This window comes from Neisseria yangbaofengii (genome assembly GCF_014898075.1).
GTDB classification, from domain to species: domain Bacteria; phylum Pseudomonadota; class Gammaproteobacteria; order Burkholderiales; family Neisseriaceae; genus Neisseria; species Neisseria yangbaofengii.
Genome location: NZ_CP062976.1, coordinates 1493948 through 1607303 on the forward strand (window position 1 = coordinate 1493948; position 113356 = coordinate 1607303).

A 113356-nucleotide genomic window follows, 5' to 3' on the forward strand; every position below is an offset into this window, starting at 1 on the left:
AAGCACCCTAACATTGATTTGCTGTTTGAAGTGAAAGCCGGAAACTTGGTTTATCAATTGAAACCGTTACAAGCTTAATTGAAGATAAAAATGCCGCCTGAAATTGATTTCAGACGGCATTTTGCTACCCCATAACAAAATCGTTTACATTATTTTAAATATGTTATACCATAACTCATCAATTTTAATTGACCCACCTACTTTTAGAAAACAGCCATCATGAAAAAATCTATTTTACTGATTACTTCCGCATTGTTTCTGTCTACCGCCGCACACGCCCACCGTGTATGGGTTGAGACCGCACACACCCACGGCGGCGAATACCTGACTGCCGAATTGGGCTACGGCGAATTTCCAGAATTAGAGCCAATTGCCAAAGACCGGCTTAACATTTTCAAACCATTGCAACTGGTTACCGAAAAAGGCAAAGAAAATCTGATTCAAAAAGGCCAATTCAACTACCAATACCGCAGCAACCGCCCGGTTAAAGACGGCAGCTATTTGGTGATTGCCGAATACCAGCCGACTTTCTGGTCGAAAAACGCCGCCGGTTGGAAGCGCACCAACAAAACCGAAATGACTGATGCCACCTATTGCGAAGAAAGCCGCATGTACGGCAAAAACATCGTCAACGTTGGCCATGAAAGCGCAGACACCGCCGTCATCACCAAACAAGTCGGCCAAAACTTAGAAATCGTACCGCTCGACAACCCGGCCAACATTCACGTTGGCGAGCGCTTCAAAGTGCGCGTGTTATACCGTGGCGAGCCATTGGCCAACCATCCGGTAACCGCAACCTTCGACGGCTTTGACAACAGCGACCGCAGCAAAACCCACAAAGTAGAAGCGCAAGCATTTTATGACGTGACCAACGACAAAGGCGAAGTGGACATTATCCCGTTGCGCCAAGGTTTCTGGAAAGTTAATGTTGAGCACAAAACCGACTTCCGCGACCAAAAAGTTTGCGAAAAAGAGTCCAACTACACCACGCTTACTTTCCAAATCGGTCATACGCACCACTGATTTATATAGTGGATTCACTTTTAAAACAGGACAAGGCGGTGAGCCGAAGACAGTATAGATAATACGGCTAGGCGAACCAACGCCCTACTATTTTAAAGTGGATTCACTATACATCTATAAATTGCTGAAACAAACGACAATACATTGCAAACGTCAAAGGCCGTCTGAACATTCAGACGGCCTTTTATCATAAGCACTCAAGGCTGATGCGGCGCAAACCGCCATTCTCCTAAGGCCAAATCCAGTTCAAAAATGTTCAAGTGCCCAATAGCCACCCGCACCAAACGCAAACAAGGATAACCAAGCTTCGCCGTCATCCGCCGTACTTGGCGGTTCTTACCTTCGGCAATTTTAATTTCCAGCCAAAAATCCGGCACCGTTTTACGCATCCGAACCGGTGGTTGACGCAGCCACAGTTTATCCGCCTCTTCCCCTGCCAACACGCGCACCTTAGCCGGACGCGTCACAAAATCACCCAAATCCACACCACGATGCAACAAATCCAGTTTCGCCTCATCGGGCACACCCTCCACCTGCACCCAATAGGTTTTTTCCTGCTTAAACTTCGGATCTGCAATCCGTGCCTGCAAACGCCCGTTATTCGTCAGCAACAACAAACCTTCACTATCCGTATCCAAACGCCCTGCCGGATAAAAGCCCGGTTGCTCGACATAATCTTTCAAGCATTGGTGCTTTTCATGCGGCGAAAACTGGCAAATCACGCCATAAGGTTTGTTTAAAACAATCAAATCATTCATTCAGACGGCCTCAGTCTTGATATGGGTATTCGAGTCGCAGCTGCAAGCAAATCCAACATGTTTACGCCAATCATCATATCAAATAACACGACAAATCTGCAAATATAGTCAATCCCCCAAATATAAATTACAATCTCCCCCATGACCTATTCAACAGACTTTCGCCAACTCGCCTTAGCCAAACTCGCCCAAGGCCTCTCCATCCGTCAAGTAGCCAAAGAGCTCGGCATCGGCAGCGATACCGTGTTCAAATGGAAAAAGAATCCCATTCCCAAAGGCTATCCCAAAGACAGAAAACCCCTCAAAATTACCAAAGAAGCACTGCTTAGAGACGTCGAACAATACCCCGATGCCTATTGCTACGAACGGGCACAACGGCTCAACTGCTCGACCAACGGCATTCACCAGGCATTGAAAAGATACGGAATCAGCCGAAAAAAAGACCAATAAACACCCCAAAGCAGATGTTCGGCTCAGAAAACGCTTTATCAGACTCAGACACCGTTTCCAACTGAAAGAACGTCCGATTGTTTGGTTGGACGAAAGCGGATTCAGAGCTTCCGTCCACCGTCCTTACGGTTATGCCCCAAAAGGCAGACGGTGTATTGATACCCATGACTGGCAGGGACGTAATCAGACTAATGCCATCGGTGCGCTGTATGATAATCAACTGTTTGCGGTCGGTTTGTTTGACTGTTCCATCAACAGCAGGATATTCGACACTTGGATCGAACAGTTACTGATCCCGCAACTGCCGCCCGAGAGTGTGGTGGTGATGGACAATGCGGCGTTTCATAAGGGTAAGGCAGAAGCCTTGCTGAAGGAAAAGGGGCATAGCGTCCTATGGATGCCGCCTTACAGCCCCGGCCTGAATCCCATCGAAAAGAAATGGGCTTGGTTAAAGGCGAGACGGAGAAAACTTGGGGGGGTGTCTGTGGATGAGTTGTTTAGGAGTGTTATTTAAATTCATGAGATTGACTATAACAAAACAAAACCCGCTGATAAATCAGTGGGTTTTGTTTATTCTTGGCAGAGTAAGAGCCGCCATTAATTAATCCAAACATCACTTAATTGATGATAGAATAAATTAAATAATATCCAATATGATAATGAAGTATTAATTCAATCCTCTCTAAAACAAATCTTTCAATTCACGGCATACCAAATGGCATACCGATTAGGAAGTATACTATGGCAATCATCGCGGATTTATCAGTATTGCCGAAACAGATACCCTGACAGGATAGCCACGGCACACGGTTTTTATTCCGGCCTTCCGAGATTGGTGTAGTGAACACGGTTATGCACGAGATTTGGCTGAACGTGCTTTGGCTCATGCTGTTGCTAATCAAGTTGAAGCAGCCTACCATCGCACGGATTTGCCGGAACAACGCAAACCGATGATGCAAGCATGGGCTGATTTTGTTATGGGTGAAACACAGCAGCCTGAAACAACATAATGCATAAAACAAAAGCTACCGCATAAGGCCGGTAGCTTTTGTTTATCTGTGTTTACATATCATTTACTTCAATTTCATCAAAGCGAATAACTTACCTGAATCCCCGTTGCCCATTTCTTCGTTTGAAAATAGTCAGGTTTTTTCACCGCACGACTGGCGGATAAATCGTAAGACAACTGTCCGCCTGCTTTCACTTGTCTCCGTACACCAAGCGCAGCACCTGCCAAAGTTTGTCCCAATAAGTACTGGACAGAAGGGCCTGAAACGTGCCCGACATCGGCTCCGAGATACAGTTGTTGTCCTTGTCTGAAATTCCAACTCAAATCGTTACGCCAATACCAGCCGCGTTCCGCCGACAGGCTCAGTTCCCCGTCAAAACCGCGTACGGTATAGCGCCCGCCGATGGCTAATTTGTCTTGGGAAGTTAAAGGCGTTTTGTTCCATTGTGTGTGGAGATTGGTATCGTAGGCAAAGTTTTGTCTGCCGATATGGAACGGTACGTTTAAATCGGCACCGGCAGTCCAAATCTTCATGCGGGAAGTACCTTCGCCAAAGGCTTCTTCGGGCACCGGAAGTGAATCTCTCATACCGGTACCCCGTTTGTAGGCGATTTTAAAATTGGCGGTGCTGTTGCCAAGGTATTCTTTATGCGACAACTCGGCTGCCCAACCTGCATTCTTACGGTGTTGTACGGTGATTTCGGCATCATCGATATAGCTTTGTGTTTCCCGTGTCCACAATTTGGCGCCGAAATAGGTTTTACGGTGGGCGTCACGATGCAGCAGACGGTTAAAACCAAAATCGGCGTTGCTGCTTTTACCGTTATAATCATAGGCTTCGCTTAACCCGGCCACTGCCTGATAGTAACGGTAGCCGCTGTGGTTGAATGCCCATGTCCATTTGCCGAAGGGAACGGAATAGTGACGGCATAATTATAAGTCCCTCCCTTTTTCAGACGGCCTGTAGTGTCGGCTTTATCGGAAACATTGCCGATGGAACGGCCGTAGTTGGCATAAAACAAATCGCTTAAGCCAAAGGGATTGTCTGCAGAAAAGGTTACATTGCCTTAATATTTGCCTGTCTCTTTGCTGCCTGAATTATCTATTCCGACATTCAAACGATAAGGCAGCAGTTTTTGCCGCCATTTAACCGATACGGCGCTTTGATTCGGTACACCTGCAACAGGGACGATTTGAATATCGGCTTCGGCGGTGGGAATGCGTTTTAAATTCTCCAAACCCTGCTCTAAATCACGTAGGTTTAAAATACCGTCCGAACGCATGGGAAACTCGTTCTGAAATGCGGCAATCCGCTCTGCATGAGTATGCCCGCTGTCGGATAAATCGATTTCAATGTTTTTCAGGTAGCCGGGAAAAACAGTCAGTGTCAGCTTACCGCTGTTTAAATCTTGCGGTGCCGCCAAAATGCGGGTGGTAGTATAGCCCCGTCCAATCATCACATTTTGAGCAGCAGTCATGATTTGATTGATGTCTCCGGCATTTAAACACTTGCCCGCCTGAAAATGGGTTTGAGCCAGTGCCCGTTTTAAGGCAGATTGAAATAAACGGTGATGCTCGCCGGTTAAAACCACATCTTGAATGGTGAAACAGTTCAGGCTGCCGCCTGACGTATCGGCTGTACTGCTGGTGTTGATACCTTCCTGCAGCAAAGCGGATTCATCAGTACCCGAACCGTTATATAAGCGCACATCGCTTTTCGGTTGCAGTTGTTCCCGTTGCTGTTCTTGTCGTTGACGTTGCAGTATATCTTGCTGCCGATAAAAGCCCTCCTGGTCGGGGGTAGCAGACAATGTGGCAGGAGCAACCATCCCTGCCGATAACAGCAGCAAAGGCAAGCATCGGATTTTGGCGTTGTATGGCTGATGAGATTTCATGAATCGTCTCGGAAATAAATAACATAATCAACGGGTTTTGAATATCGGTAAAACACTATCAAGTTTTAAATGTCAAAATCCGCAATCCCTTATCCGCCCCTTTGTGATATAAGGAGCGTAATATCGTATCGGGAAATAACCGGCGTACGGCAGAACGCATTTGATGACTGTGCCCCAAAGGTGCGAACCATTGGATGATCCAAATATTATCTCCGCAGTTCCAATCACTGTTATCACGTAAATAACGGTCGGATTGTAAATAGTGCGCTTCCGCCACTTTATCCAAATATGCCCAAGAGATGTAGCCAATTGGCTGCGCACCCTTGCAAAACAAAGCAAATTGCCCATTTTTAAGCACTGGCAGCACATACGCCATCATCTCGGCAATATCGACCTGACGATGAACAGGTGATTGATACCACAGCCATGTGATGGCTCCCAATACTTCACTTTCGTTCCATACTTTATCAGGGAAAAGTTTGGGGGAGATGATGTTTAAAGTGGGTGTTGGATTGGGCATTTTGGTTACAGTTAAAGGTGTAATGAGTCGGGCTTGTGTCTGTCTGATTACCGCCCCGATTAGGTGGACAATGAGTTGCCCACCCTACGCTTGCTGATGGCACACACGCTACACCCTGAATAGAATATTGATACAGGCTACGGCTTGCTGTTTTTTAATCGAACCCGCTCTTCCCATATTTCTTTGGGTACATGATAAATATTCTCGGCTTCATCAGCAGTTAAGTCACTAATTCCTTTCATAAATAAATTTGGCCAACTATCACTTTCAGAAATATACGCAAATTTTATATTAAATTTTCCAGAATCTAGTAAAGATACATGACAATGTGTCCATTGCTCTTTTCCCTTAAATGGAGGGATGGCTCTAACAGCTTCCAACAAAGCCAATATATCGGCAGCCACCTCTGGAGTTTCTCCAAAGCCAAACCATTTAGTTTTGCCATCAATAATAAAATCAATTGTATATCCTGAGCTTTCATTAAATAATTGTGCATAATAATTTATACAAGAAGCTTCTTTTGGAAAAAACTTCCATATTATCCTTGCAATTTTTGCATAAATTTCTTCAATATTTTTATCCATTTTCATTTTCCTGTTGGTGTATTTTTTAGAACCCTATTAATTTCTCTGCCACCATTTTCTGAAAAATTAATTACAAAACTATCGGGTCTCTTGCTATTACCTGAGTAAATAGGTTTAATATTGACCTGCACCCTTCCTCCAGCCTCCAACGTTTTCTTCCATTGTTGCTCCAGTTTATACCAATCACCACTAGCACCATTCAATTTCGCATCCATCGGCACCAAATTGATGCCTTCGCCTGGGCCGCCGAACATCGACTATCAGATGGCCGCCGCAATCACTATCTTTACGGCATGAACCGCCCGAAGTGCGTCGCTGGTAGGTATTCCTGTCCCAAGGGTCTATTTTCAAATCGGCAGTTACTTCTTTTACCCGCTTCTGTGCATCAGTGGCATATTGGAAACCGTTATCAAAGCGGTAAACGCTATTTGCATTGAGCTTGTTGGCCAATTGGTTCCATTGTTTTATCCGGCCACGCTGAAGCTCTACAACTGCCTGTTCGGCTTTTTTACCTGCCAAAGTAAGTTTGTTCGACTTATATAAGCTTGCTGCTTCCTCAAACAGTCTTTTTGCCAGGCCATAACCTTTGGCTGTAGCCCGTTCGACAGGTATTATAGATGCAATTGCTAAAGCTTTTCCGCTTAAATCGGTAGCTTCGTAGTAATCCGAACCGGCACCGTAAGGGGTAATTAAGAGCTTGGCGGCTTCGTTTAAAATAGCCAACTGTTGCCGTTCAGCTTCTCTTAAAGCTTTATCCCACTCGGGATCCCGATTGCGCAATTCGGCTTCCCTTATGGCTTCAATACGCAGCTCTTCAACCGTATTGTTTTCCACCGCCGTCTGCGCAGCCTGTCCGCCGGCTACCCAGTCCGATTCCGAACCGCCTGCAACCGCACCGACAGTCACTCCGCCCAGGCTCAGAATGCCCGACACGGTTTTTTTCTGCTCCGCCGTCAGTTTGCTGCCGTCTTTTTCTCCGTAGAGATAGTTGCCGATTAACGGTGCGGCCGCTTCGGCACTGCCGGCACTGATGGTTCCGGCCAGGGCGTTGTTGCCTCCCGCCGCAGCAGTCGCCGCGCCCAATACCGTATGGGCGAGGATGTGGGCGGTTTCCTGTTTAGCGGTAAGTTTGCCGTCTGAATTCTGTTTCGCCAGTTCTTTGAAGTGTTGTCCGATTTGATAGGATACGGCCGGGCTTGCCGCTGCGGCGGCAATGCCTGCTGTGCTTTGGGTGGGCGCACTTAAGCCTGCGGCGATGCTGTTGAGCAGCACTTTGCCTTTCTGCCAGTTACCTGCTTTTTGCCGGTACTCGGTTTCGCTGATAAGGCCTTTTTCTTTCTGCTCTTTCAGCGTATCCAGTTTTTGGTTGATTTCGCCGGTGGCCGACTGCACATTTTTGCTGAATTCCTGACTGACCTTCCGCTGCAAATCAATCTCGCTCTGCACTCGCTCTTTGTCAAACGCATTGTTCAGACGGCCTGAGTTTTGTTCGGCGGTTTCGGTGCGGGTGGCGGTGTAAACGGCTTCGGCCGCTTCGCCCGTCGGGTCGTTGCCGATGACGATGTTGCGGGTGCCGATGCCGCTGCGGGTTATGCTGCTTTGATGGTTGCTGTCGCTGCCGTAGCCTATTGACGAACCGGCTCCGTTTTTATCGGCTACGGTTGTTAAGCGGCTTTCTTGGGGATGGTTTTGTGCGCCTTGTCCTAATGTGTCTCCGCCTACGGTGACACTGGCGCCTATGCCGAAACTTCCGCCTTCGTAACGGCTGCGGTTTTCAATGTCGCCGTGGCTGATTGAGGCCGTCTGAAAGCGGTTTTTGCCTTCGCTTTCGGCTTTTTCGGTGGCGGTAATTAGGCCGCCTTTTAAGTCGGTATGGTTTTTGACGTTGACTTAGAAGCCGTCGTCACCGGCAAAGATGCCGCTTTGTTCGCTGATACTGCGGTGGTCGGCGTTGGTTTTGCTTCGGCTGTAGTCGCCACCAGTAGAAGTAGCTTAATAGTTTTATATATTTAATACAAATATTTAAATTTTAAGTTTTCTGATACAATATAATCATGATCACCTTGATCTATATAACCAGTGACTTCTTTTATTTCTATAGTATCCACATTGCCGTGCATTACAGGCAAAGACCCATAGATAATAAATTTATTTTCCAATGTTTTTTTATGGATCAATATATCATCTTCCATAAGTAATTCGGCGTAATTTTTCATTTCTGTTTGAAATCTAAATAATATTTTTCCTTCATAAATCTTGGCGTACATAGGGGCATTTATGCTCAAGCTTTTGTAAAAATAAACAATAGAAATACATTGTTCATTTATGCAATAATGGGCTATTTTTTGTTGGTCAATATATCGACAATATATGTAATACATACTGAAAAACATTAATATCAGTAACACAAAAATCATTTTGAGAATATATGTTTTTTGATAATGTATAGCATGATATATACCGTATGTCACAAGAAATATAGGAAGAAGTGTCAGTAACAATAATGCAAAAATTGTCCAATTATCAACGAATACCATTAAATATATCTCCGATACTTGGTATATTATTAGGAATGATATTGTTCATATTATTCTTTATCCACAGCCTGTGTAGTCCTAAATTGTAACCATATTTGCTTTTATGGTATTGATACGACAATTCACCATACATAGGCGGAGGCCCGTAAGTCTTACCAGTTACTCTATTATTTATTACTGCGGATATTCCACCTTTCTGCAATGCTCCACTGGCTTTTTGAAAGTCATCAAAAGATTTTCCATTAACGGCAGCATTCATGCCTGCCAAGATATTACCAGCGTCTCTTAATGTAATGTATTTACCTTGAAATAAAAATCCATGGTATGAACCAGCACCAGGATAATTATTTTTTATATCGTATTCCCCACCTGAACGACTTTTCCAACCAACAGTAATATCCGGTTGCCCCCATGCTTTATCATTAAGACGATAAATATATGGTTCTATATTTTCTCCCAAATGGATAATGCCGAAAGATTTTCCCGATTCAGGACTGGTAAATGAATCCTGCCACATTATCTGACCAACAACGTTTTTAGGTGAATTAAGTAATTTATTAAAATCTGTCAAATTAGGACAATTATCTCCTGCAATGGGAGAACAACCATAATTATATTGATATATAGTTAATTAAAATAAAAACTACTCATTAATGCGGCCATAAAATTGCCTATTTCAGGCAGCACTTTTCGTAGATGCTTTTTAATGTTCGCCCATGCTTTTTCAATCGGATTAAGCTCTGGCGAATAAGGTGCAAGAGCTAAGATTTTATGCCCCTCTTTTTCTGAAATCTCTGCTAAAACAGACATCCGATGAAAGCGAGCATTATCCATCACAATAACAGATTGTTCAGTTAATTCAGGCAGCAATACGCCTTCAAACCATGCTTCAAATAAACGACTATCCATCGTGCCTGAATAAATCATGGGTGCAATTAGATTACTTTGGTCTTTGATTTGAGCTGCAACCAGTGATGTGCGCTGGTATCGTTTACCACTGATTTGCGCTTTAACTGGAAGCCCTTTTGGTGAATAGGCATAAGGACGGTAGTAAAAAGTATCAAATCCTGTTTCATCAAGGAAAACAAATTGATAATCAGCATATTGATTTAATGCTTGTTGATAAGTGGCTACCTGTTCTGGTTTTTGTTCTTTGTAGCTCGTGGTCTTTTTTTACGCGTAATACCCAATACTTTGAACAAATAACAAATATTAGCCGGCGTACACCCAAAATGAGCTGCAATTTCATGCTGGTATGCATCAGGGTGTTCTTTAACATATTCTATGAGCAGTTTTTTATTGACTTTGGTTGCATTGCCACCTTTGACTTGATGTTCAAATGAACCAGTTTGCTCATAGCGTTTTCTCCAACTTCGAAATGTTTTTGGGTCAATTTGGTATGCTTTGCAAACTTCGCTGGCATTTTTGCATGCCTGATAGTATTGGTATGCTTTTTCTCGTAGTTCTATTGAGTATGACATTTTGGACTCTAAATATTCAGTGTTGATTTGGGAATTCTTATTTTAATATACTATAATCAACTGATATATTGTTTTTAATATATAGCAAATAAACCTATTCTTCGATACAATTCCACCATGGCCTATTCAGAAGACTTCAAACAACTCGTACTCAAAAAACTCCGTCAAGGATGGACGATTCGCAGAGCCGCAAAAGAATTCGGCATTGCCATCTCCACCATCACGCTTTGGAAACGCCCTCCGGCTCCTCAAACCCCTCCGAAGCAACGGAAAACCCGCAAAATCAGCGCCCAAGCACTGCTCGAAGATGTTGAGCGTTATCCCGATGCCTATTGCTATGAAAGAGCGCAACGCTTTGGCTGTTCCCATACTGCCATACACAAAGCATTAAAGCGATACAACATCAGCTACAAAAAAAGACCAACCGCCACCCGAAAGCCAACAGAGGGCTCAGAAAAAACTTCCTGAAGTTACTGCACCGCTACATCCGCCGTAACCGTCCGGTTGTTTATTTAGACGAGAGCGGATTCAGAACATCCTGTTACCGGCCTTACGCTTATGCGCCAAAAAGCCGGCGCTGTTATGCGCTCCATGATTGGCAGGGACATCATCAGACCAATGCTATTGGGGCGTTATTTCACGGCAAACTGTTTGCCGTCGGGTTGTTTGATTGCAGTATTGACCGCCGAATATTTGACGCTTGGGTGGAGCGGATTTTGATTCCGGAGCTACCGCAAAACAGTGTGGTGGTGATGGATAATGCGACGTTTCATAAGGGGAGTGCTTTAACACTTCTGAAGGAGAAAGGCCATACTGTGTTATGGCTTCCGCCCTATAGCCCTGATCTGAATCAGATAGAGAAAAAGTGGGCTTGGATTAGAGGTGTTAGGAATCGGCTGCGAATTACGGATGTGGATTGGCTGTTTCAGGTGTGCATCGGTAAATAAGTTTATTTGCTATAGATTAAAAGGCCGTCTGAAATTTTCAGACGGCCTTATTTATTATTTCAAAGCTTCAAGCAGTTTATCGTGAATCCCTCCAAAGCCGCCATTGCTCATCACCAAAATCTGATCGCCGCCTTGTGCCTCTTTTACAATCTCAGCAACAAAAGCATCAAAGTCTTGACCGACGTGCAGTTTGTCGCCCAATGGTGCCAATGCTTCTGCAACATCCCAATCCACGCCGCCGGCATAGCAGAAGACTCGGTCGGCTTCACGCAGGCTTTCGGGCAGCGCGGCTTTCATGGTGCCGAGCTTCATGGTGTTGGAGCGTGGCTCGAGCACGGCCAAGATACGGGCTTTGCCGACTTTTTGGCGCAACCCGGACACCGTGGTGGCCATCGCGGTCGGATGGTGGGCGAAATCGTCGTAAACGGTTACGCCGTTGACCGTGCCTTTGATTTCCATGCGGCGCTTCACGTTTTGGAATTGGCCTAAGGCTTCGCAGGCTGTCTGAACATCCACGCCGGCATGGCGTGCCGCAGCAATAACCGCCAATGCGTTCATGCGGTTATGCTCGCCCAATAATGCCCATGCGACATGGCCGGCTTTTTCGCCTTTAAAGAATACGTCAAAACCGCCCTGCCCGTCTGCTTCGCCGATTTGCCAACCTGCTTGGTTGCCAAAGAGTTCAACCGGTGTCCAGCAGCCTTTATCTAAGGTTTCATGAATGCTTTCTTCGCGGCCGTTGGCAATAATCAGGCCGTCTGAAGGCACGGTTCGCACCAAGTGGTGAAACTGGGTTTGAATCGCGCCTAAATCGGCAAAAATATCGGCGTGGTCAAATTCGAGATTGTTCAAAATTGCCGTGCGCGGGCGGTAATGCACGAATTTGCTGCGTTTATCGAAAAATGCGGTGTCGTATTCATCGGCTTCAATCACGAAAAACGGTGATTTACTGTTTGGGTTTTGGCGCGTGGCTTGCGGCAAACGCGCCGATACGCTGAAATTCAGGGGCACGCCGCCAATCAAGAAGCCCGGTGCCAAACCCGCATATTCCAATACCCAAGCCAGCATGGATGCAGTGGTGGTTTTGCCATGCGTACCGGCCACGCCCAATACCCAATGATGGAACAATACGTTTTCCGCCAGCCATTGCGGACCGGAAATATACGGCAAACCACGGTTTAACACGGCTTCCACCACGTCCGTGCCGCGCTTGGCGACATTGCCAATCACATACACATCGGCTTGAAACTCATCCAATTGCGCGGCATCGAAACCTTCGTGCACGGCAATGCCCAAGGCTTCAAGCTGGGTGCTCATCGGGGGGTACATTTTGGCATCGCAGCCGCTGACTTTAAAACCCGCTTCTTTGGCAATGGCTGCCACGCCGCCCATAAAAGTGCCGCCGATTCCGATAATGTGAATGTGTTTCATGATGCAAGTATCTTGTTCAAAAACGCATATTATAGCCGAAATCGTATTAAAAGGCCGTCTGAAAATATGAGAAGCGTTTATATGGGTTATTTTATATGGGTTATAATGTCGGGCATAACCACAACAGAGAGAGCCAACCATGGAATTTATCAAAACCCGCGCCGCCGTTGCCTGGGCGCCCAATGAACCCTTAAAAATCGAAGAATTGGATTTAATGCCCCCGCAAAAAGGCGAAGTGTTGGTGCGCATTGTCGCCACCGGCGTCTGCCACACTGACGCTTACACTTTGAGCGGACAAGATTCGGAAGGTGTGTTCCCTTGCGTGTTGGGGCATGAGGGTGCCGGCATTGTCGAAGCAGTCGGCGAAGGCGTAACCGATTTTGCCGTCGGCGACCATGTTATTCCGCTTTACACTGCCGAATGCGGCAAATGCAAATTCTGTACTTCAGGCAAAACCAACCTGTGTTCGTCCGTACGTGCGACACAGGGCAAGGGCTTGATGCCCGATGGCACGGTGCGTTTTTTCAAAAACGGCCAGCCGATCTATCACTACATGGGTACATCAACTTTCTCGGAGTACACCGTTGTTGCCGAAGTTTCTTTGGCTAAAATCCAGCCTGAAGCAGATTTAAAAGAAGTGTGCCTGCTCGGTTGCGGCGTCACCACCGGCATGGGCGCGGTGATGAACACGGCCAAAGTAAAACGCGGTGACACCGTGGCGATTTTCGGCTTGGGCGGCATCGGTTTGGCTGCCATTATCGGCGCGCGTATGAATGGTGCAGGCCGCATTATCGGTATCGACACCAATCCGTCTAAATTTGCTTTGGCAGAGAAACTCGGCGCTACTGATTTTGTCAATCCGAAAGATTTCGATAAACCGATTCAAGAGGTGATTATCGAAATGACAGATGGCGGCGTGGATTATTCGTTTGAGTGTATCGGCAATGTAGAAGTTATGCGCGCGGCTTTGGAATGCTGCCACAAAGGCTGGGGCGAGAGCATTATCATCGGCGTGGCTCCGGCCGGTGCGGAAATTTCAACCCGCCCGTTCCAATTGGTTACCGGCCGCGTATGGCGCGGTTCGGCATTTGGCGGCGTAAAAGGCCGCAGCGAATTGCCGGGCATCATCGACCAATACATGCGCGGCGAATTTGCCTTGAGTGATTTCATCACCCATACCATGCCTTTGGAAGACATCAACACCGCATTTGATTTAATGCACGAAGGTAAATCGATTCGTAGCGTGATTCATTATTAATCAATCGTGTAATGTAAAGAAAAAAACAGGCCGTCTGAACGCAAATCGTTGCTTTCGGACGGCCTTTGCTATGATTGGTTTCAGCATTCACGGCCACAGCCAAGCCCACACGTTGCGGCCTTCGCCTTGCAATAACACCAGCGTGCGGCAGGCCGAAGCAGTATTCATGCACTCTAACCCTACGCCGCGTGATGCAGCTTCTGCGATAATTTTCGGATGGATAAATTCTTGCTTTGCCCCTGTGCCGATAATAATCACTTCTGGCAAGGCTTCGTCTGAGGCCGTCTGAAAAAAATCGCTAATACGTAATTCATAAGGCATTTTGTCTGCCATTAAAGTAATGGCATCTGATTTTAAAACAATCGGTTGGGCCCATATCTCTCCGCCTGCCTCAATCGCGCCGCGGCGGTATGCGGTGACGGCAGCGGCAGCTTTTACAGTATTTTCTTCAATCAACATAATGTTGTTATCCTTATATTTTTAGCCGTTTTTGTTAAACTTTTTGCCGTTATTCCATACAAATGTTTTAAGCCGGCGTTCAGACGGCATGATTTCGCTCTTCAAAATCAGCCGTGACATCATTTTATTCTGTACCGGAGCTTCTTTAAAAAAGGTGCAAAAACAGGCAATTTCGGGTAGGATTAGCAAATTTGACGTCCGCACCGCGCCTGCTTTCATTCAAGGCTGCATTCTGTGTGCGACAGTTTACGCTATTGGAAATTTCGGCTCAACAAGGAGACACAATGAAGCCAGTGAATATCGGTCTGTTAGGCTTAGGTACGGTAGGCGGCGGCACCGCAACCGTTTTGCAGGAAAACGCCGCGGAAATCAGCCGCCGTTTGGGTCGTGACGTGAATATTTCAGCCGTATGCGACAGAAGCGCCGAAAAAGCAGCCGAAATTGCGCCGAATGCGGCTTTTGTGCAAGATCCTTTTGAATTGGTACAACGCGCCGACGTGGATGTGGTCGTCGAATTGTTCGGCGGCACCGGTATTGCCAAAGATGCCGTGTTGAAAGCACTTGAAAACGGCAAACACGTTGTGACCGCCAATAAAAAACTGCTGGCCGAATACGGCAACGAAATTTTCCCGTTGGCCGAGTCAAAAAACGTGATGGTGCAATTTGAAGCGGCAGTAGCCGGCGGCATCCCGATTATTAAAACCTTACGCGAAGGCTTGGCCGCCAACAACATCAAATCCATTGCAGGCATCATCAACGGCACCAGCAACTTTATTTTGAGCGAAATGCGCGAAAAAGGCAGCGCGTTTGCCGACGTATTGAAAGAAGCGCAAGCCTTAGGCTATGCCGAAGCCGACCCGACTTTCGACATCGAAGGCCACGATGCCGGCCACAAAATCACCATTATGAGCGCATTGGCGTTCGGCACTCCGGTTGATTTCAGCGGCTGCTATTTGGAAGGAATCAGCAAACTCGACAGCCGCGACATCAAATATGCGGAAGAATTGGGCTACCGCATCAAATTATTGGGCATCACCCGTAAAACCGACAAAGGCATCGAATTGCGCGTTCACCCTACCCTGATTCCGGAAAGCCGCCTGTTGGCCAACGTTAATGGGGTAATGAATGCCGTGCGCGTAAATGCCGATATGGTGGGTGAAACCCTATACTACGGGGCAGGCGCAGGTGCATTGCCGACTGCCAGCGCAGTGGTTGCCGACATCGTCGATATCTGCCGTATGATTGGTGCCGATGCCGCCAACCGCGTACCGCATTTGGCCTTCCAACCTGAAGGCGTGAAAGCGCAAAACATTCTGCCGATGGACGAAATCACCAGCAGCTACTACCTGCGCGTGCAAGCCAAAGACGAGCCGGGCACATTAGGTAAAATCGCCAACCTACTGGCCGGGCAAGGCGTATCCATCGAAGCCTTGATTCAAAAAGGCGTGTTCAACAAAACCACCGCTGAAATTGTGATTCTCACCCACAGCACGGTTGAAAAAAACATCAAATCGGCCATCGCCGCCATAGAGCAATTGGATTGCGTGGAAACGCCGATTACCATGATTCGCATGGAAAGTCTGCATGGTTGAGCAATCGTTAACCCCCGAAGAACAAGCGGCGAAAACCAAAAAAGCCAAAGCTAAAATCCTCACCATCCGCATTTGGGCATGGATTATCATGGCATTGCTGGTGAGCTTTTTCTTTTTGTCGCAATGCGCCTTGTCGAAGCCTAAAGCCAAACAAGCCATTATCGAATCGTGTGTAAAAAACATTCCGTTTGCCGACAAATGGCAGGCTGATTTGAAAGCACGCGGCTTGGAAGGCAAAAGCGAGCAAGTCATCGGCGATTACTGCGTTTGCATGTGGGGCGAACCTTTAGAAAAGCTGAGTGAAAAGCAAATCCAATCGTTCAGCAAAATCAGCGCACAAGAACAGCTTGAGCTGCTCGGTGGCGCCGCTGCTTTTGAAGCCCGCGACCAGCAATGTATTGCCGGTTTGAAAGCCGAATAAAAAGGCAAATATAAACAAAGGCCGTCTGAATATTATCTTTCAGGCGGCCTTTATTGTATGGTTTTAAACCGATTTATTCATAAAATCATCGCGCTTAACCAACATATAAGCCAGCACCGCCGCCAGCAATGCCGTGCCAGCACCGACAAAACCAATGCCGCCCAAGCCCAATCCAACGGTAACATAATGCCCCGACAGCGCACCGCCACCGATGCCCACGTTATACAGACCCGAATAAATCGAGGTGGCAACATCGGTGGCATCGGAAGCAAAATTCAACACTTTCGCAATCATCGACAGGCTGACTACGCTGATGGCAATGCCCCACACAAAACACAGCGCATAAACCGCCCATGCCGAGCCGGACAACGGCCACAGCAACGCCGTCATCAACACTACCAAGGCTGCTGCGCCGATAAAGAATTGGCGCGGGAACGTGGCAAACCATTTGCCGAATACAAACGAAGCCACAAAACCGGCCGAACCATACAAGCCAAGCACAATCGTCACTTGTTCCGGTTTGAAGCCGCCGATTTGCAGCACAAACGGCTCGATGTAGCTATACGCGGTAAAATGTGCAGTGATGATCAGAATGGTAAAGCCGTAGAGCAGCATCAGGTTTTTGCGTTTCACCAGCAACGGCAGGCTGCCCAATGAACCGGAATTCACGCTCGGCAGCAACGGCAGGTTTTTCGCCAACACCACCATCACCGCCGCCGCGCAAATACCAATCAGCAAGAAACTGGTTTGCCATGAATAAAACTGTCCAATCACGCGCCCCAACGGAATGCCCATTACCATCGCCATCACCGTACCTGTGCTCAGCAAACCCAGCGCCTGCGTGCTTTTGCCTTGCGGCGCAACCCGCACCGCCAAAGACGCCGTAATCGACCAAAACACCGCATGCGTCAAGGCAATACAGATCCGGCTGACCAACAACACGCCGAAATTCCAAGCAAAAAACGACAATACATGTCCGGTTACAAATACGGCGAACAAAATCAGCAAGAGCTTGCGGCGTTCAAAATTTTTCGTGGCCAGCATGAGCGGCAGCGACAGCAACGCCACAATCCACGCATACACCGTCAACATAATGCCGACTTCGGTCGAAGCCATGCCGAAGGTTTGGCCGATATCGCTCAACAGCGCAATCGGAATAAATTCGGTGGTGTTGAAAATAAACGCCCCCACCGCCAAGGCCAACACACTCAGCCATTGTTTTTTCTCTTTTGCCGCCGGCATAATCTTACTCTTCCTTATCAAAATCAGGTGCGTATTCTACTCCGCCCAAGCCATAATTAAAACGATAACAATCGACTACATTTCATTTGATTTCAAATGTTTCAGACGGCCTCTAAGAATAAACAGGCCGTCTGAAAAAATACTTGACCCTTACCCTGTGTCAAGGTTTATATTAAGAACATCCGACGAGTAAACGAAAGGAAGAAATCGTGGAAAGCATCACCTTAAACGTAGAAGGCATGACCTGCGGCGGTTGCGTGAAAAGCGTCACCCGCATTTTGGAAAACACCGACGGCGTTGCCAAGGCAGAAGTAAGTTTGGAAAACAAAAGTGCCGTGATTGAATTCGATGCCGCCAAAACCAATGTCGATGCCTTAATCGAAGCGATTGGAGACGGCGGCTTTGATGCTTCACGTTGATCACACGCCCGAGGCCGTCTGAAAGCAGGATTTTCAGACGGCCTTTACCTTTGAGAATGCTTGACTTTACCCCGTTATCAAGGTTTAAGCTTTCTTTACCTCTTCATTGACCGGGCAACGAAAATGAAACAAAAAGTCCGTTTCCAAATTAAAGGCATGACCTGCCAAGCTTGCGCCTCACGCATTGAAAAAGTGTTGAACAAAAAAGACTTTATCGAAAGCGCAGGCGTAAATTTTGCCAGCGAAGAAGCGCAAGTCGTGTTTGACGACAGCCGCAGCTCAATAGCCGGCATCATCCGAATCATTGAAAAAACCGGTTTCGATGCAAAAGAAAAAACCGATGCGCTGACCAAAGCCGGCAGCGATGAACCGGTGCATATCGGTTGGCGTTTATGGCTGCTGCTGGCGATTAATGTACCGTTTCTCATCGGCATGGCAGGCATGATGATTGGCCACCATGATTGGATGCTGCCTGTGATGTGGCAATTTGCCTTAGCCGGCATTGTGCAACTTTGGCTGGCGATTCCGTTTTACAAAAGCGCATGGGCTTCAATTAAAGGCGGTTTGGCCAATATGGACGTGCTGGTCACTATCGGCACGGTGTCGATTTATCTCTATTCGGTGTATATGATGTTCCACCACCGCGATATGGGACACGACGGCATGGCACATGTGTATTTTGAAGCAAGCGTGATGGTGATCGGCTTTGTGTCGTTGGGTAAATTCTTGGAACACCGCACCAAAAAATCCAGCCTCAACAGCTTATCGCTGATGCTCAAACTCACGCCGAGCAAAGTGAATGTGCAACGCGGCGGTAAATGGCAATCGCTGCCTTTAGATCAAGTGCAAACCGGCGATATGCTGCGTGCCAATCACGGCGAGCGCATTGCCGCTGACGGTGTGGTCGAAAGCGGCAATGGTTGGACAGACGAAAGCCACTTGACCGGCGAATCCAATCCCGAAATGAAACAACAAGGCAGCAAGGTTTTGGCCGGTGCGCTGGTAACCGACGGCAGCTTGATTTACCGTGCCACGCAATTGGGCAGCCATACTTTACTGGGAGACATGATGAACGCGCTTTCCGAAGCGCAAGGCAGTAAAGCGCCGATTTCGCGCATGGCGGATAAAGCGGCGGCGGTATTTGTGCCGGTAGTGACCGGCATTTCCCTACTCACGTTCGTGCTCACTTGGGGCATAAAAGGCGATTGGCAGGCAGGCTTGATGCATGCGGTGGCAGTGTTGGTAATTGCCTGCCCATGTGCGTTGGGTCTGGCCACACCGGCAGCGATTATGGCCGGCATGGGCAAAGCGGTGAAACACGGTATTTGGTTTAAAGACGCGGCTTCGATGGAAGAATCGGCGCATGTCAACGCCGTGGTGCTCGACAAAACCGGCACGCTCACCAAAGGCCGTCCTCAAGTGGAGGCGGTTTACCTGGTGCCGGATAGTGGTTTTAGCGAAGACGGTTTGTTCCGCATCGCCGCTGCCGTCGAGCAAAACGCCACCCACCCGCTGGCCAACGCGATTGTGTCGGCCGCTTTGGCGCGCAATCTGGATCTACCGCCAACCAGTCAAGCACAAACGGCAGTCGGTGCCGGCATATCTGCGGAAATCAGCGGTTTGGGTTTGGTAAAAGTCGGCAAAACCGATTACGCCAATTTAACCTCCTTGCCGGCCGATTTAGACGGTGTATGGCCAATCGCCAGCTTGGTGGCCGTATCGGTTAACGGCCGCCCCATCGGTGCATTCGCTTTGGCCGATGCCCTCAAAAACGACACCGCCGAAGCGATACGCCGTCTGAAAGCGCATGATATCGATGTGTATGTGATGAGTGGCGACAATCAAAATACCGTCGAATATATCGCCACACAACTGGGCATTGAACACGCGTTCGGCAACATGAGCCCGCGCGATAAAGCAGCCGCGGTGCAAAAACTCAAAAACGAAGGCAAAGTTGTCGCCATGGTCGGCGACGGCATCAACGATGCCCCTGCTTTGGCAGCGGCTAATGTCAGCTTTGCCATGAAAGGCGGCGCCGATGTGGCAGAACACACCGCCTCGGCCACGCTGATGCAGCATTCGGTCAACCAATTGGTCGATGCCCTGCTTGTTTCCCGCGCCACTTTGAAAAACATCAAGCAAAACCTGTTCTTCGCCTTTTTCTACAATATCCTCGGCATCCCGCTGGCTGCTTTGGGCTTTCTCAGCCCGGTGATTGCCGGTGCGGCGATGGCGATGAGCTCGGTATCGGTATTAACCAATGCTTTACGTTTGAAACGCGTAAAAATTGAATGATGCCGTTAGCTAAAAGCCGTGTAAAAGCTATCTGCTTTCACGCGGTTTTTTTCGTTTATAATCGCCTTTATTTTTTGACGGAAGCCCAACCATGGAAATGATGGCAGCGATGAATATCTTTTTGATTGCATTGTTGATTTTTACCGTATTATTGGTATGGTCGCGCAATTGGAAACGCAAACAGGCTTATCTGGAACACATCAAAAGCAAACCGGATACATTTGAATGGATCAGCCAAAACCTAAGCGGTGTAGAAATCAAAGATTTGAAAGCTGTGGCCGACCGCTTCGGCCTACCTATGTTGCAAGCCAGACAATTGATTGATTTTTATCGTCAAAACCATCAGGCCAAATAATCTTTACAGAACCCGGCCTGATGATTTGACCCATATTAAGGCCGTCTAAAATAATGAATATTATAATATTCATTATTTCAGACGGCCTTAACAGCAGGGGGAAACATGACGGTTTATCTTATTGGCGACTCAATCCGACTGGGCTATCAAGCTGCGGTGCAAGCTGCCCTGCCTGATACGGCTATTCTCTCGCCGGTCGACAACTGCCGTTCATCACATGATGTATTGCAACATATCGAACAATGGACGCAAGGAGCACAGGCCGGAGATATTATCCATCTCAACTGCGGTTTGCACGACATCCGCTACAATGCGGGCAGCACCAAACCCTTATCCGATATCCAAACCTATCAAACCAATCTTCGAAAAATTTTCAGCCGCTTGCAGCAAACCGGCGCGCAAATTATTTGGGCAAGCAGCACGCCTTTTCTGCAAAGCGTACACAATGTCACCAAATCATCGCGCCGCTATCTGAAAGACATTCAAGCCTATAATCAGGCCGCTCAAAACTTAGCGCATGAATTTGTTTTTCCCATCAATGATTTATATGCTTTGATGTTTGTACAGGACTTAACCGCACTGACCATCTGCGACGGGCTGCATTTCAATGAATCCGGCAATGAAATGTTAGGCAATACAGTGGCTGAATTGATTCGGAAAATTAGTTCATAAATTAATTCATCAAAACAATGCCGTCTGAAACCTAATGTTTCAGACGGCACTTTCTGCCCTATTCAATTTCAGACGGCCTAGCCGCGCATAACCGCTTCAATATCTGCCACGCTTTTCGGTGCCAAAGCAGTGTAATTTTCACAACCGTTTTCGGTCACTAATACATTGTCTTCAATGCGGATACCGATGTTATGGAAGGCTTCCGGAATGTCATCGGCTGCGGCAATATATAAGCCCGGTTCGATGGTGCTGCACATGCCCGGCTGCAGCAATAAAGGTTTACCGCCGTGCCAGCGTTTGCCGACATCGTGCACATCCAAGCCGACCCAGTGGCCTAAGCCGTGCATATAGAAACGTTGATAAGCTTGGGATTCAATGTTGCCGTCAACTGTACCTTGCAGTAATTTTTGATCAATCAAGCCTTGCACCAAAATTTTCAGCACCGTCAGATGAATCTCGCCCCAATCGGCATTCGGTTTTACGGCGGCGATGGCGGCTTCATTGGCGGCCAATACGATTTCGTAAATGTCTTTTTGCGCCGCCGTAAATTTGCCGTTTACCGGAAAAGTGCGCGTGATGTCGCCCGCATAAAAGGCGTATTCCGCACCTGCGTCAATCAGCAGCAAATCGCCGTCTTGCAACGTATCTTTGTTGTCGACATAGTGCAGGCAACACGCGTTTTTACCGCCCGCCACAATGCTGTTGTAAGACGGAAAGCGCGCACCGTGGTACATGAATTCGTGCAGAATTTCTGCTTCGATTTGCAGCTCATTCATTCCCGGACGCGTTTTCTGCATGGCACGGATGTGCGCCAATGCGCTGATTTCACCCGCTTTCTTCAACAGCGCGGTTTCATATCCGTCTTTAATCAGACGCATACCGTCCAACACTGCCGCTAAATCGGCCAAATTTTCCGGCGCATAAGTATTGGTCTGAATGCGGCGGCCGGCACTTTGCTGCACGTTATGCCATTTGGCCATCACTTCTTTATCGTGTTTGGGATACAAGCCCCACAAGGCATACAGGCTTTTTTTATTCAGCAGCACTTGCGTTAATTTCGCCGGCCATTCGCTGTCGGCATAGGCCTCATCAAAACCGAACACTTCTAAAGCTGCTTCAGGCCCGTAGCGGAAACCGTTCCAAATTTCGCTTAAAGCATCTTTTTCGCGGCAGAACAAAATGCTTTTTTGCATAGAGCCATCCAGTAGCAACACCGATTGCGGCTCGTCAAAACCGGTCAGGTAATGAAAATAGCTGTCTTGACGGAACGGGAATTCGGTATCGTTGCTGCGGCGCTGTTCCGGCGCGGCAAACAGAACCGCCACGCCTTCGCTGCCGATTTGTTGCAGCACGCGTTGGCGGCGTCGGATAAACGGGGTATTGTTCATCATGTTTCCTTAAGGCCGTCTGAAACTTGTCAAAGCCATTCAGACGGCCTCACTATTATTGATACTGTTTACAAGCAAAGATTAATCAGGCGATTTCAAACTTTTGGCTTGCTCGATTTTTCGGGCAAACCATAAAGCTGACGCCGCTCCGCATACATCGGCCACCGCATCCCAAAATGAACCTTCGCGCGTTTGCGTGAACATCGCTTGCGCACACTCGCTGGCAATCGCAAACACCAAGGCAGCAATCATCATGCCGCAATACGGAGTCAGGCGTTTATCGGTCATATATGCTTTGGCGAGCAACCAAAATTGTGCAAAAAACAAAGCGAAATGCGCCGCTTTATCGAAATTTGGAAACGGCGGCATGCCGCCTGTTGACTCACGCAACAGCAGTGAATAAATAGCTGCCGCAAACCACAGCGCAGCCAATGCGGTAAACTTATTGCGCGGTAAGGTCATTTTCACCCTCTTCGTCCAGCCATGTTTGGCAGATTTTGGCCAAGCGCACGAATTTACCGCCACGCCCGTTTAACACATCACGCCATTGCGCCACTTCTTTACGGCTCGGGGACTCATCCAAGCTGCATTCGTATAACAAAAAATCAAGGGTCTCTTCGGCTGTGCCGACGCTTTCGGTTTCAATCAAATCAATCAATTCGCTCATGGTTTGGGCCGTCTGAAAATATAGGGTTACCGACTGTGTAAAAAACGCTGTGCTTCTTCAAACTCACCCGCATTCAGCAGCGGTATGCCTTTGATGGATTTATTAACCGAATCTTCAATCAACCGACGATGTTCCGCGCTTGGTTTGTTCAAAACATAAGCCGACACCAATGCCTTATCACCCGGATGACCGATGCCCAGACGCAGGCGGTAGAAATTCGGCGTGCCTAAGCGGGCCTGAATGTCTTTCAAGCCGTTGTGGCCGCCATTTCCGCCGCCAAGCTTGAATTTAATGCGGCCGCATTCAATGTCGAGCTCATCGTGTACTACCAGAATTTCTTCGGGCCTAATCTTGTAAAACTGCGCCAATGCCGCCACCGCCAGACCGGAACGGTTCATAAACGTTATCGGCTTAATCAGCCAAACATCGCCTTCGGGGCGGCTGACACGTGCCACTTCTCCGAAGAATTTTTTCTCATCTTTAAACGTCGCTTTCCATTGCCACGCCAATTCATCGAGCAGCCAAAAGCCGACATTGTGGCGGGTTGCTTCATATTCTTTGCCCGGATTACCCAGACCGACAATCATTTTAATGAAGTTAGACATGATTTTCTCGTTGGTGTGCGGTTCTTACGAAGGCCGTCTGAAATTGAATGGTTCAGACGGCCTCAAACTTCAATCCTCCTGATTTTGCACGCGCCGTCTCCGTGCCTCTTTCGGGTCGATCAGCAAAGGGCGATACACTTCGATGCGGTCTTTATCGCGTAATACGGTATCGTCTTTGGCGATTTTACCGAAAATGCCGAGCTTGGCCGAATGCAAATCCAAATCAGGAAACTCTTTTTCCAAACTGCTTTGCAATGCAGCCTGGCGGATGGTTGTACCTTCTGCTACTTGCATGGTTTTCAGCAATTGCTTATCCGGCAAGCCGTACACGATTTCGATGTTAAGCATAACGGCGGTCAGCCTCTTTGACAAATGCGTCCACCAAGGTGCCGGACAAATGATTGAACACCGGCGAAATCATCGCCGATAAAATCGTGCTGCTGAATTCGTATTCCAACTTAAATTCAATTTGGCACATATCATCACCCAAATCAACAAACCGCCAGGTGCCGCACAAGGTTTTAAACGGCCCTTCCAGTAAATCCATTTTGATTTCTTTACCGGAGATATTGTGGTTATACGTGGCAAACGACTGGCGCACGCCCATGTAATCCATAAACAGGCGCGCTTTCAATTCGGTATCGGCGCGCTCGATGATTTCGGTTTTGCTGTACCACGGCAGGAATTTCGGATAATCCTCCACACGGTCAACCAACTCAAACATCTGCTTGGCGCTGTGTAACACCAACACGCTTTTTTCTACTGTTTTCATGGCGGAATCAAACTTAAGCAAAAGCGTTATTATAAACGAATTTGCCGGGCTTTTCAGACGGCCTGAAGGAATAATCTTCGGTATTTGCGTGCCTTTGAATTCATTTCCATTTTTGTATACATAAAAAACGACAGCGTTAACGCTGCCGTTTCATATGCTGATTATGGCTTGTTCACGCCCGAATCATTATCGGAAGAATATTCGGGTTTCACATTCTGCACTTCGGTTTGCAGACCTTCAGGTGTAATCACCATTACTTGCTCCGGCTCGCCTTTTTCTTCTTCAGACTCGTCTTTACGCAGATTATGACTGTAATCTTTCGGCGGGCTAGGCTGCTTGCCCGCCATGATTTCCAAGACCTGATCGCGATCGATGGTTTCCCAATCCATTAGTGCTTTACACATGGTTTCCATTTTATCTCGGTTTTCATCCAAGATTTTGTAGGCCACGGCATATTGTTCATCCAAGATGCGGCGGATTTCGGCATCTACGTCTTGCTGGGTTTTCTCGGAAATGTTTTGCGAACGTGTCACGCTGCGACCCAAGAACACTTCACCTTCATTTTCCGCGTAAACCATTACGCCCATTTTGTCGCTCATGCCGTAACGGGTAACCATTTCGCGGGCAATCTGCGTAGCACGTTCAAAGTCGTTGGAAGCGCCGGTAGAAATACGGCCGACAAAAATATCTTCGGCAATGCGTCCGCCAAACAAAATCGCGATTTGACTCAACATTTGGTCTTTATACATGCTGATGCGGTCGCGTTCCGGCAGCTGCCAAGTCAAGCCCAAAGCTCGGCCGCGCGGCATAATGGTTACCTTATGCACCGGATCAGTAAAGTCCAAGCTCTCGGCCACAATCGCATGGCCCGATTCATGATAAGCAGTCGCACGTTTTTCATCTTCGTGCATCACCATCGAGCGGCGCTCAGGACCCATGTAGATTTTGTCTTTGGCATCTTCAAAATCGCTTTGATCGACTTTGATTTTATTGCGGCGGCCGGCAAACAAAGCAGCTTCGTTTACCAAGTTGGCCAAATCGGCACCGGAGAAACCCGGAGTACCACGCGCCAATGAAGTCAAATCAACCGACTCATCCAAAGGCACTTTTTTGGCGTGCACTTTCAAAATCTGCTCGCGGCCACGGATATCCGGCAACGGCACCACCACTTGACGGTCGAAACGCCCCGGGCGCTGCAAGGCAGGATCCAATACGTCCGGACGGTTGGTCGCGGCAATCACAATCACGGTTTGATTGCTTTCAAAACCATCCATCTCAACCAGCAATTGGTTCAAAGTTTGTTCGCGTTCATCATTACCGCCGCCCAAACCGGCACCGCGTTGGCGGCCTACGGCATCAATCTCGTCGATAAAAATGATACAAGGCGAATTTTTCTTGGCCTGCTCAAACATATCGCGGACACGGCTGGCACCGACGCCGACGAACATTTCCACAAAATCGGAACCCGAAATACTGAAAAACGGTACGCCCGCCTCACCGGCAATCGCTTTGGCCAGCAAGGTTTTGCCCGTGCCCGGACTACCGGCCAGCAAAATCCCGCGCGGCACGCGTCCGCCCAAGCTTTGATAACGGGTCGGCGCTTTCAGGTAATCAACGATTTCTTGGACTTCTTCTTTGGCTTCATCGCAGCCGGCCACATCAGCAAAGGTCACTTTGTTGGCATCTTTATCCAACAATTTAGCACGGCTCTTACCGAATGAAAATGCGCCGCCTTTACCGCCGCCGCCACTTTGCATGCGCATGAAGTAGAACCATGCACCAATCAACAGCAATACCGGCAACAGGCTGAAGAACAAGCTGCCGAGCATGCTCGGTTTTTCTTCAGGCGTCACTTTTACGCGGACATCTTTATCCAATAAAGTCTGAATCAGCTTATCGTCAAGTGGTGCATTGGTGAAAAATGAAGTTTTGTCGGCGCGTTCGCCTTTAATCAGATAACCGCTCACTACCGAGCCTTCGATATTCACGCTGGTTATTTCATCATTGTTTACCTGTTGGATAAACTGCGAATATTCGATTTGTTGTTTATTTTCCTGCTTGTCATTAATGGCATTGAACGCCGCCATCAAGCAGACACCCAACACCAACCAGACCAATACATGTTTAATGGTATTCCCCACTGAATCAGGCTCCATATATAAAGGTAAACGAAAGAAACGATTTTAATGCACGCTGCCCATAATTGTCAGCGTTTATTTCTGCCCAATAAATAAATCTCACTGGAACGATTGCGGGAAGCCTCGGGCTTGCGTGTTTGCACCACGCCGAAAATTTCCCGCATGGCCGCCAAATACTCCTGACAGCCTGCGCCCTGAAATACTTTAACCAAAAAATTACCGCCTGTTTTCAAATGGTTGGCAGCAAAATCCAAAGCCAGCTCACATAAATAAAAGCTCTTGGCTTGATCGGTCACGGCATTACCGGACATATTGGGTGCCATATCGCAAATTACAAGGTCTAACGGGCGATTATCCAACAGCGACTCAAATTGTACTAATACATCGTCTTCACGAAAGTCACCCTGAATGAATGAGACGCCATCGATTTCATCCATCGGCAAAATATCCAAAGCGAATACTTGGCCGTTTTTTCCGACCAATTTGGCTGCTACCTGAGACCAACTGCCCGGCGCACTGCCTAAGTCGGCCAAAATCGTACCTGGCTTAATGAGCTTGTCTTTTTCATTGATTTCCAAAAGCTTATAAGCTGCGCGCGCACGATAACCGTCTTTTTGCGCCATGTGGACATAATGGTCGTTCACATGCTCGTTGAGCCACGCTTTGGAAGATTTGGAACGTACTGCCATAGTGTATGAATGTGAAAATTGAATGACGCTATCTATTGTACGTTATTTTCTCGCAGGCCGCCGTTAAATCGCGTACAATACCGGATTATTATTTTTATTTAAGCAATACAAACATGACGGACGATAAATTAAGCACCAAAGAAATTTTGGAACTCAAAGCCCGCGCACACCACCTGAATCCGGTGGTGATGATCGGCCAACACGGTTTGACGGAATCGGTTATCAAAGAAACTGATGCCGCACTCACCGCCCACGAATTGATTAAAGTGCGCGTATTGGGCGACGACCGCCAAGAGCGCGTAGAAATCTGCAATGCATTGTGTGAAGCCGTGGATGCACAATTGGTGCAACATATTGGCAAATTATTGGTTTTATGGCGTAAAAACTTGGAAATGTAAACCAATATAAGTAATTGCATCAAAAGGCCGTCTGAAAAATATTTTTCAGACGGCCTTTTGATTATATATGAGTTTTATTTCCATTCCAGAGCAGAAATCTGCCACACCAACAGCAGGGCTAAAATTGCGCAAATCATGTAAATCGAGCTGGAAATGCCGTGCCATATGCCGAATGAACCGCCGGTCAGGTTCAGCAGCCAATTGGTGGTTTGGGCTTTATGTGCTTCGATCACCGGCGTCACCAAAAATTGATTGGCAGCCAAAGCGAGCCACAATACCGCAATCAATTTACCGTTTATCGATTGCACATTGCGCACCGCTGCCGCACGTTTACCTACAAAATACACCAGCAGCCAAATCACCAAACCAGTGTAAGACACCACGTCAAACAAGTCGCCCGCAATCGCACCGGCCTGCAATTTAGGCAGGCTTTTAAACAACACCGGCGCGGCGACATAGCCCGCCATCACTTGCATGCCCAGCCATATACCGGCTAAAGCGACAGCCAATTTATTCATGATGTAATCGGATGGGTTAAATATATTGTACCGAAATAATATCGTATTCGCGTACACCGCCCGGTGCCTGCACTTCCGCCACATCACCTTCTTCTTTGCCGATTAAGGCACGGGCAATCGGCGAACCGACGTAAATTTTGCGCTCTTTAATATCGGCTTCGTCTTCACCGACGATTTGGTAGGTGACTTGCTCTTCGGTTTCCAAGTCTTCCAAAGTCACAGTACTGCCGAACACGATTTTGCCTTCGGCATGGATTTCTGCCGGGTTGATAATGTGCGCCAAAGACAGTTTGTTTTCCAATTCGGAAATACGGCCTTCGATGAAACCTTGACGCTCTTTGGCGGCTTCGTATTCAGCGTTTTCCGACAAATCGCCGTGCGAACGCGCTTCGGCAATCGCTTCAATCACTTCCGGGCGGGCAACGCTTTTCAAGTGTTGCAATTCTTGTTTCAACAATTCTGCGCCGCGCACGGTCAATGGAATTTTTTGCATGGTATGTTCTCCGCAAAGCGTTTATACGCTTCTTCACTGATGGTGTAGTGCCCACGGGTCGGATAGACCGCGGGCACAAAATAAAAATACAAGCCGCCTGTGTTCGGCGGCTTGTTCGTAAGAAATTCAATTACGTTATTGTACCACCAAACCTGAAAACCGCAATCCTAAAAACGGATTTCATGGTTATTCGCGGCTTATCGGTCACACAAGCAACAGGCCGTCTGAAACACAATTGGATCAATATTTTTCAGACGGCCTGTTTATGTTTAATCATTAGAATGGAATATCGTCATCAATATCGTCAACCGGGGCAGCCGGAGCGGTTGGTACGCGGCGAACAGGTGCGGCCGGCGGCGCGTTTGGTGCTTCTTGCTGATGAGCCGGAGCAGATTGGTAAGGTTGCTGCGGTGCCGATTGTTGGTAGCCGCCTTGCGAACCTTGATAACCACTTTGGTCATAGCCGCCGTCATCATAAGGTGTGCCGCCTGAATTATCGTTGCGGCCGCCGAGCATTTTCATTTCGCTGGCGATGATGTCGTAAGCAGTGCGCTCGATGCCGTCTTTACCCTGGTATTTACGGCTTTGAATACGGCCTTCCAAATACACTTGGCCGCCTTTGCGCAGATATTGGCCGGCGATTTCGGCCAAACGGCGGTACATGGTGATGTTGTGCCACTCGGTACGCTCTTGGCGTTGGCCGTTGCGGTCGTTCCATGTTTCGCTGGTAGCCACGCTGAAGTTACACACCGCTTCGCCGTTGGGCATGTAACGGACTTCCGGATCTCGACCCAAGCGGCCGATAAGGATGACTTTATTCAATGACATATTAATCTCCTGAAATGATTTTTTCCGCCGCCGACGGGTCGAAACCTTTTTGCAACGCTTTAATATAAACGGTTTGTTTATCCTGACTGAACGTCACCGCTTCCACGCCGGATAATCCGGTCAGCACGCGGTAAAGCGCGTCGGTCCGCCCCTGCCATTGCGGTTGAACCGTATAAGCAATATTTTTCACCGGTTTAGGCGCCGGCGAAGTCCAAGCAATCAGCAGCCACACCAACATCAACGCGCTGCAGAAGGCAAACACACCGTTGAAACCGTAATACTGGAATAACACCCCACCAATCGTACCGCCGGCAAACAGGCCGATGGATTGCATGGTATTGTACACACCCATTGCCGTACCTTTCAAATCCGACGGTGCGATTTTCGACACCATCGACGGCAGGCTGGCTTCCAACACATTGAAACCGATAAAATAAATAGTCATAAACGCCGTGATGAGCCAAATCGAATTCAGACCGAACATCAAAGCAATTTGAGCCGAAGCAATGCACGCGATGCCGAAAATAAATACTTGTTTCAGCTTATTGCGCGTCTCACCGACAATAATCAGCGGCACCATCAATACCAAGCCGATGACGGTCGCCGGCAGATACACTTTCCAATGCTGTGTTTTCAGCAAGCCCAATGTTTCCATGGCAAACGGCAAGGTGGTAAACAGCGCCATTTGCGCCGCATGCAGCGCGAAAATGCCGAAATCCAAGCTTAATAATTGGCGGTTTTTCAATACTTCCGCCATCTGGCCCGGCCGGGCTTGCGCGTCATCGTGCACGCGCGATTGCTCGGGATTCGGTGTCATCCATGCCACTACACTGATGCTGATCACTGTCAACACACCGGTCAGGGCAAACAAGCCCTGCACACCAATCCACGCCGCCATCATCGGCGCCAGCACCAAGCTCACGGAAAAGGTCAGGCCAATGCTCAAGCCTATCATCGCCATGGCACGGGTACGCACTTCATCGCGCGTCAAATCCGCCAATAAAGCCGTCACCGCCGCGCTCACTGCACCCGCACCCTGTAAAGCGCGCGCCACCACCAGCATGGTTAAAGAATCGGCCACTGCAGCCATAAAGCTACCGGCAGCAAAGATAGTCAGGCCGATGTAAATCACTTTTTTGCGGCCAAACTTATCCGAAGCCATACCCATCGGCAATTGCAGCAATGCCTGAGTCAAGCCGTAGATACCCATTGCCAAACCGATTAAGGTTTTGTTGTTTTCCGGGCCGGGCAAGGTTGCCGCATATAAAGCCAACACCGGCAACACCAAAAACATACCCATCATGCGCAGCGCATAGACACCCGAAAGCGTCATGCTGGCACGCCATTCGCACGGAAACATTTGTATGCGGTTATCTCTAGCCATCATTATTTTTCAGACGGCCTGATGAAGCATCAGGCCGTCTGAAACCTAAAAAGTCGTTAACGGAAAGATTATACAGGATTCAAATTTCTTTGCATTTGCTTTATCGCAGCCGCCTGATTTCATATGCAAAATCCATCAACCATACCATTGCCAACGGTTGCGCCATGCACCCAAAACGGTATTGGGGTATTTATCGCTGCCCAAGCTGCCGTTAAACCGCGCCAAGGCGCGCGCCAAATTGCCTTTTTCCACATTATTGTAGTGGCGCAAAATGGTGCAGCCGTAGCGCAGATTGGTGCGGATGTCGAAGAGATTGTGCGAAGGTTTGCCGATGTAGTTTTTCCAAAACGGCATCACTTGCATCAAACCGCGTGCCCCCACGCCGCTGATGGCATATTGGCGAAACGCGCTTTCCACTTCAATCAAGCCCAATACCACCTGCGGATCCAATCCGGCGCGGCTGGCTTCATAGTGAATATTGATGAGCAGACGGCGGCGTTCTGCGGCATCCGGGACAAATCCGGCCAAACGCGACGACATGGTTTGCAGCCAACGCTCGCCTTCCGCAGCACTGGCAAACACCAAACGCGCCGGATTAACATTATTAATCGAGCCGCGCATTACCGAAGCCACATCATCCGACAAAGTTTCTTCGCGTTGCGCACCGGCAACGGCCAAAGCGGGGCTAAAAAGCAACGTGCCGCCCGCAATCAGCAAGCGGCGGCGTAATAAAGAGGGGGCAACAGTCAGATGAGCAGTTTTTTCCATAAGCTGAAAGCTAACGTATTGTGTTTACAGATATTATTAATATAGGGTTTATGCCTTTTAACAGGCCGTCCGAACACCGGGTTTATTTTTCAGACGGCCTGTTATTATATGAGTATCTTTGCACTGAATCAAAGGATATCTACATTAGGAGATGACAGCATTTTTTGCACCATGTAACATAACGCCTTCATTCCACACCCACCTATTCACTCCTATGACAGCCCCCAGCTCAAATCTTCTTGCTTCTGTGGACTTAGGCTCCAACAGCTTCCGCCTGCAAATCTGCGAAAACAACAACGGCCAACTCAAAGTGATTGATTCTTTCAAACAGATGGTGCGCTTTGCCGCCGGTTTGGACGAACAAAAAATACTAAGCGAAGAATCACAAGAGCGTGCCTTGGAATGCCTGGCCAAATTCGGCGAGCGTCTGCAAGGTTTTCCACCGGAACAAGTGCGCGTAGTGGCCACCAACACCTTCCGTGTGGCCAAAAACATCGCCCAATTCATCCCGAAAGCCGAAGCCGCTTTGGGCTTTCCGATTGAAGTGATTGCCGGTCGCGAAGAAGCGCGTTTGATTTACACCGGCGTAGTGCACACTCTGCCACCCAACGGCGACCGTATGTTGGTGATCGACATCGGCGGCGGCTCGACTGAATTCGTCATCGGTTCGGACTTAAAACCGACCAATACCGAAAGCCTGGCTCTAGGCTGCGTGACTTACAGCATGCGCTTTTTCCAAAATAAAATCACTGCCAAAGACTTCCAAGCCGCCATTTCCGCCGCGCGCAACGAAATCCAACGCATCAGCAAAATCATGAAGCGCACCGGCTGGGATTTTGCTGTCGGCACTTCAGGCTCGGCCAAATCCATCCGTGACGTGTTGGCTGCCGAATATCCGCAAGAATCCGACATCACTTACGAAGGTATGAAGAAGCTGGCCGGCCGCATCATCGATGCCGGTTCGGTAAAAAAAGCCAAATTCAACGATTTGAAACCTGAGCGCATCGAAGTATTCGCCGGCGGTTTGGCCGTGATGATGGCTGCCTTTGAAGAGCTGGAAATCAAAAAAATGATGGTCACCGAAGCAGCCTTGCGCGACGGTGTGTTCTATGATTTCATCGGCCGTAAATTAAACGCCGATATGCGCGACCAAACTACAGCCGAATTCCAAAAACGCTACCATGTCAGCCCAAACCAAGCCAAGCGCGTATCGGAAACGGCGCAAGCCTTCATGGGAAATATGTGTTTGGCGCTGAATGTACCGGTGCAGGATTTGGCCAATTGGAAGCAATTCCTGAGCTGGGCGGGTTTGCTGCATGAAATCGGCTTGGACATCGCCCACACCGGCTACCACAAACATTCGGCGTATATTTTGGAATACGCCGATATGCCCGGCTTTTCGCGCAAAGAACAAATCATCTTGTCGCAATTGGTGCTCGGCCATCGCGGCGATTTGAAAAAAATGGTCGATATTGTCGGTGACGATCAAATGCTGTGGTACGCCATTTTGTCACTGCGCTTGGCCGCACTCTTCTGCCGCGCACGCTTGCCGTTGGAATTGCCGGATCAACTGCAATTCCGCACCGGCGAAGACAAGCAAAGCGTCTTGCTGCGCATCAGCGAAGCTTGGCTCGACAAGCATCCTTTGGTTGCTTCGGCATTGGAATACGAAAGCCAGCAATGGAACAAAATCAATCAGCCTTTTGATGTGCAAACCTTGTAAATCAAATAAACAGGCCAAGACCTTTGTAAAATCCGGCTTAAAGCAAAATGCCATACGCGTCATTCCCTCGTAGGCGGGAAGCAAAGGCGTTGGATTTTTGTAGTCTCTGTATGCTTCTGAAACCGATAAATCCCAATCCCCGCCTAAGCGGGAATGACGGATTTTAGGTTTCTGCAAATTTTCAAGTTTTGAAAGAACGAAGGCCGTCTGAAACTCGGGCGGCCTCTTTCGCATTTCCAATCAAGAATGGCTTTTCTGCCATTTATTAAACGATTCCAATGCACGTTCGAGCAAGTTTTGCAATTGTGCCCATTCTTTATCGGATAAATCGGCAAACATGTCTTTTTCCAAATTGCGACCGATGGTTTCCGCCACCAACCAAGCTTCTCGACCGCGTTGACTCAAATGCAGGCATTGGCGGCGGTTGTCGCTTTCATCTGCCGTTCGGGTAATCAAACCACGCTGTTCCAACGCGGCCAGATTTTTCGACAACAGCGTTTTATCCAGCTCCAAATTTTCCAACAGCTCCGTCGGCGTGCTGCCGGGCATGTCGTGCAACAGACGCAATACGCGGAGCTCACGAATTTTCAAACCGACGGCATCGTGGTAATAAACATCAGCCGCTTTAATTGCCGCCGAACTGATCTGCACCAAACGGTAAGTCAGGTATGCCATGATTTCTCCCTTTATGATGATTGTATTTATTTTCAGACGGCCTGCCATTTCATTTGGAACTCAGCCGCAAGCTGTATCAGGTAATATTAATGTAATCAAGGCCGTCTGAAAACCTGATTTGTTTTCAGACGGCCTTGTGATACCACTTAATGATTAAGGGCATGATTAAGGGCAAGGATTGCTGATTTCGGCATGTACGCCGTTAATCGCGTTCAATACGTCTTCACTCAACACCACGTCAGCCGTAGCGATATTTTCGCGCAATTGTTCTATCGTGGTCGCACCGATGATGTTACTGCCGACAAATGCTTGCTGCGTCACAAACGCCAAAGACAATTGCGTCAGCGTCAAACCCGCTTCTTCAGCGATTTTGGCGTAACGCTCCACCGCTTCTTCCGCTTTCGGCTTGGTATAGCGTTGAAAACGTTCAAACAAAGCCAAGCGGCTGCCTTCCGGTTTTGCGCCGTGACGGTATTTGCCGGTCAACACGCCAAACGCCAGCGGTGAGTAAGCCAACAGCGGAATGTCTTCGCGCAAAGAAATTTCGCTCAAGCCCACTTCGTAGCTGCGGTTGAGCAGGTTATACGGATTTTGCACCGAAGCCACACGCGGCAAACCGGCGTTTTGCTCGTGTCGGTTGAGATAGCGCATCGTGCCCCACGGCGTTTCGTTCGACAAGCCGAAGGCGCGGATTTTGCCCTGTTTCACCAATTCGCCCAAAGCATCGGTGATTTCTTCAATCGGCGTAAACGCTTCGTCATCCGGCAAGTCGGTCACGCCCAATTTGCCGAAGAAATTCACTTTGCGCTCCGGCCAATGCAGTTGGTACAAATCCAGATAATCGGTGTTCAAGCGCTGCAAACTGGCATCGCAGGCTTCCAAAATTTGTGCGCGCGAAAAATCATTGCCGTTGCGGATATAGCTTTCCAAACGGTTGGCACCGGTCGGGCCGGCGATTTTACTGGCCAACACAAAATCATCGCGCTTGCCGCGCGCTTTAATCCATGAGCCGATATAACGCTCGGTGGCGGCATACGTTTCCTTACCCGGCGGCACGGGATACATTTCCGCCGTATCAATGAAATTTACGCCGTTGGCCAAAGCGTAATCAAGCTGCTCATGGGCTTCTTGTTCTGTGTTCTGCTCGCCCCAGGTCATAGTACCCAAGCAGATTTTGCTCACTTCAATGCCGGTGCGGCCGAGTTTGCGCTGTTCCATAAGAAGATTCCTTTCAGAATGTTTTCAGACGGCCTGATGATTGAATTGTAGACCGTGATCTTTGCAAAGTCCCCATCTTTGGCACGTTTATTTGTTATGCACTGCTTGAAATTTCATCTATCTTCTTGATATTAATTAACTTTCCGTGACACTATAACTTCAAACCGCACTCAAATCCGGAGTTTTGCAAAAGCCTCCGGCCGTCTGAAAAATAAATTAATAATTGCGGCGGCGGAAGAAAAACGCGCCGTCGCTGTCGGCTTCCAAAATATAGCGGCCGGTTTGCACAGCGGCATAGCCCGATTTATTTTCGGAATACGATTTCAAACCTGCATGGCCAATCAGATAATCAGTCAGTTTGGCAGACTCTTCCGCCACGTTGTCCACCAGCTTGGCGAATAAGGTGTGGCAAATACCGTCTTTGCGCCAGCCGATGTTTTTACCGCCATCGGTTTCCATACATTTGCCGCGAATCATCTCTAAATCGTTGCTGCGCGCGCCGATGAGCTCGACTTGATTGCCTTCGGCCATCCCGTCAATCGGATAAACCGCACTCGGTTTACCGTCAACCGTTCGGCCTGCTTGCGCTGCGCCCAATGCCAAACCGTTAACCGCGCGCTCATCAATATATTTCACTTTAAACAAAGGCTTCGGCGGCACACCGGCTTGCGCTTCAGCCGGTTTATCAGACTGACCGCCGCAGGCCGCCAGCATCAGTGGCAATAACAGCATGGCATATTTCTGCATGATTTCTATCCTGACGATTCGGAATAATTCGGAAAATGTTATTATAGCTACCCTGTAATGGTTTTAACACCCACCACCCCCACGAAAAACCCCATGATTTGGAACATCATTATCATCCACCTGCTCGGCATGATGAGCCCCGGCCCTGATTTCTTCTACATTGCCCGCACCGCCGCGTTACACGGCCGCAAAAATGCCGTGTTTGCCGTATTGGGCATCGTCACCGGCGTGATGTTTTGGGCCGGTGCCACCATGCTCGGCTTGTCGCTGCTTTTGAAAACTTTTCCGATGTTCAACACCGTTTTGATGTGTTTGGGCGGCAGCTATTTGATGTATTTAGGCTGGAAAATGGTGAATGTGCGGCAAAATGCCGATTTCCGCCATGACCAAGCCGCTGCGGCTGCCTCGCCGGCCAGCCCGTTGAACGAAGCGAAAAAAGGCTTGCTGGTAAACCTTTCCAATCCCAAAATCGTGGTTTATTTCAGCAGCGTGATGTCGGCAGTATTGGCAGACGTCACCGAAACCTGGAAAATCGCCGGCGTCTTACTGCTGCTTTGGGCGGAAACCATCATCTTCTTCACCGGCTTGGCGGTTTTGTTTTCCGGCCGGGCCGCCAAACGGTTTTACAGCTGCTACAGCCGCTATTTGGATAATTTTTCCGGTTTGCTTTTCCTGTGCTTCGGCGGCTATTTGATTTATAAGGCTTTATTTTCGTAACCGATTCGACTGAGGCCGTCTGAAAGATTCAGACGGCCTTTTTATCGTAAACGAATATGTAAAAATATGCTATAAAACTTTGAATTTCCAAAGTTATTTGATACATTTAATTGGTTTGGCCACAACAACGATAAGGAGATGCGCAATGATTTGGTTTATCTTGGCTGCCGCCCTGCTGATACTCGAGCTTTTCATCGGCACGATTTATCTGATGGTGGTGAGCGCCGCTTTGTTCGGAGCAGGCTTGATGGCGTGGTTGACTACCAACACCGTAGCCGCAATTTTAACCGCCGCCGTTTTATCCGCTTTGGGCACTTGGTGGGCGCACGGTTGGATACAAAAACACCGCAAACCGGATGAAATTGAAAACCTTGCCAATGATCTCGATGTCGGCCAAACCGTGCAGATTTCACGCCATTTACACACCGATTATTACGAAGTCGTTTACCGCGGTACACATTGGCAGGCGCAGGCATTGAATGCGCCATCCGCCGCCACCTCGCAAACCGGCGTAATTACCGGCAAAAACGGCAATATTCTATTGATTCGCTTACATTAACTCATTCACGTTAAGGAAAAAACATGGAAATTTTATACAGCTTTCCGATTCTGATTTTGGCAGCAGTGATTGTCTTCGGCTTTAAAGCCTTTGTGGTCGTGCCGCAGCAAGAAGCCTATGTAGTCGAGCGTTTGGGGCGTTTTCACAAAGTGCTTAATCCTGGTTTGAGCATCCTGATTCCGTTTATCGACCGCGTAGCTTACAAACACACGCTGAAAGAAATTCCGCTCGATGTGCCAAGCCAAGTCTGCATCACGCGCGACAACACCCAGCTTACCGTCGACGGCATCATCTATTTCCAAGTGACCGACCCGACATTGGCTTCATACGGCACCAGCAACTATATTATGGCCATCACCCAATTGGCTCAAACCACCCTGCGCTCAGTCATCGGCCGCATGGAATTGGATAAAACCTTTGAAGAACGCGACGAAATCAACAGCATCGTCGTGGCGTCGCTGGACGAAGCGGCCACTTCTTGGGGCGTAAAAGTTTTGCGTTACGAAATCAAAGACTTGGTTCCACCGCAAGAAATTCTGCGTTCTATGCAGGCACAAATCACCGCCGAGCGTGAAAAACGTGCCCGCATTGCCGAATCGGAAGGCCGAAAAATCGAGCAAATCAACTTGGCCAGCGGCCAGCGCGAGGCCGAAATCCAGCAGTCCGAAGGTGAAATGCAGGCGGCAATCAACGAATCACGCGGTCAAAAAGAAGCGCAAATCAACCGTGCCCAAGGTGAAGCCGAAGCCCTACGCTTGGTGGCCGAAGCCAACGCCGATGCCATCCGCGCCGTGGCCGCCGCTTTGCAACACCCGGGCGGCAATGAAGCGGTAAATTTGAAAGTGGCCGAACAATACGTCGAAGCCTTCGGTAAACTGGCTAAAGAAAACAATACTTTGATTATGCCGGCCAACGTTGCCGACATTGGCAGCTTGGTTTCCGCAGGCTTGAAGATTGTAGAAGGAAATAAAAATTCTGTATTAAAATAAGGCCGTCTGAAAATCAAAAGGCCGTCTGAAGCTGATTTTTCAGTTTCAGACGGCCTTTTAAATTAGACAATAAGGAAAACTATGATTATCAAACATGCAGAAGGCAGAGACAAAGATCTTGCTGAATTAAATGAGCTCCTAACCTTACCGGATTTAAAATTTGATACACGCAAGCAAATTCAAAGGGAAATTCGTAACATTCAATCCGGTTTAAAAGGGGAACAAGAAGCTGCTTATCAAATTGATTTTCTCTTAAAAGACAAGAAAAATACTTGTATTATTCACGATTTGCGTTTAGAAATTGATGGATATGTCGCACAAATCGACCATTTGATTTTAAATCGAATGATGGAAATCTATGTTTGTGAAAGTAAAAGATTCGGTGAAGGCCTCGCCATTAATGAACATGGTGAATTTTCTGCATTTTATCAAGGTAAACCTTATGGGATTCCTTCTCCTATCGAGCAGAATAAACGCCATATAGCTGTTTTAAAAAAGCTTTTTGATAGCGATATATTAGATATGCCCGTGCGTTTGGGTATCAAAATGAAACCTAGATTGAGAAGCCTAATCTTGGTCGCTAATGTCAGCACAAATTCACCGTCCTAAAAACAAAAGAAACGTTGAACATCTCGATAGAATTATCAAAAATGAGCAATTACAAAAACGTCTTGATAACGATCTAGATCAAACTGGCCTACAAGATGTCATCGGTATCGCAAAAATTATCTCTAGAGAAACATTGTACAATTTTGCCGAAAACCTTGCCGCACTGCATAATCCCTTGGCTGTAAACTGGAAGGCTCGATTTGGTATTCAAGATAATTTAAAACCAATAGAATCAGCCGCCCACGAACAAGTTGATGAGCACATTGAACAAGCGAGTCAAAAAACGCCATCCTTACATTTATTTTGTGCAGCTTGTAAAAAGAGAGTCAGCGAAACTGTTGCTCGGTATTGTTGGCATAACAAAACTCGTTTTGGTGGGAAAGTGTATTGCTTTAATTGCCAAAAGAACATCAAATAGTTAACAAATCTCCACCAAGGCCGTCTGAAATATTGCCTTCATTTCAGACGGCCTCCAACAGCCATTGCGGCAATGCCGCCTTGCGTTTACACACTGTATTCAAACGCTGCTGCCCGTCTTTTTCAAATACCAAATCCACACCACTTTGCAGGCGTAAAATCACGTTGGCAGCATCTTCAATTTTGAAAAAATCAATGTGATGGCGGATTAATTGATTGAGCACAAAATTCAAATTCAGCTTTTCCGGCTGGCCAAATAGCCACGGATGGAGCAGAATCGAACGCCCGCCGTCTAAGCTGCCAAAAGGCAGATGCTCCAAGCGTATTTGGTTCAATATGCCGTCTGAAAAATGAAATTCAATGTTGCCGTAAAGCCAAATATTCAAGCCTTGTTTGACGATTAAGCCTTGAGATGTGCAATCGGGATCGGGAAACATCTGCAAAATCTGTTCGTCGCTTTGGCCGATTTCTATGTAATCAAAACGGCCGGTTTTCAAAAATTCGTGCATATTGACGGCAATGGGGAAATTGAATTTCATGCGCACTACTCCATCGATAAAACGTATGGTGCTTATCTTAAATAAGAATACGAATGAAATCCATTATTATTTAAAAAAGAAATAAAAGGCCGTCTGAAAGATGATGCTCTTTCAGACGGCCTAATCAGCTAAGCTTATTCAAATGCCAAACGGTCGCCGTCGGCGGTTACGTTAATCACGCTCTCCGGTGCATAGCGGCCGGACAACAAGGCTTTGGCCAGCGGATTCTCAATCTCGGCTTGAATAGCACGTTTTAAAGGTCGTGCGCCATACACCGGATCGAAGCCTGCTTGCGCGATGATGTCCAACGCTGCATCAGACACGCGCAAATGCAAGTCTTGCGCTGCCAAGCGTTTTTCCAAACCGCGTAACTGGATTTTGGCAATGCTGCGGATGTGCTCCTGCGCCAAGCCGTGGAACACGACCACTTCGTCAATGCGGTTAATCAGTTCGGGGCGGAAATGCTCTTTCACGTCTTCCATCACCACTTCTTTGAGTGCGTCGTAATCGGCGGTACCCATTTGCTGGATATGCTGGCTGCCGATGTTGGAAGTCATCACCACTACGGTGTTTTTGAAATCCACTGTGCGGCCTTGTCCGTCGGTCAGGCGACCATCGTCCAACACTTGCAGCAAGATATTGAACACATCGGGGTGGGCTTTTTCTACTTCGTCGAGCAGAATCACGCTGTACGGTTTGCGACGTACTTGCTCGGTGAGGTAGCCGCCTTCTTCGTAGCCGACATAGCCCGGAGGCGCACCGATTAAGCGGGCGATGCTGTGTTTTTCCATATATTCCGACATATCAATGCGGATTAAATGGTCTTCGTTGTCAAACAGGAAGCCTGCCAGCGTTTTGCACAATTCGGTTTTGCCCACGCCGGTCGGACCTAAAAACAGGAAGCTGCCGTAAGGTTTGTCCGGGTCTGCCAAACCGCTGCGGCTGCGGCGGATGGCATCGGCAACGGCACGCACGGCTTCGTCTTGGCCGACTACGCGCTGATGCAATACTTCTTCCATTTTCAGCAGTTTTTCACGTTCGCCTTCCATCATTTTCGCCACCGGAATGCCTGTCATACGGGACACGATTTCGGCCACTTCGTCTGCACCGACTTCGGTTCGGAACAGTGTGTTGGCTTTTTTGCCCTGCTGGCTGCTTTCCGCTGCCTGAAGCTGCGCACTCAGTTTCGGTAATTCGCCGTATTCCAGTTCGGACGCTTTGGCATAATCGCCGCTGCGTTTGGCCTGCTCGATTTTCACTTTCAAATCATCGATTTGTTTTTTAATATCCGCCGAACTGGAAGACGCTGCTTTTTCGGCTTTCCAGATTTCGTCCAAATCGGCATATTCTTTTTGCAGGGTATCGATTTCGCTGTCGATCAATTCCAAACGTTTTTTGCTGGCATCGTCGTTTTCTTTTTCGACGTGCATTTTTTCCATTTTCAGCTGGATGATGCGGCGGTCGAGTTTATCCATCTGTTCCGGTTTGGAATCCAGTTCCATCTTGATGCGGCTAGCGGCTTCATCAATCAAATCAATCGCTTTATCGGGCAAGAAACGGTCGGTAATGTAGCGGTCGCTCAATTCAGCAGCGGCAACGATGGCGGGGTCGGTAATGTCGATGCCGTGGTGGATTTCGTAGCGTTCCTGCAAGCCGCGCAAAATGGCAACGGTGTCTTCCACACTCGGCTCGCCCACCAATACTTTTTGGAAACGGCGCTCCAGTGCGGCATCTTTTTCGATGTATTGGCGGTATTCGTCCAAAGTGGTGGCACCGATACAGTGCAGCTCGCCCCGTGCCAGTGCAGGTTTCAGCATATTGCCGGCATCCATTGCACCGTCGGTTTTGCCCGCACCAACCAAAGTGTGTATTTCATCGATGAAAATCAGCGTGTTGCCGTCGTCTTTTGCCAAATCGTTCAACACGGCTTTCAAGCGTTCTTCAAATTCACCACGGTATTTCGCACCGGCAATCAATGCCGCCAAATCCAGCACCAACAAGCGTTTGTTGCGCAGGCTTTCCGGCACTTCGCCATTAACAATCCGTTGCGCCAAACCTTCCACAATCGCCGTTTTGCCCACACCCGGTTCGCCAATCAATACCGGATTGTTTTTGGTGCGGCGTTGCAATACCTGAATTGCCCGACGGATTTCGTCATCACGCCCAATCACCGGGTCGAGTTTGCCGTCTCTGGCACGTTGGGTTAAATCCAAAGTATATTTTTTCAGTGCTTCACGTTGGTCTTCTGCATTGGCATTGTCCACAGTCTGCCCTCCTCTGATGCTGTCAATCGCTGCATTGATATTCTGTTCGGTTGCGCCGGCCTCTTTCAACAATTTGCCGGCGGTATCGTTTTGCTGAACCAGTGCCAATAAAAACAATTCGCTGGCAATATACGCATCGCCGCGCTTCATTGCGGCTTTGTCCATCAGATTTAACACTGCCTGCAATTCACGGCTCGGCAAAATCTCACCGCCGTTGCCCGATACTTTCGGAAAACCGTTTAACAAGGCTTGTAATGCCGTCTTTACCTGCGCTACGTTCACACCGGCATGCGCCAGCAAAGCCGACGCACCGCTGTTTTGATCGTCTAATAATGCTTTTAAAACATGGCCCGCCTCCAAATAGCCGTTGTCTGCGGCCAAGGCCAAGCTTTGACCTTCCTGCAGCGCTTGTTGGAATTTTGCGGTAAGTTTATCGAATCTCATCTTTTGCTTCCTTCTCGTGGAAATATTCTGTTAACCCATATATAAAGCCATCTGTGGATAACTCAATACCAAATTACTCAATTCTGAGAAATATTTATAGTTGATTGTTTTATATGATTTTTTATTATTGGCAACTTTTATCAGTTACAACGAAAAGGCCGTCTGAAAACATTTCAGACGGCATCATTTGAAAAATCTGTTGAACAGGAAAACAAGAAAAATGGCTTCGATAAACATAAGTGAAAAATAAGTACCGTCAGGCCACGAAGGATATTTGTCCATGATTCGGAATATCATCTGCTGATGAAACATAAATAAAATCCAGCCTGAAAGCCAGAAAACCACTTTAGCCAATTTATTCTTTGCGCAATGGTTGGCATAGCCGAGACTAAGCATAAAAGCCGTCGCAAGAGTTGCCAAAAGAATCAGATCATTTTTCATGTTTCAACCTGTATGAATTAACCCGCCGAATCAAAAACATCACAGAATAACCGTCGGGAAAAAGCTGTTGCCATTACCGCAAAATAGCATATCATTTCAATCGAAAATTTCTGACAAAAACACTGTCTGCAAAAATTTGCAGACAGTGTTGTCAATACATATCCGGCTAATGATGGATGGTCGGAATCAAAGCCGAATAGCCGACAGCTATTGACACTGCTGTTTGTGCAGCAAATATCAATACCGGTTTTTTTGCTGATCCGTTTCACTACAATCCGGTAAAAGATACAGACACACAAACCCACTCCGCCCAACGGCATAATTTGCAGCACGCTCAGGCGGATAGACAAGGCTTGATACAGCATATCTGACATGCTCTGCTTTCTACTAGTTTGACAAAGATGTATTTACTGCTCCTCAGACTACCCCAGCAGCAATCGCAGAAACTCCTGACGCAATACCTCTCACGGAGCTAAACAGACCACCAGCAGCTCCGCCAATCACAGCATTGCGAAATCCATCCGGGCTTTTTCCATCACCGGCCAAATACCCATAACCGCCTGCATAGCCGCCCAATACAGCACCAAGTGCAAAAGGCACCTAACCGCCGCTTACCCCTTCCAGTTCATTCTGATTCAGTTCTTTAATCATAATATTAACCTGATTGAAATAAAGTTTAAAACAACAAAAATTGCCAAACAAATAAAAATCACTTTCGCAATTCCTGACCGTAAGAGTTTTTCAATATGTGAAAATTTTGCACACAATTATTTTGTTTTGAAAAAAGGTATTTTTTTTATAAATAAAACCATAACGGGTAAACAAATCTTAATTTTTTATCTGTCCGCGTATATTGCTGCCTATACCGCCCTTAACCGCAGCCATGTATAATTCTGCTCACAATCAATCTTATTTTTCAGACGGCATGTTTTTACCGCCGCCTTTGCTTTATTTATTCCGAAGAAAGTTTGTTTACCATGACCAAAAAACGTGTTCTCACCGGCGTAACCACCACCGGCATTCCCCACTTGGGCAATTATGTGGGCGCCATCCGTCCGGCCATCCGCGCCGCTCAAGCCGATGATACCGAATCTTTCCTGTTTCTCGCCGATTACCACGGCATCATCAAGTGCCACGATCCCGAAATGATTCACGAATCGACCCAAGCCGTGGCCGCCACTTGGCTTTCGTGCGGACTTGACCCCGATCGCACCACGTTTTACCGCCAAAGCGACATTCCCGAAATCATGGAATTAAACTGGATTCTGACCTGCATTACCGCCAAAGGACTGATGAACCGTGCGCACGCCTATAAAGCCGCCGTACAGGCAAACTTGGAAAACGGTCAGGAAGACCAAGATTTCGGCGTGGAAATGGGTTTATACAGCTACCCGATTCTGATGACCGCCGATATTTTGATGTTTAAAGCCAACGAAGTGCCTGTCGGCCGCGACCAAATCCAACACGTCGAAATGGCACGGGATATTGCCGGCCGCTTCAACCACCGCTTCAAAGAACTGTTTGTTTTGCCTGAAGTCAAAATCGATGAAAACGTCGAACTCTTGGTCGGTTTGGACGGCAGAAAAATGTCCAAATCCTACGGCAACACCATTCCGCTGTGGGAAACCGACAAAAAAACCCAAAAATCGGTCAATAAAATCATCACCAATATGAAAGAACCCGGCGAGCCGAAACAGCCCGATGAAAGCCCGCTGTTTGAAATCTACAAAGCCTTTGCCACGCCGTCTGAAACCGCAGCATTCACCCAAATGCTGGCAGACGGTCTGGCATGGGGCGAAGCCAAAAAACTGCTGGCGGCAAAAATCAATGCCGAATTGGCCGAGCCGCGCGAACGCTACAACGAACTGACCGCCAATCCGGCGCAAATCGAAGACATTCTACAGGCCGGTGCCGCCAAAGCCCGCAAAGAAGCGCGCGTCCTGCTGGACGAAGTGCGCGATGCTGTGGGTATCCGTGCATTGAAATAAAAGTTTGAACGTGGCAAAGGCCGTCTGAACAATCGATTTGATTTTCAGACGGCCTTTTAGCCACGAAAGCTTTTAAGGAATAAAAGTGCTGTTTCGCAACAATCCCTTATTTATGGCTACACAACAGCAAGATTTAATATTGCGAATGCAGCAACACATTCACAAACCTTCAGGCTGAAAATGCTATAATCCGCGGTATTGACGTTTACAGGCAGACGATTATGCAAACTTGGCACGATGCCATCGGTGCGGAAAAAGAGCAGCCCTATTTCCAACACATTATCGAAGCGGTTAAGCAAGAGCGGCAATCGGGTCGGGTGATTTATCCGCCGGCGGCTGATGTGTTTAATGCGTTTAAGGCGACCGAATTTCATCAGGTGAAAGTGGTGATTTTGGGACAAGACCCGTATCACGGTGCGGGTCAGGCGCACGGCTTGTCGTTTTCGGTTCGGCCGGATATTCAGATTCCGCCTTCTTTGGCCAACATTTATAAGGAATTGTCCATCGACATCGAAGGCTTTCAAATTCCGCAACACGGCTATTTGCAGCATTGGGCAGAACAAGGTGTGTTGCTGCTCAATACCGTGTTGACCGTTCGCGCCGGACAGGCGCATTCGCACGCGCCTTTGGGTTGGGAACGGTTTACCGACCGCGTGATTGCCCGGCTTAATGAGCACCGCGAGCATATCGTGTTTATGCTGTGGGGCAGTCACGCCCAGAAAAAAGGGGCGTTTATCAACCGAAACCGTCATTTGGTGTTGACCGCGCCGCATCCCTCGCCGCTTTCTGCTTATCGCGGCTTTTTCGGTTGCCGCCATTTCTCGCAAGCCAATGCGTATTTAAAGGCGCAAGGCTTGGCGGAAATTGATTGGCAGGTTTAATCTCAATATAAATATAAAGGCCGTCTGAAGATTCAGACGGCCTTTATATTGTCTATATTTACGCCAAGAATAATTGATAGGCTTGGTTATCCGTTTCGTCCTGATACACATAACCCAAGCTGTCTAAAAATTCATTAAACGCGGCTTCATCAGCAGGCGGCACATCAATACCGACCAAAATACGACCGTAATCCGCGCCGTGGTTACGGTAGTGGAACAAGGTAATATTCCAGCCGCCTTGCATGTGGTTCAGGAAGCGTGCCAATGCGCCCGGGCGTTCCGGAAATTCAAAGCTGACCAAGCGTTCGTTTTCCACTTTGTCAGTGCGGCCGCCAACCATATAGCGGATGTGGATTTTGGAAATTTCATCGTTGGTCAAATCTACATTCGGCAAACCGGCATCGTTGAGCTGCGCGTGAATGGTCGCCAAATCGCGTGAACCGGCGGTTTGCAGGCCGACGAACACATGGGCTTTGTTTTCATTGCCGTAGCGGTAGTTGAATTCGGTGATGTTGCGGTTGCCCAGCAAATCGATAAACTTGCGGAAGCTGCCCGGCTCTTCAGGAATGGTTACCCCGAAAATACCTTCGTTGCCCTCGCCCAATTCGCTGCGCTCGGAAACGTGGCGCAGACGGTGGAAATTCATGTTGGCGCCGCTGGTAACAGCAATCAAAGTTTGGTTTTGCGCGCCGTTGCGGGCGATGTAGGCTTTCAAGCCGGCCAGGGCCAGCGCACCGGCAGGCTCCATAATGCTGCGCGTGTCGTCAAAAATATCTTTAATCGCGCCGCAAATGGCATCGGTATCGACCGTAATCACGCCATCGAGCAATTCTTTGCACAAGCGGAAAGTTTCTTTACCCACCACTTTCACCGCCGTGCCGTCTGAAAACAGTCCGACATCTTTCAGCGGCACGATTTTGCCTTCTTCAATCGACTGCTTCATGCAGCAAGAATCATCGGTTTGCACACCGATAACTTTAATATCAGGGCGCACTTGTTTGATAAACGCCGCCACCCCGGCCGCCAAACCGCCGCCGCCAACCGGCACAAACACGGCATCGATTTTATCCGCACGCTGGCGCACGATTTCCATACCCACCGTGCCTTGTCCGGCAATCACATCGGGATCGTCAAACGGCGCGATGTAGGTTAGGCCGTCTTTTTTCGCCAATTCCATCGCGTAATCGTAAGCATCGTTATACGACACGCCTTTCAACACCACTTCGCCACCGCGGTTTTTCACCGCATCGATTTTGATTTGCGGCGTGGTTTCCGGCATCACGATGACCGCACGGCAGCCCAAACGGTGTGCCGACAATGCCACACCTTGCGCATGGTTGCCCGCCGAAGCCGCAATCACACCGCAGGCCAAGGTTTCTTTGGATAATTTGGCCATTTTGTTGTAGGCACCGCGAATCTTGAATGAAAACACCGGCTGCAAGTCTTCACGCTTAAGCAGGATATTATTGTTCAGACGGCCTGACAAACCACGGGCAGGCTCCAACGGGGTTTCCACCGCAACATCGTACACAGAAGCGGTTAAAATACGAATCAGATAATCGGAATAAAAAGAGCGGGTATTCATGTTTTATCTATTATAATCAACTGTTTAAAAATAATTACGCCATCGCCGTCGGAATTTTCGCCAAACTTTGCGAACAAAACAGCGAAAAGGTAAAACCATACCCTTCAGGCCGTCCGAACGCAAGAAAAATCTTAGCAAATCAAGGCCGAATCGGTATAATGTGCGACTGTCCTTTAGCGGCCGTCTGAATAATCGGCTTTCTATCCTGCTGATTTTTAGCCGGTTGTTGCGATTCAACTTCATGCAACTGCACGGTTCAGTTTTTCAGACGGCCTTTTTTTACACATTACGCCAATCAATATTGATACGCCCGAGTTATGAAAAAAACGCTCTTCAGCCTGACCTTGGCTGCCTTATTAAGCAGCCACACCTTGGCCGCGCCGCAACCTGCCGCCAATGCCGCATCCGCACCGGCCGAGCAGGCCGCTTCCGCCGCGCAACCGGAAATCTTGATGCCGAGCATCAACAGCCCGACCACACTGCCGGAAATCGCGGCCACCGCCTTTATCGTGAAAGATTTATACAGCAATCAAATTTTGGCTTCCAACAATCTCGATACCAAAATCGAGCCGGCTTCATTAACCAAAATGATGACCGCCTACCTGACCTTCAAAGCCTTGGAAAACGGCACCTTAAAAGCCGATCAAATGCTGACCGTGTCCGACCAAGGCTGGAAAATCGAAGGCTCGCGCATGTTCCTCAACCCGAATGTGCCGGCCAGCGTCAGCGATTTGATTAAAGGCATGGTGATTCAATCCGGCAACGATGCCGCCATTACCTTGGCCGAAGCGATGGGCAACGGTTCGGTGGAAGAATTCGTCAAACAAATGAACAACGAAGCCAAGCTTTTGGGCATGAACAACACCCATTTCAACAACCCGACCGGCCTGCCTTCAGACGGCCATGTTTCCACCGTCAACGACTTGGCTTTGCTGTCGGCCGCATTGATTAAAAACTTCCCGAAATACTATCCCGTATTCTCGATTAAATCGTTTAAATACAACAATATCGAGCAACCCAACCGCAACCTGTTGCTCTACCGCGACCCTAACGTTGATGGTTTGAAAACCGGCCATACCGAAAGCGCCGGCTACAATTTGGCGGCCTCCAGCAAACGCAACGGCCGCCGCATTGTGTCGGTTGTAGTCGGCACCGAATCCATTGAAGCACGCGCAACCGAGAGCGGAAAACTGTTAAACTGGGCATTGCAAGCCTTTGATACACCGAAGCTTTACAACGCTAACGAAGCCATTTCGCAAGTAAAAGTGTATAAAGGCGCGGCCAACGCCGTCAACATCGGTTTTGTCGATGAAACCTACATCACCATTCCGCACGACACCGGCAGAAGCCTGAAACCGATTTTAGAAACCGTGCAGCCCGTATTGGCGCCGATTGAAAAAGGCCAAATCTTAGGCAAACTCAAGCTGATGAAAGACAACGAAGTCGTGGCCGAAAAAGATGTGGTCGCGCTCAACAGTGTTGCCGAAGGCAGCTGGTTCAGCCGCACATGGGACAGCATTGTCTTGTGGTTTAAAACCACATTCGGCGGCAGCGTAGCCGATAAACCCGCTTCGTCTGACAAGCCCAAAACCGCACCCGCTCAAGCCAGCGAACCTGCCGCAACACCTGCATCACAAGCCGCTAGCCAAGCCGCATCAGCCGCAGAACCTGTTGCCGCTTCCGCAGCCGGCACCGACATGCCTGAAGCCGCTTCTGCTGCTTCCATGCCAAGCAACAACGCAGCCGGCGTTTCTGCTCCTGCCGCAGCATCTGCAACAAAATAAGTTTTAGATTTCGCCATGAAACAAGGCCGTCTGAACAGATATGTTTCAGACGGCCTTGTGTTGTAGATGAATTCTTGAATCCAAACAATAGCGGTGTTGGGATACCCTCTTGTAGGTCGGATTCTTGAATCCGACAATTTTTCACATTGAACAAATATTTCCTCAAAGCAAACAAATGTCGGATACAAGTATCCGAACAGTTTAATCATCATAATCAAGCGCAAGCTCAACATTACCACCGCCCCAGTTCAACGGATAAATGCCTTGTTTTACACAACGATGAAAAGTAGAAAATTCCCAATCAGCGGCTTGGGCGGCATAGCCATGCTTTACAGGATTAAAATGAACATAATCGAAATGTTGGGCAAAATCCAATTCATCTCGAATTAAATGCTCCCAAAAACGGTTTTGCCACAATTTGACATGATTCCCCACCAAATATTGACTTTGCCGTTTAATCTGCCGCCAACGCTCCGAAAAATTGACATCATTACAATTTTTACATAAATGATAACGTTTGATTTGCCGGGCTAATGGAAGTATCCTTCATTTGTTAATAACATTGTTGAAACCTTGTTTAGTCGCATTATCCATTTTTCTGTAAACAGATTTTGGAATAAAACGGCTATCTTACAATTTACTTTTTTACCTCATAATTTGCAAATTTCTATCATAACTTCAGAATCTTAATAAAAATTTGATTTCACTCCGCCCCAAACAATAATCCTTCCTTAATCCCCCGAATCCTATCCCGCAACACTGCCGCTTCTTCAAACTGCAAATCTCTCGCCGCTTGCTGCATCTGTTTCTCCAGCTTGGCAATTTCTTTAATCGCGTCTTCTTCGGTGTGAATCTCACCAACTTTAACTTTGCCTTTGTTTTTCAGACGGCCTTTGCCTTTAGTATCGGCTTCTTCGTGGTACACGCCGTCAATGATGTCTTTAACCTGTTTTTTAATCTGCTGCGGTACGATGCCGTGTTCCGCGTTGAATTTAATCTGTTTTTCGCGGCGGCGTTCGGTTTCGTCTATGGCTGCTTTCATGGAGTCGGTGATTTTGTCGGCATACAGTATGGCGACGCCGTTTACGTTGCGGGCGGCACGGCCTATGGTTTGAATCAGGCTGCGGTGGCTGCGCAGAAAGCCTTCTTTGTCGGCATCGAGAATGGCGACCAGCGACACTTCGGGAATATCCAAGCCTTCGCGCAGCAGGTTGATGCCGACGAGTACGTCAAAGAGCCCGAGGCGTAAATCCCTAATGATTTCAACGCGTTCCACGGTGTCGATGTCGCTGTGCAGATAACGTACCTTGATGCCGAGTTCGCTGTAATAGTCGGTGAGTTGTTCCGCCATGCGTTTGGTTAGGGTGGTTACGAGGGTGCGTTCGCCTTTTCGGATGCGGTCGTTGATTTCGCTCATTAAGTCATCGACTTGGGTGGCGACGGGACGGATGACGATTTGCGGATCGACCAATCCTGTGGGGCGGACGACTTGTTCGACAACCTGCCCTGCGTGTTCTTCTTCGTATTTGGCCGGGGTGGCGGAAACGAAGATGGTTTGCGGCATGACTTTTTCAAATTCGTGGAATTTGAGCGGGCGGTTGTCGCGGGCGGAAGGCAGACGGAAGCCGTAATCCACTAGGTTTTGTTTGCGGCTGGCATCACCTTTGTACATGCCGCCGATTTGGGTTACGGTAACGTGGCTTTCGTCGATGAACATGATGGCGTTGTCGGGCAGGTAGTCCATCAGGGTGGGCGGCGGTTCGCCTTCTTTTTTGCCGGAGAAGTGGCGGGAATAGTTTTCAATGCCTTTGCAGAAACCCATTTCGTAAAGCATTTCTAAGTCAAAACGGGTACGCTGTTCGATGCGTTGTTGTTCTACGGGACGTTGTTCGCGGGCAAAAAATTCGATGCGTTCGCGCAATTCTGCTTTGATGCCTTCGCAGGCGCGCAAAACGGTGTCGCGCGGGGTAACGTAATGGCTGGACGGGAAGACGGTGTAGCGTCCTACCCGTTGCAGATTGCCGCCTGTAAGCGGGTCGAACAAATCAAGGCGGTCGATCTCGTTGTCAAACAAACTGATGCGTAACGCGCTCTCCGAGCTTTCCGCCGGATACACGTCAATCACGTCGCCGCGCACGCGGAACGAGCCGCGTTTGAAATCCATTTCGCCGCGTTCGTACTGCATAGACACCAGCGTGGAAATGATGTCGCGCTGCTCAAGCGTATCGCCTTCTTTGACGGACAACACCATTTGTTTATATTCGGTCGGGTCGCCGATACCGTAAATGGCGGACACGGTGGCGACGATAATCACGTCGTCGCGCGTCATCAGGTTTTTGGTGGCGGAAAGGCGCATTTGCTCGATGTGTTCGTTAATCGCGCTGTCTTTTTCAATGAACAAATCGCGGCTGGGCACATAGGCTTCGGGCTGGTAATAATCATAGTAAGATACGAAATATTCCACCGCGTTTTCAGGGAAAAACTCGCGCATTTCGGCATAAAGCTGCGCCGCCAGCGTTTTGTTGTGCGCCATGATGATGGCGGGGCGGCCGCTTTGCGCAATCACATTGGCCATGGTGTAGGTTTTGCCCGAACCGGTTACGCCCAGCAACGTTTGGTAGGCAAGGCCGTCTGAAAGCCCCTCCAGCAAACCGGCAATTGCAGTCGGCTGGTCGCCTGCAGGCGGGAACGGCTGATGAAGTTTGAAAGGTGAATTGTCGTATTGGATGACTTGCATTTCAGACGGCCTTGTCATAATTTCGAGAACGCATCATTATAGCAAAAAGGCCGTCTGAATAATGCTTGGAATCAGAGATAAAACGCAACGGGTATTAATGGATTAACATAAAATTCCCCATATATTATAAATAGATAAATGGTGAATTTTAAGATTTGGCGGTTTTAATGCTCCTTTTCATGATTTCAGCCTAGTTTTGCCAAAGCCTGAAAAATAACGTAAACCTGCTTTCCTAGTTTCCATTTACTTATCATGTGCTTCGATGCCCTCCCTGCCTCAGAAAGGAAATGAAAAATATTTTGCTGAGTTTTTCGGCACATTCTGATTGGTGTTCGGCGGCTGTGTGGCAGCACGGTTTTGGCGGCAACTTATCCGAAACCGGGTATCGGTTTTGCCGGTGTATCTCCGGCATTCGGTCCGACTGTTTTGGCCACGACTTATGCAGTCGGGCACATTTCAGGCTGCCACTTCAACCCTGCGGTATCTATGGGATTGTTTGTGGACGGTTGTCTCAACCCTAAAGATTTGCTGCTTACATCATTAGCGAACACTCGCCGAACAGCTATGACATGATGGTTGCGTTGCTGATTGAAGTGGTATTGGCCGCATTCTTAATTATCATGGCTTAGGCCGACCGCCGCGCGCCTGCGGTTTCCCGCTAATCGCCATCGGTTTGGCTTTGCTCCTGATTCACTTAATCAGCATTCCGCTAACCAATACTTTAACCCTGCTCGTTCTACCGGCGTGGCTTTGTTCCAACACGGTTGGGCTGTTGAGCAATTGCGGCTGTTCTGGATGGCACCGATTATCGGTGGCGGCATCAGTACGGCAATTTGCCGTTTCGTATTATCGAACGACAAAGAATAATTTTACAGGGACAATGCCCATAGTTATCACCCATACAGCCGCATGAAAGTGCGGCTGTATTTTTTTCAGACGGCCTATTACAATAGCGGCTGATATTCTCTGATAAACAGAAAGCAGATATGCAAACCTTACCTTTCCAAGCAAACATCGCCGAGCGTATGCTCATCGGCACTGAAAACGAAACCATCCACCCTGATGCGCAATTTATCGAAACGACCAACGGCTATTGGATTGCGTGGCACGATGGCATCGCCGCCCTTCTCGCACCGGATACCCCGCCTGATATTCCGTGTTTCTGGGTAGAGGGCGCTGACAGCTTGACCGAACTGGCGGCCTTAGTCGAAAACGGCGAATTTGACGAAGTAGAAGAATTTGACGGCAACGACGACGCCTGGCACGAAGCGGTTGCCGGTTGCGGCAGCCATGACCACGAAGACCATTGCGGACACCGACACTGATGAAACCCAATACCTTGATTTTTCCGCTCATCGTATCGTTTACCTTGAGCGGTTGCGTGGTGGGCGCGGCTGCCGATTTAGCAGCCACCACTGTTTTGACCGCAGGCAAATTGGCGGTAAAGGGCACCGGTGCATTAATTAACGCCGCTATCCCCGATGGTGACGACGAAAAAAAAGAAAAGAAAAAATCACGCAAAGAAAAGCGGAAAGAAAAAGCTGCCGAGCAACCGACCTACAGCCGGCCGCAAAACAGTCCTTACCCTTATCAGCCGAATACGCCGGTTGTTTACCAAACAAACCATCCGGCACAAACCACGCCACAGCCTCGCTACATCACCATTGATGAGTACGGCAATGCACACGAAACAACCGCACCTTATTCCATTCGGCGGCCAAGCTATATGATTGAGCAGGAATATTAATCCGCCATGAGACAGGCCGTCTGAAAGATTCAGACGGCCTTTTGATTTTATAGATAAATACGTTCCACATTTCACATATAAGATTTTAATAAATATATAAAAAATGCCGCCTGAAACCATTTTCAGACGGCCTTGCTTCATCATTGATACATCAGCATTAAGCGGCAAAGCGTTTAGCCACTTCATCCCAATTCACGATTTCCCAGAAACCTTTCAGGTAGTTAGGACGGCTGTTGCGGTAGTCGATGTAGTAAGCATGTTCCCATACGTCACAAGTCAGTAACGGGGTATTTTCAGTAGTCAACGGAGTTGCTGCGTTAGAAGTCGATACCAAATCCAACTCGCCGGCAGGAGTTTTCACCAACCAAGCCCAGCCTGAACCGAAAGTACCTGCCGCGCAAGCATTGAATGCCTCTTGGAATGCTTCAAAGCCGCCCCATTTGGCATCAATGGCTGCAGCCAATTCGCCCGCAGGTTTTTGTTGGCCTTTAGGCGTAAAACCCAGCCAGTAGAAAGTGTGGTTCCAAGTTTGAGCTGCGTTGTTAAACACACCGCCTGAAGATTTTTTCACGACTTCTTCCAAAGGCATTTCTTCAAATTCAGTGCCTTTGATTTGGTTGTTCAGATTGGTGATGTAGGTTTGATGGTGTTTGCCGTAATGGTATTCCAACGTTTCTTTAGACAGATGTGGCTCCAGAGCGTCCAAAGCGTATGGCAATTCAGGCAGTTTGTGTTCCATGTTGATACTCCTATTGATTGATATGAATTATCTTTTGGTTGTGCACATTACCCTTGAAAAGGTAATGCCCCTTATTCTACCTGTCTCGGCTTTAAAAAACCAATTAAACTTATACTGCGATATAATAGCAATCTCTTATTCAAAGCATTTTTGGGGGGATGAAACACCATGAATGATTATCTTGACATGCCGTCTGAAGACCGTGAAGTCACGGCTTTGGCCTTGCCGCCGCATTCGATGGAAGCCGAGCAATCGGTTTTGGGCGGCCTGCTTTTGGAAAACGCAGCATGGGACAGAATCGCAGATATCGTCACCGGCGAAGACTTCTACCGCCACGAACACCGCCTGATTTTCCGCGCCATCGCCATGTTGGTGAACGAAAGTCGTCCGGCCGACGTGATTACCGTGCAGGAAGCCTTAGAGCGCAATGACGAACTCGAAGCAGCAGGTGGTTTCAATTACCTGATTACCCTCGCACAAAACACCCCTTCCGCCGCCAATATCCGCCGCTACGCCGAAATCGTGCGCGAACGCTCCATCATGCGCCAACTGGCCGAAGTCGGCACGGAAATCGCCCGCAGCGCCTACAATCCGCAAGGGCGCGATGCAGGGCAATTACTCGATGAAGCCGAAAACAAAGTGTTCCAAATCGCCGAAAGCACCGCAAAATCCAAACAAGGCTTTTTAAGCATGCCTGATGTGTTGGACGAAGTAGTCGCTAAAATCGACATGCTCTATTCGCGTGAAAACCCCGAAGAAGTCACCGGCATATCCACCGGCTTTATCGATTTGGACAAAAAAACTTCCGGCCTGCAACCGGGCGATTTGATTATCGTCGCCGGCCGCCCATCTATGGGTAAAACCGCATTTTCCATCAATATCGCCGAACACGTTGCCGTTGAAGCACAATTACCCGTTGCCGTCTTCTCAATGGAAATGGGTGCCGCGCAATTGGTAATGCGCGTATTAAGCTCCGTCGGCCGCGTCGACCAGCAGGTTTTGAAAACCGGCAACCTGCAAGACCAACATTGGCTCAATTTCAACGAAGCCGTGATTAAGCTTACCAACGCGCCGATGTATATTGACGAAACACCGGGGTTGACGGCGCTCGAACTGCGCGCCCGCGCCCGCCGCTTGGCCCGCCAGTTTAACGGCAAACTGGGCTTAATCGTGATCGACTACCTGCAATTGATGTCCGGCTCCGGCCGCTCCGACAACCGCGCGTCTGAATTGGGTGAAATCTCCCGCTCGCTCAAAGCCCTGGCAAAAGAATTACAAGTGCCGGTGATTGCGCTGTCACAGTTAAGCCGTACCGTTGAGCAACGTACCGACAAACGCCCGATGATGTCCGACTTGCGCGAATCCGGCGCCATCGAGCAGGATGCCGACCTGATTATGTTTATGTACCGTGACGAATACTACAATCCTGAATCACCGCTCAAAGGCTTGGCCGAATGCATTATCGGCAAACACCGTAACGGCCCAACAGGGAAAGTCCACCTCACTTGGATGGGACAATTCACCAAGTTCGACAACGCTGCCTACATTCCCGACTCCGCATTGATGGAAGATTGAGACAGATTACCCCGACAAACTAAGCGTTTTTCATATTTTATTAGGCAATGCTTGGCAATATCGTTTAGAATGAAATACGCGTAACGCACATATAAACAAATATAAAACCAAGCACTACCCGCACATTACCGATAAACTTCCGCCAAACTTACCGATACTCATGCACGCCAAACAACAAGGTTTTACCCTTATCGAACTGCTGGTCGTGATTGCCATCATCGCAATCATGGCCGTCATCGCCCTTCCCAACATGAGCCAATGGATCGCATCGCGACGCGTGGCCAGCAACGCGGAACAAATCGCCAATCTTCTGCGCTTTGCCCGCAGCGAAGCCGTTCGCCTGAATCTTCCGGTTTATATTTGTCCGGTTCAAATTAAAAAAGACGGTAAATCTAACGGTAGCTGTAACGCCAGTTTCAGCAACCAAGGTTTGATGGCTTTTGCCGATGCAGATAAAAACAAACAATATGAGCGCGCCAACGATATTCAATTACGCGCCATCATCTTAAACAGCAAAAACAACGATCGCGTAACCCATAGCTATTATACCTACCCTTTTAGTGGCAGTAAAACCTCGGACAACATCACCCGCTGGACTTTCCTACCCAACGGCAATTTTGTCCGTTGGAATAAATCGCCTTCTGCGACAGATAATTTCCCGACACCTAGCGGTTACACTCAAATTATCTTAACCGATTCCCGTGCAAGCAGCGATGATGACAAAAAAGCTCGCGCCGGTGTATTGTTTATCGATGGCAGCGGCCGTGTAGAAATCTGCGCAAAATCCGACTCGCGTGATATTTGCCAATATTCCGAAAAATAACAATATGAAAACAACGACATCACTCTTTTCTTTTCAGCAGCAAGGCCGTCTGAAAGCCACTCAACAAGGTATGACTTTGATTGAAGTCTTGATTTCCATGTTTGTACTGGCCATCGGCATTCTTGCCTTACTTTCTGTACAATTGCGTGCCGTCTCCAGTGTTCGAGAAGGGGAAACACAAACAATCGTTTCTCAAATTACGCAGAATTTAATTGAAGGTATGCTGATTAATCCGGTTTTATCGGCAGAGACTGATAGCTCCGGTGCGGAAACCGGTCGAATGCTGAAATCTTATAGTCACTATCTTATTGATAACAGTCAAAATGTGAATGGATCATATAAAGATAATGGGCAAATGACAAAGCAAGAGCTGGCAACTGCACAAATCGCTTCATTTTCAAATGCATTATCAACAGCCCTGCCTGATGCAAAATTTCATTTTGCCATTTGTAGAGACAGTTCCGGCAGAGAGCCTACTTATGAAGGTTCATTCAATGCTCGTTGCAATAACTCAGGAGATACCATAGTTAAAGTATTATGGTTAATTGATGCCGAAGAAGAGCAAAACGGCAACGATTTAAAAAGCTCAGGAAATTTTATTGTTTATACTCATCAGTCACGCGTTACGGAATAAAAATGAAAAATAAACGCTCTACTTTTGCTCGCCCGCCCAAAATGCAAGGCTTCAGCCTGATTGAATTTTTGGTTGCCAGCGCCTTAAGCATGATTGTTTTAATGGCAGTCACTTCAACTTATTTTACCGCCCGTAATCTCAATAATGCAGCAACTTCACGTTTAAGCGTCCAGCAGGATTTGCGCGGTGCCGCTACTTTGCTGAGCCGCGATGCACGTATGGCAGGCAGTTTTGGCTGTTTCAATATGGCTGACTATACAGGTAATACAGTAATAACCGATGATTCCAATGCTTCTTTTACCTTACGCAGCAATATTGTTAACGGTAAGATGGTTCCGATTACAGAAGGTAAAGTGAATTATCCAGGTTTTTCCCCGTTATCTAAGAATAATGCATTAATCTTTCAATATGGGATAGATGCCACTGGCAGCAATGCCAATGTCGCCAGCAGCTGCAATAAGATCGCCAAAAGCGCCGGCATTACAGACTTAACGACGGCAAAATCAGCTTTAAAAATCACAGGTGATGAAACAAATGGGGCTATTTCAATGTTACAGCATGTCGTTTCCGCTTATGCTGTTGGCTCTTTTAATAACCAAGCAGGCCTCTATCGTTTCCAACTGAATCATGAAACCGGTAACTGGGGAGATCCACAGCTTTTGATGAAAGATGTTCAATCAATGAATATCAATTATTTTTATATAGATAATACCGATGCCTGTAGAAATCTGGCTGCCTCTACCACCAGCCAAGAAACCTTTACACGTAAAGATACTTTGCGAACAAATACAGCAGCATCCACAGATGGAACCACACCCGCATTAATTCAAATCCAATTGGGTACAGACAATGCCACTGCCTATAACATTGAAGCTTCGGTAAGAGGAGGCAACGTATGCGCAAATCACGCTATTTAAATAATTTTGCACCCCAGTCTGCTCAGCATGGCTATGCACTCTTCATCGTGTTGATGATTATGATCGTTATTGCACTGCTGGTAGTAACGGCGGTGCAATCATATAATACTGAACAACGAATCAGTACCAATGAAGCAGATAGAAAATTAGCACTTAGCTTGGCTGAAGCAGCTTTACAAAAAGGCGAAGACAAAATTCTAGAGTTTGACGGTAAAAAAGTTACTTTTAAAGCTAATTGTCTTGGCATGATTGGTAACAAAGAAACAAAAGGTCTCTGCGCAACACCTGATGCTATGGTTCCAACAGGAAGTAGCAATGCGATAGAAGTAGAAAGCTCGACAGGCAATGCATGGGAACGCATGGCTGACAAAAAACTGTATATTGACGAAAACGGCCAACCCGTCGATATTCAAGCTGAAAATGTCAGCAAAACACCTGTGTATATCATAGAATACATCAGCACTAATCCTTCTCAAGGCAGCACCATTTACCGTGTAACTGCCAAAGCATGGGGTAAAAACAATAATACTGTCGTTATGCTTCAGTCTTACGTAGCGAATGAATAACATGAAAAATAATCAAGGCTTTACTTTAGTTGAATTGATGATTACTGTTGCCATTATCGGTATTTTGGCAACTATTGCCCTACCTTCTTATAATCGTTATATCGAACGTGGCTATTTGGCACAAGCCCATTCAGATTTGATAGGTGTAAATAACCAAATTAAAACCAAACTGGTTAAAAATCCATCATTAGATCTTTCAACTGAACTAACGGCCTTTAAAGGCAACCCCAAAAGTTATGGTGTTGATAATGAATTGGTTAAACGATATGAATTTGATGGGCGCTTGGAAAATGAAGGTAAAAGCCGTCGTTACAGTCTTTCAGCAAAACCCATTTACAGTGGTTACACACTATCTATCCAGATGGATAGCTTAGGTAATGCTATAAAATGTAAACAGCCTAATTTTACAGCCTGTGAACCTATCTCAAATAAAAAGTAATAAATAAACGCCAAGGCCGTCTAGAATAATTCAGACGGCCTAATTTTACGATTTTAATTCTTCAATGCTTTGATTTAGCTGACTTATCTATTTAATCATGTTTTTATTAAAAGCTAAATAAATCCTTTCTAAAATAATACAGAACAAAATCAGCAAACTAAAAAGCCCGCAAATAAATGCGGGCTTTTTAGTTTAAGTTCTTAGCGTTTTTTGCCGGTTACAGTAGCAACAGCCAAGTTTTCATTACGTTTCAAAGAAACGCTTTCAACGCCTTCTGGGAATTTAATATCTGACAAGTGCAAAATGTCACCGGCCACAACAGAAGCACAATCCAACTCCAAGAATGCAGGAATGTTAGCAGGCAAAGCGTAAACTTCTACTGAAGTGTTCAACAGAGAAACGCGGCCACCTTGCAATTTGATTGCTTGAGAGTTTTCTGCGTTAACCACGTGCAATGGTACACGGATACGGATTTTTTGATCGGCTTTAACAGCTTGGAAGTCGATGTGTTGAACTTGTTGACGGAATGGGTGCATTTGGAAATCACGCACGATAACGTCTTGAGTTTTACCGTCCAAGGTCAATTTGATCAAAGCAGTGTGGAAAGATTCTTTTTCCAATGCGTAGTACATAGTTTTATGATCTACTGCAATTGCCACAGCCTCTTGGCCTTCACCGTACAAGATGGCAGGGATTTGACCTTCGCGGCGCAGGCGGCGGCTCGCACCAGTGCCTTGATCTTCGCGAACTGTAGCTTGAATTTCGTATGACATAATAAAAATACTCCAATTAGATTAAAAATATCGTCATCGGCCGCGACCAGCTTAAGACGATTGAGTTTATGGCAGCAAAATGCCGCCAAAGGTTGTAGTCACTTCTTCATTGAAAAGATAGGACACAGATTCTTCATTACTGATACGGCGAACCGTTTCAGCCAGCAAACCGGCAATAGTCACTTGACGGATGCGATCGCAATTTTTCGCCTCTTCCGACAAAGGAATAGTATCGGTTACCACCACCTGATCAATGTCAGATGATGAAATACGCTCTACGGCAGAGCCGGAGAATACAGGATGCGTGGCATAAGCCAACACACGTTCAGCACCACGCTCTTTCAATGCAGAAGCGGCTTTGCATAAGGTATTGGCGGTATCGATCATATCATCAATAATCAAACAGGTGCGACCTTGAATATCGCCGATGATGTTCATTACTTCGGCAACGTTGGCTTTAGGACGACGTTTGTCGATAATTGCCAAGTCCACATTCAATGCTTTGGCTACCGCACGAGCCCGCACAACGCCACCAATATCAGGACTGACAACAGTCAGGTTTTCAATGCGTTGCTGTGCAATGTCATTCAACAAAACCGGTGTGGCATAAATATTGTCCACCGGAATATCAAAGAATCCTTGGATTTGGTCCGCATGCAAGTCGACAGTCAACACGCGGTCGATACCGGCTGAATACAACATATTGGCAACCAATTTAGCCGAAATCGGTACACGAACCGAACGCGGGCGACGGTCTTGGCGGGCATAGCCGAAATAAGGAATTGCGGCAGTGATACGGCCGGCGGAAGCGCGTTTCAAAGCATCAGCCATGGTCAGAATTTCCATCAGATTGTCATTGGTTGGCGCACAAGTCGGCTGCAAAATGAATACATCGCGACCGCGTACATTTTCCAATAATTCAATGGCTACTTCACCATCGGAGAATTTGCTTACATTCGCCTCACCCAAAGAAATATCCAAGTGTTTCACAACACGTTGGGCTAAATCGGGATTGGCATTACCGGTAAATACCATCAAACTATCATATGCGGCCATATCATTTTCACCTGATTTTGTATTCAAACATTGCTCAGAAAACATCTTGCTTTCCTCTGCTTTGTACATTGACGTTAAGGCCGGTATTATACGCAAATTAGCGCGTAAACCCAAGGATTCAGCAGATAAATTCGTCAATTTACAACATAAAAAAGCGTGTAAGAAAACTTACACGCTTTTATTTGGCTGGGGAGGAAGGATTCGAACCTTCGCATGCTGGAATCAAAATCCAGTGTCTTAACCGCTTGACGACTCCCCAATAAAGGTAGGTGGCTGGGGAGGAAGGATTCGAACCTTCGCATGCTGGAATCAAAATCCAGTGTCTTAACCGCTTGACGACTCCCCAACAAAGTGTGGGTGGCTGGGGAGGAAGGATTCGAACCTTCGCATGCTGGAATCAAAATCCAGTGTCTTAACCGCTTGACGACTCCCCAACTGGCTCACTTATACATGAAACAAAGGATGAACAGCTAAGCCTTCAACACAATATGCTTCATATACTTTAGAAACTTGTTGGTATATATTTTCCGCTTCTTCTTGATGCCGACATGGAACAAATACACACGCGCCGGAACCGGTCATTAATGCGTTACCATGCTTCGATATCTCAAGATAAGCCTTCCAGACTTCAGGGTATTCCTGAAATACCACCGCCTGCATATCATTGCGAAACGGCTGCAATGCTTGGAAAGCAGGCATTATGCTTGGTTTGGAATCGCGTGTCAAGTGAGGATGGGAAAAAATTTTGCCGGTCGCCACATGCACATCAGGCTTCACGATAACATACCATTGTTTTGGCACATCTATTTCGATTAATTTCTCACCGACACCCCGTGCAAATGCATTACGCCGGAAGATAAAAAACGGCACATCCGCACCCAATGTTACGCCCAAATCAATCATCTCTTGCTCGCCCAAACCACATTGCCATAATCGGTTTAACGCCAGCAAAACAGTTGCCGCATCCGAGCTGCCGCCGCCCAATCCGCCGCCCATCGGAATCTTTTTTTCCAACCAAATATCCACTCCACCGGCAGATTGGGCATGCACTTTCAGTGCAGCAGCGGCCCGATAGGCCAAATCCTGCTCTTGCGTCACACCTTCGACAGGCGTGTGCAGCAAAATCCGGCCGTCATCGCGCAACGCCAGATAAACGGTGTCATACAAACCGATCAGGCAAAAGATGCTTTCCAATTCATGATAACCATCCGCCCTGCGGCCGGTAATGCGCAAATCCAAGTTTAATTTAGCCGGTGCCAAAAAAGCTTGCGCATGCTTCGGAATGTTCATACAGCCTCCTTAAGTACGGGCAGCGCATTGTTGTTGTGTAGTCGGCTCCGGCCGGGTATTCATTTCATCAAACACCAGCCGCACGCTTAATTTTGCGTTTTCCAATAACAATATGCGTGCCTGCCCCGTTTGATTAAGCGTTCGACTGATGATCCAGTCGAATTGCTGCAAACGACCGTCTGAAAGCAATTGATATGGTGCCTCGGCGACACGTTTACCATTCGCCCAAATGTGCAGATATTGCACCGGTAATTCAAAACCCAATAGCTGCCGGCTTAATTGTGCGGCGGTTTGTGCGTGATAAACCTGTCCTTTATTGTCCACCGCCAATACACCCTGCTTGTCTTGGCACAATTGGCCGACCGTATTGCCCAACGGTGTATTTACATTGATGGTTTGCACTTGGTTTTGATACGCCCAATCAAAATTGGCATACGAACCTTTACCGTCTATTTTTACCGCCAAGCGGCCTTCTGCGGTAAAGTCGCTTGTGTTGTCTGCTTGCGGCCAACCGTTTTGCTGCGGCATATTGGGTTGGGCACACGCCGCCAATACCAAGACTGCCAAAGTAGAACCATATAATTTGAACTTCATCATCACTCCGAATTGCTTAAGTCAGGCCGTCTGAAAACGAATCATACTTTCAGACGGCCTCGTATTATTTCGTTTTAGGTTTTGCTTTGCGCACAGGCTCATTCGGCACCACCACGCCAAAGCGTTTCATGGTCGCTTTTAACAAGGCCTTGTCACCCTCTTTTTGCAAACCGTCATGCCAAATTTTTTTAGCTTGTTCTTGCTGTTCCAGTTGCCATAACACTTCGCCCAAGTGCGATGCTACCTCTGCATCAGGGTACTCGCGATAAGCGTATTCCAAATATGGCAAGGCTGCTTGCGCATCGCCTTTCAGGTAATAAGCCCAGCCCAAACTGTCGTTAATTGCAGCGGATTCCGGCTCCAAATGGTAGGCCGTCTGAATCAACTGAAACGCTTCATCAAAATATTGCTTGCCGTTGGGCATAATCAATAAAGTGTAGCCCAAGGCATTCATACCGCTGGCGCTGTTGGGGTTTAAATCGTTATAGCGGCGCAAATCGGCAATGGCTTTTTCATGCCGGCCTAATTTTTCATATACCATTGCACGCTGATACAGGATATCCGGCAAACGCTCGGCAGCTTCAGGCTGCTTAGCGGCTTTGGCCGCCATTTGATTCAATTCTGCCAGCGCGGTTTGCGGTTTATCGCTTTGCGCCAAGGCAAACAAATAAACGCGCTGCAGTTCCGCAGCACCAAAGAATCTGCCCTGTTGCTCAGGCAGCTTTTCTGCGCGGCGGGCTTCGGTTAAGGCCGCCGCCATATCGCCTTCTTCTGCCGCAATCGAAGCTTTTAACACCGCTTTGTCAAACGCATATTCCGGCGCGCTGATTTTATTTACCCATTTTTTGGCATCGGTGTAATTTTTCATATCGGCATAACGCATGGCACCGATAATTGCCGCACGGCCTTGTTGCTCGCGCGTGCCGGTATTGTAGGCTTTTTCCAAATAATTCCCGGTAACGGAAATGTCTTCTTTACGGCTGGCCGACAATAAGGCCGCCTGAACATACAAATCCGCATTCGGATTGGCCGCCAATAATTGTTGCAACCGCACATAGGCTTTGTCCGGCTGCTGCGACGCAATCAGGCTGCTGATTTCCAATTCCTGCCACACCGGCGACAAATCGGCAGTATTAGTTTCTTCAAAAAAACGGTTGAGCATTTGCGGTTGGCGTTGCGCCACCAAGCGCATGGTTAATAAAGTCGGCGGTAAAATTTCCGCATCCAAATTGGCCAAACGCTGCATGGCTTCTACCGCATGGCGTTCATCACCTTCTTGTGCGCTGAAAATCACATCGGCAATTGCCGCTTCCGGCATACCGGGGTATTTTTTTGCCGCCTTATGCACTTCTCTGCCCGCTTTTTCCGCCAAGCCTTGCTGTCGCACCGCCGCTTGCGCCAAGAGCAGGAAAATGCGCTGCGTTTGCTCTTCGGTGGCATTGCGCAACACGTCATCCAAGCCACTTAATTTTTGGTCGGCATTACCCATCAGCAAATCGCGCACCCAAGCCATACGCTTTTGCGCCGCACTCGGCACCGGCTCGATTTCACGCCATTTCTGATAAATCATCTCGGCTTGTTCAAACGCATTGAGCGACACCGCCATTTCCAGCGCGCGCTCGGCAACTTCCGGCGATTTGGTACGATTGAGCGACACCATATACGTCGCTAATGCCATGCCGGCATCGCCTTTTTGCAACGCCATTTCACCGCCCAATAAGGTAAACACGGTATTGGTGCGCTCAATTACGCCCATGCGGCGCTGTCGTTCCCACTCACGCTCTTCGGGTGTGTAGCGGCTTTTTTTCCGAATCAGCTCTTTTACTTCTTTGGCCGCTTTGGGCTGGACTTTGATTTCGTTGGCTGCATAACTTTCGATCGCAAACAACATCATCACCGCCGCAGCCACGGCACGGACACGGGAAGGGACAAAAAACATAATCATTCCTTTACATTGCCGACTGTGTTCAGACGGCCTTCAGTTTAGGCATAACTTTATCACAAGCCGTCTGATTTGTAGATTTAAGCAACCGTAAACCTAATGCAATATAATCGTGTAAACACTTTACGGATACCGCCCATGACCCGACCGCTTTCCGATTTCCTACTGCGCGCGCACGAATTTGACAGCCGTACACAAAACCTGCACAACCGTTTTCTCAATCCTGCCGAATATAAAGTGGCGGCGGTTTTGTTAGCCGTGATCAAAAAAGACCATCAATGGCAGATATTGTTTACCCGCCGCTCCGGCTCACTGCGCCGCCACACCGGCCAAATCTCCCTAGCCGGCGGCCGCTATGAACCGCAAGACATCGATTTAACCCAAACGGCCTTGCGCGAAACACACGAAGAAGTCGGCATTCTGCCGCAGGCTTGGCAAACCTTCCCCGCTCTACCGCCGCACTACACGCTATCGGGTTATGAAGTACATCCCATTCCGGCGCTGTGTACCGATAACCCGCGCATTCAAACCAATCCGGACGAAGTGGCGGAAGTGTTTTATGTGCCGTTTGATTTTGCGATGAATCTTCGGCATTACGAAATGCGTGCATTGCAACACCAAGGAAAAACCATCGCCATGCCTACGCTGCCTTTTCAACATTACGATATTTGGGGCTTAACCGCCGTAATTCTTTACGGCTTGGCCGAACGCTATCGACAATATTGCGATGCCGTCCCGAAGCATACTTTCAGACGGCCTGAGACCTAATCATCAAAACAACGAATCAAACAAAGAATCCGAACGTTTGGCCGGTTTGATATTTTGTCCGGCCAAATTATCGGCATAGACCCAGCCTTCGACAATATTATTCTGCGCCCATAATCGACAGCCTTGGCCGCGCTCATAATGCTCCGGATAGCACACATCGCCTTGAAATTCGGCATACACCCAGTTTTTTGCCGTGCGGGTGTGCGGCTTAATTTGAATATTTTGATTAGCCGGCAAAACAGAAATCACGCCGCATTCGGTTGACGGGCAAGCGCGAATATTAATGTCTTCCTTGCCAATTTTGCCGGACACATAGCCCGTGACTTGCTGCGCTTCGCTTAATTCGACCGTTTCTCCCGCACTGCGAAAACCCAACCAAGCAAGCCAAATGATGACCAAGGCCAGGCCTCCGCCAATCAAATGATAATGAGGAATCCGCCAATGATGCGAGGCCGTCTGAACGCTCGTTTTTTTAGACGGCTTGTCAGCCGGTTTATTTTGCCAAACTTCACCTGTGCGCAGATCTTGTGCCGAAATCAGATTTTTTCCGGCGCATTGGCGGATAACCTGCGCCGCTTCTTCGACCGGGCAGGCGAAAAATTCTCGGCCGCCGTTGACCCGCTTATCACTTAATTGCGCATGCACTTTGCGCTCGACTTGCGGATAGTGATAGCAGCATACCTGATAAGCCACCTCAAACGGATAAGCCACACCCGTGCCATATAGCTCGCGCGCCCGCTCTTGCGGCAGGTTTTTGGTAAAGCCGATTTTAATCAAACCGGGCATGCCTTGATTGGTCAATACATATACCCAACCTTGTTTCAAAACTGTGTCCTTCTATTTCAACTACTTTCACTAAAAGGCCGTCTGAAAAGATACAAACCTTTTCAGACGGCCTCGAAAAAACATTATTTTATGTCTTCCATCATGCTTCGCTTGAACCGTTTTCGCTTTCAATTGGCGTACCAACGTTATCCAACGCTTCACCTTCTTCAGCCGCTTCAACTTCCGGCTCTTCCGCCACACGCTCCAAGCTGACCAAGGTTTCGCCTTCGTCCAAATTAATCAGGCGCACACCGGCAGCTGCACGGCCGGTTTCACGGATTTGCTCGACTTTGGTGCGAATCAACACGCCGCCGCTGGTAATCAGCATCAAGTCGTCACATTCTTCCACCAAAGTGGCGGCAACCAAATCGCCGTTGCGCTCGCCGGTGTTGATGGCAATGTTGCCTTGTCCGCCTTTGTTTTTGCGGCTGTAGTCGGCAATCGGCGTGCGCTTGCCGTAGCCGTTGGCAGTAGCCGTCAACACTTGCAGGGCACTTTGTCCGCATTCAGGCGAGAAGGTAATCAGGCTGACGATTTTACCGTCGGCCGGCAAACGCATACCGCGCAAACCGCCGCTGCCGCGACCGGAAGGACGCACACCGTGTTTACCGCTTGGCAAGGCGTTTTCATTGTCGCCTTCTGCTGTTTCGTCATCAAGGCCGTCTGAAACGTCGTTTTCATTGTCGATATCGGCATCTTCGCTTTCATCGCCGCCGCTGCGCTCCCAATATTCGTTAAAGCGGATGGCTTTGCCCAAATTAGAGAACAGCATAATGTCATCCGTACCGCTGGTTTGAGCCGCACCGACCAAGTAATCGCCTTCTTTCAAAGCAATTGCTTTAATGCCTTGACTGCGCACGTTTTTAAACGCCGACAACTGTACTTTTTTTACCATGCCTTGCGCAGTAGCGAAGAATACATATTGGTCTTCCGGAAATTCCCGCACCGCCAAAATCGCGCTGACTTTTTCACCTTCCTCCAACTGAATCACGTTGTTAATCGGACGCCCCCGACTATTGCGGCCGCCCTCGGGAAGTTTATAGACTTTAATCCAGTGGCATTTGCCCAAATTGGTGAAACACATTAAATAATCGTGGGTATTGGCCACAAACAGCGTTTCGATAAAGTCTTCGTCTTTGGTTGCCGCCGCCTGCTTGCCCCGTCCACCCCGGCGCTGCGCCTGATAGTCGGTTGTCGGCTGGGTTTTAATGTAACCGCTGTGGGTCAGCGTTACCACCATTTCACGCTGCGGAATCAGGTCTTCATCGGCAATGTCGCCGCCGAACGGATTGATTTCGCTGCGGCGGCCGTCGCCGAAACCGTTGCGGATTTCTTCCAATTCTTCACGGATAATTTGGGTAATGCGTTCAGGCTTGGCCAAAATATCCAAGAAATCAATGATTTTCGCCATGATGTTTTTATAATCACCGACAATTTCTTCCTGATCCAAGCCGGTCAGGTTGCGCAGGCTCATACGCAGAATGGCATCTGCCTGAATTTCGCTCAGATAATACCCTTGGCCTTGCAAGCCCAAGTTTTCCGGCAAACCCTCCGGGCGCGCCATGCGCAAATCCAAATCGGTACGGTTGAGCATGTCTTCTACCAAACCGCTGCGCCATGCACGCGCCAACAATTTTTCTTTAGCTTCCGGTGCATCAGCCGATTCTTTAATCAACTGAATCATCTCGTCAATATTCGACAAAGCCACTGCTTTACCTTCGGCGATATGGCCTTCGTGACGCGCTTTTTTCAGGCGGAACAACGTACGGCGGGTCACCACTTCGCGGCGGTGACGGATAAACTCGCTCAAAATTTGCTTCAGGTTCAGCAAACGCGGCTGTCCATCAACCAAAGCCACCATATTGATACCGAAACTGTCTTGCAGCTGAGTCAGCTTATACAGTTGATTTAAAACGACTTCTGAATTTTCATTACGTTTTAACTCAATCACCACACGCATACCGGATTTATCCGATTCGTCGCGCAGGTCGGAAATGCCTTCCAAAGTTTTTTCACGCACCAAATCACCGATTTTCTCGACCAATTTGGCTTTGTTGACTTGATACGGAATCTCGTCAATCACAATCGCTTCGCGCTCGCCGTTTTTACCGACCGGCTCGATGTGTGTTTTACCGCGCATTACCACGCGGCCGCGACCGGTTTTATAGCCTTCACGCACACCGTTCATGCCGTAAATAGTGGCTCCGGTAGGAAAGTCGGGAGCCTTGATGATGTCGATTAAGGTATCGATGTCGGTGTCGGGTTCATCCAACAATTGCAGACAGGCGTTAATCGTATCGGTCAGGTTGTGCGGCGGAATATTGGTCGCCATACCCACGGCAATACCCGAAGAACCGTTTACCAACAAAGCCGGGAAACGGGTCGGCAACACCAACGGCTCATGTTCGCTGCCATCGTAGTTCGGGCCGAAATTCACGGTTTCTTCTTCAATATCGGCCAGCATTTCGTGGGCGATTTTCGCCATGCGGATTTCGGTATAACGCATGGCTGCCGCACCGTCGCCGTCCACCGAACCGAAGTTGCCCTGACCGTCAACCAGCATATAGCGCATGGAAAAATCCTGCGCCATGCGCACGATGGTATCGTAAACGGCGGAATCGCCGTGCGGGTGGTATTTACCGATCACGTCGCCGACGATACGGGCGGATTTCTTGTAAGAAGCATTCCAGTTGTTTTTCAATTCGTGCATGGCATAAAGCACACGGCGGTGAACCGGCTTCAGGCCATCGCGCACATCTGGCAGCGCACGCCCCACGATCACGCTCATGGCGTAATCAAGGTAACTTTTGCGCATTTCGTCTTCAAGGCTTACCGGGATGGTTTCGAGTGCAAACTTATGGTCGTTGCGGACTGTTGCGTCTGTCATGATTCCTAGCATTTCTTATAGCAATAATTACGGGCGATTTTACCACAAAACTGCATCATCACCCAACCGCAAACAATCATTTTGACAGCAGGCCGTCTGAATCCAAAAGGCACTCGGACAGCCTATTCCATTCAGGATAAAGGCAAGAGCATGAATACAATAAAAGGTTACGCCCAAAAATAAAATTGTACAAATTGTCTAAAATTTTCTGAAGAATTGGAGAAATTTTTATTCTTAAATAAAAATTAGACAAAATTAGTTGATTTTCTAAGTTAATAAGTCTAATATTCTCCACATACTATTCACCACCACCCACTCATAAAAGAACACACCATGAGCGCACAAACCCTCTATGACAAACTTTGGAACAGCCACGTCGTCCGCGAAGAGGAAGACGGCACCGTTCTGCTTTATATTGACCGCCATTTGGTACACGAAGTGACCAGCCCGCAAGCATTTGAAGGCTTGAAAATGGCCGGCCGCAAACTGTGGCGCATCGACAGTGTGGTTTCCACCGCCGACCACAACACCCCGACCGGTGATTGGGACAAAGGCATTCAAGACCCGATTTCCAAGCTGCAAGTCGATACTTTAGACAAAAATATCAAAGAATTCGGCGCATTGGCTTATTTCCCGTTTATGGACAAAGGCCAAGGTATTGTGCACGTCATGGGACCCGAACAAGGCGCCACCCTGCCCGGCATGACGGTAGTGTGCGGCGACTCGCACACTTCTACCCACGGTGCATTCGGTGCATTGGCGCATGGTATCGGTACATCCGAAGTCGAACACACCATGGCGACCCAGTGTATTACCGCCAAAAAATCTAAATCAATGCTGATTGAAGTATCAGGCCGTCTGAAACCGGGCGTGACTGCCAAAGATGCGGCCCTATACATCATCGGCCGAATCGGCACCGCCGGCGGCACGGGCTATGCGATTGAATTTGACGGCGAAGCCATTCATAGCCTGTCGATGGAAGGCCGCATGACTTTGTGCAACATGGCCATCGAAGCCGGTGCGCGCTCAGGCATGGTATCGGTTGACCAAACCACCATCGATTACGTCAAAGACAAACCATTCGCGCCGAAAGGCGAAGCATGGGACAGAGCCGTTGAATACTGGCGCACATTGGTTTCCGATGAGGGCGCGGAATTCGATAAAGTATTCCGTTTCAAAGCCGAAGACATCGAGCCGCAAGTCACTTGGGGCACCTCACCGGAAATGGTGCTGGATATCAACGGCAAAGTACCGAATCCGGCCAACGAAACCGACCCTGTGAAACGCGGCGGCATGGAGCGCGCTTTGGAATACATGGGCTTGGAAGCCGACACGCCGTTAAATGAAATTCCGGTTGACATTGTATTTATCGGCTCTTGTACCAACAGCCGCATCGAAGACTTGCGCGAAGCCGCCGCTGTCGCCAAAGGCCGTAAAAAAGCCGGCAATGTTCAGCGCGTGCTGATCGTACCGGGTTCAGGCTTGGTGAAAGCGCAAGCCGAAGAAGAAGGTTTAGACAAAATCTTTATCGATGCCGGCTTCGAATGGCGCGAACCGGGTTGCTCGATGTGCTTAGCAATGAATGCCGACCGTTTAGAGCCGCAACAACGCTGCGCTTCCACTTCCAACCGTAACTTTGAAGGCCGGCAAGGCAACGGCGGACGCACGCATTTGGTCAGCCCTGCTATGGCTGCCGCGGCGGCGGTTAACGGCCGATTTGTAGATGTGCGCAGCCTTTAAAATACCATTGCAATAGCGCATTAATATTTTTAAGAATATTTAAATTCATATGGTCACGTTGGCTATTGCTATTTAGAAAGATGGTGGATATTATAGAAATACAGCAAAGCAGGCTGTACTTTTCAAACCATAAGGAGCTTCAAATGAAAAAATTTGCCCTGATCGCTTTGACCGCTATGACACTTTTGTCTGCTTGTAACACCATATCAGGTGCAGGCAAAGACGTAAAAGCAGCCGGTAATGCAGTCAGCAATACTGCTGAATCTGTAAAAAGCTACTAACCACCAGCCCAACTTCCACAATAGGAAATTCAACATGAAAAAATTTGCATTAATCGCTTTGACTGCCATGACTCTGCTGTCTGCCTGCAACACCATTTCAGGTGCGGGCAAAGATGTGAAAGCTGCCGGTAACGCAGTCAGCAATACTGCAGAAGAAGTTAAACACAAAATGTAATTCTTCTCTTTAAGCATGAATGCCCCGTGAAGCGGGGCATTTTATAATCTTGAATAAACGGAAAAGTACAGACCATGAAAGCATTTGCCAAAATTACCGCCCTTGTCGCCCCGCTTGACCGCAGCAACGTCGATACCGATGCCATTATTCCGAAACAATTCTTAAAATCCATCAAACGCAGCGGCTTCGGTCCCAACGCCTTTGACGAATGGCGCTACCTCGACCACGGCGAACCGGGCATGGACAACAGTAAGCGTCCGCTTAATCCCGATTTCTCACTCAACCAGCCACGCTACCAAGGCGCACAAGTTTTACTGACCCGCAAAAACTTCGGTTGCGGTTCATCACGCGAACACGCGCCGTGGGCATTGGACGACTACGGTTTCCGCGCCGTAATCGCCCCCTCGTTTGCCGACATTTTCTTCAACAACTGCTACAAAAACGGCTTATTGCCGATTGTCTTGACTGAGAAGCAAGTCGACCAATTGTTTAAAGAAGTCGAAGCCCAAGAAGGCTATTCGCTCGATATCGATTTGGAAACGCAAACCGTTACCACGCCAAGTGGCTATGTATTTACTTTCGACATCACCGAACACCGCAAACACTGCCTGCTCAACGGTTTAGACGAAATCGGCTTAACGCTTCAGCACGCTGATGAAATCAAAGCCTTTGAAGAAAAACACAAAGCCGCGCAACCTTGGTTATATAACTAAACATAAACAAGCAGGGTAAACATACACAAAATGTGTTTACCCGACCTGCTGATTAGTTTGAAACACTATGCCGTCTGAAATTCATCTCTCTTCCTTATTCCAATCCATATAGGCCGTCCGAAACGGATTTGCCTATGCAGAAAAGTATTCTCCATATCAGTAAAATGGATTGGCTTCAGAAGAGCAAATAATCCGAATGAAGCTTAGCGCTGTCGAAGGCATTCATGCGCTTGGGTTTGACATTCCCAACCGCCGTATGACCCGCCTAACATGACGGCAGCACCGAGCCGATTTTTCAGGCGCTTATACCTCTGAATTTTGACGGCTGCCTGGAAAGCAGTGAATTAAGCGCCGGCCCGTTGACCGGCAGCACTCAAAACCAAAAAGAACGCACCCTGCTGAGGCAAGCCTTGCCGATTAACCTGTTCTTTTTTGTGTTTGAATCCGTCAGCGGTTAACTGGCCGGTTCGATGAGTTCATTGGCCGACAGCTTGGTGTACGGCATGAGCTTGTGCATCACTTCCGCGTATAAAAAACTAACCGCATGCGATGCCGGCTATTTGCAGCTTATCTTGGTGATTTTGGAATTCAATGAAATGGTACGCTGCTTTTTCTGCTGGGAAAGCATGCCTGATGTCAGCTTGACGTCTGGATTTTACCCGGCTGCCGGACGGCCAATATCCTTACGACAATCCCAATATCCGCCTGTTTGTCGGCAACGGAGTCATGCGCACGCGCGAAGCCCCGGCCGGAAGCGCACATCAAACACATCGACATTCAAGTACCGGTTCAGCGGCGCGGAAACCTACGGCTGGATAGACCGAGGCCGTCTGAAAAACGGTTTGGGCTGTCAAGAAGAAAAAGACATTGGATTTTTTGATTGCGCACCCGAAACATGGCTGGATATCGAGGGTGAATTTGTACTGTTTTTCCAAGCGACGGCCATGCACCGTTGGTCGGTGATACGTCCCCATTCGCAGGGCCGTATTTAAAATCCGCACATTGGAAACCCGCATGTCTTTATGGATAAATAGGCCGTCCGAACCCACTTCTTGTTAAAAACCATGAAAACCAAAGAATATCTGTTTAAAGGCTTGGAAAACTTAAATGACGGCTTCGATGCCGAAAGTATTGTTTATGTTTCCGAACAAGATTTTGAAACCGCGCTTAACCGTGCCGAAGCCAAAAATATTGAGCCATTTATGCGATATTGAATCTTGGTATAACCGCGATTTTTTTGATGTGCGCGCATATGAATTAACCGGTTACAAAACCAATGATCCGCGCCAGTATCACGCAGCATTTGAAAAATTCAAAAACAAACAGCCCAGCTTGATATATGCCATGACTTACGACAATTTCTTCATCGAGTAAATCACAACGCCAGACAGCAAGCGCCCATTTCCCACTTTTCATCCACAAAGGACATCAATAATGACCAAACAAATCGCAATCTTACGAGGCGACGGCATCGGCCCTGAAATCATCGGCCAAGCCGTACGCGTGTTGGACAAACTGATTGAGCAAGGCTTAGATGTGACTTACGAATACGCGCCTTTGGGCGGAGAAGCCTACGACCAATACGGTTCGCCCTATCCTGAATTCACACAAAACCTGTGCCGCAAAGCTGATGCGGTGTTGTTGGGTTCGGTAGGCGGCCCGCAATACGACAACCTCGACCGCCCGTTGCGCCCGGAGCGTGGCTTATTAGCCATTCGTAAAGACCTGAACCTATTTGCCAACCTGCGCCCCGCCATTTTGTATCCTGAGTTGGCCAACGCTTCTACCTTGAAGCCCGAAGTGGTAGCCGGTCTGGATATTCTGATTGTACGCGAACTCACCGGCGACATTTATTTCGGCGAACCGCGCGGCATCCGCACTTTAGAAAACGGCGAACGAGAAGGTTTCAACACCATGAAATACAGCGAAAGCGAAATCCGCCGCATCGCCCATGTTGCCTTCCAAGCGGCGCAAAAGCGCAATAAAAAAGTCTGCTCTGTGGGCAAAGCCAACGTATTGGAAACCACAGAACTGTGGCGCGAAATTTTTGAAGAAATCGGCAAAGAATATCCGGATGTGGAATTGAGCCACATGTATGTCGACAATGCCGCCATGCAGTTGGTACGCGCACCAAAACAATTCGACGTGATTGCCACCGGCAACATTTTCGGCGATATTTTGAGCGATGAAGCATCTATGCTTACCGGCTCTATCGGCATGCTGCCTTCAGCTTCATTGAATGAAAACAACAAAGGCTTGTATGAGCCTTCTCACGGTTCCGCACCGGATATTGCCGGCCAAAACAAAGCCAATCCGCTGGCTACCATTTTGTCGTTGGCGATGTTGGTACGCTACAGCTTGAATGACGAAGCACGCGCGCAACAAATCGAGCAAGCCGTGCAAACCGTTTTGAAACAAGGCTTCCGTACCGGCGATATTTTCGAAAAAGGCACCAAGCTTGTTTCTTGCTCGGAAATGGGCGATGCCGTTTTAGCTGCATTGTAAGGCCGTCTGAAAAATGCGTGGTTAAGATACCACGCATTTTTATGACTCAAATGGTGCCATCGTTTCATATTCTCTGCCATTATCAACAGCAATCAAATAGAGAATTAACCATCAGGAAACATTTATTGGCACTAACTATGTTAAGATGCTTTCGTAATAAATATTTGATGTATTCATTCCCATACCCTCTTATAAAGTATATCGATATGAAGAAAATGATTTTTACCGTTTTGGCTGCTGCCGTAGCCGCTTCCGCTTCTGCCGCAACTTACAAAGTTGATAAAGCCCACACCAATGCCCGATTTGCCATCGACCACTTCAACACCAGCACCAACGTAGGCGGCTTCTACGGACTGAGCGGCACCGTTGATTTCGACAAAGCCAAGCGCCAAGGCAAAATCGACATTACAATTCCGGTAAATACTTTGCAAACCGGTTCGGAAGGTTTTACCGGCCATCTGAAATCACCTGATTTGTTCAATGCCGAAAAATTCCCGGAAATGCGCTTTGTTTCCACCAAATTCAACTACGTTGGCAAAAAACTGACTTCTGTTGACGGCAATCTGACACTGTTGGGCAAAACCCACCCGGTAAAACTGAAGGCCGAAAAATTCAACTGCTACAACAGCCCGATGGCCAAAGCCGAAGTGTGCGGCGGCGATTTCTCAACCACCATCGACCGCACCCAATGGGGTATGAATTACTTGGTCGACAGCGGCATGACCAAAAAAGTGAAATTGGATATTCAAATCGAAGCTGTGAAACAATAATCGGTTAAATAATTAAAGGCCGTCTGAAAGCAATTTACTTTCAGACGGCCTTTTACGTTTTCTTTTACGTTTTTCACAAAGAAAGAGACGATAATAGCGCATTCAAAATTTATCCTGAATGCATGCCAATAAAATAGGAAACGCACATGAACACCGTAACAAAATTGACCTTAGGCGCCCTGATGCTGAGCGTAGCTTTTGCCGCTCAAGCCGAAACCCGCGCCGTGATTGAAACCAATATGGGCAAAATCGAATTGTCACTAGACGAAACCAAAGCACCGAAAACGGTTGCCAACTTCGTCAGCTATGCCGAAAAAGGCTTTTACAACAATACTATTTTCCATCGTGTCATTGATAATTTCATGATTCAAGGCGGCGGTTTTACTGAAAACATGGTGCAAAAAGGCACCGGCAAAGCGATTGCCAACGAAGCCGACAACGGCCTGAAAAACACTGCCGGTACCATCGCTATGGCGCGTACCGCCAACCCGAATTCGGCCACCAGCCAATTTTTCATCAACACCGCCAACAATGATTTCCTCAACTTCAAAAGCGCAACGCCACAAGGTTACGGCTATGCGGTTTTCGGCACAGTCACTTCCGGCATGGATGTCGTAAACAAAATCAGCAAAGTGCAAACTGCCACCCGAGGCTTCCATCAAAATGTACCGGTAAAACCGGTGGTAATTCAAAAAGTGAGCATCATCAAGTAACATCGTAAAAAAAGGCCGTCTGAATTTCAGACGGCCTTTTTTATCATCACCCTCAATTCGGCAGCAAATAAACGCTGACATTATCGCCTTCGCTCACCGTTTGTCCGGCCGGCACTTCACACAAAGCATCGGCGGCCGCGCAGGTACTCAACATTGCGCTGCCCTGGTTAGGCAGCAATTTCACCACCGTTCCGCCCGCCTCATCATTTTCTAACACCACGCGTAAAAACTCGCGGCGCTTGATGGCTTTTTTGGTTTGGAACGCAGCTTTGGCCGTTACTTTCTGCAAATAGCAATGCCGCGCCTGCTTGCCTGCCAGTTGGTTCAGCACCGGCAGCAGCAGCATATTCGATGTGGCAAATGTCGCCACGGGGTTGCCTGGTAAGATAAAAATTTTACATTCGCCGATGTGCCCCCAAGCAAACGGTTTCCCCGGCTTAATCGCCAAGGTGTGCATGGTAAGCGAGCCGATGTGCCCAATCGCCTGCTTCAAATAATCCGCCTCGCCTACTGATGCACCGCCGCTGGTAATCACCACGTCGAATTGTTCGGCTGCTGCGGCCAAAGCAGCCTCCGTTTGCGCCAAATCATCGGGCAAAATGCCACCATCGCTCACTTGCAAACCCGGTTGTTGTTGCAACCAAGCCAGTAACTGATAGCGGTTGGCATCGTAGATTTGGCCGTCTGAAAGTGTTTGGCCGGGTTCGACTAACTCGTTACCGGTGGAAAACACCCTCACTTTCAAAGGCTCATACACCATCAACTCGGCGTAGCCTTGTGAAGCAGCCAAGCCTAAAGCGGCCATGTTTAATAGCGTGCCTTGCGCCAATAATTCTTGGCCGACTTCAATTTCTTCGGCTTTCAGGCGCATGTTTTGTCCGGCTTGAATGTCGGCATTCACCAGCAAACGGGCACCGTCAGTTTCGGTTTGTTCCTGCATGATCACGGCGGTAGTGTTGGGCGGCAGCGGTGCGCCGGTAAAAATACGCACGGCTTCGCCTTGAGCCAACGGATTTTCCGCTGTTTCGCCGGCTTGAATGCGGCCGGTAATGCAAAATTCGCGCAAGCTGCCTTTTGAATCGCATACTGCGTAGCCGTCCATCGCGCTGTTATCAAACATCGGGCTTGGGTATTTGGCGTGCAGGCTTTGCGCTAAAACTCGGTTGGCTGCTTCAGCCAAAGGCAGCGTTACCGTTCTCAGACGGCAAGGATGCTGCTCCAACAAAGCTGCGCGGGCCACTTCAAAATCAATCATCATGCTTCTTTCAAATCTTCAGGCGTGTTGTAATTCACAAAACATTTATCCGAATCAAAATGCACTGCGCGTGCACGTTGCTGTTGCAGCCAGCCGCGTATGGTGCGCATACCGGCGTAAAGATACGGCACGGCGCTTTGCAGAATTTGCGGGCGGATAAACATAATGCTGTATTGCCGGCGTTCCGGGGTTTCCACATAAAACGCATTGCACAACGGCGTGCGCTTGGCTGCCGATAAAAAGCGCGCCACCAAATCTTCGGGCAACTTGGGCATATCACACGACACTATCAACAACCAATCGGCTTTGGCCAGCTGCAAATCATTGGCTGCCGTACACAAAGCCGCTAAAGGGCCCAAGTGATGCCATTGGCGCGCATCGGCAAACACATGCGGGCTGCGGCGGGCGTATTCTTCCAAATTGCGGTTGGCGCTGATGGCGATGTGATCAACCTGCGGCCCAATCCGCCCAATCACGTGGTCAATCAAGGGCTTGTCCTGCCATTCGATCAAGCCTTTATCCGCACCGCCCATGCGGCTGCCCTGTCCGCCTGCGAGAATAAGTGCATAAGTTTTCATGGTGTGTTCCATTGCTGTGCGGCCGCTTGGTCGCTCTGCTTAGCTTCTACCCAACGCTCGAGGCCGTCTGAAAAGGTTTCTTTTTTCCAAAACGGCGCTTCGGTCTTCAAATAATCCATGATGAATTCGGCGGCGGCAAACGCGGCTTTGCGATGTCCAGATGCTGCCAATACCAGCACGATTTGTTCATCGGCATGTAATTCACCTACGCGGTGAATGACGGTGCAGGCAGTCAGCGGCCAGCGTTCGGATGCCGTCTGAACAATGCGCCCGATTTCGTTTTCGGTCACTTCGGGAAAATGCTCGAGAAACAGACTTTCCAAAGGTGTGTCGGTATCACGGTCGCGCACTAAGCCGACAAAGCCTGCCACCGCGCCGATGTTACGGCCTTGCGTGAGCAGCAAGTCGTATTCCTGTTGCAATTGAAAATTCTGCGTTTGGATGCGGATATCGACCTGCATGTCAGCCCCCTGTCACCGGCGGCAGCAAACCGACTTCAGCACCATCGGGAATATCCGTTTCCCATGTGCTGATTTTTTTATCGATCACCAAACGGAAAATGCTGCCGACGGCCAAGGCTTCCGCCCAATCGTCGCCACGCGCGTGCAACAAGGCCAGCAAATCACGGCCATTACCGCCCTGCCATTCGATTTGCTCTTGGGCGGTTTGTAGTTTTTGTTTTAAAACACCGAAATATAAAATAGTAATCATGCGAAATTTTAATAGTGGTTCTGCAAAGGTCTCCGGGCCGTCTGAAAAGCCTACGCCATTAAGCCTGCAATGCAAAATGTTCATATAAATTGAATTTTATCGTAACTGGATTTTACACGAATCCGCATGAAATTCTAGCCGATAAATACATTTCTTTGCGTTATTGTGATTTAGACCAAACAATGCTATTTTTAGGGCATCATTTCATTGCCATCATCATGAACAGATTAGCCCAATTTTCAGACGGCCCCAGCCTTTCGGCACGGCTCAAATACCTTACCGTATTATGGGTCAGCTCAGCCTTGTTTTCAGTCGTATTCACCTTGATTTTATCATGGAGGCTGGAAGGCGCCGGCGCTTCCATCAACCATGCCGGCAGTCTGCGTATGCAGACCTACCGCCTGACGCATTTGGTGCACGAAAAAGAACCTGCCGAGCATGTGCGCCAACAAATTCAAGCATTTGAAGATACTTTGCTGAAGGTCAGCGAAAGCGATGTCATCAAACCGCTGCTGCCTTCACGTTCCGGCAATGCCATGAATTCCATCCTGATTAAAACCAGCCTGATGAACGATTGGCAGCACAAAATCCGCCCATCTTTAGAAGCAAATCAATTGCCTGACAATAAAGATTTGTACCGCTTTGCCGGTAATCTTGATTTATTTGTACAGGCTTTGGAAAATGCCAACGAAGAAAACACCCAATGGCTGCGCCGCTTTCAGATGGCATTGATTTTGATGATTTTTGTTGCGGCCGGTTTCATGATTAGTTTGCACTATGCCTGGATTATCCGACCGCTGGAAGCCTTGAGTGCAGGGGTATGCGCCATCGGCCGCGGTGAATTCGGCACGGAAATCAACACCGACTATATCCGCGAGTTTGCCCAAGTGAATAAAGGCTTCAATCAGATGAGCACCAGCCTGAAGACGCTTTATACCGACTTGGAAGGCCAAGTGGCACGCCAAACGGAAGACCTCGAACGGCAAAACCGCGATTTGGCGCTGCTCTACCAAACCACGCGCGATTTGCACCAAATCCACCACCCCAAAACCGCCGCCACCGAATTTTTAGGCTGTACCCTGCCCGCTGTTGCCGCGATTGCCGGCAGCGTGCATTTATTTGATGCCGAACACAAACGCTCTGATTTGGTCGCCAGCTTGGGTTTACCGGAAGATTCGCAAGCCGAGCCTTACGCCGATTTGGATAGCGGGTTTTCCGATTCAATCGAAAACCTGCCGCTGCATTATCTCAACAGCGAACATAAAGGCCGTCCGATTGCCATCGAGCATCCGCGCTTCGAGCAGATGGCCGTGTTCCCGATTACTTATAAAGAAGAAGAGCTGGGCTTGTTTACGCTGTATTTTTCAGACGGCCACACCTTAAGCCAAAGCGACCAAGAATTGCTGCAAACCTTAAGCAGCCAATTGGGCGTGTCGATTGCCAACAGCCGCTTTTCTCAAGAACGCCGTCTGCTGGCCGTTTTGCAGGAACGCAACTTAATCGCCCAAGGCTTGCACGACAGCATTGCGCAAACGCTGACCTTTTTAAATTTACAGGTGCAAATGCTCGAAAGCGCGTACAATGCAGAACAGAAAGAGCAAGTTGATGAAAACATCCGCTTCATCAAAGACGGCGTGCAGGAATGCTACGATGATGTGCGCGAATTGCTGCTGAATTTCCGCACCAAAATCAGCAACAAAGATTTCCCCGAAGCGGTATCGACGCTGTTGGCACGATTCGAGCAGCAAACGCAGATTAAAGTGAACGCCACCTGGATTGAAGAAGGCTGCTGGCTCAATCATGACGAGCAGCTGCAAATTATCTTTATTTTGCAGGAAAGCCTGTCGAATATCCGAAAACACGCGCAAGCCGGTAAAGTGGACGTGAGCCTGGTTAACCGCCAAGATTTCACCTTAAAAATCAGCGACGACGGCATCGGTTTCGATACCGATATCATCGACAGCCTGTCAGGCGAACACGTCGGGCTCGGCATTATGCAGGAACGCGCCCGCCGCATCGATGCCGTGTTGGATGTTGCCTCGCAACCCGACAAAGGAACCACCGTAACCTTAGTGTTACCGCAACATAAGAGAACCGCATCATGAGTATTCAAATTATCTTGATTGACGACCACACCCTGTTTCGCAGCGGCATCAAAGCGCTGCTTTCCCGCCAAAGCGATTTTGAAGTCATCGGCGAAGCTTCAGACGGCCTGTCGGGCGTAAAATTGGTTGAGCAGCAAACGCCTGATATTGTACTGCTCGACTTGGATATGCCGGTCATGAACGGCCGCGAAGCCTTGGCTCAGATTTTGAGCGCGAATCCCAACCAAACCGTGATTATGCTCACCGTTTCCGAAGACAGCGACGATTTGACCGAATGTATGCGCATCGGCGCACGCGGTTTCTTGTTGAAAAACATCAACGCCGATTTCCTGCTCGACAGCATCCGCAAAGCGGTTGATGGCGACAATGTATTTTCACCGGAAATGACCTCGCGCTTGGTGCAATCGTTAATTTCTCCTGCCGCGCCCCGTACCGATGTAGCTTTGTCCGCCCTCACTCCGCGTGAATCGGAAATCTTGGGCTACCTCGCCGCCGGCCACAGCAACAAAGTCATCGCCCGCCATTTGGATTTGGCCGAATCGACGATTAAAGTTCATGTGCAAAATATTTTGCGCAAACTGAATTTAAGCAGCCGCGTACAGGCTGCGGTTTATGCGGTGCAACATAAGGTACCGCAGCCCGAAGGAATTTAAAATCAATGAACAAAGGCCGTCTGAAACGTTTCAGACGGCCTTTGTTATAGCAAATAAACATAATCTTCGATACAATTCCACCATGGCCTATTCAGAAGACTTCAAACAACTCGTACTCAAAAAACTCCGTCAAGGATGGACGATTCGCAGAGCCGCAAAAGAATTCGGCATCGCCATCTCCACCATCACACTTTGGAGACGCCCTCCGGCTCCTCAAGCCCCTCCAAAGCAACGGAAAACCCGCAAAATCAGCGTCCAAGCACTGCTCGAAGATGTTGAGCGTTATCCCGATGCCTATTGCTATGAAAGAGCGCAACGCTTTGGCTGTTCCCATACTGCCATACACAAAGCATTAAAGCGATACAACATCAGCTACAAAAAAAGACCAACCGCCACCCGAAAGCCAACAGAGGGCTCAGAAAAAACTTCCTGAAGTTACTGCACCGCTACATCCGCCGTAACCGTCCGGTTGTTTATTTAGACGAGAGCGGATTCAGAACATCCTGTTACCGGCCTTACGCTTATGCGCCAAAAAGCCGGCGCTGTTATGCGCTCCATGATTGGCAGGGACATCATCAGACCAATGCTATTGGGGCGTTATTTCACGGCAAACTGTTTGCCGTCGGGTTGTTTGATTGCAGTATTGACCGCCGAATATTTGACGCTTGGGTGGAGCGGATTTTGATTCCGGAGCTACCGCAAAACAGTGTGGTGGTGATGGATAATGCGACGTTTCATAAGGGGAATGCTTTAGCACTTCTGAAGGAGAAAGGCCATACTGTGTTATGGCTTCCGCCCTATAGCCCTGATCTGAATCAGATAGAGAAAAAGTGGGCTTGGATTAAAGGTGTTAGGAATCGGCTGCGAATTATGGATGTGGATTGTCTGTTTCAGATGTGTATCGATAAATAAGTTTGTTTGCTATAATAAGAAAACAAACAATCAGTAAATAATATTTTTACCGTAGCCTTCCAATATTTCCTTGATTTTCAATACAGTTTCTTTTAGCGGCGGATGCACGCCGGTCAATTTATATTCATCGCCGCACAACGCCCATTTGTGCGCGCCCAATTCATGATAGGGCAAAAGCTCAACAGTTTCGATATTGTCCATGCCGCCGATGAATTCGCCCAACAGATTGGCCGAGCGTTCATCATCGGTATAGCCCGGCACAATCACATAACGCACGCGCGTCGGCTGCCTGCGTTCGGCCAGATAGCGGGCGAAGTTTAATGTTTTGGTATTGGGAATACCGACCAGCACTTTATGAATATCCGGATCAATCTGTTTCAAATCCAGCATCACCAAATTGGTATGATCCAGCAATGTATCCAGAATCGAATCGTAGTGCAAAGCATAACCGTTGGTATCCAAGCAGGTATGGATTTCGTGTTCGCGGCAGGCGGTAAACCAATCACGCACGAATTCATATTGCAGCAGCGGCTCGCCGCCGGTTGCCGTTACCCCGCCGCCGGTTGCCCGCAGATAATGACGGTAAGACATCACCTGCTTCATCACCTGTCCAACCGTTAATTCTTGGGCTTTGTCGGTGTGCAAATCCCACGTATCGCGGTTGTGGCAATACAGGCAACGCATCAGACAGCCTTGCAGAAACAACACATAACGCAAGCCGGGACCATCGACCGTGCCACACGATTCGATAGAATGCACAATGCCTTTGCCCTGATAATGGCGATGCCCTGCGTCGCTATCGACTTTGGCACGGATACGGGGTTTGATGTCTTTGGCTTGCTGTTCGGGGGTAATGGTGAATGTTTGCATAATCTTGTCCGGATATATGAAGACGGTGCCTGTCTGAAAACATGCGGTTCAACGAATAAACACAATGCCGGACTCATCATCCGGCATTGTGTTCACAACCCATTCTCAGATTACATGGTTTCCGTAAAGGTACGGGTAATCACATCTTGCTGTTGCTCGCGGGTCAATGAGTTGAAACGCACGGCATAGCCGGATACGCGGATGGTCAATTGCGGATATTTATCCGGATTTTCCATCGCATCTTGCAGGGTTTCACGGTTCAGCACGTTAACATTCAAGTGTTGGCCGCCTTCCAATTCACCGGCTTCATGGTGGAAATAACCATCCATCAAACCGGCCAAGTTGCGCTCGCGTGAGCGTTCGTCTTTACCCAGGGCTCCCGGCACAATCGAGAAGGTGTAGGAAATACCGTCTTTGGCGAATTCAAACGGCAACTTCGCTACCGAAGTCAACGAAGCAACCGCACCGTTCACATCGCGGCCGTGCATAGGGTTGGCACCCGGGCCGAAAGGCGCACCGGCGCGCCGGCCGTCCGGGGTGTTACCGGTTTTCTTACCGTAAACCACATTGGAAGTAATGGTCAACACGGACTGAGTCGGAATCGCATCGCGGTATGTCTTGTGGGTGGCGACTTTACGCATGAAACGTTCTACCAAATCACAAGCGATTTCATCGACACGGTCATCATTGTTACCGAATTGCGGATATTCGCCTTCGATTTCAAAATCAACCGCTACACCGTTTTCATCGCGAATCGGTTTCACTTTAGCATATTTAATCGCAGACAGTGAATCGGCTGCCACGGACAAACCGGCAATACCGCAAGCCATGGTACGGATGATGTCACGGTCATGCAAGGCCATCAATGCGGCTTCGTATGAGTATTTGTCGTGCATGTAGTGGATAATGTTCAAAGCGGTCACGTATTGGGTCGCCAACCAATCCATGAATTGATCCATGCGGGCAAATACGGTATCAAAATCCAATACTTCATCCAAAATCGGTTCGGATTTAGGACCAACCTGCTCTTTTGATTTTTCGTCTACGCCGCCATTGATTGCGTACAACAAGGTTTTGGCCAAGTTGGCACGCGCACCGAAGAACTGCATTTGTTTACCGATCACCATCGGACTCACACAGCAGGCAATTGCATAGTCATCGCTGTTGAAGTCGGGGCGCATCAGATCATCGTTTTCATATTGCACCGATGAAGTGTCAATCGAAACTTTGGCACAAAATTCTTTAAAGCCTTGCGGTAACCGCTCAGACCACAAAATGGTGATATTCGGCTCTGGCGAAGGCCCCATGTTGTAAAGGGTATGCAATACGCGGAAGTTGCTGCGGGTCACCAAGGTACGACCGTCCAAGCCCATACCGCCGATGGATTCGGTTGCCCAAATCGGGTCGCCTGAGAACAATTGATCGTATTCAGGGGTACGCAGGAAGCGCACCATACGCAGTTTCATCACCAAATGGTCGATAAATTCTTGCGCTTGGCTTTCGGTAATCAAACCCTTTTGCAAATCGCGCTCGATGTAGATATCCAAGAATGAAGATACGCGGCCAAACGACATGGCGGCGCCGTTTTGTGATTTCACAGCAGCCAAATAAGCGAAATAAGTCCATTGGATTGCTTCTTGTGCATTGGTAGCCGGTTTAGAAATATCGTAGCCATAAGACGCGGCCATTTCTTTCATTTGCGCCAAGGCATTGTATTGGTCATTGATTTCTTCACGGCGGCGGATGACCTCTTCCAAGTTCACGCCGTTTTCCAAATCAGCTTGCAATGAGTTGTATTGATTCAGTTTGTCTTTCATCAAGAAATCAATACCATACAAAGCAACACGGCGGTAGTCGCCGATGATGCGGCCACGGCCATAGGCATCCGGCAAACCGGTAATCACGCCTGATTTGCGACAACGGCGGATATCAGGCGTATACACGTCAAACACGCCTTGGTTGTGTGTTTTGCGGTATTTGGTGAAAATTTCTTCAACTTCAGGGTTCAAATCAACGTTGTAAACCTTACACGCATCTTTCACCATTTTCAGGCCGCCAAACGGCATGATGGCACGTTTCAAAGGCTCATCGGTTTGCAGGCCGACGATGGTTTCTAGGTCTTTGTCGATATAACCCGGCATATGGCTGGTAATACCGGAAACCACTTGCGCATCGATTTTGTAAGGCTCGTGGGTGCGGTTTTCGACTTTAATGCCTTCCATCACTTCCGCCCACAGTTTATTAGTGGCTTCAGTGGCTGGCGCTAAGAAGGAGGCATCGCCTTCGTAAGGTGTGTAGTTTTTCTGAATAAAGTCACGAACATCTACGCCGGTTTCCCAGTCACCGCCTACAAAGCCTTCCCAACCTGACGGGCGTTCTTGTACATCAGCAGACATATCAAACTCCTGTTTTAAATAAAGTAAAAACAAAACAAACTAGATAATCTATATGCTAAGGGTATCACTTTTTGATCCGAATAGATAGAAATAAACATGAAATAAAACTACTTATTTAATCCGGATTGATGTATATCAAACCCCATTACAGCTACTTAAAACTACATTTAGAATACTCTGAAATTTTCTCAAAACCAGCGTAAAATAAAATAATTCAGCCCTTAAAATCTTATTGATTTTAAGGGCTGAATATTCAGACGGCCTGTCAAGCAAACGGATGATGCAAGACAATGGTTTCTTCACGGTCAGGGCCGGTCGAAACAATCGCCACAGGCGCACCGCAGATTTCTTCAATGCGCTGCAAATAGGCTTTGGCATTTTCCGGCAAAGCATCGTATTCTTTCACGCCGAAAGTCGATTCCGTCCAGCCCGGCATGGTCTCAAAAACCGGTTTGCACAATTCCACCGCATCCGATCCGCAAGGCAGAATGTCGGTTTTGCTGCCGTCAGGCAATTCGTAGCCTACGCAAATATTGATTTCTTCGATACCGTCCATCACGTCCAATTTAGTGATACACATGCCCGAAATACCGTTTACCTGAATCGAACGTTTCAAAGCCGCCGCATCAAACCAACCGCAACGACGTGCACGACCGGTTACCGAGCCAAATTCATGACCGCGCTCGGCCAAACCCGCACCCACTTCGCAGAACAATTCTGTCGGGAACGGACCAGAGCCCACGCGTGTGGTATACGCTTTCACGATGCCCAACACATAATCCAACATTTGCGGGCCTACACCAGCACCGGCAGAAGCAGCACCGGCCAAACAGTTAGATGACGTGACAAACGGGTAAGTACCATAATCGATGTCGAGCAAAGTACCTTGCGCACCTTCAAACAGCAATTTCTCACCGGCTTGTGATTTATCGTTCAACACGCGCGATACATCGGTAATCATCGGCACAATGCGTGGCGCTACTTTTTCAATCACCGCCATCACATCTTCCGCTTTCACCGAATCGGCACCATGCAAATGTTGCAACTGAACATTGTAGTAAGCCAAAACCGCCTCTAATTTTTCAGGGATTTTGTCCAGATTCAACAAGTCACCTACACGAATCGCGCGGCGGGCCACTTTATCTTCATAAGCAGGCCCGATACCGCGACCGGTGGTGCCGATTTTATCTTTGCCACGAGACGCTTCGCGTGCTTTATCCAAGGCAATGTGGTAAGGCAAAATCAAAGGTGCAGTCGGCGCGATTTTCAGACGGCCTTCTACGTTTTTCACACCGGCGGCGTTCAATTCGTCGATTTCGCCCAGCAATGCTTCCGGTGAAACCACTACACCCGAGCCGATGAAGCAATCCAGTTGCTCATGCAAAATACCGCTTGGAATCAGGCGCAAAATGGTTTTTTTACCGCCCACTACCAAAGTGTGGCCTGCATTGTGACCGCCCTGGAAACGTACCACACCGGTAGTTTCTTCTGCCAACCAGTCAACAATCTTACCTTTACCTTCGTCGCCCCATTGCGCGCCGATTACGACAACATTCTTAGCCATAAATCAAAATCCTGATCTAAAAATTAATTATTTTCCACTCACCGTCGATTTCTTTCAGACGGCCTGCAATATCTTTTGAGCCATTGTGCTCCATGCCGTAATCGACAATCACACACTGCCCTTGTTCACGCAAATCTTCAATCGCCTGCCCGGCCTTTTGCGCATCTTCCTGCGCCACCATCACTACTGATTGGCGGTCGATTTTCGGCAGGCGGCCGATAAAGCTGCGTAAGTCAAAACTAAATCCGGTTGCCGGACGCGAACGCCCGAAATATTCGCCCAATCCGTCATAGCGGCCGCCACGCGCTACGGCATCATGGCTTTCTGAACCATAAGCGGCATACAGGAGACCGGTATGGTAATTATCAACACGCAATTCTGATAAATCGATGTGTACGTTTTGTTCCGGGAAGGCATCGCAAATCGCTTGCAATTCATCCAATGCCTGACCGACAGCAAACAAATCCGGTAATTTTGCTCGCGCCTCAGCCAAAACTTCACGGCCACCATATAAGGCCGGCAGCAAGGTAAAGGCTTTAGCCCACATACCGTCCAGTTTCCATGCCTTCACTTCGTTGGCAACCGCTTGGGCATCTTTATCCTGCATCAGAGCCAACAATCGTGCCGCCTGCTCTTCATTCAATTGCGCCGCCTGCGCCAAAGCACGGAATACGCCGACATGTCCCAAAGACAGCAACAATTCACCCAAATCGGCAATTTTCATGCTCTTGAGCATCAAATCAACGACTTCAATATCGGCTGCAATATCGGTAAAGCCGTAAAGCTCTGCGCCCACTTGCAAAGGCTCGCGCGTTTTCAAAAAACCGTCAGGGCGCGCATGCAACACCGAACCGGCATAACACAAACGATTAATGCCGTTATTAGCAGAAAGCAGGTGCGCATCGATACGCGCCACTTGCGGGGTAATGTCTGCACGGATACCCAATTGGCGACCGCTGATTTGGTCGGCTACGCGAATGGTTTTCAACGATAAGCCCGCATCAATGTGGGTGAGCAGCGAATTGCTGTATTCCATCAGCGGCGGCTGCACTAATTCATAACCGTGCACGCGGAATAAAGCCAACAACTGCTCGCGTGCGCTTTCCAATTGGCGGGCATTTGTCGGCAAAACATCGGCAACATGCTCGGGTAATTGCCAAGATTGCATGATTGTGTACCTTTTGTAAACATAAATAAGGCTGCTTAAGCTTAAAATCAGACAGCCTATTGCGGCCTTCCCGTGTATCCTGATTTTAAATTTAAACAGCCCCTGATGATGGCGCAAACCATCAAGTTATTAAAATCAGACTTTAACACAAAAATTACATTTGTGCAGTTGCTTTTCAATCTTCTAAGGCCGTCTGAAATGTTCAGACGGCCTATTCATATCCGTTGCTTAATTCTAATATCCATTGCTATTTGAAAGAAATCAATGCTGCGATTAAAACAAACAATCACCATGCCGCACCACATACTTGACTAAACTACTCAGATATTAGAAAATTAACCCATGATAAAAAAGCCACACACAGGCACATACCATGAGACTAACCACCAAAGGCCGCTTTGCCGTGACCGCTATGATCGACTTGGCCATGAACGCACAAAGCGGTGCCGTTAAGCTAAGCGCCATCAGCGAACGGCAAAGTATTTCGCTCTCTTATCTCGAACAACTTTTCAGCAAGTTGCGTCGTGCACAATTGGTGGAAAGCTTGCGCGGCCCGGGCGGCGGTTATATTCTGGCCGCCCCTGCCTCTGAAATCAATATCGCCCAAATTATCGAAGCAGCCGAAGATAAGCTTGACGCCACCCAGTGCAGCAGCAAAGCCAACTGCCATCACGGTGCTCCTTGCCTGACGCATGATTTATGGGAAAATCTCAATACAACCATCAACAATTACTTGAGCAGCGTCACCCTGCAAAGCATTATTGAGAAAAAGCATACTGAAAATGACGGCAAAGTCGTTACCTTTACGCACATCCATTAAACAAATTACCCGATATATAAATATATAATAAAGAAAGAGCAAACCATGTCCGTTAAAACCCCCGTATATTTAGACTATGCTGCTACCACACCGGTTGACAAACGCGTTGCCGACAAAATGATTCCTTATTTGACCGAATTATTCGGCAATCCTGCTTCCAACAGCCACAGCTTCGGCTGGACAGCCGAAGAAGCCGTTGAAGAAGCGCGCGCCAACATCGCTGCTTTGATTCACGCCGACCCGAAAGAAGTCGTGTTTACCAGCGGTGCCACCGAATCCAACAACTTGGCCATCAAAGGCGCAGCTCACTTCTACAAAAGCAGAGGCAAACACTTAATCACGGTTAAAACCGAACACAAAGCCGTGCTTGATACCATGCGCGAATTGGAACGCCAAGGCTTTGAAGTGACTTATTTGGATGTACAGGAAAACGGCTTAGTTGATTTGGACGTTTTGAAAGCCGCTATCCGTGAAGACACCATTTTGGTTTCAGTGATGTGGGTCAACAACGAAATCGGCGTGGTACAAGATATTCCGGCCATCGGCGAAATCTGCCGCGAACGCAAAATCATTTTTCACGTCGATGCTGCTCAAGCCTGCGGTAAAATTCCGGTTGACGTTGAAGCGGCTAAAGTGGATTTGCTGTCTATGTCCGGCCACAAAGTTTATGGTCCTAAAGGTATCGGCGCCCTGTATATTCGCCGCAAACCGCGGGTGCGCTTGGAAGCACAAATGCACGGAGGCGGTCACGAACGCGGTTTCCGCAGCGGCACTTTGGCGACCCACCAAATCGTCGGCATGGGCGAGGCCTTCCGCTTGGCCAAAGAAGAATTGGAACAGGACACTGCCCATTATCTGAAATTGCGCGATGTGTTTTTAAAAGGCATTGAAGGCATTGAAGAAGTGTATATCAACGGCGATTTGGAACACCGTGTGCCAAACAATCTGAATGTCAGCTTCAACTTCGTCGAAGGCGAAAGCCTGATTATGGCAGTGAAAGAATTGGCCGTATCCAGCGGTTCGGCGTGTACTTCAGCTTCATTGGAGCCTTCTTACGTATTGCGTGCACTTGGCCGCAACGATGAATTGGCGCACTCTTCCCTGCGCATTACCTTTGGCCGCATGACAACCGAAGAAGAAGTAGCCTATGCCGCCGAATTGATCAAATCGAAAATCGACAAATTGCGCGAACTCTCACCTTTGTGGGAAATGCATTTGGACGGTATCGACTTGAATACCATCGAATGGGCCGCACATTAGTCGTATTATCTCAACATGCCGTCTGAAACGCGTTACCCATCAGGCGATGAAACAAAATTTACTCATCCCGTTCAGACGGCCTCAAGAACAATCACAGCAAAAGATAAGGAACCCACATCATGGCATACAGCGATAAAGTAATCGATCACTACGAGAACCCACGCAACGTCGGCACCTTCGATAAAGGTGATGACACCGTCGGCACCGGCATGGTCGGCGCACCGGCTTGCGGCGACGTAATGCGCCTGCAAATCAAGGTGAACGACGAGGGCATCATTGAAGACGCAAAATTCAAAACCTACGGCTGCGGTTCGGCAATTGCATCCTCCAGCCTGATTACCGAGTGGGTAAAAGGCAAAAGCCTCGATGACGCGTTGGCAATCAAAAACAGCCAGATTGCCGAAGAATTGGAACTGCCGCCCGTGAAAATCCACTGCTCCATTTTGGCGGAAGATGCAGTCAAAGCGGCGGTTTCGGACTACAAAAAGAAAAAAGGCGCAGAATAAGGCAGCAATATGGCAGGCGGTTGGGCACCCGACGGTGCGGAGCAAGAACAAATCGAAGCATCGCTGGAAGATGCACTGGCTTTGGTCCGGCAACATCTTCCCGCAGGCGAAAGCGCGCACGAATGCGCCGAGTGCGGCGAAGCGATTCCCGAAGCCCGCCGCCAAGCCTTGCCGGGCGTACAATTATGTATTGCCTGCCAAGAAGAAGCCGACAAACAGCAGTCTTTTCAGGCAGCCTATAACCGGCGCGGCAGCAAAGACAGCCAATTGAAATAGGCCGTCTGAAAGCACCGGCACATTTGGAAAAAGGCAACTGCCATGCCCTTTACTCCCGAACAACGGCAATCCCTGCCGGCACAAAAAGGCGTGGGCAAAACCATTGTGCAACACTTGCAGCAAATGGGCTTGGGACGGCACCGCCAAACCCACCGACGCAGATGCGGTCGATATTTTGCAGTAAGGTGCGGCGTTAACCGGTTGAACCTGCCGGAAAACCAGCCCGCAAGCCAAAGCGGCGATTACCGCAGCGGTAGAATGGGTCAAGGTACAAAATTAATTTTCAGACGGTCTAGAAACCCATATCATAAAGGCTGTCTGCAAAAAAATCGTAGGGCAGGCATCTCTGCCCGCAGACGTTTCCCGCTCTGGATCAAACCGGTAACTTCAGCGGGTGGCGCATACAAAATACCTCTGCCACAAAACCGAAGAAGGCGGAATGCCCTTGCCGGCAAGGAAGTGCATTTCCCCTGTAAAGGCACAGGCAAAACCGTCTTGCAGCATTTAGCCCAGATAGGCTTGGACGATGTTACCGGACGGGTATCGGCGGATTCGGATAATGTTTTGAAACAGGGTGCAAAACGAACCTGTTTGACCTGTGGGGAAAAACCTTCAGGCACGGGCTACCGTTTCCGCCCGCAAGGGGCGGACGAAACAATGTTTTCAAACACCCCGGAAGAAAAAAGGCAAAGGTCGTCCGGACACAAATACAGGCAAACAGACAACGATTGCGAAATAAGGAAAAAGCATATGATTACCATCACAGAAAACGCAGCCAAATATATCAACAACTACCTGACCAAACGCGGCAAAGGCTTGGGCGTACGGCTGGGTGTAAAAACCAGCGGCTGCTCGGGCATGGCTTATAATCTTGAATTTGTCGATGAAGCCGATGCCATGGATACCGTTTATGAAGCCTTTGGTGCAAAAGTATTCGTCGATCCGAAAAGTTTGGTTTATTTGGACGGCACTCAAGTCGATTACACCAAAGAAGGCTTGCAGGAAGGTTTCAAATTTGAAAACCCGAATGTGAAAGATTCTTGCGGCTGCGGTGAAAGCTTTCACGTTTGAACCAACGCCCACTATCGAAATAATTATAATTGGTTAAATTAAAGTATTTATTCGGCATTACTCGCGCTACGCTCTTTAAATATTAAAAACCATTTATATTACGGGTATAGCGTTATATTTATCAAATTAAATACTTTTACAAAGCCAACATTATTCGCGCGACCATTGGGAAGATTGCGGCTTATTGGAAGCCGAAGATTGCCTGCTTAGCTTCCAAAGCCGGGACTAGCAAGCATTGGAGCAAAATCTGGCGAATCAGCCTGTGTTTTGGTGTATAAATCTGATTGGTTTTACAATAAATTCCGCCACCAGAAAGCGTTTATATGTTGGCTTAATTGCGTCAAGCGCCCAATTATCAATCGCACGTGAAGCCAAGAGCAGCATCGTGAAAATGGCACGAGATACCCGGCAAGAAAGTGCCTATGCTGCCGAATTGCAGCAATTAGCAGCCGACATTGCCGCCGGAAAAAAACCTTTCCGCCTGTTCCACTTTTTAAACAGAAAGCAGCCGCACCGCCCCGGCTGTATGATTTTTCATCATGAACCAATATTTCGACCTATTCCAACTGCCTGTCCGATTCGATCTTGATGAACAAAAGCTCGAACAAACCTATCGCGATTTAGCGGCGCGTTTTCACCCCGACAAATTTGCCGCGGCATCCGCTTTCGAGCAAAAACAGGCCGTGATGATGTCTGCCACCATCAACGAAGCTTACCAAACCTTAAAAAATCCGATTGACCGCGCTTCCTGCCTATTGAAAGCGCAAAATATCGAAGCCGATGCACCGGAACACACGGCTTTCGCACCGGAATTTTTGATGCAGCAAATGGAATGGCGCGAAACTTTAATGGACGCGCAAATGGAACAAAACCAAGCAGCAATTGCTGTTTTAGATGAAGAAGTTCGAAACGAGCAACAATCACTATTCGCCGCACTCAACAGCGCATTTGCCAAAGAAGATTACGACAACGCCGCTCAATTGGTGCGCCACGGTCGTTTTCTGAATAAACTGCGTAGCGAAATCGCTGCTGCTTTATAATCCGTTGATAGGCAAAATGAGGCCGTCTGAAATTTTTTTTGCGATTTGATATATTTTTATGTTAAACACTGAAAACAATATCAAAACAACATCATTTTTATCATGACACATACTAAATTACTCATTCTGACCTTAAACGGTTTATTGCTGGCCGGTTGTCAAAGTTATCAAGATGACCAAAGCCGCCGCAGCAAAATCGCCCAATTTTTTATCAACCACCCCGTTGCCGCACAGGCCATCGGCGTTCAAGATAAAAAATCCACCAACATCACCAGCAATGCCGTGCGCCTGTCACAACGCACCGGCTTAGACAATCAAGCCAATGGCGATGGGCGCGGTACACAAGTGAATGCGGTACGCCACACGCTTTGGCAAGCAGCGATTGCCTCAAAATTTGACAGCAATATCGCCGAACGCGCGGGCAACGCCTACCTGAATGACACCGATGTGCGCGAAGGTAAAACAGATTATTACAGCCGCCTCGCCGCCGACCAAGCCGTTGATTTACGCAATAACCGCATCGGCCGCAGTATCGGCAGCGGCAAACCGAATGCCGACATGAAAACCCTAGCCCACGGCGTTTTGTTCTACTATCATAAAGTCGGATTGTGGACGGCTAATCCGGCAAAAGACCAGGGGCGTAAGGTTTGGCGCATCAGCCAAAATAAATTGAGTCAAGCCGAATACAAAACAGCCCTCGCCAATTTGGCGCCTTTAAATTCAGACGGCATGACCGCGGAAGAACAACGCAAATATTCTTCCGGCGCATTGCGCGACATCACCAAATCGGTGCAAGCGATTAGCAAGGTTCAAGATTAATCAAGCCTTCACATTTCAGCGGGAGCCTTTAAAGAGGCTCCCGTGATTTTTTCAGTAGCTGCACTTCTGCCGACCGACAAATCGGCGTACACTAATGCCGTATCCGAAATTGAGCTTTTAAACATCACACGAAGCTCAGGCTGTTGCACCACTCAAGGCCGTCTGAAACGTTATCGGTTTCGGCAACAGCGTTTTCACAGAAAGGTTAAAACATGAATTTCCCATCCCGCTTTATTTCTGCGACCCGCATGCGCCGTATGCGTAAAGATGATTTTTCCCGCCGTCTGATGCGTGAGCATACTTTGACGGCCGATGATTTGATTTATCCGGTTTTCGTGCTGGAAGGCGAAGGCGCGGAAGAAAGTGTACCCTCTATGCCGGGCGTAAAGCGCCAAAGCTTGGATAAATTATTGTTCACCGCTGAAGAAGCTTTGAATTTGGGCATTCCGATGTTGGCTTTGTTTCCGGTGGTGACGCAAAACAAAACCGAATTGGCTGAAGAAGCCTACAATCCTGAAGGTTTAGTACCGACCGTGGTGCGCACGCTGCGTGAAAAATTTCCTGAATTGGGCCTCATGACCGATGTCGCGCTTGACCCGTACACCATCCACGGTCAAGACGGCTTAACCGATGCCGATGGTTATGTGATGAACGATGAAACCATCGAAGTATTGGTCAAACAAGCTTTATGCCATGCAGATGCAGGGGCGCAAGTGGTGGCACCTTCAGACATGATGGACGGCCGCATTATGGCGATTCGCGAAGCCTTAGAAGATGCCGGCCACATCCACACCCGCATAATGGCCTACTCTGCCAAATATGCTTCTGCATTTTACGGCCCATTCCGCGATGCAGTCGGCAGCTCGGGTAATTTGGGCAATGCCGATAAAAAAACCTACCAAATGGATCCGGCCAACACCAACGAAGCCTTGCAAGAAGTTGCCTTGGATTTGCAGGAAGGTGCGGATATGGTGATGGTAAAACCGGGCATGCCTTATCTGGATGTGGTTCGTCGCGTGAAAGATGAATTCGGCGTACCAACCTATGCTTACCAAGTATCCGGCGAATATGCGATGTTGCAAGCCGCGATTCAAAATGGTTGGCTGGATGGTGAAAAAGTTATCTTGGAAAGTTTGCTCGCCTTCAAGCGCGCCGGTGCCGATGGCATTTTGACTTACTACGCCATTGAAGCCGCTAAAATGCTGCGTGCAAAATAAGGCAAATATTTCATTTGATAATTTAGGCCGTCTGAAACATCAAGCAGGGTTCTGCTTGATGTTTCAGACGGCCTTTTTCACATCATTAGCATTGCTAACGATTGAATTACCCAACGCAGCTTAACTGATTCAATCTTGTTTTTTAACATTTAAATCTTATTGGAGACTGTTTTATTTCAAAAATACTTCTCCAAAATAAATCCTTTGTTTATCCTGAATAAAAAATTAATCTACTCAAATTATCGCTAAAAATGCTTTACATTATATTTACACTATCTTCAATTACAAATATACTTCTATTCAATTATTACTATTATTTCGAACCTAAGTAATAAAATTAAGTTCTTGATAATAAAATAATCTTTCCGAATCTCCGTCTTTTTCAATTCAATTTTACAAAGGAACGCAGTATGGATTTACATGCAAAAGACAAATCCGAACACGCGGAAAACGTCGAGCTGCTCAGCGCACAAAAGCCGATTACCGACTTTAAAGGCCTGATTATCACGCTGGTGGCTGCATTACTCTGCTACGGCATTTACCACATTCTGCCTTACGAAACCAATGCCAACAAAGGCTTGGCTTTGCTGCTTTTCGTGGCGATTTTGTGGTTTACCGAAGCGGTGCACATTACCATTACCGCGCTGATGGTACCGGTGGCCGGTGCAATTTTGGCGTTTCCGGAAATGGACATCAAAAAAGCCATGGCCGGTTTTGCCGACCCAACCATCTATATTTTCTTCGGTGGTTTTGCTTTGGCAACTGCCATGCATATGCAGCGCCTTGATCGTAAAATTGCCGTCAGCCTGCTGATGCTCTCTCGCGGCAACATGAAAGCCGCAGTGTTGATGCTGTTCGGCGTGACCGCATTTTTATCGATGTGGATCAGCAACACCGCCACCGCCGCAATGATGCTGCCGTTGGCCATGGGCATGATGGATCACTTGGATAAAGAAAAAGACCGCAAAACCTTCGTTTTCGTGTTACTGGGTATCGCCTATTGCGCCAGCATCGGCGGTTTGGGTACGGTAGTCGGTTCGCCGCCGAACATGATTGCCGCCAAAGCATTGGATTTAGACTTTGTCGAGTGGATGAAACTTGGTCTGCCAATGATGCTGTTGATTCTGCCTCTGATGCTGCTGTCTTTGTTTATCATTCTCAAACCGAATTTACATGATCGCGTTGAAGTTAAAGCCGAAGTCATTCCATGGACCTTACACCGCGTTATCGCTCTGCTGATTTTCTTGGCAACCGCTTGCGCGTGGATTTTTAGCTCGAAAATTAAGGCTGCATTCGGTATCGCCAACCCGGATACCGTGATTGCCTTGATGGCCGCGATTGCGGTAGTGGTATTCGGTGTGGCGCAATGGAAAGAAGTTGCCCGCAATACCGACTGGGGCGTGTTAATGCTCTTCGGTGGCGGTATCAGCTTGAGCGCATTACTGCAACAATCCGGCGCCTCATTGGCTTTGGGCCAGCAAGTGGCGGCCACTTTCTCAAGCTCTCATCCGCTGGTGGTAATTCTGGTGGTGGCTACGTTCATCATCTTTCTGACTGAATTTACTAGCAACACTGCCTCTGCCGCACTGTTGGTGCCGATTTTTGCCACCATCGCGGCGCAAATGGGCTTACCCGAGCAGGTATTGGTGTTCGTCATCGGTATCGGTGCGTCGTGTGCATTTATGCTGCCGGTGGCCACTCCGCCAAATGCGATTGTGTTCGGCACAGGCCTGATTCGCCAGAAAGAAATGATGAATGTCGGTCTCTTACTCAACATCTTGTGTATATTCTTAGTGACTTTCTGGGCATACTTCATATTGATGTAGGCAATTGCTTAACCTCTTGATTCAAGGCCGTCTGAAAATAATTCTTTCAGACGGCCTTGAATTTTCTCTGTTACACTCCATTTTTTGAAAGATATTTAACGAAAGGAATCCCATGATTATTCTGCACACCAACAAAGGCGACATCAAAATCGAATTGGATTTTGACAAAGCACCGGTTACCGCGGCCAACTTCGAGCAATACGTTAAAGAAGGCTTCTACAACGGCGTGATTTTTCACCGCGTAATTAAAGGCTTCATGATTCAAGGCGGCGGCATGGATGAAAACATGAGCGAGAAAAACACCCGCGAACCTATTCAAAACGAAGCAGACAACGGCTTGTCTAACGACAAATACACCATCGCTATGGCGCGTACTTCCGACCCGCACTCTGCCAGCGCGCAATTTTTCATCAACACCGCCGACAATGCGTTCTTGAACCACCGTTCAAAAGAAATGCACGGCCGCAATGTGGTGCAAGAATGGGGCTATGCCGTATTCGGTAAAGTGGTTGAAGGCTTTGATGTTGTGGACGCAATTGAAAGTGTCGCCACCAAACGCCACGGCTACCACGATGATGTACCGACCGAAGCGGTGATCATCACCAAAGCCGAAGCAGTTTAATCATTGATTGATTTATGCCGTCCGAACTTTTCAGACGGCATTTTTATTATCTGTTTAAAAGCACATGATCACGTATTAAATTTAAATCATCATCCGCTCATTTTCACGCTAACAGAATTTTCAATTGTCACGTATAATAAGCAGAAAAACCATGACATCATAAGGAATCGACACATGAAATGGCAAGGGCGCAGACAAAGCTCAAATGTAGAAGACCGCCGCGGCAGAAGCGGTGGCGGCGGTAAAACGCCCGGCATCATCGGCATCATCGTATTACTGGTAGGCGCTTATTACGGTATCGACTTATCCGGTTTGGTCGGCACCCCAAGCGTGGGCATGAGCCAGCAATCCACGCTCGACAACAAACTGGAAAGGCAATTAAACGAACTCTCACGCGTTGTCTTGGCCGATACCGAGCAAACCTGGAGCAAAATTTTCGCCCGACACGGTCAGCAATACCGTCCGGCCCAAATGGTACTTTACACCGACGGCACATCCACCGCCTGCGGTACCGGCCAAGCGGCAATGGGGCCTTTCTATTGCCCGGGCGACCAAACCGTTTACTTGGATTTGTCGTTTTATGAAGACATGCGCACCAAATTAGGTGCTTCCGGTGATGCTGCCTTTGCCTACGTGATTGCCCACGAAATCGGCCACCACGTGCAAAACCTGTTGGGTATTTTGCCGCAAGTCACCCAAACGCAACGCGGCTCAAGCAAAACCCAAGCCAATGCTTTATCGGTGAAACTCGAATTACAGGCCGACTGCTTCGCCGGTATTTGGGCGCGAGATTCCATCAATCAAAACCTGCTCGACACCAATGACGTGCAAGAAGCCATGCTGGCAGCCGAATCCGTCGGCGATGACCGCCTGCAGAAACAATCGCAAGGCTATGTCGTACACGACAGCTTCACCCACGGCTCATCTGCCGAGCGCATGGCATGGTTGAAACGCGGTATCGACAGCGGCGACATCAACCAATGCAATACCTTCGCCACCAATTGATTTTCTTACTTTGAAAAAGGCCGTCTGAATCGTTCAGACGGCCTTTTATTGAAATTCTTCGCACCAAGTTTGCTATAATCTTGTCTTTTATTCATTTTTCAGACGGCCACCATGCTCAGCTACCGCCACGCCTTTCATGCCGGCAACCATGCCGATATACTCAAACATTTCACCCTGTTTCTCGCCTTGGAATATTTCAACCGCAAAGACAAACCCTATTGGTACATCGATACCCACAGCGGTGCCGGTTTATATGATTTAGGCAGCAACAAAGCACAGAAAGTCGGTGAATACAAACAAGGCATTAGCCTGCTCAACCAAGCACAAAAGCTGCCCAACGGGCTGGCCGAATTCACAGGCCGTCTGAAACATATTCTGCCGCAACAAAATCTTTATTGCGGCTCGCCTTGGCTGGCGCAAGCACTCACGCGCGAAAGCGACAAGCTGCGCCTGTTCGAGCTGCATCCGAGCGATTTTCAACATCTGCAAAACAATATGCGCGAAGCCCGCTTAAGCCGCCGAGGCATCATCATTAGCCAAGGCGACGGCTACCAAGGTTTGATTGCCCTGCTGCCGCCACCGACCCGCCGCGCGGTAGTGCTGATTGACCCGCCGTATGAAGAAAAACAGGATTACCGGCGTGTGGTGCAAACGCTGAAAGAAGCGCAAAAACGCTTTGAGTCGGGCTGCTACATGGTTTGGTATCCATGTTTGAGCCGAGAGGAAAGCCGCAAATTGCCGGAACAATTGCAAAAGCTTTCGCCGCAAAATTACCTGCATGCCGAATTACACGTCCACACACCGCGCGCCGACGGCTTCGGCATGCACGGAAGCGGTATGTTTATTATCAATCCGCCTTATCTTTTGGCCGGGCAGCTGCAAAACAACCTACCTGCGCTTACCGATATTTTGGCGCAAGACCAAGAGGCGAAATTTGTGTTGGATTATCAAATTAAATAAATCCTATAGATTTCAGGCCGTCTGAACCGTTTAGACGGCTAATCTTTATATAGTGGATTCACTACATTACCCGCCAATTGTTAAAGATGGCATATGCCTGCGTTTTCCATTACAATTAACTACATCTTTTCAGACGGCTCTATATCATGCGCCCACGTCTTTATTTACTTGCTTTATCCCTTACCCCGTTCTGGTTGGGCGCATGCGGCGGTTCGGAAAACACCCCTGTTTCTAAAGCCGTCAACGGGCAAATGCGCAAGGGCTTTATCAGCGCGGTTTCCGAGCAATGCGTCAGCCGCGTGCCGCAAGCCGTATCGGAAAAAAAAGTCCGCCAAATCTGCGACTGTACTGCCGGTAAAATATTCGACAGCGTTTCTATGCAAGACTTAACCGGCATGCTTGCAGGCAAAATCAGCCCCGAACTCACCGACAAACTCAACAGCGCCGCAATGGCCTGTGCGGAAGAAAGCATCAGCCGGCCTGAAGCTGCATCAGCCGTGGCTTCGGAAATTACGCCGTCACAATAAAGATGAGTATTAAGCCGTCTGAAACCAAAATTCCATGATTTTTATGAAGAAAAGAGTGTAACATGACTACTTTAGCGCAATTTTTACCGCAACATCTGCAACAAAACGACGTACCCGCCGAATTAGGCAGCGTGTTGCAATCCGTCGTTTCCGCCTGTGAAGACATCAGCGGTAAAGTCCGCTTGGGCGCATTGGCCGGCGTATTGGGCATGGCCGGCACGGGCAACGTGCAAGGCGAAGACCAGAAAAAACTCGATGTCATCGCCAATGACGTGTTGATTGATGTATTGAAAAGCAACCCGAATGTCGCCGGTTTGGCCAGCGAAGAAGAAGACACGTTTGTCGCCTGCAACGACAACGGCGGCTATTTGGTTCTCTTCGATCCGCTCGATGGTTCATCCAATATCGACGTCAACATTTCCGTCGGCACCATTTTCTCGATTTTGGCCAAACCTGAAGGCGCGTTAAACACCGAATCTTTCCTGCAAAAAGGCCAAGACCAAGTCGGCAGCGGCTATGTGTTATACGGCCCGCAGACACAATTGGTGTTTACTTTAAAACACGGTGTATTTGTGTTTACCCTGAATGAACAAAACGAATTTGTGTTGACACAAGAAAATCCGCAGATTCCGGCCGCCACCAAAGAATTTGCCGTCAATATGTCGAACCAACGCCACTGGTTCGCGCCTATGCAGCAATACATCGATGAACTTTTGGCCGGTGAAACCGGTGCGCGCGGTAAAAACTACAATATGCGCTGGGTCGCCAGCATGGTCGCGGAAATCCACCGCATCTTGATGCGCGGCGGCGTGTTTATGTATCCGCAAGACAAACGCGATCCGAGCAAACCGGGCAAATTGCGCCTGATGTATGAAGCCAACCCGTTGAGCCTGATTTTTGCCCAAAGCGGCGGCGCAGCCAGCAATACGCTGGAACAGATTCTCAGCATCCGGCCAACCGGCCTGCACCAACGCGTGTCGGTCATTATGGGCAGCCGCGAAGAAGTGGAACGCGTTAATGAGTTGCACAAAGCGTAATATTTAAGCTGATGATTTAGTTTGAATCACTAGAAATCAAAAGGCCGTCTGAAATTTCAGACGGCCTTTTATAATGTTAAAGAAGCGGACTCATCAAGCGCACCACGTTTTCCACCAAAATCCACCATTTTGAGCGTTGCCGCCATTCGTCGGCGGAAATATATTGGCTGCCGGCCAAATAGCTTTGCTGCAAATCGTAAATTTTCTGCGTCATGCCGTGGTCGTAAATCGCCAAGCTGATTTCCAAATTCAGGAAAAAGCTGCGCATATCCATATTGACGGTGCCGAACAGTGCGTAATCGTCATCAACCGTCATGGTTTTGGCATGCAGCAAACCGCCGTCAAACAAAGCCAGTTTCACCCCCGATTCCAGCAACATCGGATAATAAGCGCGTGAAGCGTAATGCACCATGGTCGAATCTATCTTGGCGGGTACAATCAATGTCACGTCCACACCCCGTTTCGCCGCGGAAGTTAAAGCCAGCAGCAGCGGTTCGTCCGGCACAAAATACGGTGTCGTAATGGTGATTTGATAAGTGGCGGCGTAAATGGCGCTGACAATGGTTTCGTAAATCACATGGCTGCTCTGCTCGGGTGCAGACGGTATCACTTGCGCGATAACATTACCCTGTTTCATTTTTTCAGGCAGCATTTGCGGAATACGGTCTTTATGCTGCTTCAAATATTGCTGAATGCCTTGCAGGTTTTCATCGTCTTCCACCGCCAAATCGGCAAAAAACACCGCCGCCATTTCCAACACCATCGGCCCGGTGCAGCGCATCATCACATCAATCCACTCACCCACGCCGGAATCTTGCTTGAAATAGCTGGGATCAACCAAATTGAAGCTGCCGGTGTAACCGATTTTGCTGTCCACCACCAAAATTTTGCGGTGGTTGCGCAAATCGGTGCGCGTGAACAAGGTTTTGAACAAGCCCACCGGCAACGCGCATTCGATTTCTACGCCGGCCTGACGCAAGCGTCCGACCCAATAGCTGTTTAAAAAATCTCTGCTGCCCACGCCGTCGGCCAAAATCGCGCAATCAACGCCACGCTGTGCTGCGTTCATCAACGATTCTAATAATTTTTCAATCCGCCCTTGCGCATCAATAATATAAAACGCCATGACCACCGATGTTTCCGCTTGTTCAATATCGGCAATCATGGTGTCGATGATGGTATCCGTGGCGGGCAGCAAAGTCATGGCATTGCTTTGCGTCGCACCCAAACCCGTAGTGTGCGCCGCCACTTGGCTGATACCGTGAAGATGCGGTTTCATTTGGCCGCTGATGTCGAGATGTATGTCATGCAGGTATTTATCGGCAAATTCACCGTAAAAGCGGTTCATCTCGCCGCTGCGTTTGGCGCGTGCTGTGCCCAAGCGCGGCTCTCCGATTAAAATATAGGCAATGGTGCCAAACACGGGAAACAGAAACAATATAATCAGCCAAGCAAATGTCGAGCCGATATTTTTTTGTTTGTACAGCACGCGCAGCATGCAGGCCAAGGCTGCGGCGGTGTGGATGACGACGAAAATTTCCGCCCAAGTGATGTCTTTTAAAAAAGTCATGCCCAAAATCAGGAAAATCAGAATAAGGCGATTATACGCCAAAGATTAAAAAAGGCCGTCTGAAATTCAGACGGCCTTTTCCAATTTTCAATTACTTATGATATTGGCGCGATAACTCATGCACTGTATCGACCAAAATTTTAGCATGTTCCGGATTGGCATGTTGATTGATGCCGTGACCAAGGTTGAACACATGGCCGCTGCCTCGGCCGTAATCGCCGAGAATACGCGCCACTTCGGTGCGGATGCTCTCCGGCGTGCCGAACAAAGCAAACGGATCAAAGTTGCCTTGCAAAGCCACTTTGTCACCCACGCGGCGGCGTGCTTCACCGATGTTGCAAGTCCAATCCAAGCCCAGTGCATCGGCACCGATGGCAGCCATTTTTTCCAACCACAAGCCGCCGCCTTTGGCGAATACAATCACCGGCACTTGGCGGCCTTCGCTTTCGCGTTTCAAACCGGCCGCAATCTGCTGCATGTATTGCAGGCTGAACTCTTCAAACGCGGCATCGCTCAATACGCCGCCCCAAGTATCAAAAATCTGCACCGCTTGCGCACCGGCATCGATTTGCGCATTCAGATAAGCCGTTACTGCTTGGGCATTGGTTGCCAAAATTTTGTGCAGCAAATCAGGGCGCGAATACATCATGGTTTTGATGGTTCGGAATTCTTTGCTGCTGCCGCCTTCGACCATATAGCAAGCCAGCGTGAACGGGCTGCCGGAGAAGCCGATTAACGGCACTCGGCCGTTTAAGGCGGCACGGATGGAAGTGACCGCGTCAAACACATATTGCAACTTGGCCATATCCGGCACTTCCAATTTAGCGATGTCGGCCTCGTGCTGCAATGGTTTCTCAAATTTCGGCCCTTCGCCTTCGGCAAAATACAGCCCCAATCCCATGGCATCCGGCACGGTCAGAATGTCGGAAAACAAAATCGCCGCATCCAAATCAAAACGTTCCAAAGGCTGAATAGTCACTTCGGTGGCCAACTCGATATTTTTACACAAATCCAAAAAGCTGCCCGCCTGTGCGCGCGTGGCTTTGTATTCCGGCAGATAGCGTCCGGCTTGGCGCATCATCCAAATCGGCGTGTATTCAACAGGTTGTTTCAAAAGAGCACGGAGAAAAGTATCGTTTTGCAATGGAATCATGACAGCTTTCTGAATATAAGGCCGTCTGAAAAAGGCGGCCGGGATCAATGAAATACGCGCATTGTGTTACCGCGCATGATGAATGTATTGTAAACATAAAAAGGCCGTCTGAACAGGTTTCACATGTATTGAAACGTTTCAGACGGCCTTCAATTTGATGCCCTTACGCTTTGGTAATCAAAGCGACCGGTTCTTCCTCTTCCACCACGCTTTCCAATACCAGCTTGCGCTGGGCATCGGCTTTTTGAGACTGATTGGTTTCGTCGAACACACGCGCCAAAGCCAAATGCGCGCTCAAGCTCGGTTTAATCGCCAAGCTGGCTTCCAAATAGCCTTGCGCCTTGCCCCAAAGCTTCTTGCCGTAAGCCAATTGGCCCAAATACATCAGCAATTGCGCATTGTCCGGACGTGCTTTCAGCCAAGAATCGGCAATGTCGATGACTTTTTGCTGTTCGCGGTCGCTCAAATAGCGCACACTCTCGACAAACGGTTCCAACAATTCGACTTGCTGTGTTTGCGGATAATATTGGCCGACCCATTTTACCGCTTGCTCATACAAGCCCAAACGCTCGTATTTTTGCGCAATTTCGATACACATTTCACCGGCTTTCAAATTATCCGGAATGCGTTTCAAGCAGGCTTTCAAGCCGTTTTGATCGGAAGCCAGTGCCAACAGGCGGCGGTATGCCCAAGTTTGGTATTGTTCGGCTTCATAATCGTTAATCGCACCGGCTTTCACCAGTTTTTCTGCTTTGTTCAACACTTCCAACGCATTGCCGTGGTCGAAAGCGTAACGCAACTGCAAGCGCACCAAGCGGGTCAGGTTCGGATTGATTTGCGCGGCGGCATTCAGGTTTTCTTCGGCAGCCGGATAATCGCGGCGGCTCAATGCCGATTCCGCCAGCAGCAGATAGCGCGACAATTGCTGTTTTTTCGGCAGTAATTCGATGTCTTTCAAATAGCGGTCGCGCAAATCCAAATTATCCATCTGGTCGGCGGCGTGCGCACCCAACATCAAAGCCAGAGTGCGGTTATCACCCGCTTCCTTGTTGGTTAACACTTTAGCCGCTTCCAATTCCGCTTTCTCAAAGCGGCCTTCAAAAAACGCCAAACCCGCGCTGTTTAAAGCATGCACCGCTTGATTGCCTTTACGCGCTACGCCGAAACGCTGCAAGCGGCTCGGCACATTCAACACGCCGGCCAAGAATTTCACCAGCAAATACAACACCGCCGCCGCCGCAATCAGTCCCAAGATAAAGGCATGCAGGTTGATGCGCAACATGGTCTGCTCGACCACGACATACACATTACCGGTGTAAATACCCGATGCCAACGCCAAACCCACGGCTACGGCAAATAAAATTACAATCCAAATGACGCTCTTCATACCTGTTCCCCTTTCGCTTGCGCCGGTGTTTCTTGGGCGGCTTCCGGTTTGGCAGCAGGTGCGGCCGGTGTTTGCGGCTGCGATGCTTTGTTTTCAGACGGCAACGCAGGCGGTTCAGGCATGGCGGCGGCAGAAGCCGGGGCGGATGCTTGTGCTTCAACGGCTTCGGAAGCAGCTTTCGGCTCGGCTGCTTCCGAAGCAGCAGCTACTGCTGCTTGCGCGCGGCTGCCGTCTTGGTAAGCGCGCACGGCGGCCAAGCTGTTTTTCAATGCATCACCGCCGGTCATGCGGACATCCAAGGTTTTCAACTCGGCCAATTCTTTCAACCATGATTGGGTGGCCGGTGATTTGTTATCAAAATACTGTTTCACGGTAGCTTCGGCATTGTTCAAATCGCTTTGATACACTTCGCCGTTGTGTTGCAGCAAAGCGGTACGTGCATCCAACAGGCGCAAACGCAAGTTTTCACGCACGAAATAAATCTGTTCCGGCGACAACAACATTGAATCGTTGCTCTCCAAATTGCGTACTTCCACCAAGCCTTTCAATGCGCCGATCGATTTTTCCCACGCATTTTCCCACCATGAAAGCTGCGGATTTTCTTGAACCTGTTCTACCGCGCCCGGTTTCAGCGTGCCATCGACCACCAGCGGCAAACCGGCCACAGCCGTTTCCAAGCGGTCGATACGCAAGGCGGTGCTGGAAACATCGACATAAGGTCGGTTTTTCAATTCGGCCAAATCGCTGCTGATGGCTTGTTTAATCGGCAACAATTCAGGCTGGTCGAAACGGTTCAAGCGGCTGTTGACATGTTCCAACACGCCCACCGCGCCCGGCACATTACCCGACAGCATCAATTGCTGCGCAGCCAGATTCAGCATGCTTTCCGCTTCGTCCACCAACCAATTGACCCGGCCTTTCACCAATTCCTGATAGGCTTTTTGGTTCAGCCCGATTTGGTCGCTGTTGGCTTTTTGCGCATTGGCCAAACGCTCGATTTCGGCTTGAATCGTGGTTTGACGGTTGATGTTTTCTTTCAGTAAAGAAGCGTTTTCAGACTCACCCAACGCGGCTTTGTCGATTTTTTGGGTAAAGGCCAATTCTTGATTTTTCAACACATTCTGGCCTTGGACAAACAAGAAACCGCTCGCGCCCAAGCCCAACAAGGCCAGCACCAGAGCACCTGCGGCCAAGCCTTTGCCGGATGACTGCTGAATCACCACCGGCGCCGGGGTTTGGAAAGACGGCTCGTTTTTCGGCATATTTTTATTGTCTGACATAGTGTTTCCTGTATTTCGATGTTCAGCCCCCGCCGGTGCGGCCGGCTTCGGTTCGGCCGGAGCGTTTTCCGATTCGGCTTTTTCAGACGGCATGGCTTTGCCTTCTGTATTGACCGCAATCACACGCTCGTCGTTGTCTTTGTTGATTCCGGGATATTTGTCTTCGGTTTGGCTCATATCGGCTCCGTTTGAGACATGGGATAAAGCCGCTGCATCGAGTGCGGCGACCAATTGGATGTTTTGTGCGCCGGCCTGCCGTAAAGCATCAGCCACGCGCTCATGATGGGTCAAGTATAACAAGGTTTTAAAGCGTTGCGCCAATACCGGCGGTACTTGTTCGAACAAGGCTTTCACACTTTCGGTGGAAGTGATGTATGCCGCCTGCACATTTTTATCGTCGAAATCTTGCCAATTCAATTCTTTAGGCCGTCTGAAATACACTTCGGCCACCGCCACACCGAAGCCTTGTTTACGCAAATTTTCGATAAGAAAATCACGCCCGCCATGACCGCGCACCACCAGAATTTTGGCGTTTTGCGGCAGGTTTTGCCAAATCGGCAGCCGCAATACGGCTTCGCTGTCGTTGCCGTCGGCCGGGCTGAAAATTTTATGCCGGGTAAAACGGTTCAGAGTTCGACGGCTGGCTTCGCCAACAGTAATCTGCACTTTCATGCCGTCTGAAAAATCAACATGCGGCGCTGCGATTTCGATGGCGGTCGGGCTGACCCAAAACACGGCATCGCATTGTCGGAACACTTCCGCCAATCCGGTTAAAGCGGTTTCATCGGGTTCGATTTCGATGGGGCTGAACGCCATCGCTTCCCAACCCAATTGACGGCATACGGCAATGTCTTGTTGCGCCCGTGCCTCGGGACGTACGATTAATAAGGTAGGCATATTCAGACGGCCTTTCTTAGAATCCGGGTGAATCGTGAGAAAAGAATCAAGACCAACATACCGATTTATTGCCGATTTCGCAAGCGTCGGCGTTCAGACGGCCTATTTGCCGCCAAATGAAAAAAGGCCGTCTGAAAACTACCAACCAAACCATTTGGTGCTGGTGCTTTGATTGTTTTCGCGATTTTGCTGCTTGCGGAAATCCCACGGCGCTTGCGGATTTTTTGCCTGCCACAATCCTTTGCGATCACGCTTGGCCTGTTTTTGCGCGGCGGCGTATTCGGTAAATGCCAGTTTGTTTTGCTGCTTCCCGGCATAATATTCATAATGCCACGCCGCGCCTTCGCGCACCATCATCAGGTTCAAATCGGTATTGCCTTTAAACACCTGCGCCACTTCGCGCCCATAGCGGTCAAGTTCGAACACTTTTACTTTCACCTTGGCATTATCGGCCGCCGCTTTCAATTGGTCGCGCGAACGTATGCCGTAGGCTTGGTTCATTTCCGGCGCATCGATATGCGCCATGCGAATTTTGTGTTTGCGGCCGTTGCCATCGGTAACGTGGACGGTATCGCCATCGGAAATACGCGTGATGCGTCCGGTATAGTTTTTCTGTTGGCTTTGCTTTTGTTTGCCTGCCTGTTCAATGCCGGCCAATTCGTATAAATCCGGCAGCACGCTTTTCCAATTGCGGCCCTGTTTGACACGCTCGGCAACTTCGCCGCCGACTTTCAACCAGTCGGTTTTATCGCTGCTATACCCTAAGCCACCGGCCACTGCGGCCGCAATGGCCAACCATTTCAACATCTTGTTATTCCATTATTGTGAAGGCCGTCTGAAAATGTTTGCACTTTTTCAGACGGCCTTAAAATGAGTGTTTAATCCTGACCCGGATAAATCACTTTGGCACCTTCCGACGTACCCAATACTAATACGTCGGCAGCATTGCGGCCGAAAATACCGTTTTCCACCACACCGACGATTTGGTTGATTTCGTCTTCGAGCGTTACCGGACGGTCAATATTCAAGCCATGCACGTCAACGATTTGGTTGCCGTGGAACGTGGTTACGCCGATACGCAATTCAGGCTGGCCGCCCATGGCTAAGAGTTTGCGCGCTACCAATGAGCGGGCATTCGGAATCACTTCCACCGGCAACGGGAATTTGCCCAAGCGCGAAACGTATTTGCTCTCATCAGCAATACAGATAAATTTCTCCGCCGAGCTGGCGACGATTTTTTCGTTCAAATGCGCCGCGCCGCCGCCTTTAATCATTTGCAGCATGTGGTTCACTTCGTCGGCACCATCAATATACACCGCCAAATGATGCGCATCATTAAGCGACAATTCAGGAATACCGTATTGCGCCAACAATTCGCTGGATTTTTTTGAAGTCGATACCGCGCCTTTGATTTTTTTACCGCTTTTGCCCAAAGCTTCGATAAAGAGATTGATGGTCGAGCCGGTTCCGATGCCGATGTATTCGTTTTCCGGCACAAATTCAACCGCTTTTTCCGCTGCAATGCGCTTCAATTCGTCTTGTGTCGCCATGATTGCTCCCTTATATAAATGATGTTGGATGGATTTTGAGTCTGTTACAAACCGCTCGCTTTAATTGTAACATCGAGACAGCAAACCGTCATAACGGATTATTCGCTGCCGATATGCGCCAACAGCACCGCCGCCTGTGCTTCAATCGCTTCCATGCGGCCGAGATAGCCTAATTTCTCGTTGGTTTTGCCCTTCACGTTGACACACGCAATATCAATGCCCAAATCTTCGGCAATATTCGCGCGCATGGCATCGATGTGCGGGCGAAGTTTCGGCTGCTGGGCGATGATGGTGCTGTCCACATTTACCACTTGCCAGCCTTGCGCCTGCACCGCTTTATAAGCTTCACGCAGCAAAAATCGGCTGTCGGCGTCTTTATTTTCAGCCGCCGTATCGGGAAACAGCTTACCGATGTCGCCCAAAGCCGCTGCTCCCAATACCGCATCGGTAATCGCGTGCAACAAAGCATCGGCATCGGAATGGCCGAGCAAGCCTTTTTCAAATGGAATTTTCACGCCGCCGAGAATCAAATCGCGCCCTGCTACCAGTTGGTGAACATCATAACCTTGTCCGATACGGATATTCATGTTTTTGTTTCCTATTATTGATTTGTCTTTTTGATTTTTAGGCCGTCTGAAACAATATCAACGCAATCTTTTCTTTGGTTCCGTTTTCGCACTGTTCGGACGGCCTTATTACTCAATTGGCAAGCAGTAAGCGCACGATAAATTCATCTTGCGGCAACGTCAGTTTCAAATTGCGCGTGTCGCCCAACACCAGCAAAGGCCGCACGCCCAGCATTTCCACCGCTGATGCTTCGTCGGTCACCCCGCTTAAATCGTCGGCAGACAAAGCCCGGTGTAATAAGGCCGTCTGAAAAAGCTGCGGCGTTTGCGCCTGCCATAATCCGGATCGGGAAACTGTTTCCGTAATTTGGCTGTCTTCGCCCGCACGTTTCAAGGTATCCGCCACCGGCACCGCCAAAATCCCGCCTTGTTCGGCATTGGCTGCCGCCTCAATCAAGCGGCCCAAGGCTTCGGCAGGCAGGCAGCAACGCGCGGCATCGTGTACTAAAATATTGTCGGTTTCCGCTGCCAAACCTTGCTTTAATAAACTTTCCACGCCATTGCGCACGGTTTCGGCACGCGTTTCGCCGCCTACCTTAAATATACCTGCTTTATCTGATGCCACCTGAACAATATGGTCTTCCGGCGACACGATAACGGCAATAAAATCAATCTGCGGATGCTGTTCGAAAATATCGACGGTGTGTTGCAACACGGTTTTGCCGTTGATTTCCACATATTGCTTCGGCTTACCCGCCCCAAAGCGCGCACCGGTACCGGCGGCCGGAATCAAAGCGATATTGCGTTTCATGCCTGCCGCTCCGCCGCAGGTTTGCGCCAAACGCATTCATCGCCTAAAGCATCTAAATATTGCTCGTGCCCGGCCAATTCATTTTCATCGGCACACACCACTTTCAGACGGCCGTTACGCGTTGTTTGCACCGGGTTGGCCGACGTTTGCCGATCGCCGCTTTCTTCGTTTGCGCCCATCAAATCAAATTGCTGACGGGTCATGGCCAGATAGACATCGGCCAATAATTCGCAGTCGATCAATGCGCCGTGCAACACACGCTTGCTGCGGTCGACAGAAAAGCGGTTACACAGCACATCCAAGCTGTTTTTCTGACCGGGGAACATTTCGCGCGCCATTGCCAACGTGTCGGTTACTTGGCAACCCAATTCGCGTACAGTCGGTAAACCAATTTTAGAAAATTCACGGTTTAAGAAACCTTCGTCAAACGGCGCATTATGGGCAATAATTTCGGCATCGCAAATAAAATCGGCGATCCGATTACCCACGGCCGCAAAAACCGGTGCGTTTTTTTCTTCCAACACTTCCAGTGTCAAACCATGCACCTTAACCGCATCTTCCGGAATATCGCGTTCGGGATGAATATAAAGATGAAGATAATTGCCGGTCAATTGGCGGTTAACCATCTCGACACCGGCAAACTCGATCATGCGGTTGGTCGGGTCATCGAGAAAACCGGTGGTTTCGGTATCGAATATAATCTGGCGTTTGCTCATGTGGTTGTCCTTTTTTCGTTGCCCGAATCATACTAAATCAATGCGTGAAAGTATAGTTTGAAAAAGTTTAGTCGGGTTTAAATTCATCAAAACATTCAGGCCGTCTGAAAATCGATTCAGACGGCCACTAAAAATATACCGCAAAAGCCGATTTTTGATATTATCCGACTGAATTACTCAAGCTTTGAAAATTTACCTAAAATTAATTTCAATAAAAATCAAACATTTAAATACTTTTTTCAAAATAATAACAATTATCATTTGCAAGTTAGCAAAAAATCCGTATAATCCGACTCATCGACACACACAACGCAACACAACAGAAAGAAAGGAGAAGCACATGCCGGAAAGTATTTTTAAGCAAGTCTCTCTCGACATTCTGAGACTGCACCAACACACCATCCGATCACTTCTGGCTACGCAAGGTTGCGGCAATTGTGAAATACATGACTCTGTGTATGTAACTATGGATGGCAGATATTATGTTGGATTACCGTGTATGCCGTCTGAAAACCCGTCTGACACCGGAATCCTGCTGATTGAAGACGAAGTTTCACAAGCGCGGCTAAGCTGGGTTGCCCGTACCCGCGAAATGAAGCAGAAAGACAATTTATATCAGCGTGCCAGCAACGCCCTACAGCGTCGTTTGGAACGCAGCAGAGGCAGGCACAGCCGAACAGCCCCCGCCTGTCTATTGGAACTTACCCCGCAACAAGGCCGCCTGACCACAGGCAGCAAAGATTTATCGCTCTCACCGCATGATTTGATGAAAGCACTTTATCCGGCAACACATAAATTAGGAGAATTTGCCCCGTAACAGTTTTGGTAGTGGTTTGTGTTCCTTTTGCGCCCCTTAATTATTTTAAAGGGGCGATTTTTTTTGTTGCCCGTATCCTTTCAGACGGCCTGAATTACAGTACAATAGGCCGTCTGAACATTTATCCCGTATCCCGCACACCGTATGCAACTTCTCAAATATCTTCAATCGCAAGGCTTAGGCAGCCGCAAGCAATGCCAATGGCTGATCGACAACGATTGCGTCGTCATCAACGGCGAGATTTGGAACAACGCCAAAAGCACCATCGAGCCTGCCGATGTCAACACGCTCAGCATTGACGGCGATGATGTGGCGGTCGTACCTATACCCCGCTTCTACATCCTGCTTAACAAACCTGCCGATTACGAAACTTCACACAAACCGCAGCAATACCCGAGCGTATTCAGCCTGTTTCCCGACCACATGCGCAATATCGATATGCAGGCGGTTGGGCGGTTGGATGCCGATACCACGGGCGTTTTGCTGGTGACCAACGATGGCCAGTTCAACCACCGCGTGACTTCACCCAAGCATAAAGTAGCGAAAGTTTACCGCGTCACACTCAAACATGCTGCCGATGATAATCTGTGCGAAACTTTGAAAAACGGCATTCTACTGCATGATAA

At 48.6% G+C, this 113356-nt stretch carries 120 protein-coding genes, 3 tRNA genes and 7 pseudogenes (2 of these 130 cut by a window edge); 66 read left to right on the forward strand and 64 right to left on the reverse strand.

The genetic code is table 11. The features are described 5' to 3' along the window. Window positions 1-78: the 3' portion of a DUF2322 family protein gene (locus H4O27_RS07240; protein WP_165010416.1), read on the forward strand. It extends 240 nt beyond the left edge of the window; the window shows 78 of its 318 coding nt (coding positions 241-318); its start codon lies beyond the left edge, outside the window; the stop codon is at window positions 76-78. Between the two features lie 141 nt (window positions 79-219). Continuing rightward, the gene (locus tag H4O27_RS07245) at window positions 220-1023 is read left to right on the forward strand and encodes a DUF4198 domain-containing protein (RefSeq protein WP_165010418.1); all 804 of its coding nucleotides are present in this window, start codon (window positions 220-222) and stop codon (window positions 1021-1023) included. Between the two features lie 197 nt (window positions 1024-1220). Here the strand turns inward: H4O27_RS07245 and H4O27_RS07250 are convergent, their stop codons facing one another. After that, entirely contained in the window at window positions 1221-1781 is a 561-nt protein-coding gene (locus H4O27_RS07250; RefSeq protein WP_165010420.1) for a pseudouridine synthase, read from the reverse strand. A gap of 141 nt (window positions 1782-1922) precedes the next feature. Here H4O27_RS07250 and H4O27_RS07255 point away from each other — a divergent pair, with 141 nt between their 5' ends. The 3 genes from H4O27_RS07255 to H4O27_RS07265 all read left to right on the forward strand — a co-directional run bounded on the left by H4O27_RS07255 (window position 1923) and on the right by H4O27_RS07265 (window position 3241). After that, window positions 1923-2231, forward strand: a complete 309-nt coding sequence (locus tag H4O27_RS07255; RefSeq protein ID WP_165010422.1) for an IS630 transposase-related protein — start codon at window positions 1923-1925, stop codon at window positions 2229-2231. 37 nt (window positions 2232-2268) lie between these two features. Next, window positions 2269-2745, forward strand: a complete 477-nt coding sequence (locus tag H4O27_RS07260; protein WP_226883530.1) for an IS630 family transposase — start codon at window positions 2269-2271, stop codon at window positions 2743-2745. 349 nt (window positions 2746-3094) lie between these two features. Further along, the gene (locus H4O27_RS07265) at window positions 3095-3241 is read left to right on the forward strand and encodes a hypothetical protein (protein WP_206224766.1); all 147 of its coding nucleotides are present in this window, start codon (window positions 3095-3097) and stop codon (window positions 3239-3241) included. Window positions 3242-3318: 77 nt separating this feature from the next. Here H4O27_RS07265 and H4O27_RS13455 read toward each other — a convergent pair. From H4O27_RS13455 to H4O27_RS13605, 5 genes and pseudogenes are all read right to left on the reverse strand, one after another. Then, a pseudogene (locus tag H4O27_RS13455) lies at window positions 3319-5135 on the reverse strand (ShlB/FhaC/HecB family hemolysin secretion/activation protein). Between the two features lie 58 nt (window positions 5136-5193). Beyond that, on the reverse strand, window positions 5194-5655 hold the full coding sequence (locus tag H4O27_RS07275; protein ID WP_165010424.1) for a protein-lysine palmitoyltransferase: 462 nt from the start codon (window positions 5653-5655) through the stop codon (window positions 5194-5196). Between the two features lie 137 nt (window positions 5656-5792). Then, the gene (locus tag H4O27_RS07280) at window positions 5793-6239 is read right to left on the reverse strand and encodes an immunity protein YezG family protein (protein ID WP_165010426.1); all 447 of its coding nucleotides are present in this window, start codon (window positions 6237-6239) and stop codon (window positions 5793-5795) included. Window positions 6240-6241: 2 nt separating this feature from the next. Beyond that, the gene (locus H4O27_RS13600; protein ID WP_255525158.1) at window positions 6242-6454 is read right to left on the reverse strand and encodes a DNA/RNA non-specific endonuclease; all 213 of its coding nucleotides are present in this window, start codon (window positions 6452-6454) and stop codon (window positions 6242-6244) included. After that, a complete protein-coding gene (locus H4O27_RS13605) occupies window positions 6429-7685 on the reverse strand; it encodes a VENN motif pre-toxin domain-containing protein (protein WP_371865592.1) in 1257 nt (418 codons plus the stop codon). Before H4O27_RS13605 ends, H4O27_RS13600 begins: the two co-directional genes overlap by 26 nt. A 39-nt stretch (window positions 7686-7724) precedes the next feature. On the opposite strand from H4O27_RS13605, the gene H4O27_RS13610 reads away from it, so the two are divergent. Next, window positions 7725-7871, forward strand: coding sequence for a hypothetical protein (locus tag H4O27_RS13610; RefSeq protein ID WP_165010430.1), 147 nt, complete (start codon window positions 7725-7727; stop codon window positions 7869-7871). A gap of 377 nt (window positions 7872-8248) precedes the next feature. Here H4O27_RS13610 and H4O27_RS13100 read toward each other — a convergent pair whose 3' ends face one another. From H4O27_RS13100 to H4O27_RS13105, 3 genes and pseudogenes are all read right to left on the reverse strand, one after another. Further along, a complete protein-coding gene (locus H4O27_RS13100) occupies window positions 8249-8506 on the reverse strand; it encodes a hypothetical protein (RefSeq protein ID WP_226883377.1) in 258 nt (85 codons plus the stop codon). A gap of 256 nt (window positions 8507-8762) precedes the next feature. Next, the gene (locus tag H4O27_RS07300) at window positions 8763-9347 is read right to left on the reverse strand and encodes a hypothetical protein (protein ID WP_165010431.1); all 585 of its coding nucleotides are present in this window, start codon (window positions 9345-9347) and stop codon (window positions 8763-8765) included. A gap of 56 nt (window positions 9348-9403) precedes the next feature. Continuing rightward, window positions 9404-10257: pseudogene (locus H4O27_RS13105) on the reverse strand (IS630 family transposase). Between the two features lie 117 nt (window positions 10258-10374). Between H4O27_RS13105 and H4O27_RS07315 the strand changes: the two are divergent. Both H4O27_RS07315 and H4O27_RS13615 read left to right on the forward strand, forming a co-directional pair. Continuing rightward, entirely contained in the window at window positions 10375-10725 is a 351-nt protein-coding gene (locus H4O27_RS07315) for an IS630 transposase-related protein (RefSeq protein WP_193004227.1), read from the forward strand. Next, window positions 10653-11204, forward strand: a complete 552-nt coding sequence (locus H4O27_RS13615; RefSeq protein WP_226883532.1) for an IS630 family transposase — start codon at window positions 10653-10655, stop codon at window positions 11202-11204. The genes H4O27_RS07315 and H4O27_RS13615 overlap by 73 nt, the downstream gene beginning before the upstream one ends. A gap of 54 nt (window positions 11205-11258) precedes the next feature. On the opposite strand, the gene mpl is transcribed toward H4O27_RS13615, so the two are convergent. Beyond that, window positions 11259-12635 (reverse strand): UDP-N-acetylmuramate:L-alanyl-gamma-D-glutamyl-meso-diaminopimelate ligase, encoded by a 1377-nt coding sequence (gene mpl, locus H4O27_RS07325; protein ID WP_165008818.1) that lies wholly within the window; start codon window positions 12633-12635, stop codon window positions 11259-11261. A gap of 139 nt (window positions 12636-12774) precedes the next feature. Between mpl and H4O27_RS07330 the strand changes: the two genes are divergently transcribed. Then, the gene (locus H4O27_RS07330; RefSeq protein ID WP_165008820.1) at window positions 12775-13893 is read left to right on the forward strand and encodes an S-(hydroxymethyl)glutathione dehydrogenase/class III alcohol dehydrogenase; all 1119 of its coding nucleotides are present in this window, start codon (window positions 12775-12777) and stop codon (window positions 13891-13893) included. Window positions 13894-13980: 87 nt separating this feature from the next. On the opposite strand, the gene H4O27_RS07335 is transcribed toward H4O27_RS07330, so the two are convergent. Further along, a complete protein-coding gene (locus H4O27_RS07335; RefSeq protein WP_165008822.1) occupies window positions 13981-14352 on the reverse strand; it encodes an MTH938/NDUFAF3 family protein in 372 nt (123 codons plus the stop codon). Window positions 14353-14636: 284 nt separating this feature from the next. On the opposite strand from H4O27_RS07335, the gene H4O27_RS07340 reads away from it, so the two are divergent. Together H4O27_RS07340 and H4O27_RS07345 are read left to right on the forward strand one after the other, a co-directional pair. Then, the gene (locus tag H4O27_RS07340; protein ID WP_165008824.1) at window positions 14637-15944 is read left to right on the forward strand and encodes a homoserine dehydrogenase; all 1308 of its coding nucleotides are present in this window, start codon (window positions 14637-14639) and stop codon (window positions 15942-15944) included. Further along, window positions 15937-16365 carry a hypothetical protein gene (locus H4O27_RS07345; protein ID WP_165008826.1) on the forward strand — a complete coding sequence of 143 codons (429 nt, stop codon included), beginning with the start codon at window positions 15937-15939 and terminating at the stop codon, window positions 16363-16365. Before H4O27_RS07340 ends, H4O27_RS07345 begins: the two co-directional genes overlap by 8 nt. Before the next feature lie 63 nt (window positions 16366-16428). Here the strand turns inward: H4O27_RS07345 and H4O27_RS07350 are convergent, their stop codons facing one another. Next, window positions 16429-17607, reverse strand: coding sequence for a sugar transporter (locus tag H4O27_RS07350; RefSeq protein WP_165008828.1), 1179 nt, complete (start codon window positions 17605-17607; stop codon window positions 16429-16431). Window positions 17608-17816: 209 nt separating this feature from the next. On the opposite strand from H4O27_RS07350, the gene H4O27_RS07355 reads away from it, so the two are divergent. From H4O27_RS07355 to H4O27_RS07370, 4 genes are all read left to right on the forward strand, one after another. Then, on the forward strand, window positions 17817-18026 hold the full coding sequence (locus H4O27_RS07355; protein ID WP_165008830.1) for a heavy-metal-associated domain-containing protein: 210 nt from the start codon (window positions 17817-17819) through the stop codon (window positions 18024-18026). 123 nt (window positions 18027-18149) lie between these two features. After that, window positions 18150-20321: a heavy metal translocating P-type ATPase gene (locus H4O27_RS07360; protein ID WP_165008832.1), complete on the forward strand. Its 2172-nt coding sequence runs from the start codon at window positions 18150-18152 to the stop codon at window positions 20319-20321. Window positions 20322-20412: 91 nt separating this feature from the next. Then, window positions 20413-20676 carry a hypothetical protein gene (locus tag H4O27_RS07365; RefSeq protein ID WP_165008834.1) on the forward strand — a complete coding sequence of 88 codons (264 nt, stop codon included), beginning with the start codon at window positions 20413-20415 and terminating at the stop codon, window positions 20674-20676. Window positions 20677-20781: 105 nt separating this feature from the next. Next, complete coding sequence (locus H4O27_RS07370; RefSeq protein WP_165008836.1) at window positions 20782-21348, forward strand: SGNH/GDSL hydrolase family protein; 567 nt, start codon at window positions 20782-20784, stop codon at window positions 21346-21348. A 77-nt stretch (window positions 21349-21425) separates the two neighbouring features. Here the strand turns inward: H4O27_RS07370 and pepP are convergent, their stop codons facing one another. From pepP to H4O27_RS07410, 8 genes are all read right to left on the reverse strand, one after another. After that, window positions 21426-22739 carry a Xaa-Pro aminopeptidase gene (gene pepP, locus H4O27_RS07375; RefSeq protein ID WP_226883378.1) on the reverse strand — a complete coding sequence of 438 codons (1314 nt, stop codon included), beginning with the start codon at window positions 22737-22739 and terminating at the stop codon, window positions 21426-21428. Window positions 22740-22817: 78 nt separating this feature from the next. After that, on the reverse strand, window positions 22818-23198 hold the full coding sequence (locus H4O27_RS07380) for a VanZ family protein (RefSeq protein ID WP_165008838.1): 381 nt from the start codon (window positions 23196-23198) through the stop codon (window positions 22818-22820). Then, window positions 23179-23403 carry a dioxygenase gene (locus H4O27_RS07385; RefSeq protein WP_165008840.1) on the reverse strand — a complete coding sequence of 75 codons (225 nt, stop codon included), beginning with the start codon at window positions 23401-23403 and terminating at the stop codon, window positions 23179-23181. The genes H4O27_RS07380 and H4O27_RS07385 overlap by 20 nt, the downstream gene beginning before the upstream one ends. A gap of 26 nt (window positions 23404-23429) precedes the next feature. Next, entirely contained in the window at window positions 23430-24008 is a 579-nt protein-coding gene (pth, locus tag H4O27_RS07390) for an aminoacyl-tRNA hydrolase (protein WP_165008842.1), read from the reverse strand. Between the two features lie 69 nt (window positions 24009-24077). Further along, window positions 24078-24356: an RnfH family protein gene (locus H4O27_RS07395; RefSeq protein ID WP_165008844.1), complete on the reverse strand. Its 279-nt coding sequence runs from the start codon at window positions 24354-24356 to the stop codon at window positions 24078-24080. Beyond that, complete coding sequence (locus H4O27_RS07400; RefSeq protein WP_165008846.1) at window positions 24349-24780, reverse strand: type II toxin-antitoxin system RatA family toxin; 432 nt, start codon at window positions 24778-24780, stop codon at window positions 24349-24351. The genes H4O27_RS07395 and H4O27_RS07400 overlap by 8 nt, the downstream gene beginning before the upstream one ends. 161 nt (window positions 24781-24941) lie before the next feature. After that, window positions 24942-26921 (reverse strand): ATP-dependent zinc metalloprotease FtsH, encoded by a 1980-nt coding sequence (gene ftsH, locus H4O27_RS07405; RefSeq protein WP_226883379.1) that lies wholly within the window; start codon window positions 26919-26921, stop codon window positions 24942-24944. A gap of 65 nt (window positions 26922-26986) precedes the next feature. Further along, window positions 26987-27607, reverse strand: coding sequence for an RlmE family RNA methyltransferase (locus tag H4O27_RS07410; protein WP_165008849.1), 621 nt, complete (start codon window positions 27605-27607; stop codon window positions 26987-26989). Window positions 27608-27720: 113 nt separating this feature from the next. Between H4O27_RS07410 and yhbY the strand changes: the two genes are divergently transcribed. Beyond that, entirely contained in the window at window positions 27721-28005 is a 285-nt protein-coding gene (gene yhbY / locus H4O27_RS07415) for a ribosome assembly RNA-binding protein YhbY (protein ID WP_100563177.1), read from the forward strand. A gap of 74 nt (window positions 28006-28079) precedes the next feature. Here yhbY and H4O27_RS07420 read toward each other — a convergent pair whose 3' ends face one another. The 5 genes from H4O27_RS07420 to H4O27_RS07440 form a co-directional block, all read right to left on the reverse strand. Beyond that, the gene (locus H4O27_RS07420) at window positions 28080-28523 is read right to left on the reverse strand and encodes a DUF4149 domain-containing protein (RefSeq protein WP_165008851.1); all 444 of its coding nucleotides are present in this window, start codon (window positions 28521-28523) and stop codon (window positions 28080-28082) included. A 16-nt stretch (window positions 28524-28539) separates the two neighbouring features. After that, window positions 28540-29016 carry a transcription elongation factor GreA gene (gene greA / locus H4O27_RS07425; protein WP_095503589.1) on the reverse strand — a complete coding sequence of 159 codons (477 nt, stop codon included), beginning with the start codon at window positions 29014-29016 and terminating at the stop codon, window positions 28540-28542. 276 nt (window positions 29017-29292) lie between these two features. Then, complete coding sequence (locus H4O27_RS07430) at window positions 29293-29844, reverse strand: single-stranded DNA-binding protein (protein WP_165008853.1); 552 nt, start codon at window positions 29842-29844, stop codon at window positions 29293-29295. Between the two features lies 1 nt (window position 29845). Further along, window positions 29846-31228 (reverse strand): MFS transporter, encoded by a 1383-nt coding sequence (locus tag H4O27_RS07435; protein ID WP_165008948.1) that lies wholly within the window; start codon window positions 31226-31228, stop codon window positions 29846-29848. A gap of 135 nt (window positions 31229-31363) precedes the next feature. Further along, complete coding sequence (locus H4O27_RS07440; protein WP_165008855.1) at window positions 31364-31996, reverse strand: lytic transglycosylase domain-containing protein; 633 nt, start codon at window positions 31994-31996, stop codon at window positions 31364-31366. A 214-nt stretch (window positions 31997-32210) separates the two neighbouring features. Between H4O27_RS07440 and ppx the strand changes: the two genes are divergently transcribed. Further along, a complete protein-coding gene (gene ppx, locus H4O27_RS07445) occupies window positions 32211-33719 on the forward strand; it encodes an exopolyphosphatase (RefSeq protein WP_165008857.1) in 1509 nt (502 codons plus the stop codon). A 240-nt stretch (window positions 33720-33959) separates the two neighbouring features. Here ppx and H4O27_RS07450 read toward each other — a convergent pair whose 3' ends face one another. The 3 genes from H4O27_RS07450 to H4O27_RS07460 all read right to left on the reverse strand — a co-directional run bounded on the left by H4O27_RS07450 (window position 33960) and on the right by H4O27_RS07460 (window position 36359). After that, window positions 33960-34394 (reverse strand): MarR family winged helix-turn-helix transcriptional regulator, encoded by a 435-nt coding sequence (locus H4O27_RS07450; RefSeq protein WP_165008859.1) that lies wholly within the window; start codon window positions 34392-34394, stop codon window positions 33960-33962. 165 nt (window positions 34395-34559) lie between these two features. Continuing rightward, window positions 34560-35612: an NADP(H)-dependent aldo-keto reductase gene (locus H4O27_RS07455; protein WP_165008861.1), complete on the reverse strand. Its 1053-nt coding sequence runs from the start codon at window positions 35610-35612 to the stop codon at window positions 34560-34562. Window positions 35613-35828: 216 nt separating this feature from the next. Continuing rightward, the gene (locus tag H4O27_RS07460; protein ID WP_165008863.1) at window positions 35829-36359 is read right to left on the reverse strand and encodes a hypothetical protein; all 531 of its coding nucleotides are present in this window, start codon (window positions 36357-36359) and stop codon (window positions 35829-35831) included. 93 nt (window positions 36360-36452) lie between these two features. On the opposite strand from H4O27_RS07460, the gene H4O27_RS07465 reads away from it, so the two are divergent. From H4O27_RS07465 to H4O27_RS13115, 5 genes are all read left to right on the forward strand, one after another. Beyond that, window positions 36453-37076: a LysE family transporter gene (locus H4O27_RS07465; protein WP_165008865.1), complete on the forward strand. Its 624-nt coding sequence runs from the start codon at window positions 36453-36455 to the stop codon at window positions 37074-37076. Between the two features lie 145 nt (window positions 37077-37221). Further along, window positions 37222-37635, forward strand: coding sequence for an NfeD family protein (locus H4O27_RS07470; RefSeq protein ID WP_165008867.1), 414 nt, complete (start codon window positions 37222-37224; stop codon window positions 37633-37635). A gap of 23 nt (window positions 37636-37658) precedes the next feature. Then, complete coding sequence (locus tag H4O27_RS07475) at window positions 37659-38624, forward strand: SPFH domain-containing protein (protein WP_165008869.1); 966 nt, start codon at window positions 37659-37661, stop codon at window positions 38622-38624. An 81-nt stretch (window positions 38625-38705) separates the two neighbouring features. Then, a complete protein-coding gene (locus tag H4O27_RS13110; protein WP_165008870.1) occupies window positions 38706-39233 on the forward strand; it encodes a nuclease-related domain-containing protein in 528 nt (175 codons plus the stop codon). After that, window positions 39208-39651 (forward strand): hypothetical protein, encoded by a 444-nt coding sequence (locus H4O27_RS13115; protein WP_165008872.1) that lies wholly within the window; start codon window positions 39208-39210, stop codon window positions 39649-39651. Before H4O27_RS13110 ends, H4O27_RS13115 begins: the two co-directional genes overlap by 26 nt. 43 nt (window positions 39652-39694) lie before the next feature. Here the strand turns inward: H4O27_RS13115 and H4O27_RS07485 are convergent, their stop codons facing one another. The 4 genes from H4O27_RS07485 to H4O27_RS07500 all read right to left on the reverse strand — a co-directional run bounded on the left by H4O27_RS07485 (window position 39695) and on the right by H4O27_RS07500 (window position 43712). Next, window positions 39695-40189, reverse strand: coding sequence for a hypothetical protein (locus tag H4O27_RS07485; protein WP_165008874.1), 495 nt, complete (start codon window positions 40187-40189; stop codon window positions 39695-39697). Between the two features lie 134 nt (window positions 40190-40323). Further along, a complete protein-coding gene (clpB, locus tag H4O27_RS07490; protein ID WP_165008876.1) occupies window positions 40324-42897 on the reverse strand; it encodes an ATP-dependent chaperone ClpB in 2574 nt (857 codons plus the stop codon). Between the two features lie 183 nt (window positions 42898-43080). Beyond that, window positions 43081-43338 (reverse strand): hypothetical protein, encoded by a 258-nt coding sequence (locus H4O27_RS07495; protein ID WP_165008878.1) that lies wholly within the window; start codon window positions 43336-43338, stop codon window positions 43081-43083. A 17-nt stretch (window positions 43339-43355) separates the two neighbouring features. Further along, window positions 43356-43712: a hypothetical protein gene (locus H4O27_RS07500; RefSeq protein ID WP_165008880.1), complete on the reverse strand. Its 357-nt coding sequence runs from the start codon at window positions 43710-43712 to the stop codon at window positions 43356-43358. Between the two features lie 603 nt (window positions 43713-44315). On the opposite strand from H4O27_RS07500, the gene trpS reads away from it, so the two are divergent. Together trpS and ung are read left to right on the forward strand one after the other, a co-directional pair. Further along, window positions 44316-45326, forward strand: coding sequence for a tryptophan--tRNA ligase (gene trpS / locus H4O27_RS07505; RefSeq protein WP_165008882.1), 1011 nt, complete (start codon window positions 44316-44318; stop codon window positions 45324-45326). A gap of 221 nt (window positions 45327-45547) precedes the next feature. Further along, the gene (gene ung / locus H4O27_RS07510; protein WP_165008884.1) at window positions 45548-46207 is read left to right on the forward strand and encodes a uracil-DNA glycosylase; all 660 of its coding nucleotides are present in this window, start codon (window positions 45548-45550) and stop codon (window positions 46205-46207) included. Window positions 46208-46265: 58 nt separating this feature from the next. On the opposite strand, the gene ilvA is transcribed toward ung, so the two are convergent. Beyond that, window positions 46266-47792, reverse strand: coding sequence for a threonine ammonia-lyase, biosynthetic (gene ilvA, locus H4O27_RS07515; protein WP_165008886.1), 1527 nt, complete (start codon window positions 47790-47792; stop codon window positions 46266-46268). A 317-nt stretch (window positions 47793-48109) separates the two neighbouring features. Between ilvA and H4O27_RS07520 the strand changes: the two are divergent. Next, a pseudogene (locus H4O27_RS07520) lies at window positions 48110-49336 on the forward strand (D-alanyl-D-alanine carboxypeptidase family protein); the annotation flags it as partial. 441 nt (window positions 49337-49777) lie between these two features. Here H4O27_RS07520 and H4O27_RS07525 read toward each other — a convergent pair. Both H4O27_RS07525 and uvrB read right to left on the reverse strand, forming a co-directional pair. Further along, window positions 49778-50068 (reverse strand): annotated as a pseudogene (locus H4O27_RS07525) (transposase); the annotation flags it as partial. 211 nt (window positions 50069-50279) lie between these two features. Next, window positions 50280-52313 carry an excinuclease ABC subunit UvrB gene (uvrB, locus tag H4O27_RS07530; protein WP_165008890.1) on the reverse strand — a complete coding sequence of 678 codons (2034 nt, stop codon included), beginning with the start codon at window positions 52311-52313 and terminating at the stop codon, window positions 50280-50282. A 357-nt stretch (window positions 52314-52670) separates the two neighbouring features. Here uvrB and H4O27_RS13120 point away from each other — a divergent pair, with 357 nt between their 5' ends. The 3 genes from H4O27_RS13120 to H4O27_RS13460 all read left to right on the forward strand — a co-directional run bounded on the left by H4O27_RS13120 (window position 52671) and on the right by H4O27_RS13460 (window position 54060). Next, the gene (locus tag H4O27_RS13120; protein ID WP_226883381.1) at window positions 52671-52886 is read left to right on the forward strand and encodes an aquaporin; all 216 of its coding nucleotides are present in this window, start codon (window positions 52671-52673) and stop codon (window positions 52884-52886) included. Between the two features lie 413 nt (window positions 52887-53299). Then, window positions 53300-53638 carry a general secretion pathway protein GspG gene (locus tag H4O27_RS07540; protein ID WP_165008892.1) on the forward strand — a complete coding sequence of 113 codons (339 nt, stop codon included), beginning with the start codon at window positions 53300-53302 and terminating at the stop codon, window positions 53636-53638. Beyond that, window positions 53638-54060: an NF038104 family lipoprotein gene (locus tag H4O27_RS13460; protein WP_308806037.1), complete on the forward strand. Its 423-nt coding sequence runs from the start codon at window positions 53638-53640 to the stop codon at window positions 54058-54060. Before H4O27_RS07540 ends, H4O27_RS13460 begins: the two co-directional genes overlap by 1 nt. Before the next feature lie 157 nt (window positions 54061-54217). On the opposite strand, the gene H4O27_RS07550 is transcribed toward H4O27_RS13460, so the two are convergent. Beyond that, a complete protein-coding gene (locus H4O27_RS07550) occupies window positions 54218-54799 on the reverse strand; it encodes a superoxide dismutase (protein WP_165008894.1) in 582 nt (193 codons plus the stop codon). A 168-nt stretch (window positions 54800-54967) separates the two neighbouring features. Here H4O27_RS07550 and dnaB point away from each other — a divergent pair, with 168 nt between their 5' ends. The 6 genes from dnaB to H4O27_RS07580 all read left to right on the forward strand — a co-directional run bounded on the left by dnaB (window position 54968) and on the right by H4O27_RS07580 (window position 59753). Beyond that, entirely contained in the window at window positions 54968-56374 is a 1407-nt protein-coding gene (gene dnaB / locus H4O27_RS07555; RefSeq protein WP_165008896.1) for a replicative DNA helicase, read from the forward strand. Between the two features lie 160 nt (window positions 56375-56534). Further along, complete coding sequence (locus H4O27_RS07560) at window positions 56535-57197, forward strand: GspH/FimT family pseudopilin (RefSeq protein ID WP_165008898.1); 663 nt, start codon at window positions 56535-56537, stop codon at window positions 57195-57197. A 4-nt stretch (window positions 57198-57201) separates the two neighbouring features. Continuing rightward, window positions 57202-57831, forward strand: coding sequence for a type IV pilus modification protein PilV (pilV, locus tag H4O27_RS07565; RefSeq protein WP_193004229.1), 630 nt, complete (start codon window positions 57202-57204; stop codon window positions 57829-57831). A 2-nt stretch (window positions 57832-57833) separates the two neighbouring features. Beyond that, window positions 57834-58748: a PilW family protein gene (locus H4O27_RS07570; RefSeq protein ID WP_193004231.1), complete on the forward strand. Its 915-nt coding sequence runs from the start codon at window positions 57834-57836 to the stop codon at window positions 58746-58748. After that, window positions 58727-59314: a pilus assembly PilX family protein gene (locus tag H4O27_RS07575; RefSeq protein ID WP_165008900.1), complete on the forward strand. Its 588-nt coding sequence runs from the start codon at window positions 58727-58729 to the stop codon at window positions 59312-59314. The genes H4O27_RS07570 and H4O27_RS07575 overlap by 22 nt, the downstream gene beginning before the upstream one ends. 1 nt (window position 59315) lies before the next feature. Continuing rightward, complete coding sequence (locus H4O27_RS07580) at window positions 59316-59753, forward strand: type IV pilin protein (RefSeq protein ID WP_165008902.1); 438 nt, start codon at window positions 59316-59318, stop codon at window positions 59751-59753. A gap of 200 nt (window positions 59754-59953) precedes the next feature. Here H4O27_RS07580 and H4O27_RS07585 read toward each other — a convergent pair whose 3' ends face one another. From H4O27_RS07585 to H4O27_RS07620, 8 genes are all read right to left on the reverse strand, one after another. Then, entirely contained in the window at window positions 59954-60526 is a 573-nt protein-coding gene (locus tag H4O27_RS07585) for a 50S ribosomal protein L25/general stress protein Ctc (RefSeq protein WP_165008904.1), read from the reverse strand. A 66-nt stretch (window positions 60527-60592) separates the two neighbouring features. Further along, on the reverse strand, window positions 60593-61582 hold the full coding sequence (locus H4O27_RS07590; protein ID WP_193004233.1) for a ribose-phosphate pyrophosphokinase: 990 nt from the start codon (window positions 61580-61582) through the stop codon (window positions 60593-60595). Between the two features lie 183 nt (window positions 61583-61765). Further along, window positions 61766-61841 (reverse strand) — tRNA-Gln (locus tag H4O27_RS07595). Between the two features lie 11 nt (window positions 61842-61852). After that, a tRNA-Gln gene (locus tag H4O27_RS07600) sits at window positions 61853-61928 on the reverse strand. Between the two features lie 12 nt (window positions 61929-61940). Next, window positions 61941-62016, reverse strand: a tRNA-Gln gene (locus H4O27_RS07605). Window positions 62017-62026: 10 nt separating this feature from the next. After that, window positions 62027-62872: a 4-(cytidine 5'-diphospho)-2-C-methyl-D-erythritol kinase gene (gene ispE / locus H4O27_RS07610; protein WP_165008908.1), complete on the reverse strand. Its 846-nt coding sequence runs from the start codon at window positions 62870-62872 to the stop codon at window positions 62027-62029. 9 nt (window positions 62873-62881) lie between these two features. Then, a complete protein-coding gene (gene lolB / locus H4O27_RS07615; RefSeq protein WP_165008958.1) occupies window positions 62882-63466 on the reverse strand; it encodes a lipoprotein insertase outer membrane protein LolB in 585 nt (194 codons plus the stop codon). A gap of 64 nt (window positions 63467-63530) precedes the next feature. Further along, on the reverse strand, window positions 63531-65405 hold the full coding sequence (locus H4O27_RS07620; RefSeq protein WP_165008910.1) for a tetratricopeptide repeat protein: 1875 nt from the start codon (window positions 65403-65405) through the stop codon (window positions 63531-63533). 141 nt (window positions 65406-65546) lie between these two features. Here H4O27_RS07620 and H4O27_RS07625 point away from each other — a divergent pair, with 141 nt between their 5' ends. Beyond that, window positions 65547-66176 (forward strand): NUDIX hydrolase, encoded by a 630-nt coding sequence (locus H4O27_RS07625; RefSeq protein WP_226883382.1) that lies wholly within the window; start codon window positions 65547-65549, stop codon window positions 66174-66176. 3 nt (window positions 66177-66179) lie between these two features. Here the strand turns inward: H4O27_RS07625 and H4O27_RS07630 are convergent, their stop codons facing one another. Together H4O27_RS07630 and gyrA are read right to left on the reverse strand one after the other, a co-directional pair. Continuing rightward, window positions 66180-67001, reverse strand: coding sequence for a GIY-YIG nuclease family protein (locus tag H4O27_RS07630; protein ID WP_165008912.1), 822 nt, complete (start codon window positions 66999-67001; stop codon window positions 66180-66182). 100 nt (window positions 67002-67101) lie between these two features. Beyond that, window positions 67102-69888 (reverse strand): DNA gyrase subunit A, encoded by a 2787-nt coding sequence (gene gyrA / locus H4O27_RS07635; RefSeq protein WP_165008914.1) that lies wholly within the window; start codon window positions 69886-69888, stop codon window positions 67102-67104. Window positions 69889-70221: 333 nt separating this feature from the next. On the opposite strand from gyrA, the gene leuC reads away from it, so the two are divergent. The 9 genes and pseudogenes from leuC (at window position 70222) to H4O27_RS07680 (ending at window position 76785) form a co-directional block, all read left to right on the forward strand. Beyond that, a complete protein-coding gene (gene leuC / locus H4O27_RS07640; protein ID WP_165008916.1) occupies window positions 70222-71628 on the forward strand; it encodes a 3-isopropylmalate dehydratase large subunit in 1407 nt (468 codons plus the stop codon). 143 nt (window positions 71629-71771) lie between these two features. After that, window positions 71772-71909 carry an entericidin A/B family lipoprotein gene (locus H4O27_RS07645; protein ID WP_165008918.1) on the forward strand — a complete coding sequence of 46 codons (138 nt, stop codon included), beginning with the start codon at window positions 71772-71774 and terminating at the stop codon, window positions 71907-71909. A gap of 34 nt (window positions 71910-71943) precedes the next feature. Next, window positions 71944-72084, forward strand: a complete 141-nt coding sequence (locus tag H4O27_RS07650) for an entericidin A/B family lipoprotein (protein ID WP_165008920.1) — start codon at window positions 71944-71946, stop codon at window positions 72082-72084. A gap of 74 nt (window positions 72085-72158) precedes the next feature. Further along, a complete protein-coding gene (gene leuD, locus H4O27_RS07655) occupies window positions 72159-72797 on the forward strand; it encodes a 3-isopropylmalate dehydratase small subunit (RefSeq protein WP_165008922.1) in 639 nt (212 codons plus the stop codon). 648 nt (window positions 72798-73445) lie between these two features. After that, window positions 73446-73856: pseudogene (locus H4O27_RS07660) on the forward strand (NanQ anomerase/TabA/YiaL family protein); the annotation flags it as partial. Window positions 73857-73904: 48 nt separating this feature from the next. Beyond that, entirely contained in the window at window positions 73905-74171 is a 267-nt protein-coding gene (locus H4O27_RS07665) for a hypothetical protein (protein WP_165008924.1), read from the forward strand. Window positions 74172-74231: 60 nt separating this feature from the next. Continuing rightward, complete coding sequence (gene leuB, locus H4O27_RS07670) at window positions 74232-75302, forward strand: 3-isopropylmalate dehydrogenase (RefSeq protein WP_165008926.1); 1071 nt, start codon at window positions 74232-74234, stop codon at window positions 75300-75302. 206 nt (window positions 75303-75508) lie between these two features. Continuing rightward, window positions 75509-76072, forward strand: coding sequence for a YceI family protein (locus H4O27_RS07675; protein ID WP_165008928.1), 564 nt, complete (start codon window positions 75509-75511; stop codon window positions 76070-76072). A 146-nt stretch (window positions 76073-76218) separates the two neighbouring features. Then, complete coding sequence (locus H4O27_RS07680; protein WP_165008930.1) at window positions 76219-76785, forward strand: peptidylprolyl isomerase; 567 nt, start codon at window positions 76219-76221, stop codon at window positions 76783-76785. Window positions 76786-76837: 52 nt separating this feature from the next. Here H4O27_RS07680 and H4O27_RS07685 read toward each other — a convergent pair whose 3' ends face one another. From H4O27_RS07685 to H4O27_RS07700, 4 genes are read right to left on the reverse strand one after another with little or no spacing between them, the layout of a single operon-like run. After that, a complete protein-coding gene (locus tag H4O27_RS07685; RefSeq protein ID WP_226883383.1) occupies window positions 76838-78043 on the reverse strand; it encodes a molybdopterin molybdotransferase MoeA in 1206 nt (401 codons plus the stop codon). After that, on the reverse strand, window positions 78040-78618 hold the full coding sequence (gene mobA, locus H4O27_RS07690) for a molybdenum cofactor guanylyltransferase MobA (RefSeq protein ID WP_165008932.1): 579 nt from the start codon (window positions 78616-78618) through the stop codon (window positions 78040-78042). The genes H4O27_RS07685 and mobA overlap by 4 nt, the downstream gene beginning before the upstream one ends. Further along, window positions 78615-79079 carry a molybdenum cofactor biosynthesis protein MoaE gene (locus H4O27_RS07695; RefSeq protein ID WP_165008934.1) on the reverse strand — a complete coding sequence of 155 codons (465 nt, stop codon included), beginning with the start codon at window positions 79077-79079 and terminating at the stop codon, window positions 78615-78617. Before H4O27_RS07695 ends, mobA begins: the two co-directional genes overlap by 4 nt. 1 nt (window position 79080) lies before the next feature. Then, a complete protein-coding gene (locus tag H4O27_RS07700) occupies window positions 79081-79329 on the reverse strand; it encodes a MoaD/ThiS family protein (protein ID WP_165008937.1) in 249 nt (82 codons plus the stop codon). A 218-nt stretch (window positions 79330-79547) separates the two neighbouring features. Between H4O27_RS07700 and H4O27_RS07705 the strand changes: the two genes are divergently transcribed. The 4 genes from H4O27_RS07705 to H4O27_RS13620 all read left to right on the forward strand — a co-directional run bounded on the left by H4O27_RS07705 (window position 79548) and on the right by H4O27_RS13620 (window position 82999). Further along, on the forward strand, window positions 79548-81434 hold the full coding sequence (locus tag H4O27_RS07705; protein ID WP_165008939.1) for a histidine kinase: 1887 nt from the start codon (window positions 79548-79550) through the stop codon (window positions 81432-81434). After that, on the forward strand, window positions 81431-82087 hold the full coding sequence (locus H4O27_RS07710; protein ID WP_165008942.1) for a response regulator: 657 nt from the start codon (window positions 81431-81433) through the stop codon (window positions 82085-82087). The genes H4O27_RS07705 and H4O27_RS07710 overlap by 4 nt, the downstream gene beginning before the upstream one ends. Window positions 82088-82169: 82 nt before the next feature. Next, window positions 82170-82520, forward strand: a complete 351-nt coding sequence (locus tag H4O27_RS07715) for an IS630 transposase-related protein (protein WP_193004237.1) — start codon at window positions 82170-82172, stop codon at window positions 82518-82520. After that, window positions 82448-82999, forward strand: coding sequence for an IS630 family transposase (locus H4O27_RS13620; protein WP_226883537.1), 552 nt, complete (start codon window positions 82448-82450; stop codon window positions 82997-82999). The genes H4O27_RS07715 and H4O27_RS13620 overlap by 73 nt, the downstream gene beginning before the upstream one ends. Window positions 83000-83029: 30 nt before the next feature. Here the strand turns inward: H4O27_RS13620 and pflA are convergent, their stop codons facing one another. The 4 genes from pflA to H4O27_RS07740 form a co-directional block, all read right to left on the reverse strand. Then, complete coding sequence (pflA, locus tag H4O27_RS07725; protein ID WP_371864804.1) at window positions 83030-83872, reverse strand: pyruvate formate lyase 1-activating protein; 843 nt, start codon at window positions 83870-83872, stop codon at window positions 83030-83032. A gap of 107 nt (window positions 83873-83979) precedes the next feature. Next, entirely contained in the window at window positions 83980-86265 is a 2286-nt protein-coding gene (gene pflB, locus H4O27_RS07730; RefSeq protein ID WP_165010308.1) for a formate C-acetyltransferase, read from the reverse strand. Window positions 86266-86530: 265 nt separating this feature from the next. After that, entirely contained in the window at window positions 86531-87829 is a 1299-nt protein-coding gene (locus H4O27_RS07735; RefSeq protein ID WP_165010306.1) for an adenylosuccinate synthase, read from the reverse strand. 16 nt (window positions 87830-87845) lie between these two features. Then, window positions 87846-88997: an ATP phosphoribosyltransferase regulatory subunit gene (locus H4O27_RS07740; protein WP_165010304.1), complete on the reverse strand. Its 1152-nt coding sequence runs from the start codon at window positions 88995-88997 to the stop codon at window positions 87846-87848. Window positions 88998-89370: 373 nt separating this feature from the next. On the opposite strand from H4O27_RS07740, the gene iscR reads away from it, so the two are divergent. From iscR to H4O27_RS07815, 16 genes and pseudogenes are all read left to right on the forward strand, one after another. Then, window positions 89371-89817 carry a Fe-S cluster assembly transcriptional regulator IscR gene (iscR, locus tag H4O27_RS07745; RefSeq protein WP_165010302.1) on the forward strand — a complete coding sequence of 149 codons (447 nt, stop codon included), beginning with the start codon at window positions 89371-89373 and terminating at the stop codon, window positions 89815-89817. Window positions 89818-89862: 45 nt separating this feature from the next. Continuing rightward, window positions 89863-91077: an IscS subfamily cysteine desulfurase gene (locus tag H4O27_RS07750; RefSeq protein ID WP_165010300.1), complete on the forward strand. Its 1215-nt coding sequence runs from the start codon at window positions 89863-89865 to the stop codon at window positions 91075-91077. A gap of 119 nt (window positions 91078-91196) precedes the next feature. Next, window positions 91197-91583, forward strand: a complete 387-nt coding sequence (iscU, locus tag H4O27_RS07755; RefSeq protein WP_165010298.1) for a Fe-S cluster assembly scaffold IscU — start codon at window positions 91197-91199, stop codon at window positions 91581-91583. A 9-nt stretch (window positions 91584-91592) separates the two neighbouring features. Further along, entirely contained in the window at window positions 91593-91859 is a 267-nt protein-coding gene (locus H4O27_RS07760) for a DksA/TraR family C4-type zinc finger protein (RefSeq protein WP_165010296.1), read from the forward strand. Window positions 91860-91901: 42 nt separating this feature from the next. Then, a pseudogene (locus H4O27_RS13130) lies at window positions 91902-92139 on the forward strand (recombinase RecA). Window positions 92140-92609: 470 nt separating this feature from the next. After that, window positions 92610-92930, forward strand: coding sequence for an iron-sulfur cluster assembly protein IscA (gene iscA, locus H4O27_RS07765; RefSeq protein WP_165010294.1), 321 nt, complete (start codon window positions 92610-92612; stop codon window positions 92928-92930). A 235-nt stretch (window positions 92931-93165) separates the two neighbouring features. Continuing rightward, window positions 93166-93519 (forward strand): hypothetical protein, encoded by a 354-nt coding sequence (locus tag H4O27_RS07770; protein WP_165010292.1) that lies wholly within the window; start codon window positions 93166-93168, stop codon window positions 93517-93519. Further along, entirely contained in the window at window positions 93470-93970 is a 501-nt protein-coding gene (gene hscB, locus H4O27_RS07775) for a Fe-S protein assembly co-chaperone HscB (RefSeq protein WP_165010290.1), read from the forward strand. The genes H4O27_RS07770 and hscB overlap by 50 nt, the downstream gene beginning before the upstream one ends. Before the next feature lie 102 nt (window positions 93971-94072). Continuing rightward, window positions 94073-94789, forward strand: coding sequence for a DUF6973 domain-containing protein (locus H4O27_RS07780; protein WP_165010288.1), 717 nt, complete (start codon window positions 94073-94075; stop codon window positions 94787-94789). A gap of 212 nt (window positions 94790-95001) precedes the next feature. Beyond that, entirely contained in the window at window positions 95002-96006 is a 1005-nt protein-coding gene (gene hemB / locus H4O27_RS07785) for a porphobilinogen synthase (RefSeq protein WP_165010285.1), read from the forward strand. A gap of 410 nt (window positions 96007-96416) precedes the next feature. Beyond that, the gene (locus H4O27_RS07790) at window positions 96417-97832 is read left to right on the forward strand and encodes an SLC13 family permease (protein ID WP_165010283.1); all 1416 of its coding nucleotides are present in this window, start codon (window positions 96417-96419) and stop codon (window positions 97830-97832) included. 112 nt (window positions 97833-97944) lie between these two features. Next, on the forward strand, window positions 97945-98454 hold the full coding sequence (locus H4O27_RS07795; RefSeq protein WP_165010282.1) for a peptidylprolyl isomerase: 510 nt from the start codon (window positions 97945-97947) through the stop codon (window positions 98452-98454). 174 nt (window positions 98455-98628) lie between these two features. Then, window positions 98629-99459 carry a KPN_02809 family neutral zinc metallopeptidase gene (gene ypfJ / locus H4O27_RS07800; RefSeq protein WP_165010280.1) on the forward strand — a complete coding sequence of 277 codons (831 nt, stop codon included), beginning with the start codon at window positions 98629-98631 and terminating at the stop codon, window positions 99457-99459. Window positions 99460-99570: 111 nt separating this feature from the next. Beyond that, the gene (locus H4O27_RS07805) at window positions 99571-100419 is read left to right on the forward strand and encodes a 23S rRNA (adenine(2030)-N(6))-methyltransferase RlmJ (RefSeq protein WP_165010278.1); all 849 of its coding nucleotides are present in this window, start codon (window positions 99571-99573) and stop codon (window positions 100417-100419) included. A gap of 146 nt (window positions 100420-100565) precedes the next feature. Then, window positions 100566-100946, forward strand: coding sequence for a hypothetical protein (locus tag H4O27_RS07810; protein ID WP_165010276.1), 381 nt, complete (start codon window positions 100566-100568; stop codon window positions 100944-100946). 62 nt (window positions 100947-101008) lie between these two features. Beyond that, entirely contained in the window at window positions 101009-101983 is a 975-nt protein-coding gene (locus tag H4O27_RS07815; RefSeq protein WP_165010274.1) for a class 1 fructose-bisphosphatase, read from the forward strand. A gap of 76 nt (window positions 101984-102059) precedes the next feature. Here the strand turns inward: H4O27_RS07815 and cls are convergent, their stop codons facing one another. The 10 genes and pseudogenes from cls to dnaQ all read right to left on the reverse strand — a co-directional run bounded on the left by cls (window position 102060) and on the right by dnaQ (window position 111913). Beyond that, window positions 102060-103553 (reverse strand): cardiolipin synthase, encoded by a 1494-nt coding sequence (gene cls / locus H4O27_RS07820; protein WP_165010272.1) that lies wholly within the window; start codon window positions 103551-103553, stop codon window positions 102060-102062. 91 nt (window positions 103554-103644) lie between these two features. Then, window positions 103645-104706, reverse strand: coding sequence for a uroporphyrinogen decarboxylase (hemE, locus tag H4O27_RS07825; protein ID WP_165010270.1), 1062 nt, complete (start codon window positions 104704-104706; stop codon window positions 103645-103647). A 163-nt stretch (window positions 104707-104869) separates the two neighbouring features. After that, a complete protein-coding gene (locus H4O27_RS07830) occupies window positions 104870-106093 on the reverse strand; it encodes a heme biosynthesis HemY N-terminal domain-containing protein (RefSeq protein ID WP_165010268.1) in 1224 nt (407 codons plus the stop codon). After that, window positions 106090-107466 (reverse strand): uroporphyrinogen-III C-methyltransferase, encoded by a 1377-nt coding sequence (locus H4O27_RS13140; RefSeq protein WP_371865591.1) that lies wholly within the window; start codon window positions 107464-107466, stop codon window positions 106090-106092. Before H4O27_RS13140 ends, H4O27_RS07830 begins: the two co-directional genes overlap by 4 nt. Before the next feature lie 84 nt (window positions 107467-107550). After that, window positions 107551-108270, reverse strand: a pseudogene (locus H4O27_RS13145) (uroporphyrinogen-III synthase); the annotation flags it as partial. Window positions 108271-108408: 138 nt separating this feature from the next. Then, a complete protein-coding gene (locus tag H4O27_RS07840) occupies window positions 108409-109077 on the reverse strand; it encodes a thermonuclease family protein (RefSeq protein WP_165010264.1) in 669 nt (222 codons plus the stop codon). Between the two features lie 71 nt (window positions 109078-109148). Next, window positions 109149-109820, reverse strand: a complete 672-nt coding sequence (gene rpiA, locus H4O27_RS07845; RefSeq protein WP_165010262.1) for a ribose-5-phosphate isomerase RpiA — start codon at window positions 109818-109820, stop codon at window positions 109149-109151. Between the two features lie 98 nt (window positions 109821-109918). Next, the gene (gene ispF, locus H4O27_RS07850) at window positions 109919-110407 is read right to left on the reverse strand and encodes a 2-C-methyl-D-erythritol 2,4-cyclodiphosphate synthase (protein WP_165010260.1); all 489 of its coding nucleotides are present in this window, start codon (window positions 110405-110407) and stop codon (window positions 109919-109921) included. 112 nt (window positions 110408-110519) lie between these two features. Beyond that, window positions 110520-111197, reverse strand: a complete 678-nt coding sequence (gene ispD / locus H4O27_RS07855) for a 2-C-methyl-D-erythritol 4-phosphate cytidylyltransferase (RefSeq protein WP_165010310.1) — start codon at window positions 111195-111197, stop codon at window positions 110520-110522. Next, window positions 111194-111913: a DNA polymerase III subunit epsilon gene (gene dnaQ / locus H4O27_RS07860; protein WP_165010258.1), complete on the reverse strand. Its 720-nt coding sequence runs from the start codon at window positions 111911-111913 to the stop codon at window positions 111194-111196. Before dnaQ ends, ispD begins: the two co-directional genes overlap by 4 nt. Window positions 111914-112253: 340 nt before the next feature. On the opposite strand from dnaQ, the gene H4O27_RS07865 reads away from it, so the two are divergent. Beyond that, window positions 112254-112730, forward strand: coding sequence for an NGO0322 family iron-responsive protein (locus H4O27_RS07865; protein WP_165010256.1), 477 nt, complete (start codon window positions 112254-112256; stop codon window positions 112728-112730). Window positions 112731-112874: 144 nt separating this feature from the next. Next, window positions 112875-113356, forward strand: partial view of a 16S rRNA pseudouridine(516) synthase gene (locus tag H4O27_RS07870; protein WP_165010254.1) — the 5' portion only. The gene runs 208 nt beyond the window's last position; 482 of the gene's 690 nt are visible here — the first part of the coding sequence; it begins with the start codon at window positions 112875-112877; its stop codon lies beyond the right edge, outside the window.

What these genes read in the sequence shown, in the direction of transcription:
- H4O27_RS07805 (WP_165010278.1), top strand. Translation starts at nt 99,571, where the DNA reads ATGCTCAGCTACCGCCACGCCTTTCATGCCGGCAACCATGCCGATATA.
- H4O27_RS07245 (WP_165010418.1), top strand. Translation starts at nt 220, where the DNA reads ATGAAAAAATCTATTTTACTGATTACTTCCGCATTGTTTCTGTCTACC.
- H4O27_RS07470 (WP_165008867.1), top strand. Translation starts at nt 37,222, where the DNA reads ATGATTTGGTTTATCTTGGCTGCCGCCCTGCTGATACTCGAGCTTTTC.
- leuB (WP_165008926.1), top strand. Translation starts at nt 74,232, where the DNA reads ATGACCAAACAAATCGCAATCTTACGAGGCGACGGCATCGGCCCTGAA.
- H4O27_RS07380 (WP_165008838.1), bottom strand. Translation starts at nt 23,198, where the DNA reads ATGACCTTACCGCGCAATAAGTTTACCGCATTGGCTGCGCTGTGGTTT.
- H4O27_RS07465 (WP_165008865.1), top strand. Translation starts at nt 36,453, where the DNA reads ATGATTTGGAACATCATTATCATCCACCTGCTCGGCATGATGAGCCCC.
- mpl (WP_165008818.1), bottom strand. Translation starts at nt 12,635, where the DNA reads ATGAAACACATTCACATTATCGGAATCGGCGGCACTTTTATGGGCGGC.
- H4O27_RS07840 (WP_165010264.1), bottom strand. Translation starts at nt 109,077, where the DNA reads ATGTTGAAATGGTTGGCCATTGCGGCCGCAGTGGCCGGTGGCTTAGGG.
- pflB (WP_165010308.1), bottom strand. Translation starts at nt 86,265, where the DNA reads ATGTCTGCTGATGTACAAGAACGCCCGTCAGGTTGGGAAGGCTTTGTA.
- H4O27_RS07475 (WP_165008869.1), top strand. Translation starts at nt 37,659, where the DNA reads ATGGAAATTTTATACAGCTTTCCGATTCTGATTTTGGCAGCAGTGATT.
- H4O27_RS07550 (WP_165008894.1), bottom strand. Translation starts at nt 54,799, where the DNA reads ATGGAACACAAACTGCCTGAATTGCCATACGCTTTGGACGCTCTGGAG.
- H4O27_RS07645 (WP_165008918.1), top strand. Translation starts at nt 71,772, where the DNA reads ATGAAAAAATTTGCCCTGATCGCTTTGACCGCTATGACACTTTTGTCT.
- dnaQ (WP_165010258.1), bottom strand. Translation starts at nt 111,913, where the DNA reads ATGAGCAAACGCCAGATTATATTCGATACCGAAACCACCGGTTTTCTC.
- iscR (WP_165010302.1), top strand. Translation starts at nt 89,371, where the DNA reads ATGAGACTAACCACCAAAGGCCGCTTTGCCGTGACCGCTATGATCGAC.
- greA (WP_095503589.1), bottom strand. Translation starts at nt 29,016, where the DNA reads ATGCAAAAAATTCCATTGACCGTGCGCGGCGCAGAATTGTTGAAACAA.
- H4O27_RS07735 (WP_165010306.1), bottom strand. Translation starts at nt 87,829, where the DNA reads ATGGCTAAGAATGTTGTCGTAATCGGCGCGCAATGGGGCGACGAAGGT.
- H4O27_RS07750 (WP_165010300.1), top strand. Translation starts at nt 89,863, where the DNA reads ATGTCCGTTAAAACCCCCGTATATTTAGACTATGCTGCTACCACACCG.
- trpS (WP_165008882.1), top strand. Translation starts at nt 44,316, where the DNA reads ATGACCAAAAAACGTGTTCTCACCGGCGTAACCACCACCGGCATTCCC.
- H4O27_RS07500 (WP_165008880.1), bottom strand. Translation starts at nt 43,712, where the DNA reads ATGTCAGATATGCTGTATCAAGCCTTGTCTATCCGCCTGAGCGTGCTG.
- H4O27_RS07485 (WP_165008874.1), bottom strand. Translation starts at nt 40,189, where the DNA reads ATGAAATTCAATTTCCCCATTGCCGTCAATATGCACGAATTTTTGAAA.
- H4O27_RS13460 (WP_308806037.1), top strand. Translation starts at nt 53,638, where the DNA reads ATGAAACCCAATACCTTGATTTTTCCGCTCATCGTATCGTTTACCTTG.
- H4O27_RS07440 (WP_165008855.1), bottom strand. Translation starts at nt 31,996, where the DNA reads ATGGAAAAAACTGCTCATCTGACTGTTGCCCCCTCTTTATTACGCCGC.
- H4O27_RS07705 (WP_165008939.1), top strand. Translation starts at nt 79,548, where the DNA reads ATGAACAGATTAGCCCAATTTTCAGACGGCCCCAGCCTTTCGGCACGG.
- H4O27_RS07790 (WP_165010283.1), top strand. Translation starts at nt 96,417, where the DNA reads ATGGATTTACATGCAAAAGACAAATCCGAACACGCGGAAAACGTCGAG.
- iscU (WP_165010298.1), top strand. Translation starts at nt 91,197, where the DNA reads ATGGCATACAGCGATAAAGTAATCGATCACTACGAGAACCCACGCAAC.
- H4O27_RS07685 (WP_226883383.1), bottom strand. Translation starts at nt 78,043, where the DNA reads ATGATGATTGATTTTGAAGTGGCCCGCGCAGCTTTGTTGGAGCAGCAT.
- hemB (WP_165010285.1), top strand. Translation starts at nt 95,002, where the DNA reads ATGAATTTCCCATCCCGCTTTATTTCTGCGACCCGCATGCGCCGTATG.
- gyrA (WP_165008914.1), bottom strand. Translation starts at nt 69,888, where the DNA reads ATGACAGACGCAACAGTCCGCAACGACCATAAGTTTGCACTCGAAACC.
- H4O27_RS07865 (WP_165010256.1), top strand. Translation starts at nt 112,254, where the DNA reads ATGCCGGAAAGTATTTTTAAGCAAGTCTCTCTCGACATTCTGAGACTG.
- H4O27_RS07710 (WP_165008942.1), top strand. Translation starts at nt 81,431, where the DNA reads ATGAGTATTCAAATTATCTTGATTGACGACCACACCCTGTTTCGCAGC.
- H4O27_RS07370 (WP_165008836.1), top strand. Translation starts at nt 20,782, where the DNA reads ATGACGGTTTATCTTATTGGCGACTCAATCCGACTGGGCTATCAAGCT.
- mobA (WP_165008932.1), bottom strand. Translation starts at nt 78,618, where the DNA reads ATGAAAACTTATGCACTTATTCTCGCAGGCGGACAGGGCAGCCGCATG.
- rpiA (WP_165010262.1), bottom strand. Translation starts at nt 109,820, where the DNA reads ATGGCGACACAAGACGAATTGAAGCGCATTGCAGCGGAAAAAGCGGTT.
- H4O27_RS07350 (WP_165008828.1), bottom strand. Translation starts at nt 17,607, where the DNA reads ATGCCGGCGGCAAAAGAGAAAAAACAATGGCTGAGTGTGTTGGCCTTG.
- H4O27_RS07360 (WP_165008832.1), top strand. Translation starts at nt 18,150, where the DNA reads ATGAAACAAAAAGTCCGTTTCCAAATTAAAGGCATGACCTGCCAAGCT.
- H4O27_RS07760 (WP_165010296.1), top strand. Translation starts at nt 91,593, where the DNA reads ATGGCAGGCGGTTGGGCACCCGACGGTGCGGAGCAAGAACAAATCGAA.
- lolB (WP_165008958.1), bottom strand. Translation starts at nt 63,466, where the DNA reads ATGAAGTTCAAATTATATGGTTCTACTTTGGCAGTCTTGGTATTGGCG.
- H4O27_RS07400 (WP_165008846.1), bottom strand. Translation starts at nt 24,780, where the DNA reads ATGAAAACAGTAGAAAAAAGCGTGTTGGTGTTACACAGCGCCAAGCAG.
- H4O27_RS13100 (WP_226883377.1), bottom strand. Translation starts at nt 8,506, where the DNA reads ATGTACGCCAAGATTTATGAAGGAAAAATATTATTTAGATTTCAAACA.
- cls (WP_165010272.1), bottom strand. Translation starts at nt 103,553, where the DNA reads ATGACTTTTTTAAAAGACATCACTTGGGCGGAAATTTTCGTCGTCATC.
- H4O27_RS07495 (WP_165008878.1), bottom strand. Translation starts at nt 43,338, where the DNA reads ATGAAAAATGATCTGATTCTTTTGGCAACTCTTGCGACGGCTTTTATG.
- H4O27_RS07570 (WP_193004231.1), top strand. Translation starts at nt 57,834, where the DNA reads ATGAAAAATAAACGCTCTACTTTTGCTCGCCCGCCCAAAATGCAAGGC.
- H4O27_RS07395 (WP_165008844.1), bottom strand. Translation starts at nt 24,356, where the DNA reads ATGCTTAACATCGAAATCGTGTACGGCTTGCCGGATAAGCAATTGCTG.
- hemE (WP_165010270.1), bottom strand. Translation starts at nt 104,706, where the DNA reads ATGATTCCATTGCAAAACGATACTTTTCTCCGTGCTCTTTTGAAACAA.
- H4O27_RS07560 (WP_165008898.1), top strand. Translation starts at nt 56,535, where the DNA reads ATGCACGCCAAACAACAAGGTTTTACCCTTATCGAACTGCTGGTCGTG.
- H4O27_RS07590 (WP_193004233.1), bottom strand. Translation starts at nt 61,582, where the DNA reads ATGGCCGCATATGATAGTTTGATGGTATTTACCGGTAATGCCAATCCC.
- H4O27_RS07795 (WP_165010282.1), top strand. Translation starts at nt 97,945, where the DNA reads ATGATTATTCTGCACACCAACAAAGGCGACATCAAAATCGAATTGGAT.
- H4O27_RS07815 (WP_165010274.1), top strand. Translation starts at nt 101,009, where the DNA reads ATGACTACTTTAGCGCAATTTTTACCGCAACATCTGCAACAAAACGAC.
- leuD (WP_165008922.1), top strand. Translation starts at nt 72,159, where the DNA reads ATGAAAGCATTTGCCAAAATTACCGCCCTTGTCGCCCCGCTTGACCGC.
- pth (WP_165008842.1), bottom strand. Translation starts at nt 24,008, where the DNA reads ATGTCTAACTTCATTAAAATGATTGTCGGTCTGGGTAATCCGGGCAAA.
- H4O27_RS07830 (WP_165010268.1), bottom strand. Translation starts at nt 106,093, where the DNA reads ATGAAGAGCGTCATTTGGATTGTAATTTTATTTGCCGTAGCCGTGGGT.
- H4O27_RS07315 (WP_193004227.1), top strand. Translation starts at nt 10,375, where the DNA reads ATGGCCTATTCAGAAGACTTCAAACAACTCGTACTCAAAAAACTCCGT.
- H4O27_RS07340 (WP_165008824.1), top strand. Translation starts at nt 14,637, where the DNA reads ATGAAGCCAGTGAATATCGGTCTGTTAGGCTTAGGTACGGTAGGCGGC.
- H4O27_RS07625 (WP_226883382.1), top strand. Translation starts at nt 65,547, where the DNA reads ATGACCCGACCGCTTTCCGATTTCCTACTGCGCGCGCACGAATTTGAC.
- H4O27_RS07715 (WP_193004237.1), top strand. Translation starts at nt 82,170, where the DNA reads ATGGCCTATTCAGAAGACTTCAAACAACTCGTACTCAAAAAACTCCGT.
- H4O27_RS07620 (WP_165008910.1), bottom strand. Translation starts at nt 65,405, where the DNA reads ATGTTTTTTGTCCCTTCCCGTGTCCGTGCCGTGGCTGCGGCGGTGATG.
- H4O27_RS13140 (WP_371865591.1), bottom strand. Translation starts at nt 107,466, where the DNA reads ATGCCGTCTGAAAAAGCCGAATCGGAAAACGCTCCGGCCGAACCGAAG.
- H4O27_RS07780 (WP_165010288.1), top strand. Translation starts at nt 94,073, where the DNA reads ATGACACATACTAAATTACTCATTCTGACCTTAAACGGTTTATTGCTG.
- leuC (WP_165008916.1), top strand. Translation starts at nt 70,222, where the DNA reads ATGAGCGCACAAACCCTCTATGACAAACTTTGGAACAGCCACGTCGTC.
- H4O27_RS07665 (WP_165008924.1), top strand. Translation starts at nt 73,905, where the DNA reads ATGACGGCTTCGATGCCGAAAGTATTGTTTATGTTTCCGAACAAGATT.
- H4O27_RS07675 (WP_165008928.1), top strand. Translation starts at nt 75,509, where the DNA reads ATGAAGAAAATGATTTTTACCGTTTTGGCTGCTGCCGTAGCCGCTTCC.
- H4O27_RS07275 (WP_165010424.1), bottom strand. Translation starts at nt 5,655, where the DNA reads ATGCCCAATCCAACACCCACTTTAAACATCATCTCCCCCAAACTTTTC.
- H4O27_RS07430 (WP_165008853.1), bottom strand. Translation starts at nt 29,844, where the DNA reads ATGTCATTGAATAAAGTCATCCTTATCGGCCGCTTGGGTCGAGATCCG.
- H4O27_RS07335 (WP_165008822.1), bottom strand. Translation starts at nt 14,352, where the DNA reads ATGTTGATTGAAGAAAATACTGTAAAAGCTGCCGCTGCCGTCACCGCA.
- H4O27_RS07385 (WP_165008840.1), bottom strand. Translation starts at nt 23,403, where the DNA reads ATGAGCGAATTGATTGATTTGATTGAAACCGAAAGCGTCGGCACAGCC.
- H4O27_RS07365 (WP_165008834.1), top strand. Translation starts at nt 20,413, where the DNA reads ATGGAAATGATGGCAGCGATGAATATCTTTTTGATTGCATTGTTGATT.
- ispD (WP_165010310.1), bottom strand. Translation starts at nt 111,197, where the DNA reads ATGAAACGCAATATCGCTTTGATTCCGGCCGCCGGTACCGGTGCGCGC.
- H4O27_RS07345 (WP_165008826.1), top strand. Translation starts at nt 15,937, where the DNA reads ATGGTTGAGCAATCGTTAACCCCCGAAGAACAAGCGGCGAAAACCAAA.
- ispE (WP_165008908.1), bottom strand. Translation starts at nt 62,872, where the DNA reads ATGAACATTCCGAAGCATGCGCAAGCTTTTTTGGCACCGGCTAAATTA.
- H4O27_RS07695 (WP_165008934.1), bottom strand. Translation starts at nt 79,079, where the DNA reads ATGCAGGTCGATATCCGCATCCAAACGCAGAATTTTCAATTGCAACAG.
- clpB (WP_165008876.1), bottom strand. Translation starts at nt 42,897, where the DNA reads ATGAGATTCGATAAACTTACCGCAAAATTCCAACAAGCGCTGCAGGAA.
- H4O27_RS07740 (WP_165010304.1), bottom strand. Translation starts at nt 88,997, where the DNA reads ATGCAATCTTGGCAATTACCCGAGCATGTTGCCGATGTTTTGCCGACA.
- H4O27_RS07580 (WP_165008902.1), top strand. Translation starts at nt 59,316, where the DNA reads ATGAAAAATAATCAAGGCTTTACTTTAGTTGAATTGATGATTACTGTT.
- H4O27_RS07585 (WP_165008904.1), bottom strand. Translation starts at nt 60,526, where the DNA reads ATGTCATACGAAATTCAAGCTACAGTTCGCGAAGATCAAGGCACTGGT.
- H4O27_RS07250 (WP_165010420.1), bottom strand. Translation starts at nt 1,781, where the DNA reads ATGAATGATTTGATTGTTTTAAACAAACCTTATGGCGTGATTTGCCAG.
- H4O27_RS07420 (WP_165008851.1), bottom strand. Translation starts at nt 28,523, where the DNA reads ATGAATAAATTGGCTGTCGCTTTAGCCGGTATATGGCTGGGCATGCAA.
- hscB (WP_165010290.1), top strand. Translation starts at nt 93,470, where the DNA reads ATGAACCAATATTTCGACCTATTCCAACTGCCTGTCCGATTCGATCTT.
- pepP (WP_226883378.1), bottom strand. Translation starts at nt 22,739, where the DNA reads ATGATGAACAATACCCCGTTTATCCGACGCCGCCAACGCGTGCTGCAA.
- ispF (WP_165010260.1), bottom strand. Translation starts at nt 110,407, where the DNA reads ATGAATATCCGTATCGGACAAGGTTATGATGTTCACCAACTGGTAGCA.
- ung (WP_165008884.1), top strand. Translation starts at nt 45,548, where the DNA reads ATGCAAACTTGGCACGATGCCATCGGTGCGGAAAAAGAGCAGCCCTAT.
- H4O27_RS07650 (WP_165008920.1), top strand. Translation starts at nt 71,944, where the DNA reads ATGAAAAAATTTGCATTAATCGCTTTGACTGCCATGACTCTGCTGTCT.
- uvrB (WP_165008890.1), bottom strand. Translation starts at nt 52,313, where the DNA reads ATGCAAGTCATCCAATACGACAATTCACCTTTCAAACTTCATCAGCCG.
- H4O27_RS13110 (WP_165008870.1), top strand. Translation starts at nt 38,706, where the DNA reads ATGATTATCAAACATGCAGAAGGCAGAGACAAAGATCTTGCTGAATTA.
- H4O27_RS07575 (WP_165008900.1), top strand. Translation starts at nt 58,727, where the DNA reads ATGCGCAAATCACGCTATTTAAATAATTTTGCACCCCAGTCTGCTCAG.
- iscA (WP_165010294.1), top strand. Translation starts at nt 92,610, where the DNA reads ATGATTACCATCACAGAAAACGCAGCCAAATATATCAACAACTACCTG.
- H4O27_RS07810 (WP_165010276.1), top strand. Translation starts at nt 100,566, where the DNA reads ATGCGCCCACGTCTTTATTTACTTGCTTTATCCCTTACCCCGTTCTGG.
- H4O27_RS07255 (WP_165010422.1), top strand. Translation starts at nt 1,923, where the DNA reads ATGACCTATTCAACAGACTTTCGCCAACTCGCCTTAGCCAAACTCGCC.
- H4O27_RS07280 (WP_165010426.1), bottom strand. Translation starts at nt 6,239, where the DNA reads ATGGATAAAAATATTGAAGAAATTTATGCAAAAATTGCAAGGATAATA.
- H4O27_RS07460 (WP_165008863.1), bottom strand. Translation starts at nt 36,359, where the DNA reads ATGCAGAAATATGCCATGCTGTTATTGCCACTGATGCTGGCGGCCTGC.
- dnaB (WP_165008896.1), top strand. Translation starts at nt 54,968, where the DNA reads ATGAATGATTATCTTGACATGCCGTCTGAAGACCGTGAAGTCACGGCT.
- ypfJ (WP_165010280.1), top strand. Translation starts at nt 98,629, where the DNA reads ATGAAATGGCAAGGGCGCAGACAAAGCTCAAATGTAGAAGACCGCCGC.
- H4O27_RS07435 (WP_165008948.1), bottom strand. Translation starts at nt 31,228, where the DNA reads ATGGCTAGAGATAACCGCATACAAATGTTTCCGTGCGAATGGCGTGCC.
- H4O27_RS13600 (WP_255525158.1), bottom strand. Translation starts at nt 6,454, where the DNA reads ATGGATGCGAAATTGAATGGTGCTAGTGGTGATTGGTATAAACTGGAG.
- H4O27_RS07330 (WP_165008820.1), top strand. Translation starts at nt 12,775, where the DNA reads ATGGAATTTATCAAAACCCGCGCCGCCGTTGCCTGGGCGCCCAATGAA.
- H4O27_RS07410 (WP_165008849.1), bottom strand. Translation starts at nt 27,607, where the DNA reads ATGGCAGTACGTTCCAAATCTTCCAAAGCGTGGCTCAACGAGCATGTG.
- ppx (WP_165008857.1), top strand. Translation starts at nt 32,211, where the DNA reads ATGACAGCCCCCAGCTCAAATCTTCTTGCTTCTGTGGACTTAGGCTCC.
- H4O27_RS07540 (WP_165008892.1), top strand. Translation starts at nt 53,300, where the DNA reads ATGCAAACCTTACCTTTCCAAGCAAACATCGCCGAGCGTATGCTCATC.
- H4O27_RS07455 (WP_165008861.1), bottom strand. Translation starts at nt 35,612, where the DNA reads ATGGAACAGCGCAAACTCGGCCGCACCGGCATTGAAGTGAGCAAAATC.
- yhbY (WP_100563177.1), top strand. Translation starts at nt 27,721, where the DNA reads ATGACGGACGATAAATTAAGCACCAAAGAAATTTTGGAACTCAAAGCC.
- H4O27_RS13115 (WP_165008872.1), top strand. Translation starts at nt 39,208, where the DNA reads ATGTCAGCACAAATTCACCGTCCTAAAAACAAAAGAAACGTTGAACAT.
- H4O27_RS07700 (WP_165008937.1), bottom strand. Translation starts at nt 79,329, where the DNA reads ATGATTACTATTTTATATTTCGGTGTTTTAAAACAAAAACTACAAACC.
- pilV (WP_193004229.1), top strand. Translation starts at nt 57,202, where the DNA reads ATGAAAACAACGACATCACTCTTTTCTTTTCAGCAGCAAGGCCGTCTG.
- H4O27_RS07450 (WP_165008859.1), bottom strand. Translation starts at nt 34,394, where the DNA reads ATGGCATACCTGACTTACCGTTTGGTGCAGATCAGTTCGGCGGCAATT.
- H4O27_RS07680 (WP_165008930.1), top strand. Translation starts at nt 76,219, where the DNA reads ATGAACACCGTAACAAAATTGACCTTAGGCGCCCTGATGCTGAGCGTA.
- ilvA (WP_165008886.1), bottom strand. Translation starts at nt 47,792, where the DNA reads ATGAATACCCGCTCTTTTTATTCCGATTATCTGATTCGTATTTTAACC.